The sequence below is a fragment of the Streptomyces sp. NPDC096132 genome, assembly GCF_044763345.1.
In the GTDB taxonomy this organism is placed as follows: Bacteria; Actinomycetota; Actinomycetes; order Streptomycetales; family Streptomycetaceae; genus Streptomyces.
The window spans coordinates 326,463-437,084 of the sequence record NZ_JBIWGA010000007.1; the positions used below are offsets into that span (position 1 = coordinate 326,463).

General features: G+C 69.7%; 115 protein-coding genes, 1 tRNA gene and 2 pseudogenes (2 of these 118 running past the window's edge). 62 read left to right on the forward strand and 56 right to left on the reverse strand.

Annotated elements, in window-relative coordinates; all coding sequences use genetic code 11:
- From ACIRF9_RS19425 to ACIRF9_RS19460, 8 genes are all read left to right on the forward strand, one after another.
- A protein-coding gene (locus ACIRF9_RS19425; RefSeq protein ID WP_242761990.1) for a VOC family protein crosses the window boundary here: on the forward strand, positions 1-1,006 show its 3' portion. 161 nt of this gene lie to the left of the window's left edge; 1,006 of the gene's 1,167 nt are visible here — the last part of the coding sequence; the start codon falls outside the window, past its left edge; the stop codon is at positions 1,004-1,006.
- Positions 1,003-1,941 carry a fumarylacetoacetate hydrolase family protein gene (locus ACIRF9_RS19430; RefSeq protein WP_403823273.1) on the forward strand — a complete coding sequence of 313 codons (939 nt, stop codon included), beginning with the start codon at positions 1,003-1,005 and terminating at the stop codon, positions 1,939-1,941. The genes ACIRF9_RS19425 and ACIRF9_RS19430 overlap by 4 nt, the downstream gene beginning before the upstream one ends.
- A gap of 23 nt (positions 1,942-1,964) precedes the next feature.
- Entirely contained in the window at positions 1,965-2,366 is a 402-nt protein-coding gene (locus tag ACIRF9_RS19435; RefSeq protein WP_242761979.1) for a hypothetical protein, read from the forward strand.
- Positions 2,363-4,276: an acyl-CoA synthetase gene (locus tag ACIRF9_RS19440; protein WP_403823276.1), complete on the forward strand. Its 1,914-nt coding sequence runs from the start codon at positions 2,363-2,365 to the stop codon at positions 4,274-4,276. The genes ACIRF9_RS19435 and ACIRF9_RS19440 overlap by 4 nt, the downstream gene beginning before the upstream one ends.
- Before the next feature lies 1 nt (position 4,277).
- Positions 4,278-4,616: a DoxX family protein gene (locus ACIRF9_RS19445; protein WP_403823279.1), complete on the forward strand. Its 339-nt coding sequence runs from the start codon at positions 4,278-4,280 to the stop codon at positions 4,614-4,616.
- Between the two features lie 53 nt (positions 4,617-4,669).
- Positions 4,670-6,433: an FAD-dependent monooxygenase gene (locus ACIRF9_RS19450; protein WP_403823282.1), complete on the forward strand. Its 1,764-nt coding sequence runs from the start codon at positions 4,670-4,672 to the stop codon at positions 6,431-6,433.
- A gap of 186 nt (positions 6,434-6,619) precedes the next feature.
- Positions 6,620-7,570, forward strand: coding sequence for an NmrA/HSCARG family protein (locus ACIRF9_RS19455; protein ID WP_403823284.1), 951 nt, complete (start codon positions 6,620-6,622; stop codon positions 7,568-7,570).
- A gap of 549 nt (positions 7,571-8,119) precedes the next feature.
- Entirely contained in the window at positions 8,120-9,091 is a 972-nt protein-coding gene (locus ACIRF9_RS19460) for a hypothetical protein (RefSeq protein ID WP_403823287.1), read from the forward strand.
- Between the two features lie 116 nt (positions 9,092-9,207).
- Here ACIRF9_RS19460 and ACIRF9_RS19465 read toward each other — a convergent pair whose 3' ends face one another.
- On the reverse strand, positions 9,208-10,125 hold the full coding sequence (locus tag ACIRF9_RS19465; protein ID WP_403823290.1) for a 3-hydroxybutyryl-CoA dehydrogenase: 918 nt from the start codon (positions 10,123-10,125) through the stop codon (positions 9,208-9,210).
- 199 nt (positions 10,126-10,324) lie between these two features.
- Here ACIRF9_RS19465 and ACIRF9_RS19470 point away from each other — a divergent pair, with 199 nt between their 5' ends.
- The 5 genes from ACIRF9_RS19470 (at position 10,325) to ACIRF9_RS19490 (ending at position 16,892) form a co-directional block, all read left to right on the forward strand.
- Positions 10,325-10,969 (forward strand): TetR/AcrR family transcriptional regulator, encoded by a 645-nt coding sequence (locus ACIRF9_RS19470; protein ID WP_403823293.1) that lies wholly within the window; start codon positions 10,325-10,327, stop codon positions 10,967-10,969.
- 451 nt (positions 10,970-11,420) lie between these two features.
- A complete protein-coding gene (locus ACIRF9_RS19475; RefSeq protein ID WP_242761964.1) occupies positions 11,421-12,035 on the forward strand; it encodes a TetR/AcrR family transcriptional regulator in 615 nt (204 codons plus the stop codon).
- 179 nt (positions 12,036-12,214) lie between these two features.
- Complete coding sequence (locus tag ACIRF9_RS19480) at positions 12,215-14,410, forward strand: SpoIIE family protein phosphatase (RefSeq protein ID WP_403823296.1); 2,196 nt, start codon at positions 12,215-12,217, stop codon at positions 14,408-14,410.
- A 596-nt stretch (positions 14,411-15,006) separates the two neighbouring features.
- Entirely contained in the window at positions 15,007-15,255 is a 249-nt protein-coding gene (locus ACIRF9_RS19485) for a hypothetical protein (protein WP_403823299.1), read from the forward strand.
- Positions 15,252-16,892 carry a transporter gene (locus ACIRF9_RS19490; RefSeq protein ID WP_403823303.1) on the forward strand — a complete coding sequence of 547 codons (1,641 nt, stop codon included), beginning with the start codon at positions 15,252-15,254 and terminating at the stop codon, positions 16,890-16,892. The genes ACIRF9_RS19485 and ACIRF9_RS19490 overlap by 4 nt, the downstream gene beginning before the upstream one ends.
- A 153-nt stretch (positions 16,893-17,045) precedes the next feature.
- On the opposite strand, the gene ACIRF9_RS19495 is transcribed toward ACIRF9_RS19490, so the two are convergent.
- Entirely contained in the window at positions 17,046-18,476 is a 1,431-nt protein-coding gene (locus ACIRF9_RS19495; RefSeq protein ID WP_403823306.1) for an MFS transporter, read from the reverse strand.
- Positions 18,477-18,718: 242 nt separating this feature from the next.
- On the opposite strand from ACIRF9_RS19495, the gene ACIRF9_RS19500 reads away from it, so the two are divergent.
- A complete protein-coding gene (locus tag ACIRF9_RS19500) occupies positions 18,719-19,189 on the forward strand; it encodes a MarR family winged helix-turn-helix transcriptional regulator (RefSeq protein ID WP_403823309.1) in 471 nt (156 codons plus the stop codon).
- Positions 19,190-19,244: 55 nt separating this feature from the next.
- On the opposite strand, the gene ACIRF9_RS19505 is transcribed toward ACIRF9_RS19500, so the two are convergent.
- Positions 19,245-19,868, reverse strand: coding sequence for a TetR/AcrR family transcriptional regulator (locus ACIRF9_RS19505; protein WP_403823312.1), 624 nt, complete (start codon positions 19,866-19,868; stop codon positions 19,245-19,247).
- Positions 19,869-20,071: 203 nt separating this feature from the next.
- On the opposite strand from ACIRF9_RS19505, the gene ACIRF9_RS19510 reads away from it, so the two are divergent.
- On the forward strand, positions 20,072-21,856 hold the full coding sequence (locus tag ACIRF9_RS19510; RefSeq protein WP_403823315.1) for a multicopper oxidase family protein: 1,785 nt from the start codon (positions 20,072-20,074) through the stop codon (positions 21,854-21,856).
- Positions 21,857-22,014: 158 nt separating this feature from the next.
- On the opposite strand, the gene ACIRF9_RS19515 is transcribed toward ACIRF9_RS19510, so the two are convergent.
- Positions 22,015-22,809 (reverse strand): IclR family transcriptional regulator, encoded by a 795-nt coding sequence (locus ACIRF9_RS19515; RefSeq protein ID WP_242761947.1) that lies wholly within the window; start codon positions 22,807-22,809, stop codon positions 22,015-22,017.
- A gap of 382 nt (positions 22,810-23,191) precedes the next feature.
- Between ACIRF9_RS19515 and shiA the strand changes: the two genes are divergently transcribed.
- Both shiA and ACIRF9_RS19525 read left to right on the forward strand, forming a co-directional pair.
- Complete coding sequence (gene shiA / locus ACIRF9_RS19520; protein ID WP_403823319.1) at positions 23,192-24,553, forward strand: shikimate transporter; 1,362 nt, start codon at positions 23,192-23,194, stop codon at positions 24,551-24,553.
- A gap of 137 nt (positions 24,554-24,690) precedes the next feature.
- Complete coding sequence (locus ACIRF9_RS19525; RefSeq protein WP_403823322.1) at positions 24,691-25,671, forward strand: zinc-binding dehydrogenase; 981 nt, start codon at positions 24,691-24,693, stop codon at positions 25,669-25,671.
- Positions 25,672-25,900: 229 nt separating this feature from the next.
- On the opposite strand, the gene ACIRF9_RS19530 is transcribed toward ACIRF9_RS19525, so the two are convergent.
- Both ACIRF9_RS19530 and ACIRF9_RS19535 read right to left on the reverse strand, forming a co-directional pair.
- On the reverse strand, positions 25,901-26,251 hold the full coding sequence (locus tag ACIRF9_RS19530; RefSeq protein ID WP_403823325.1) for a SpoIIE family protein phosphatase: 351 nt from the start codon (positions 26,249-26,251) through the stop codon (positions 25,901-25,903).
- A complete protein-coding gene (locus ACIRF9_RS19535) occupies positions 26,202-26,381 on the reverse strand; it encodes a hypothetical protein (RefSeq protein WP_403823329.1) in 180 nt (59 codons plus the stop codon). The genes ACIRF9_RS19530 and ACIRF9_RS19535 overlap by 50 nt, the downstream gene beginning before the upstream one ends.
- Before the next feature lie 333 nt (positions 26,382-26,714).
- Here ACIRF9_RS19535 and ACIRF9_RS19540 point away from each other — a divergent pair, with 333 nt between their 5' ends.
- The 3 genes from ACIRF9_RS19540 to ACIRF9_RS19550 all read left to right on the forward strand — a co-directional run bounded on the left by ACIRF9_RS19540 (position 26,715) and on the right by ACIRF9_RS19550 (position 31,265).
- Positions 26,715-28,370 carry a subtype B tannase gene (locus ACIRF9_RS19540; RefSeq protein ID WP_403823332.1) on the forward strand — a complete coding sequence of 552 codons (1,656 nt, stop codon included), beginning with the start codon at positions 26,715-26,717 and terminating at the stop codon, positions 28,368-28,370.
- A 193-nt stretch (positions 28,371-28,563) separates the two neighbouring features.
- The gene (locus ACIRF9_RS19545) at positions 28,564-29,304 is read left to right on the forward strand and encodes a response regulator transcription factor (protein WP_403823335.1); all 741 of its coding nucleotides are present in this window, start codon (positions 28,564-28,566) and stop codon (positions 29,302-29,304) included.
- 245 nt (positions 29,305-29,549) lie between these two features.
- Entirely contained in the window at positions 29,550-31,265 is a 1,716-nt protein-coding gene (locus tag ACIRF9_RS19550) for a tannase/feruloyl esterase family alpha/beta hydrolase (protein WP_403823624.1), read from the forward strand.
- Positions 31,266-31,387: 122 nt separating this feature from the next.
- On the opposite strand, the gene ACIRF9_RS19555 is transcribed toward ACIRF9_RS19550, so the two are convergent.
- The 3 genes from ACIRF9_RS19555 to ACIRF9_RS19565 are packed head-to-tail and all read right to left on the reverse strand — an operon-like array spanning position 31,388 to position 33,827.
- Positions 31,388-32,110 carry a CE1759 family FMN reductase gene (locus ACIRF9_RS19555; RefSeq protein WP_403823338.1) on the reverse strand — a complete coding sequence of 241 codons (723 nt, stop codon included), beginning with the start codon at positions 32,108-32,110 and terminating at the stop codon, positions 31,388-31,390.
- Positions 32,107-32,643, reverse strand: a complete 537-nt coding sequence (locus tag ACIRF9_RS19560; RefSeq protein WP_403823341.1) for a MarR family winged helix-turn-helix transcriptional regulator — start codon at positions 32,641-32,643, stop codon at positions 32,107-32,109. The genes ACIRF9_RS19555 and ACIRF9_RS19560 overlap by 4 nt, the downstream gene beginning before the upstream one ends.
- Positions 32,640-33,827: a CE1758 family FMN-dependent luciferase-like monooxygenase gene (locus ACIRF9_RS19565; protein ID WP_403823344.1), complete on the reverse strand. Its 1,188-nt coding sequence runs from the start codon at positions 33,825-33,827 to the stop codon at positions 32,640-32,642. Before ACIRF9_RS19565 ends, ACIRF9_RS19560 begins: the two co-directional genes overlap by 4 nt.
- 210 nt (positions 33,828-34,037) lie before the next feature.
- Between ACIRF9_RS19565 and ACIRF9_RS19570 the strand changes: the two genes are divergently transcribed.
- The 4 genes from ACIRF9_RS19570 to ACIRF9_RS19585 are packed head-to-tail and all read left to right on the forward strand — an operon-like array spanning position 34,038 to position 36,882.
- Positions 34,038-34,628: a UbiX family flavin prenyltransferase gene (locus tag ACIRF9_RS19570; protein ID WP_403823347.1), complete on the forward strand. Its 591-nt coding sequence runs from the start codon at positions 34,038-34,040 to the stop codon at positions 34,626-34,628.
- On the forward strand, positions 34,625-35,221 hold the full coding sequence (locus tag ACIRF9_RS19575) for a non-oxidative hydroxyarylic acid decarboxylases subunit B (protein WP_403823350.1): 597 nt from the start codon (positions 34,625-34,627) through the stop codon (positions 35,219-35,221). Before ACIRF9_RS19570 ends, ACIRF9_RS19575 begins: the two co-directional genes overlap by 4 nt.
- Before the next feature lie 2 nt (positions 35,222-35,223).
- Positions 35,224-36,693, forward strand: coding sequence for a UbiD family decarboxylase (locus ACIRF9_RS19580; protein ID WP_403823353.1), 1,470 nt, complete (start codon positions 35,224-35,226; stop codon positions 36,691-36,693).
- A gap of 15 nt (positions 36,694-36,708) precedes the next feature.
- Positions 36,709-36,882 carry a hypothetical protein gene (locus ACIRF9_RS19585; protein ID WP_403823356.1) on the forward strand — a complete coding sequence of 58 codons (174 nt, stop codon included), beginning with the start codon at positions 36,709-36,711 and terminating at the stop codon, positions 36,880-36,882.
- Positions 36,883-36,898: 16 nt separating this feature from the next.
- Here the strand turns inward: ACIRF9_RS19585 and ACIRF9_RS19590 are convergent, their stop codons facing one another.
- Positions 36,899-37,330, reverse strand: coding sequence for a pyridoxamine 5'-phosphate oxidase family protein (locus ACIRF9_RS19590; RefSeq protein ID WP_403823359.1), 432 nt, complete (start codon positions 37,328-37,330; stop codon positions 36,899-36,901).
- Positions 37,331-38,210: 880 nt separating this feature from the next.
- Between ACIRF9_RS19590 and ACIRF9_RS19595 the strand changes: the two genes are divergently transcribed.
- The 3 genes from ACIRF9_RS19595 to ACIRF9_RS19605 are packed head-to-tail and all read left to right on the forward strand — an operon-like array spanning position 38,211 to position 40,883.
- Complete coding sequence (locus ACIRF9_RS19595; protein WP_242761921.1) at positions 38,211-38,561, forward strand: hypothetical protein; 351 nt, start codon at positions 38,211-38,213, stop codon at positions 38,559-38,561.
- Positions 38,562-38,564: 3 nt separating this feature from the next.
- Positions 38,565-39,680, forward strand: coding sequence for an MAB_1171c family putative transporter (locus ACIRF9_RS19600; RefSeq protein WP_242761920.1), 1,116 nt, complete (start codon positions 38,565-38,567; stop codon positions 39,678-39,680).
- A 24-nt stretch (positions 39,681-39,704) separates the two neighbouring features.
- Entirely contained in the window at positions 39,705-40,883 is a 1,179-nt protein-coding gene (locus ACIRF9_RS19605) for an amidohydrolase family protein (RefSeq protein ID WP_403823364.1), read from the forward strand.
- A 57-nt stretch (positions 40,884-40,940) separates the two neighbouring features.
- Here ACIRF9_RS19605 and ACIRF9_RS19610 read toward each other — a convergent pair whose 3' ends face one another.
- Positions 40,941-41,843 carry a helix-turn-helix domain-containing protein gene (locus tag ACIRF9_RS19610; RefSeq protein ID WP_403823367.1) on the reverse strand — a complete coding sequence of 301 codons (903 nt, stop codon included), beginning with the start codon at positions 41,841-41,843 and terminating at the stop codon, positions 40,941-40,943.
- 804 nt (positions 41,844-42,647) lie between these two features.
- Between ACIRF9_RS19610 and ACIRF9_RS19615 the strand changes: the two genes are divergently transcribed.
- From ACIRF9_RS19615 to ACIRF9_RS19660, 10 genes are all read left to right on the forward strand, one after another.
- Positions 42,648-42,953 carry a hypothetical protein gene (locus ACIRF9_RS19615; protein WP_403823370.1) on the forward strand — a complete coding sequence of 102 codons (306 nt, stop codon included), beginning with the start codon at positions 42,648-42,650 and terminating at the stop codon, positions 42,951-42,953.
- 3 nt (positions 42,954-42,956) lie between these two features.
- Positions 42,957-43,898: a hypothetical protein gene (locus tag ACIRF9_RS19620; RefSeq protein ID WP_403823372.1), complete on the forward strand. Its 942-nt coding sequence runs from the start codon at positions 42,957-42,959 to the stop codon at positions 43,896-43,898.
- The gene (locus ACIRF9_RS19625; protein ID WP_403823375.1) at positions 43,898-44,605 is read left to right on the forward strand and encodes an ATP-binding protein; all 708 of its coding nucleotides are present in this window, start codon (positions 43,898-43,900) and stop codon (positions 44,603-44,605) included. Before ACIRF9_RS19620 ends, ACIRF9_RS19625 begins: the two co-directional genes overlap by 1 nt.
- 101 nt (positions 44,606-44,706) lie before the next feature.
- Complete coding sequence (locus ACIRF9_RS19630; RefSeq protein WP_403823378.1) at positions 44,707-45,297, forward strand: WhiB family transcriptional regulator; 591 nt, start codon at positions 44,707-44,709, stop codon at positions 45,295-45,297.
- Positions 45,294-46,295 (forward strand): DUF2637 domain-containing protein, encoded by a 1,002-nt coding sequence (locus tag ACIRF9_RS19635; RefSeq protein WP_403823381.1) that lies wholly within the window; start codon positions 45,294-45,296, stop codon positions 46,293-46,295. The genes ACIRF9_RS19630 and ACIRF9_RS19635 overlap by 4 nt, the downstream gene beginning before the upstream one ends.
- 97 nt (positions 46,296-46,392) lie before the next feature.
- A complete protein-coding gene (locus tag ACIRF9_RS19640; RefSeq protein ID WP_403823384.1) occupies positions 46,393-46,617 on the forward strand; it encodes a hypothetical protein in 225 nt (74 codons plus the stop codon).
- A gap of 269 nt (positions 46,618-46,886) precedes the next feature.
- Positions 46,887-47,237 carry a plasmid mobilization protein gene (locus ACIRF9_RS19645; RefSeq protein ID WP_244190693.1) on the forward strand — a complete coding sequence of 117 codons (351 nt, stop codon included), beginning with the start codon at positions 46,887-46,889 and terminating at the stop codon, positions 47,235-47,237.
- A gap of 2 nt (positions 47,238-47,239) precedes the next feature.
- Positions 47,240-48,985 (forward strand): relaxase/mobilization nuclease domain-containing protein, encoded by a 1,746-nt coding sequence (locus tag ACIRF9_RS19650; protein ID WP_403823388.1) that lies wholly within the window; start codon positions 47,240-47,242, stop codon positions 48,983-48,985.
- 67 nt (positions 48,986-49,052) lie between these two features.
- The gene (locus ACIRF9_RS19655; RefSeq protein WP_403823391.1) at positions 49,053-49,460 is read left to right on the forward strand and encodes a hypothetical protein; all 408 of its coding nucleotides are present in this window, start codon (positions 49,053-49,055) and stop codon (positions 49,458-49,460) included.
- A 233-nt stretch (positions 49,461-49,693) separates the two neighbouring features.
- Complete coding sequence (locus tag ACIRF9_RS19660) at positions 49,694-50,002, forward strand: hypothetical protein (protein WP_403823394.1); 309 nt, start codon at positions 49,694-49,696, stop codon at positions 50,000-50,002.
- A gap of 139 nt (positions 50,003-50,141) precedes the next feature.
- Here the strand turns inward: ACIRF9_RS19660 and ACIRF9_RS19665 are convergent, their stop codons facing one another.
- The 3 genes from ACIRF9_RS19665 to ACIRF9_RS19675 all read right to left on the reverse strand — a co-directional run bounded on the left by ACIRF9_RS19665 (position 50,142) and on the right by ACIRF9_RS19675 (position 51,178).
- A complete protein-coding gene (locus ACIRF9_RS19665; RefSeq protein ID WP_403823397.1) occupies positions 50,142-50,318 on the reverse strand; it encodes a hypothetical protein in 177 nt (58 codons plus the stop codon).
- A gap of 245 nt (positions 50,319-50,563) precedes the next feature.
- On the reverse strand, positions 50,564-50,788 hold the full coding sequence (locus tag ACIRF9_RS19670) for a hypothetical protein (protein ID WP_242761901.1): 225 nt from the start codon (positions 50,786-50,788) through the stop codon (positions 50,564-50,566).
- Positions 50,789-50,824: 36 nt separating this feature from the next.
- On the reverse strand, positions 50,825-51,178 hold the full coding sequence (locus ACIRF9_RS19675; protein WP_403823400.1) for a DUF317 domain-containing protein: 354 nt from the start codon (positions 51,176-51,178) through the stop codon (positions 50,825-50,827).
- A gap of 247 nt (positions 51,179-51,425) precedes the next feature.
- On the opposite strand from ACIRF9_RS19675, the gene ACIRF9_RS19680 reads away from it, so the two are divergent.
- The 3 genes from ACIRF9_RS19680 (at position 51,426) to ACIRF9_RS19690 (ending at position 52,333) form a co-directional block, all read left to right on the forward strand.
- Entirely contained in the window at positions 51,426-51,581 is a 156-nt protein-coding gene (locus ACIRF9_RS19680; RefSeq protein WP_403823403.1) for a hypothetical protein, read from the forward strand.
- Between the two features lie 117 nt (positions 51,582-51,698).
- On the forward strand, positions 51,699-51,956 hold the full coding sequence (locus ACIRF9_RS19685) for a hypothetical protein (protein ID WP_403823406.1): 258 nt from the start codon (positions 51,699-51,701) through the stop codon (positions 51,954-51,956).
- Complete coding sequence (locus tag ACIRF9_RS19690) at positions 51,953-52,333, forward strand: hypothetical protein (protein ID WP_403823409.1); 381 nt, start codon at positions 51,953-51,955, stop codon at positions 52,331-52,333. Before ACIRF9_RS19685 ends, ACIRF9_RS19690 begins: the two co-directional genes overlap by 4 nt.
- 140 nt (positions 52,334-52,473) lie before the next feature.
- Here the strand turns inward: ACIRF9_RS19690 and ACIRF9_RS19695 are convergent, their stop codons facing one another.
- The 25 genes from ACIRF9_RS19695 to ACIRF9_RS19815 form a co-directional block, all read right to left on the reverse strand.
- A complete protein-coding gene (locus tag ACIRF9_RS19695) occupies positions 52,474-53,325 on the reverse strand; it encodes a DUF317 domain-containing protein (RefSeq protein ID WP_403823412.1) in 852 nt (283 codons plus the stop codon).
- A gap of 28 nt (positions 53,326-53,353) precedes the next feature.
- Entirely contained in the window at positions 53,354-54,208 is an 855-nt protein-coding gene (locus tag ACIRF9_RS19700) for a DUF317 domain-containing protein (RefSeq protein ID WP_403823415.1), read from the reverse strand.
- Positions 54,209-54,306: 98 nt separating this feature from the next.
- On the reverse strand, positions 54,307-55,116 hold the full coding sequence (locus ACIRF9_RS19705) for a winged helix-turn-helix transcriptional regulator (protein WP_403823418.1): 810 nt from the start codon (positions 55,114-55,116) through the stop codon (positions 54,307-54,309).
- A 32-nt stretch (positions 55,117-55,148) separates the two neighbouring features.
- Positions 55,149-55,619: a hypothetical protein gene (locus ACIRF9_RS19710; protein ID WP_403823421.1), complete on the reverse strand. Its 471-nt coding sequence runs from the start codon at positions 55,617-55,619 to the stop codon at positions 55,149-55,151.
- Positions 55,616-56,425 (reverse strand): hypothetical protein, encoded by an 810-nt coding sequence (locus tag ACIRF9_RS19715; RefSeq protein ID WP_403823424.1) that lies wholly within the window; start codon positions 56,423-56,425, stop codon positions 55,616-55,618. The genes ACIRF9_RS19710 and ACIRF9_RS19715 overlap by 4 nt, the downstream gene beginning before the upstream one ends.
- 1 nt (position 56,426) lies before the next feature.
- Complete coding sequence (locus tag ACIRF9_RS19720) at positions 56,427-57,038, reverse strand: DUF4913 domain-containing protein (protein WP_403823427.1); 612 nt, start codon at positions 57,036-57,038, stop codon at positions 56,427-56,429.
- Between the two features lie 96 nt (positions 57,039-57,134).
- Positions 57,135-58,058, reverse strand: coding sequence for a DNA cytosine methyltransferase (locus ACIRF9_RS19725; RefSeq protein ID WP_403823627.1), 924 nt, complete (start codon positions 58,056-58,058; stop codon positions 57,135-57,137).
- Positions 58,051-58,341, reverse strand: a complete 291-nt coding sequence (locus tag ACIRF9_RS19730; RefSeq protein WP_403823429.1) for a DNA cytosine methyltransferase — start codon at positions 58,339-58,341, stop codon at positions 58,051-58,053. The genes ACIRF9_RS19725 and ACIRF9_RS19730 overlap by 8 nt, the downstream gene beginning before the upstream one ends.
- A complete protein-coding gene (locus ACIRF9_RS19735) occupies positions 58,331-58,933 on the reverse strand; it encodes a hypothetical protein (RefSeq protein WP_403823431.1) in 603 nt (200 codons plus the stop codon). Before ACIRF9_RS19735 ends, ACIRF9_RS19730 begins: the two co-directional genes overlap by 11 nt.
- Positions 58,930-60,111: a DnaB-like helicase N-terminal domain-containing protein gene (locus ACIRF9_RS19740; RefSeq protein WP_403823433.1), complete on the reverse strand. Its 1,182-nt coding sequence runs from the start codon at positions 60,109-60,111 to the stop codon at positions 58,930-58,932. Before ACIRF9_RS19740 ends, ACIRF9_RS19735 begins: the two co-directional genes overlap by 4 nt.
- Positions 60,108-60,344: a hypothetical protein gene (locus ACIRF9_RS19745; protein ID WP_403823436.1), complete on the reverse strand. Its 237-nt coding sequence runs from the start codon at positions 60,342-60,344 to the stop codon at positions 60,108-60,110. The genes ACIRF9_RS19740 and ACIRF9_RS19745 overlap by 4 nt, the downstream gene beginning before the upstream one ends.
- A gap of 104 nt (positions 60,345-60,448) precedes the next feature.
- Positions 60,449-62,242, reverse strand: a complete 1,794-nt coding sequence (locus ACIRF9_RS19750; protein WP_403823439.1) for a type IV secretory system conjugative DNA transfer family protein — start codon at positions 62,240-62,242, stop codon at positions 60,449-60,451.
- Between the two features lie 128 nt (positions 62,243-62,370).
- Positions 62,371-63,072, reverse strand: coding sequence for a hypothetical protein (locus ACIRF9_RS19755; RefSeq protein WP_403823442.1), 702 nt, complete (start codon positions 63,070-63,072; stop codon positions 62,371-62,373).
- A 19-nt stretch (positions 63,073-63,091) separates the two neighbouring features.
- Complete coding sequence (locus ACIRF9_RS19760) at positions 63,092-63,589, reverse strand: hypothetical protein (RefSeq protein WP_403823445.1); 498 nt, start codon at positions 63,587-63,589, stop codon at positions 63,092-63,094.
- Positions 63,590-63,622: 33 nt separating this feature from the next.
- The gene (locus ACIRF9_RS19765) at positions 63,623-64,393 is read right to left on the reverse strand and encodes a hypothetical protein (RefSeq protein WP_403823447.1); all 771 of its coding nucleotides are present in this window, start codon (positions 64,391-64,393) and stop codon (positions 63,623-63,625) included.
- Positions 64,394-64,422: 29 nt separating this feature from the next.
- Positions 64,423-65,139 carry a hypothetical protein gene (locus ACIRF9_RS19770; protein ID WP_403823449.1) on the reverse strand — a complete coding sequence of 239 codons (717 nt, stop codon included), beginning with the start codon at positions 65,137-65,139 and terminating at the stop codon, positions 64,423-64,425.
- Positions 65,140-65,225: 86 nt separating this feature from the next.
- Positions 65,226-66,332, reverse strand: a complete 1,107-nt coding sequence (locus ACIRF9_RS19775; RefSeq protein ID WP_403823452.1) for a hypothetical protein — start codon at positions 66,330-66,332, stop codon at positions 65,226-65,228.
- Positions 66,325-66,501: a hypothetical protein gene (locus tag ACIRF9_RS19780; RefSeq protein WP_403823455.1), complete on the reverse strand. Its 177-nt coding sequence runs from the start codon at positions 66,499-66,501 to the stop codon at positions 66,325-66,327. The genes ACIRF9_RS19775 and ACIRF9_RS19780 overlap by 8 nt, the downstream gene beginning before the upstream one ends.
- 82 nt (positions 66,502-66,583) lie before the next feature.
- Positions 66,584-68,098 carry an ATP-binding protein gene (locus ACIRF9_RS19785; protein ID WP_403823458.1) on the reverse strand — a complete coding sequence of 505 codons (1,515 nt, stop codon included), beginning with the start codon at positions 68,096-68,098 and terminating at the stop codon, positions 66,584-66,586.
- A 20-nt stretch (positions 68,099-68,118) separates the two neighbouring features.
- The gene (locus ACIRF9_RS19790; protein ID WP_403823461.1) at positions 68,119-68,574 is read right to left on the reverse strand and encodes a DUF6238 family protein; all 456 of its coding nucleotides are present in this window, start codon (positions 68,572-68,574) and stop codon (positions 68,119-68,121) included.
- A 44-nt stretch (positions 68,575-68,618) separates the two neighbouring features.
- On the reverse strand, positions 68,619-70,088 hold the full coding sequence (locus ACIRF9_RS19795; protein WP_403823464.1) for an SCO6880 family protein: 1,470 nt from the start codon (positions 70,086-70,088) through the stop codon (positions 68,619-68,621).
- Positions 70,089-70,200: 112 nt separating this feature from the next.
- Positions 70,201-71,583, reverse strand: a complete 1,383-nt coding sequence (locus ACIRF9_RS19800) for an ATP-binding protein (RefSeq protein ID WP_403823467.1) — start codon at positions 71,581-71,583, stop codon at positions 70,201-70,203.
- 30 nt (positions 71,584-71,613) lie between these two features.
- On the reverse strand, positions 71,614-72,300 hold the full coding sequence (locus ACIRF9_RS19805; RefSeq protein WP_403823470.1) for a hypothetical protein: 687 nt from the start codon (positions 72,298-72,300) through the stop codon (positions 71,614-71,616).
- Positions 72,300-72,608 (reverse strand): DUF6112 family protein, encoded by a 309-nt coding sequence (locus ACIRF9_RS19810; protein ID WP_403823472.1) that lies wholly within the window; start codon positions 72,606-72,608, stop codon positions 72,300-72,302. Before ACIRF9_RS19810 ends, ACIRF9_RS19805 begins: the two co-directional genes overlap by 1 nt.
- A gap of 63 nt (positions 72,609-72,671) precedes the next feature.
- Positions 72,672-73,814 (reverse strand): C40 family peptidase, encoded by a 1,143-nt coding sequence (locus ACIRF9_RS19815; protein WP_403823475.1) that lies wholly within the window; start codon positions 73,812-73,814, stop codon positions 72,672-72,674.
- 634 nt (positions 73,815-74,448) lie between these two features.
- Here ACIRF9_RS19815 and ACIRF9_RS19820 point away from each other — a divergent pair.
- Positions 74,449-75,198, forward strand: coding sequence for a DNA-methyltransferase (locus ACIRF9_RS19820; RefSeq protein WP_403823478.1), 750 nt, complete (start codon positions 74,449-74,451; stop codon positions 75,196-75,198).
- Positions 75,199-75,282: 84 nt separating this feature from the next.
- Here ACIRF9_RS19820 and ACIRF9_RS19825 read toward each other — a convergent pair whose 3' ends face one another.
- On the reverse strand, positions 75,283-76,209 hold the full coding sequence (locus ACIRF9_RS19825) for a transporter (RefSeq protein WP_403823481.1): 927 nt from the start codon (positions 76,207-76,209) through the stop codon (positions 75,283-75,285).
- Positions 76,210-76,792: 583 nt separating this feature from the next.
- Positions 76,793-78,361: a recombinase family protein gene (locus tag ACIRF9_RS19830; RefSeq protein ID WP_403823484.1), complete on the reverse strand. Its 1,569-nt coding sequence runs from the start codon at positions 78,359-78,361 to the stop codon at positions 76,793-76,795.
- A gap of 147 nt (positions 78,362-78,508) precedes the next feature.
- On the opposite strand from ACIRF9_RS19830, the pseudogene ACIRF9_RS19835 reads away from it, so the two are divergent.
- From ACIRF9_RS19835 to ACIRF9_RS19915, 17 genes and pseudogenes are all read left to right on the forward strand, one after another.
- A pseudogene (locus ACIRF9_RS19835) lies at positions 78,509-78,886 on the forward strand (MBL fold metallo-hydrolase); the annotation flags it as partial.
- Between the two features lie 158 nt (positions 78,887-79,044).
- Positions 79,045-79,746: a hypothetical protein gene (locus ACIRF9_RS19840; protein ID WP_403823487.1), complete on the forward strand. Its 702-nt coding sequence runs from the start codon at positions 79,045-79,047 to the stop codon at positions 79,744-79,746.
- Positions 79,743-80,717: a nucleotidyl transferase AbiEii/AbiGii toxin family protein gene (locus ACIRF9_RS19845; RefSeq protein WP_403823489.1), complete on the forward strand. Its 975-nt coding sequence runs from the start codon at positions 79,743-79,745 to the stop codon at positions 80,715-80,717. Before ACIRF9_RS19840 ends, ACIRF9_RS19845 begins: the two co-directional genes overlap by 4 nt.
- Before the next feature lie 371 nt (positions 80,718-81,088).
- Entirely contained in the window at positions 81,089-84,115 is a 3,027-nt protein-coding gene (locus ACIRF9_RS19850; protein WP_403823492.1) for an ATP-binding protein, read from the forward strand.
- Between the two features lie 59 nt (positions 84,116-84,174).
- Complete coding sequence (locus ACIRF9_RS19855) at positions 84,175-84,609, forward strand: roadblock/LC7 domain-containing protein (protein ID WP_403823495.1); 435 nt, start codon at positions 84,175-84,177, stop codon at positions 84,607-84,609.
- Positions 84,610-84,611: 2 nt separating this feature from the next.
- A complete protein-coding gene (locus ACIRF9_RS19860; RefSeq protein ID WP_403823629.1) occupies positions 84,612-84,983 on the forward strand; it encodes a DUF742 domain-containing protein in 372 nt (123 codons plus the stop codon).
- A complete protein-coding gene (locus tag ACIRF9_RS19865) occupies positions 84,961-85,611 on the forward strand; it encodes a GTP-binding protein (RefSeq protein ID WP_403823497.1) in 651 nt (216 codons plus the stop codon). Before ACIRF9_RS19860 ends, ACIRF9_RS19865 begins: the two co-directional genes overlap by 23 nt.
- A gap of 73 nt (positions 85,612-85,684) precedes the next feature.
- Positions 85,685-86,245, forward strand: a complete 561-nt coding sequence (locus ACIRF9_RS19870; RefSeq protein ID WP_403823500.1) for a GAF domain-containing protein — start codon at positions 85,685-85,687, stop codon at positions 86,243-86,245.
- Between the two features lie 169 nt (positions 86,246-86,414).
- Positions 86,415-87,443 carry an L-threonine 3-dehydrogenase gene (gene tdh, locus ACIRF9_RS19875; RefSeq protein ID WP_403823503.1) on the forward strand — a complete coding sequence of 343 codons (1,029 nt, stop codon included), beginning with the start codon at positions 86,415-86,417 and terminating at the stop codon, positions 87,441-87,443.
- A gap of 27 nt (positions 87,444-87,470) precedes the next feature.
- Positions 87,471-88,664: a glycine C-acetyltransferase gene (locus ACIRF9_RS19880; RefSeq protein WP_403823506.1), complete on the forward strand. Its 1,194-nt coding sequence runs from the start codon at positions 87,471-87,473 to the stop codon at positions 88,662-88,664.
- Between the two features lie 21 nt (positions 88,665-88,685).
- Positions 88,686-89,588 (forward strand): LysR family transcriptional regulator, encoded by a 903-nt coding sequence (locus ACIRF9_RS19885; protein ID WP_403823509.1) that lies wholly within the window; start codon positions 88,686-88,688, stop codon positions 89,586-89,588.
- 46 nt (positions 89,589-89,634) lie between these two features.
- Positions 89,635-90,228 (forward strand): helix-turn-helix domain-containing protein, encoded by a 594-nt coding sequence (locus ACIRF9_RS19890; protein ID WP_403823512.1) that lies wholly within the window; start codon positions 89,635-89,637, stop codon positions 90,226-90,228.
- Complete coding sequence (locus tag ACIRF9_RS19895) at positions 90,225-90,746, forward strand: GNAT family N-acetyltransferase (RefSeq protein ID WP_403823515.1); 522 nt, start codon at positions 90,225-90,227, stop codon at positions 90,744-90,746. The genes ACIRF9_RS19890 and ACIRF9_RS19895 overlap by 4 nt, the downstream gene beginning before the upstream one ends.
- Before the next feature lie 30 nt (positions 90,747-90,776).
- Positions 90,777-91,136, forward strand: a complete 360-nt coding sequence (locus tag ACIRF9_RS19900) for an MmcQ/YjbR family DNA-binding protein (protein ID WP_403823517.1) — start codon at positions 90,777-90,779, stop codon at positions 91,134-91,136.
- 90 nt (positions 91,137-91,226) lie between these two features.
- Positions 91,227-91,300, forward strand: a tRNA-Pro gene (locus ACIRF9_RS19905).
- 248 nt (positions 91,301-91,548) lie between these two features.
- A complete protein-coding gene (locus tag ACIRF9_RS19910; protein WP_403823519.1) occupies positions 91,549-92,121 on the forward strand; it encodes a hypothetical protein in 573 nt (190 codons plus the stop codon).
- A 56-nt stretch (positions 92,122-92,177) separates the two neighbouring features.
- Positions 92,178-92,834, forward strand: coding sequence for a sigma-70 family RNA polymerase sigma factor (locus ACIRF9_RS19915; RefSeq protein WP_403823522.1), 657 nt, complete (start codon positions 92,178-92,180; stop codon positions 92,832-92,834).
- A gap of 4 nt (positions 92,835-92,838) precedes the next feature.
- Here ACIRF9_RS19915 and murJ read toward each other — a convergent pair whose 3' ends face one another.
- The 6 genes from murJ to ACIRF9_RS19945 all read right to left on the reverse strand — a co-directional run bounded on the left by murJ (position 92,839) and on the right by ACIRF9_RS19945 (position 98,869).
- Positions 92,839-94,407 carry a murein biosynthesis integral membrane protein MurJ gene (murJ, locus tag ACIRF9_RS19920; protein ID WP_403823632.1) on the reverse strand — a complete coding sequence of 523 codons (1,569 nt, stop codon included), beginning with the start codon at positions 94,405-94,407 and terminating at the stop codon, positions 92,839-92,841.
- A 126-nt stretch (positions 94,408-94,533) separates the two neighbouring features.
- On the reverse strand, positions 94,534-94,950 hold the full coding sequence (locus tag ACIRF9_RS19925) for a (2Fe-2S) ferredoxin domain-containing protein (protein ID WP_403823525.1): 417 nt from the start codon (positions 94,948-94,950) through the stop codon (positions 94,534-94,536).
- A gap of 5 nt (positions 94,951-94,955) precedes the next feature.
- On the reverse strand, positions 94,956-95,495 hold the full coding sequence (locus ACIRF9_RS19930) for an NUDIX hydrolase family protein (RefSeq protein WP_403823528.1): 540 nt from the start codon (positions 95,493-95,495) through the stop codon (positions 94,956-94,958).
- 15 nt (positions 95,496-95,510) lie between these two features.
- Positions 95,511-96,644 carry an amidohydrolase family protein gene (locus tag ACIRF9_RS19935; protein ID WP_403823530.1) on the reverse strand — a complete coding sequence of 378 codons (1,134 nt, stop codon included), beginning with the start codon at positions 96,642-96,644 and terminating at the stop codon, positions 95,511-95,513.
- A 1-nt stretch (position 96,645) separates the two neighbouring features.
- Positions 96,646-98,049, reverse strand: a complete 1,404-nt coding sequence (locus ACIRF9_RS19940; RefSeq protein WP_403823533.1) for a glutamine synthetase — start codon at positions 98,047-98,049, stop codon at positions 96,646-96,648.
- Positions 98,050-98,080: 31 nt separating this feature from the next.
- Positions 98,081-98,869 carry an SAM-dependent methyltransferase gene (locus tag ACIRF9_RS19945; RefSeq protein ID WP_403823535.1) on the reverse strand — a complete coding sequence of 263 codons (789 nt, stop codon included), beginning with the start codon at positions 98,867-98,869 and terminating at the stop codon, positions 98,081-98,083.
- A gap of 142 nt (positions 98,870-99,011) precedes the next feature.
- Here ACIRF9_RS19945 and ACIRF9_RS19950 point away from each other — a divergent pair, with 142 nt between their 5' ends.
- Entirely contained in the window at positions 99,012-99,866 is an 855-nt protein-coding gene (locus ACIRF9_RS19950; RefSeq protein ID WP_403823538.1) for a Cof-type HAD-IIB family hydrolase, read from the forward strand.
- Between the two features lie 9 nt (positions 99,867-99,875).
- Here ACIRF9_RS19950 and ACIRF9_RS19955 read toward each other — a convergent pair whose 3' ends face one another.
- Genes ACIRF9_RS19955 through ACIRF9_RS19970 form a run of 4 tightly spaced genes read right to left on the reverse strand, consistent with a single transcriptional unit; the run spans position 99,876 to position 103,844 of the window.
- Positions 99,876-100,574 (reverse strand): response regulator, encoded by a 699-nt coding sequence (locus tag ACIRF9_RS19955; protein WP_403823541.1) that lies wholly within the window; start codon positions 100,572-100,574, stop codon positions 99,876-99,878.
- A 44-nt stretch (positions 100,575-100,618) separates the two neighbouring features.
- On the reverse strand, positions 100,619-102,676 hold the full coding sequence (locus tag ACIRF9_RS19960; protein ID WP_403823545.1) for an FtsX-like permease family protein: 2,058 nt from the start codon (positions 102,674-102,676) through the stop codon (positions 100,619-100,621).
- Positions 102,677-102,705: 29 nt separating this feature from the next.
- The gene (locus ACIRF9_RS19965; protein WP_403823548.1) at positions 102,706-103,389 is read right to left on the reverse strand and encodes an ABC transporter ATP-binding protein; all 684 of its coding nucleotides are present in this window, start codon (positions 103,387-103,389) and stop codon (positions 102,706-102,708) included.
- Positions 103,386-103,844: a hypothetical protein gene (locus ACIRF9_RS19970; RefSeq protein ID WP_403823551.1), complete on the reverse strand. Its 459-nt coding sequence runs from the start codon at positions 103,842-103,844 to the stop codon at positions 103,386-103,388. Before ACIRF9_RS19970 ends, ACIRF9_RS19965 begins: the two co-directional genes overlap by 4 nt.
- A 47-nt stretch (positions 103,845-103,891) precedes the next feature.
- On the opposite strand from ACIRF9_RS19970, the gene ACIRF9_RS19975 reads away from it, so the two are divergent.
- Positions 103,892-105,145 (forward strand): amidohydrolase, encoded by a 1,254-nt coding sequence (locus ACIRF9_RS19975; protein ID WP_403823553.1) that lies wholly within the window; start codon positions 103,892-103,894, stop codon positions 105,143-105,145.
- 13 nt (positions 105,146-105,158) lie between these two features.
- On the opposite strand, the gene ACIRF9_RS19980 is transcribed toward ACIRF9_RS19975, so the two are convergent.
- Positions 105,159-105,641, reverse strand: coding sequence for a Dps family protein (locus tag ACIRF9_RS19980; RefSeq protein WP_403823556.1), 483 nt, complete (start codon positions 105,639-105,641; stop codon positions 105,159-105,161).
- Positions 105,642-105,724: 83 nt separating this feature from the next.
- Entirely contained in the window at positions 105,725-106,525 is an 801-nt protein-coding gene (locus ACIRF9_RS19985; RefSeq protein WP_403823559.1) for a lysophospholipase, read from the reverse strand.
- A 102-nt stretch (positions 106,526-106,627) separates the two neighbouring features.
- Here ACIRF9_RS19985 and ACIRF9_RS19990 point away from each other — a divergent pair, with 102 nt between their 5' ends.
- A complete protein-coding gene (locus ACIRF9_RS19990; protein WP_403823562.1) occupies positions 106,628-107,815 on the forward strand; it encodes a thiolase family protein in 1,188 nt (395 codons plus the stop codon).
- Positions 107,816-107,887: 72 nt separating this feature from the next.
- A complete protein-coding gene (locus tag ACIRF9_RS19995) occupies positions 107,888-108,661 on the forward strand; it encodes a sulfite exporter TauE/SafE family protein (protein ID WP_403823565.1) in 774 nt (257 codons plus the stop codon).
- Here the strand turns inward: ACIRF9_RS19995 and ACIRF9_RS20000 are convergent.
- From ACIRF9_RS20000 to cobF, 3 genes and pseudogenes are all read right to left on the reverse strand, one after another.
- Positions 108,650-109,441, reverse strand: a complete 792-nt coding sequence (locus ACIRF9_RS20000) for an HAD-IIA family hydrolase (RefSeq protein ID WP_403823568.1) — start codon at positions 109,439-109,441, stop codon at positions 108,650-108,652. The two genes, ACIRF9_RS19995 and ACIRF9_RS20000, sit on opposite strands and share 12 nt — an antisense overlap.
- A gap of 60 nt (positions 109,442-109,501) precedes the next feature.
- A pseudogene (locus tag ACIRF9_RS20005) lies at positions 109,502-110,420 on the reverse strand (MFS transporter).
- A 49-nt stretch (positions 110,421-110,469) separates the two neighbouring features.
- Positions 110,470-110,622 carry the final stretch of a precorrin-6A synthase (deacetylating) gene (gene cobF / locus ACIRF9_RS20010; protein WP_403823571.1) on the reverse strand. 621 nt of this gene lie beyond the right edge of the window, so the window shows 153 of its 774 coding nt (coding positions 622-774); its start codon lies beyond the right edge, outside the window; its stop codon occupies positions 110,470-110,472.

A 110,622-nucleotide genomic window follows, 5' to 3' on the forward strand; every position in this document is an offset into this window, starting at 1 on the left:
GCCCGACCTGGACCGAGCCGAGGCCTTCGGCCGGGCGTTCGGCTTCGTCACGTCATACCGTGACGGGCGCGAACTGCATCTGCGGGGGACACAGGCGGGGGCCCCGTGTGTGATTATCCGCAAGGGGCGCAGGTCGCGGTTCCTCGGCCCGGCCTTCCGCGCCGCCGACACCCGCGATCTGCTGCGGCTCGGCGACACCCTCGGTACCCGGGTGCAGGCCCTGCCCGAGACGCTGGGCGGTTCTGTCGTGGATCTGCTCGACCCCAACGGACTACGGGTCCGGGTCGTCGCCGACACGGATGAGCTCCCCGCCCTCTCGGCGCAGGAGCCGCTGCGCTTCAACTTCGGCGGCGAACTCGACCGGATCAACGGCATCCAGCGGCCGCCCCGCGAGCCGGCGGGCGTCAGGCGCCTGGGGCATGTGGTTCTGCAGTCGACGACCTACATGGGGACGCTGAACTGGTACCTGGAGCACCTCGGCCTCATCGTCAGTGACTTCCTCTATTACGAGGGGCAGCGCGAACGAGGCCCGACCATGAGCTTCGTCCGCTGCGACCGGGGCGGCACCCTGACCGACCACCACACCCTGGCCCTGACCCTGGGGCCGTCCAACCGCTACGTCCACTCGGCCTACGAGGTGACCGACCTCGACGCACTGGCGGCCGGCGGCCAGTACCTGCTCGATCAGGGGTACTTCCGCTCCTGGGGCATCGGCCGGCACAACCAGGGCAGCCAGATCTTCGACTACTGGCGCGACCCCGACGGCTTCCTCGTCGAGCACTTCACCGACGGTGACATGTTCGACAGCACCCTGGAGCCCGGCTGGGCGCCGATGACGGCATCCCGCCTGGCGCAGTGGGGCCCTCCCGCCACCAAGGACTTCCTGGGCATCAGCCCCGGCCGGGAGTCCCTGCGCGAGCTGCGCTCGATGGTGACCGCTCTCCGTGAAGACAACGAGTTCGACCTGTCGCGCCTGCGCGGCCTGCTGAAAGTGGCTACCTCATGAGCATTTCCGTCCTGCGTACCAATGACGCATGGTGGGTGCGTACGCCCACCGGCGCGGCGAAGATCGAAACGAGTGCCGCCACCACCGGAGAGCTCCTCGCCGACCGTGCGGCGATCGCCAGGGCCGCGGCGAGCGAGGGGACGGTCCCTGTCGAGCGCCTCGGTCTCATCTCGCCCGTCACCGCGCCGTGCCGGGTCGTCGCTCAGATGACCAACTTCCGGTCGCACATCGCGGACGCCGGCATGAACCCCGACACCGTGCCGCTGACGTTCTTCCGCAAGACGTCGGGCTCGATCTCCGGACCGTTCGACGACGTCGTCAAGCCGACCCACGTCCAGTTCCTCGACTACGAGGTCGAGATCGGTATCGTCTTCGGCCGGTCGATGCCGGTCGACACGAGGATCATGGCGGAGAACATCGCGGACTACGTCGCGGGCCTGGTGGTCACGAACGACGTCAGCGCCCGCGACGTGCAGCTGCCCAAGACCCAGTTCTTCGAGGCCAAGTCCTATCCGACGTTCACCCCCGTCGGACCTGAACTCGTCCTTCTCGACGCCGACGAGCTCAAGCGGTTCACCGACCTCAGGCTTCGTCTCAAAGTCAACGGGGAGGTCCGTCAGGACGCGCTGGTCGCCGGGGACATGGTGTTCCAGCCGCTTGAGGCACTGCGGGCTCTCACCCGCTTCCAGCGCCTCGACGCAGGCGATCTGCTCCTCACCGGTACGCCCATCGGGACCGCACTCAGCGCTCCGCCGAAGGTGGTGCAGTTCATCGCCTCGCTCCTGCCCGCTCACCTGAAGTGGAAGGCCTTCTTCAAGCGCCAGGCCGGCAACACGCTCTACCTCCATGACGGTGACGTCATCGAGGCCGGAGTCGCCACTGACGATGGCGCCATCGACCTCGGAACCCAGCACACCGTCGTTCGGTTCACCTGAGCGGCAGCACCGAAGGAAACACCATGTCGACGACTGCACACACCGCACAGACCGCCCAGGGCGACCCGAAACCGCTGCGCCTGTCCCTGAGGGTCTGGGGCTGCTACATGATGACCGTCGGGGCACTGCTCTTCCTGGTGCCGAACCAGCTCATCGGTCTGTTCGGCTTCCCCGACATCGAGGACAACTGGATCCGTGTCTTCGGAGCCCTGATCCTCAACCTCGGCCTCGTCTACTTCCCGATGGCCCGTGACCTGCCCGCGGCCTTCGTGCGCTGGTGCATCTACTCGCGCTACCTCTTCTTCTGCTTCGCCACCGTCATCGTGATCGCGGACTGGCTGCCGGCCGGACTGCTGGTCTTCGGCGCCTGGGACGCGCTCAACGCGACGTGGGCCTGGTACGGCTACCGGAAGGCATCACTGTGACCGAGCTCTGGCCCGACCGGTACGACCGCCCCGAGGACCTGGCCGCGATCGAAGCGGTGGCTCTGGCCGCCCGGGGCGTGCCCGCCACGACGTACGACGTGCTGAGCCGCGCCGCCGGCCTTTGGCCGGAGCGCACGGCCCTCGCCGTGTTGCCCGAGGCCGCCCGCTGGCGCGAGCCCGTCACGGTGACGTTCGCCGAGCTCCACGCCCAGGTCAACCGTGTCGCGAACCTCTTCTACGGCCTGGGAGTCCGGCGCGAGGACGCCGTCGCGCTCCTGTCCCCCAACTGCCAGGAGCTGATCGTCGCGACGCTGGCGGCCCAAGCCGCCGGTGTCGCGGCCCCCGTCAACGGCGCGCTCAACCCGGCCCACGTGCGGGAGCTGCTGCGGCTCTCGGGCGCCCGGGTTCTGGTGGCCGCCGGCCCCGAACTCGACGAGGCGCTGTGGGCGGCGGCCCTTGAGCTGGCGCGCGGCGGAGCGGTGCGTGCCCTGCTTGCCCTGCGGCCCACCGGAGCGGACGGCGCGGCACCGCCCCTGCCGTCCGTCGAGGGTGTCGTGGTCGGCTACGTGTCCGAAGCAGCGGCGCCGTTCCCCGGCGAGGAGTTCCTCGGGACAGCCCCCACCGCCGACGACATCGCGGCCGTCTTCCACACCGGTGGTACCACCGGACTGCCGAAACTCGCGGCGCACACCCACACCAACGAGGTCAGCGACGCCTGGATGATCGGCGCCAACACCGCGGCGGACGAGGACTCGGTCGTCTTCGCCGCGTTGCCGCTGTTCCACGTCAACGCCCTCGTCGTCACACTCCTCTCACCGCTGCTGAAAGGACAGCAGGTGGTGTGGGCGGGCCCGCTGGGCTACCGCGACATCTCGCTGTTCAAGGACTTCTGGCGCATCGTCGAGCACTACCGCGTCGCCACGATGAGCGCCGTGCCGACCGTCTACGCGGCCCTGGCCACCTGTCCGGTCGACGGAGCCGACATCAGCTCGATGCGCTTCGCGGTCGTCGGCGCCTCCGCGCTCCCGGAGGGCGTACGGAACAGCTTCGAGGCGGCGACCGGGATCCCGCTCCTCGAAGGGTACGGACTGACCGAGGCGACGTGCGCCAGCGTCCGCGGCTTCCTGGACGTGCGACGGCCCGGCTCGGTCGGGCAGCGGATGCCGTACCAGCACATCAAGATCGTCGACGTCGACGCCGTGTCGGGGTTCCTGCCCGCCGAGCTTCCGGCCGGCGAGGTGGGCACGGTCCTCATCAGTGGCCCCACCGTCTTTCCCGGCTACGTCCATGGCCGTGACGAGCATGGTTACCACATCGACAGCCTGGGAAAGGTCGTCGACGGCTGGCTCGACACCGGCGACCTGGGCTACCTCGACAAGGAGGGCTTTCTCCACCTCACCGGGCGGGCGAAGGACCTCATCATCCGCGGGGGCCACAACATGGATCCCCGGGTGATCGAGGACGCCCTGCTCACGCACCCCGCGGTTACCGGAGCACAGGCGGTGGGCCAGCCGGACCGTCGGGCGGGTGAGGTGCCGGTGGCGTACGTGACCGTCGCCGACCGCGGTGTCACGGAGGACGAGCTCCGCGCCTGGGCCGCCGCACACGTCAGCGAGGCGGCAGCCGCTCCCAAGGCGGTCCGCGTCCTGGACACCCTGCCCCTCACCGCCGTGGGCAAGCCGTACAAGCTTCCGCTCCGCGCCGATGCCACACGCCGTGTGCTGGCCGACGCCCTGCGGGACATCAACGACGTCGAGCAGGTCATCGCCGAGGCCGAATCCGGTTCGGTGACGGCCACGGTGACGCTGCGCGCCTCGGCGTCGGCCCTCACCACAGCCGAAGTGGAACGCAGGGTGGCCGATTACACCGTGCCCTGCCGCATCGTCACACAGCAGCCAGGAGACGCCTGACATGTCACTCACCATCCTCACCCTCGTCCTGGCCGTCTGGTTCGGACTGCTGGGCGCCACAAAGGTCGTGGCCATCCCTGCGATGGCCGAGCGAGCGGCTCATGTCGGGTTCAGCGTCGGCGCCTACCGGGTCATCGGTCTGCTCGAACTCATGGGTGTGATCGGCCTGTTCGTCGGATGGGCGGTCACTGGTGTCGGCGTCGCCGCCGCAGCGGGGTTTCTGCTGCTGCTCGCCGGTGCGGCTGTGGCGCACCTGCGTGCCGGGGACCGACTGCTCGGCGTGGCGCCGGCGGTTGTCTCGGCTGCCCTGGTGGCGGGCTACCTGGTCGTCCTCGTTTAGATCATCGTCGTAGAAGACAGTCGTACACCGTCGTACGAGAAATGGGCCGCAAGATGAGCAAGCAGGCACCCCCGAAACGGGGGCAGGCACCCGAAGCCGAGACGGTCGAGAGAACGTCGGTGCTGGTGGTCGGTGCGGGACCGGTCGGCCTGACGCTGGCCATGGAACTCGAACAGCACGGCGTGGAGGCCCTGCTCGTGGAGAGGAACCTCTCCACGACTCGGCACCCGAAGATGGACGTCACCAACGGGCGCAGCATGGAGCTGTACCGGCGGCTCGGAGTCGCCGACGAGCTCCGCAAGATCGCCATCCCGGCCGATCAGCCCACCAGTGTGACGTGGGCGACGAGCGCGGTGGGGTGGAAGCTCGCCTCCTTCGACTATCCCAGTGTCGATGAGATGCGCGAGACGATCCGCGAGCGCAACGACGGCACCCTCCCGCTGGAACCGTGGATGCGGGTATCCCAGGTCATCCTGGAGCCGGCGCTGAGGGACGTGCTGGAGGCCCGCGCGAAACATGTCAGGGTGCAGTACGGCTGGGGGCTGGAGAGCTTCGAGCAGGACGCCGAAGGGGTCACCGCCCACCTGGTGTCCGCGGACGGCAGCCGTCGGCGTACGGTCCGGGCGCAGTATCTCGCCGGATGCGACGGCGCCGGCAGCCGCACCCGCAGACAGCTCGGCATCGGCCTGGACGAGACCGATCTGCGCCGCATGCTCATCAAGGAACTCGGACTTCCGCGCACCGCGGCGATGCTGGCCCGCTCCTTCAGAGCGACGGGGGAGCGGCCGATGGACGGCCGCATCTACCTCGTGCATTTCACGACGCCCGAACCCGAGATCTTCCGGCGATTCGGAAACGTCTGGCATCTCCAGTCTCCGGAGGGCTGGACGGTGATCTCCCAGAACGACGGTGACACCTTTACCCTGCACGCCCCGCTCGGCGTGGGCATCGACGCCGACCGCATCGACCCCCGCGAGTTCGTCTACGAACGCATCGGGCGCCGCTTCGAGATGAACGTCCTGGTGGCCAACGCCTGGACACCGCGCCTCACCGTGGCCGACGCGTACGGCAGCGGCCGGGTATGGCTCGCCGGCGACGCCGTGCACCAGGTGCCCCCCACCGGGGGCTACGGAATGAACACCGGTGTCGGCGACGCGATCGGGCTCGGCTGGGCACTTGCCGCAGTGCTCCAGGGCTGGGGCGCCCCCGGTCTGCTGCGCGCCTACGAACACGAGCGGCGAGGGGTGGCGCTGCGCAACCGCACAGCCGCCGCCCGGCACAGTGCCATACGGGGAGCGGTCAAGGCCGCGTACCGGACCGACGTCCACAGCGAACGCTGGGTCGGGGCCCGTGCCCGCAGGCGGCTCGGGCGGGAGATCAGCGACCTGGGGAACCTGGAGAACGAGGCCCTCGGCATCGAACTCGGCTATCGCTACGACACCTCACCCGTCATGTGTCATGAGACCGCAAGCCGGCCCCCGCGCCAGACGATGGACGAGTACACCCCCAGCACCTGGCCGGGGGCCCGCCCACCGAGCGTTCTCCTCCAGGACGGACGGGCTCTGTTCGACCTCTTCCATCACCGTGGATTCACCCTGCTGCGGTTCGCCGACCAAGACGTCACCGCGCTCACCGCCGCCGCCGCCGAGCGGGGCGTGCCGCTGGAGGTCGTCGACGTGCGCGACGCACACGCGCGTGCGCTGTACGAGCGCGACCTCGTTCTCATCCGCCCTGACCAGCACGTCGCCTGGCGTGGAGACACCGCTCCGCTGGAGCCAGTGCGCGTCATGGACCGGATCCGGGGCGCCCACAACTGAGCCGCTCCGAGTAAAGCCACCCCGGACAGGGGGTGAGTGGGCGCCGGTGTATTGAGGGTGCGCCGGCGCCCACGGTTTCGGTCCATTTCGGCGTACGTGACTCATCGCCGAATAGATGATGCATCAACTTATGTGTGCGATGGGTGGTGCGTCATCCGTGATTCTCCATGGAGAGGTAGAACTGTCATGAGCGACAAGAAGATCATCGCGGTCGCGGGAGCGACAGGCGCGCAGGGCGGCGGTGTCGTGCGAGCGATTCTCGCTGATTCCCGCGCCGGGTTCGCCGTTCGCGCGCTCACCCGGAATCCGGACTCGCCCGCCGCCAGGGAACTCGCCCGGTTCGGGGCCGAGGTCGTGCGGGCGGACTTCCATGACGAGCCGACCGTGCACAGCGCGCTCAAGGGCGCCTACGGCGCCTTCCTCGTCACCAACTTCTGGGCGCACGGCTCAGCAGCCAAGGAATCGGAGGAGATCGACGTCCTGGTCCGGGCCGCCGACGGCGCGGGACTGCGGCACGTCGTCTGGTCGACGCTGGAGGACACCCGTGCATTCCTGCCGATCGACGATGACCGGATGCCTGTCCTGCAGGGCAAGTACAACGTGCCCCACTTCGATGCGAAGGGTGAGGGGGACGAACTGTTCAGGAAGGCCCACGTACCCACCACCTTCCTGAGGACCACCTACTTCTTCCAAGGCTTCCTGCAGGGCCTCGGCCCAGTGCGCGCCGAGGACGGCGTGCTGACGCTGTCGCTGCCCCTTGAAGACGGGAAACTTCTCGCCGGTGTGGACGTGGCGGACATCGGTCGGACGGCCTACGCCATCCTGAAGGCCGGAGAACGGTACATCGGCAAGACGGTGAGTCTGGCTGGCGACCACCTGACCGGTGCGCAGTACGCGGAGAAGATGTCGGCTGCGCTCGGCGAGCCGGTGCGCTTCCAGCCTGTGCCGTACGACGTCTTCCGTGCCCTAGGCATCCCGGCAGGCGAAGAGATCGGCAACATGTTCCAGTTCTACGGCGACTTCGATCAGCAGTTCACCGGTGCCCGGGACCTGGATCAGTTGCGACAACTCAACCCTGAACTCAAGAACTTCGAGGCCTGGCTGGCCGGGAACGCCAGGAATCTCCTGGTGGGTTGAACGGGGGCGCCCTTCCGGTTGAGCGGCCACCAGCCCAGGGGGCTGTAGGTCCATGCGGAGTCTTGCACTCAACATTCGGGAAGGCGGCATCCATTGACTACGTCGGCGAACAGGTCGTAACCGGCGTGGTGATGTAGAGGAGAGTCGGGCCGGAGCGATTGCCAGCGAGCCGACCGGACCTTCGTGCGTCGGCTCCTGTCTCTGCAGTGCGCCCGTGCCCGGCTGGGGCGTGGGCGACGTACCTCTGGCGTGCTGTCAGCGTGGCTTGCCCGGCATGGATTTCACTCGCGCGCGGCAAAGGGCTGCATCAGGACGGGTTTGAAGTGTCTCGCCTTGTCAGAGTGCAGAAAACTGTCCATCCCCCTCAGGTATTCCAGAACACTGATGTTCTATGCGTTACATAGTTGACGCGAATTGAACACTGCTGTGCAATATGTCGCATCGCTCGGGACCGGGATGCGGTCCCTTGATCGCGCCCATGGCGCGAGGGCACTCACGACGCATTCCCGCTCACGATCGTCGGCGCTCGATATCCCAAGGAGGAGCAACATGCCTGATGCCCCCGAAACCGTCGTGACCCAGGACCACGTCCCTGCCGAGCTTCCGGATGTTGTGGCGCGGCGTGGTCCGACGCGCCCGCGATCGGGCAGAGCGGCACGCGGCGTGCGGTGGTGCGGCGCAGCGGCCCTTCTGCTCGGTGCCATGTTCGTCAACCCCACGCCAGCCGCGGCGGACGACGCTCCCCGCTTCCACAACGACGCGTGTCACGACCTCCTGGCGTTCGTTCCCGTCGCGGCGGAGCGTGCGCGCCCGTACCTGCCGTCGCACTTCGAGCTGCTTGAGCCCGCGCCTGGGACGGCTCTGGCGATCGTGCGCTCGGCGCGATGCGAGCGGAAGGGGCCGGACGGGCAGACGGCGCCGACCGTCGAGGGCAACATGGCGTTGGCCATCGAGGATCCCGACGGCGGCCCCGCGGACCTGCCCGGGCTCGGTCTTGGGGACCCTCAGTCGATCGACCAGTACATGCTCTTCTGGGCACAGGACAACGAGGTCGCGGTCAACTGGCTCGGCATGACCCCCGGCGACGGAGCCGGACCGCTGACCGATGTCCTCTACACCCGGAACATGACCTGGTCGTTCAATCCTCTCCTCGGTCTCCTCGACCCGTCGTTCCGCTTCGAGGCCCGCTCGCCCGTCCTGTCGCCTTTCAGGATGCGGGCCGTGGCACAGAACATCCAGCCGGCGGGAACGAACCTGATCGGCACGGACATCTGGCTCGAGGACAAGCACGGCACCGTCAAAGTCGAGGCCACCTTCGAGGGCCTCCGGCCGGGAGCGGCCGTCGGGCGTATCGACGCCGCCCCCGGCAGCCAGATGGCCTCGATCCTCGGTTCGACGAGCGTTGCCGCGGCGATGGGTGAGTTCCATTGGACGGACAGCACCTATACGCGGCACAGCTGCGGCTGGCGCAAGACGGACGATCCGGTGCGCGAATGGACGGCCGACTGCGTAGCCCAGTAGCAGCCTGAACAGCGACAACACCTCTGCCGAGCAGGAGGACAGGGGAGTCACCACGCGGTGTTGGACAAGGACTCCAACACCGCGTGCCTGATCCACCGTTGACCGGAGGGGGCTGCTCAGCGGGAGTAGTCGTAGAAGCCGCGACCGGCCTTTCTGCCCAGAAGGCCCGCGTCCACCATCCGCAGCAGCAGCGCGGGCGGGGAGTGAAGAGGTTCCTTGAACTCCTCGTACATCGAGTCTGCGATGGCCTTGAGAGTGTCGAGGCCGACCAGGTCTGCCAGGCGCAGCGGGCCCATGGGGTGGGCGCATCCCATGATCATCCCGTCGTCGATGTCGTCAGCGGACGCGAAGCCGGATTCGAGCATGCGGATGGCTGAGAGCAGGTAGGGCACAAGCAGGGCGTTGACCACGAAGCCCGCCCGGTCCTGGGAACCGATGACCTGCTTGCCGAGCACGTCGGTGACGAAGTGCTCGATGCGTTCGCGTGTCCGATCGCTTGTCAGAAGAGAAGGCACCAGTTCCACGAGGCCCAGCACCGGGACCGGGTTGAAGAAGTGGACGCCGACGACCTGCTTCGGTCGCTCGGTTGCCATCCCCAACTTCATGATCGGTATGGACGACGTGTTGGAAGCGAGAATCGCGTCGCGGCGTGTAACAACTGCGTCGAGAACGGCGAATACCTCCGTCTTGACTCGTTCGTCCTCCGCCACTGCTTCGATCACCAGGTCGCGGTCGGCCAGGTCCGCCAGATCCGTGGTGAAGCAGATCTGCTTGAGCGCTTGGTCGCGCTCCACCTCGTCGAGCTTGCCGCTGCGCAGGCCCCGGTCCAGGGAGGTGGCGATGCGCCGACGACCGGATTCGGCCGCTGCCTGTCCGGTCTCGGTGACCAGCACATCCAGGCCCGCGCGGGCGCAGACCTCGGCGATGCCGCTCCCCATGAGGCCGGCGCCGACGACGCCCACGCGGCGGATGTCGTCGACCGTGGCGTCGACAGTGGGAGACATGGCCGGAGAGCCGGCCGTCGATGCAGCCATGACTGATTGCCTTCCTGGGGGTCGATGAGACGGCGAGGCCGAGCCCGGTTCCGGGCGCGTGCGCCGACCCGGGCGCCCGGAACCGGAGAGTGGGCCGTCTGCGGGGCCGCGGCCTGCAGAGCCGATGTTGATGAGTATCAACTTTAAATTGATGCTAGTCAACATCTAGTACGGCGAGGCACGCCTAGACTCGGCCTCTATGACCAACTCGACGCCGCGGATCGGCCGACCCCCTGCCGACCTGGCCCCGGCCACGCTCGACGAGATCCTGGGCGCGGCCCTGCAGATGTTCGCGGACAAGGGGTACGACGGGGCGTCGGTCGCCGCACTGAACCGGCAACTGGGCGTGAGTCACAATCTGATCCACCAGCGCTTCGGCTCCAAGGAGAAACTCTGGTTCGCAGCCGTCGACCGGGCGTTCGGGGCCATCGCGGCCGAGTTGCGCTCAGAGCTGGAAGACACTTCTGGCGGGCCCTGGGAACAGTTCCGCCGCGTCATCGTGCGCTTCGTGCGGGTCAACGCCCGCCGGCCCGAGGTCCTGCGCCTGCTGACCGTCGAGGGGGTCGCGGAGACTCCCCGACTCCAGTATCTCTACGAGCGTCATGTGGATCCGCTGCTCGCTGCCACGACAGCTCCGATGCGCCGCCTGATGGACGAGGGTGCCATTGCTCCTGTTTCCCTGCGCACCTTGTACTTCCTCATCGCCCACGGGGCCAGCGCCCCTTACGGCCTGATCGGATTGGCTCGCCGCATCGGCCCCGGAGATCCCCAGGACCCTCAGGCTGTGACCGACCATGCGAACCTCGTCGCCGACCTGATCCTCGACGGCTTGCGCAACCGCTGATCGGGCTTCTGTCGACCAGCGGGGCTGGTCTCCCCCGCATCGAGTCGTGTCCATCGTGAAGGACTGCAGGTCAAGTGGACTGGTATGTGGCGGGTTGCGGTGTCTCGCCCACCCCTGATCTTGCCGCGGTGCGGGATCAGCAGCACCGCATGCCCCGCGGCCAACGCGTCCAGCTCGCTCCGGCGCCGACAGATCGTATGGAGACCCTCCTGCCAGGCACAGCAGCCCCTCAGAACCGACCCAACCAACCGGTCAGACGATCTTCACCATGGACACCGGCCGCCGACCTGCATGAGCGCACTGCAACCCGCGCACTTGACCTGCAGGCTTTCACCACACACGCGACTCGCTGAACGCAATTGTTCAACCGGACCTGAGAATGTTCCGTGAGAGCCCTTCTTGATCTGTTTGGGTAACGTCGTGCAGCGTGGCGACGGAACCAAGGAAGAGGATGCCGGTGAATGCGACGCGGAAGCGGATCAACGCCGCGGCGATGAGGCTCTTCGCCGAGCGGGGGACTACGGAACTGACCGTGAGCGAGCTGGCCACCGCGGCCGGTGTCGCCCGAGGGACGCTGTATCGCAACGTCGAATCCGTCGAGCAGCTCTTCGACCACGTCAGCGCCCAGCTCGCCCGCGACATCCACGACGCCAACGCCCGCGCCATGACGGCTCACGGCCAGACCGATCCGCCACTGAGACTGGCCACGGCCATTCGCATGCTTGTACGCCAGGCGCACTACGACGCCGCGATGGGTAGATTCCTCATCCGGTTCGGCCTGACCGACGAGTCGCTGCGCGAGGTACTGAGCGGTGCGCCGATGCATGACATCGAGGCAGGGATCGAGGCCGGCCGCTACCCCTTTGCCTCAGGCTTGAAGCTGAGCATCGCCTCGCTGATGACGGGCACTGTCGTCAGCGCGATGTGGATGGTCCTGGAGGGACACCAGGGCTGGCGGGAGGCCGGCGCCGGCGCTGCCGAACTCGTCCTGTGCGCCCTGGGCGTGCCACATGAGGAAGCCCGGGCAATCGCCGAGGCTCAGCTGCCCGAACTGCCCGCGCTCTGAGTGGTCCGTCTTGTCGGGCCCGCCGCTTCTTGTCCGGCCCGGTCACAGGCTGAGCGTCCCGCAGCGGACCCGACCAGACGGTGGCGAAACCAGGTGCCTGATGGCCCTGCGACCGGCACTCCGAAGTCGGCGGGACTGCCAGCCATGCGCATCCGGCGACGAGGCGTAACGTCGTCAGGGTGGACTTCACAGCGGACAGTCTTGTGTCGCATGCCGCGAGTGAGCTCAGATCGCACATCATCGGTCTGATCCACGACGTGGAGCTGACGCTCCGGCGCGGGGTGCCCGAACTCTGGGACGCCCCGGAGGTTGCCCGCATGACCTCGGACGCCGTCGCCGACCATATAGACGCTGTATTGGCCGGCCTCGAACGGGGTGTCGGGCCGGCTGGCATCGAGCCACCGGACATGGACCTCGGGCGCACACGTCTCCTGGCCCGCCACGGAGCGCCGGTGAGCGTGCTGCTCCGGGCCTTCCGGCTGGGAGAAGGCGTCGTACTCGACGGACTGCTACGCCAGATGCCCGGGTTCACAACCGACGCTGAGCTGATCAGCGCGGCGATGCGCGAGGCGCTCGCGATGATGACCAGCTACGTCGAATGCACGGCAGCGCAAGGTGTCGTCGCGTACCAGGAGGAACACGAGCGCCGAGTGCGCCGTCGACTGGCGGCGGTGAGCGACGCCAGCATGCGCATCGGCACCACCCTCGACATCACTCGAACGGCTCAGGAACTAGCGAACCTCGCTACTGAGGACTTCTCGGACCTCATCACCGTCGACCTGCTGGACTCAGCGCTCCCCGAAGGTGATGTGCCGGTGCCGGATGCGGTCGTGCTGCGCCGGGTCGCTGAGCGGTCAGTGGTCGACCGCGACCCGAATCTGACGTCTGTGCCGCAGGAGACGTTCACCTACGAGGAGGGATCGCCTCAGGCGAGTGCCCTGGCCACCGGCCAATCCGCTCGCCATCACCTCGACGCTGGTCCACCGCTGCACGAGGCCGTCGGCTGCAGCACCGCCATGCATCCCGTCCATTCGATGCTGATCGTCCCTCTGTGCGCGCGGGGATCCATCCTGGGCGTCGCGCAGTTCTCGCGTCACTGCAATCCCGATCCCTTCGACGAGGACGACCTCCTGCTCGCCCATGAGGTCGTAGCCAGGGCCGCCGTGGCCGTGGACAACGCCAGCCGCTACACGAGTGCGCGAGCCACGTCACTTGCCCTGCAGCGGAGTCTGCTGCCACAGCAGGCGCCAGAGCAGTCCGCCGTAGAAGTCGCCTGTCGCTATCTGCCGGCCGAGGCGCGGGTCGGGGTGGGCGGCGACTGGTTCGACGTCATCCCGCTCTCCGGAGCACGCGTCGCGCTGGTCGTCGGAGATGTGGTCGGCCACGGGATCCACGCCGCCGCCACCATGGGCCGACTCCGAACGGCGGTGCGTACGTTGGCCGACATCGACCTGCCGCCCGACGAACTGATCACACACCTGGACGACGTCGTGCTCCGTCTCGCGGCCGACGCATCCATGAGCTTCGGCGAAGAAGCTGCCGGGGACATCGGTGCCACCTGCCTGTACGCGGTGTACGACCCGGTCTCGAGGAGCTGTTCCATGGCGCGCGCGGGGCATGTGCAGCCTGCGATGGTCAGTCGGGACGGCACCGTCGAGATCCTCGACCTGCCACCGGGCCCTCCGTTGGGGCTGGGGGGCCTGCCGTTCGAGGCGATGGAACTCGACGTGCCCGAAGAGAGTCTTCTGGCCCTCTACACCGATGGACTGATCGAGGCCCGCGATCGTGATGTCGACGAGGGGCTCAGGCTGTTGCGCAACACGCTGGCCCAGCCCAACGCCTCGCTTGAAGCCACGTGCGACATGCTGCTCGATGCGCTGCTGCCTGTCGGCCCGGGCGACGATGTAGCCCTTCTTCTGGCCCGTACCCACGCGCTGGGTGGCGATCAGGTCGCCACCTGGGATCTGGACCCCGACCCCTCAGTGGTGTCGTGGGCTCGCTCACGCGTGTCTGGGCAGCTCACCGTTTGGGGGAGGGAGGAACTCGACTTCACCGCCGCGTTGGTGGTCAGCGAACTGGTCACCAATGCGATCCGCTACGGTCGACCCCCCATCCGGTTGCGCCTGATCCATGACGGCACGCTCACCTGTGAAGTCTCCGACGCCGGCAGCACCACCCCGCATCTGCGCCGGGCCCGAGTCTTCGATGAGGGTGGTCGCGGACTCCTCCTCGTTGCCCAGTTCGCCCAGCGGTGGGGCACGCGGCACGCCCGAGAGGGCAAAACCGTCTGGGCCGAGCTGAACGAGACGTCCGGCTTCTCGGCGTGGAATTTTGCCGAGCTCCTGGATCCGGACGTCGAGACGACCCAGCGCTGAGGTGTCCCGCCTCCAGGCGCATCTAGTTGATGCATCAACAAGCCTGGCTTAAGGTGTCCTGCTGTATCCGGTTCTCGATGCGCCTTGGGTTCATGCCGTCGAGTTCTGGCCCGGCTCCGGAGGCGCGGTGCGACCTGTCCTGCCCTGACTGTGACGGCCGCGTCTCCGGTCCCTACGCCGTGATCCGGCATTGCTCAGGGTGAGGGGCATCGTACAGACGGTTGACATATCAACCCGCTATCGGTGATGCTCCTACTGCTCACTCGGCCCTGCACCCACGGCAGCTCAAGCGTAGGCACGCTGTAGGGGGAGGGCTTGTTTCGGCCTGCGGATCTGTACCCAGGCCTGTGTCCGCATTCACCGCCGCACCCGATGCACCACACAATGCGCCGGGTGACGGCGGATGCGAATGGCTCGTCCCTTACCCGAAGACGAACTGCGCGTATGCGGGCGCGCTCCGTATGTGCCCGTCCCCGCACTGCTCAGAGGCTTCCGTGCATCCTTCTGTCAAGCCGGTACCTTCCGGTCCCCAACCGGCATCCCACAGCCCGCGTGATGTTCCGCTGCCGCCAGGCGCTGAAAATCTCCGAGAAGCCATGCGCCGTGTTCAGCGCACGTTGCTCCTGGTCAACGTGGTTCCTCTCGTCGTCGGCAGTCTGCTCTCCTCGTTCACCGACATTCCAGCGATCTTCCTGTATCGCCGTCTTACCCTGGGCATGGTGTGGGGACTCCTGCAGATATGCCTCTTTGTCATCACCGCTTGGCTGTTCGAGCTGCGTTCCCAACGGTTGTGTGATCCCGTCGAGGTGTCCCTGAACTCCGAGCTCTCGCAGGTGAAGTGGTGACACTCGACTTCCTGAGCGCGGGCGTACTCGACCAGGTCGGGTCGGATGCCAGGCGACCGGTGATCATGGCCTTCATGGTCTTCGTCGGTGCGACTCTCCTGTGGCTCCTCATGCTTGCAGCGGTGGAGGAGGACACTCCGGAAAAGCTCTTCGTCGCCAACCGCGCGCTGTCTCCGGTGTTCAACGGGTTCGCTATGGCGGGCGAGCACATTTCGGTTCTAACCCTGTTGGGAGCTTCCGGGGTTGTTGCTCTTTTCGGCTATGACGGAGTCACCTTTGCCGTCGATGGCTTGCTGACACTCGGCGTGATGCTGATCCTGGCCCAAAGGATACGCAATAGCGGTCGCTATACTCTCGGTGACATTTTCACCCTGCGTGCATCAGGGGTGCGACCTCGGATTGCCGCAAACTTGGTGACGTTGGTCATCACGATTCCGGTGCTCTTGGTCCAGCTGCGAGCCGCCGGTGTCAGCGTCGCCTTCCTGATAGGGCTGCCGAGCGCTGAGGCCCAGGTGCTCTGTACGGTGCTGATGGGAGGTCTCGTCACCTGTCTCGCCGTGGTCGGTGGCCTCCGGGGTACGAGCTTCATTCACGTGGTGAAAGTGCCCGTCACCTTGGCGGCCCTTGCGGCGGTAGTGTTCCTGACTCTTGGCGAGTTCTCCTGGGATCCCGGACGCTTCCTTTCCGCTGCGATCGAGCGGAGTGTCGCACCGGACGATTATCTTGCCCCCGGGCTCTGGCCGTACAGCGAGGCCTTCGGACCGTTCAACACCCTCGGCAACCACATAGTCGTGATTCTCGGGGCGGCCGTGCTGCCTCAGATGATCCTGCGTGTCAACGCCTCGCAGACCGGACGCGCGGCGAGACGTTCCATGAGCGTCGCTGTAGGACTCGTCGGTGCCTTCGTCACATTGCTGATCGCTGCCGGGTTTGCGGCTTCCGCCGTGGTAGGGGGTAAGAGCCTCTATGCGGTCGACGTCTCCGGGCAGTCTTCCTTCATTTCGTTGGCTGCCGGTGTGCTCGATGACGGTTCGGCGGCGCGTGTTGCCCTCATCACCGTCGTGGCCTGTGTCGTGTTCCTCGCTGTCCTCACCACAGTGGCCAGTGCGACCTTCGCTGCCGCTGTCTCGCTGACGCATGACGCTTCTGCGCGAGGGGACACGCGACAAAAGGGAGAACATTTCGGGACTCGCGGAAGGGAAGTGCGCAGAGTGCGCCGGACAGCTGTGTTCGTGGGTATCTCGGGTCTTTCTTTGTCGGCCGTTACTCATCGGTACCCGATGGAGTTCCTGGCCACTTTTTCACTGAGTGTTGCCGCGTCATGTATTTTCCCGGCACTGATCTACTCGTTCTTCTGGCGTCGTTTCAATCAGCGAGGGATGTTGTGGTCGGTATACGGCGGCCTCGCAATCTGTCTCATTCTCACAGCTTTCTCGCCAACTATTTCCGGCACCGCCTTCGCGTTGTGGCCGGACGTACATTTCGATTGGTACCCGCTTCAGAGTCCGGGAATTGTTTCCGTGCCAGCGGCGTTTGTCCTCGGTTGGCTCGGTAGTGTCACGTCACCGGAAAATCCAGAACGTGACTTCCGGAACATCGAATACAAGAGCCTGACAGGCAAGGAACTGACCCCATGAGGAACGGGCAGATGTTCCGGCGCTGAACCGGCGTTGTCTCGTTGGCTGCAGGTGCGCTTACGAAGTGCTACCTGGATGCGCCCGGCCAGACGTCTTCGACAGGGAAGCGGGGCGAACACGGGCGCTCGCCCCGCCCTGATCATGCTGGTGGCGTCACGCACATGGGCAGTCGGAAGTACAACGGGGGCAGTGTTCGTGGTCGGAAGTGTCCTTGTGGGCCGTGTCCGGTTCGACGATCTTTCGCACATTCCCTGTGCGTGTTGCGCGGACTGCCCAGACGAACGCGTAGACAACAGCGAGCCCCGCGAGAAGCCGGGTGGTGTCGGGCATGCCGATGGTCGTGGCCAAAGGCGCCACCGCGAGAGAGGACACACCTTGGAAAGCGGACGAGAGGCCGAAGACGAGGACCATCACACGGCCGCGTATGTGGTCGGGTGTCGCGAGCTGGAGGCCGTTGACAGCGAGGATCGCGCACGCGCCCACTCCGATGTGGCCGACCAGTGCTGCGGCCATGCCGGGGCCAAGGGCGGTGACCTGGGCCAAGGCAAGATAGCCGACCCCGAAGAGGGCGAGGCCGGCTCCGGCTGCGCGCAGTCTCCGACGCATCGACCCGGCGGCGAGCCGCCGGCCGAGAAAGGGACCGAGTACGGCGCCGAACCCCTGTGCCAGATACAGGGCCCCAACACCGGCGTCGCCGACATGAAAGCGGTCGAGCGCGTACACAGGTAACAGACCAACCATGCCGTAGCAGAGGCGTAGCCCCACAGTCAGCCACAGAAATGCGGATACCACGGGGGTGGACCGCACAAAGGTCCAGAGTTCGGCCGTATTCGCCCGCATCCGGATCCGACGAGTCGTGACCGCCTTGGAGAGCGGCTGTCTGATCCTCGCGATGAGGAGCGCGGAGACCGCGAAGGACACACCGTCGATGACGAGAGTCGCCGAGGCACCCCATGCCGCTGAGACCACGCCGCCCAGGCCGGCTCCCACCAACAGGCCCGCCGAGTACAGGCTTCCGAGGGCCGTTTGTGCCAGTGGCAGTTCGCCGGAGGTGGCGAGATTCGGCAGTGCGGCCTCGGGGATGGGGCCCGCAACGGCGGCGGCGACGGACAGCCCTGCAAGGCAGCCAAGGGCCAGTGGAACGGACTGGGTGTGAAAGGCGACCAGCAGGCCGGCGACTGGAATGATCGCGCCCAGGTCACACACGATGCGCAGGCTTTGCCGGTCGAACCTGTCGGTGAGCGGGCCGATCAGCGGCAGCAGTACGACCCCGGGTAGCGAGTTGACGGCGAACAACAGTGCTGTCCAGCCTGCCGAGCCCGTATGGCGATAGATGAAGGTGCTGAGGGCGACGAAAGTGAACCAGTCACCGATCAGACTGAGGGCGGAAGCGCAGAAGAGGCGTCGGAAGTCGCCGTTGTCGCGCAGGAGCGCGACGAGACTTGTGTGAGGGCGCCGTCGGGTGAAGAGCACCAGTGACTCCAGCAGTGTGACGTCCCGGACGATGACCGGGACGAACGACGGAATGACGTCGTGAAGGTCCGTGGCCGGCGGACGACGACGGACCGATTGCTGGTCAGTCACAGAGGTGATGCATGACAGGCATCGTACGGGTGATGCCGCCGTGCTTGGCCGGAGACGGCCAGAATGCTGTCAAATGCGCTTCGGGGGCAAGGAGGGCTGCCGGTACTGGCCTGGCGAATCGAAGCGGACATGACCGCCGCCGCAGCCTGACTGTTGATGAAGGGCTTTGAGGCGCGAGGCTGAATGTTCTACGGCCGCCGATCGAGGCGGATGACTCGTCAACCGCTTTACACTTTGGCCTCATGAACGAAGCGGCAGTGCCATGGTTGACGCCGGATGAGCAGCGCGCGTGGCGGAGCTTCGTCCGGCTGAACGAGAGGCTCGAGGGTCGGCTTGCGCGCCGGCTGCAGACGGAGTCGAAGCTGTCGGCCGCGGACTATGCCGTGCTGGTCAATCTCACGGATGTGGGGGATGGGCGGCAGCGCTATCAGGATCTGGCGCGTGAATTGGAGTGGGAGAAGAGCCGGATGTCCCACCACATCGCCCGGATGGCCGGACGGGGGCTGGTGGTGCGGGAGGACTGCCCGGACGATGGACGTGGGGCTTACGTGGTGATCACTGCTGCAGGGCGGGCCGCGATCGAGACTGCGGCACCGCGACATGTCACGGCGGTGCGCGAGCTGTTCCTCGACCACGTCACGCCCGCCGAGCTGCGGTTGCTGGCAGAGATGTCGGAGAGAATCGTCCAGAGGATGGACGAGGACCCGCGTTGATCCGGTCGATTCCGGGAGTGTAAGTAGGGCTGTCCAGGTCACGGAGACTCGTGGCCTAGAGGTCGATGGGCGGCGTGTGGTTCTTCAGGGACTGTGGCGGAGTCAGTCGACTGGGGCCATCCAGTGGGGCGATGGCGTCCATGAGTAGGTCCAGGTAGCGGCGCCAGCCGTCCGACCCGGGTTCGAAGGACGGGAAGGTCCCCACCAGCATCAGCACGATCCGAGGTACGTCGTCGGCGACGAGGTCCGCTCGAACCACTCCGCTGAGCTGACCGCGCTCGATCATCTGACTCGCCGGTTCGAAGAATCGCTGCGCGACGTCCAGGGTCATCGCGCCGATATTGGAGGCGGCGGCGAGCGTACCGCGTTCCTCCGCGGCAGCGGACACCCCTGCCTCAAGAGCGAGCCGGATGGCCCTGCGCGTGTCCGGCTCGTGCCGTATCGCTTCCAGCACAGGGTTCAGCCGGGCGCTGAGGCGCTGCTCCAGAACGGACTTGACCAGATCCTCGCGGCGCGGGAAGCGGCGGTAGACGGTGGCGATCCCAACGCCCGCCTCGGCGGCGATCTCGTCCATGGGTACGTCGTAGCCGCCCCGGTCGAACACGGCGTGCGCCGCGTCGATGATGCGTTGGACGTTTCTGGCCGCGTCGGCTCGCAGGGGCCGGATCTGAGTGGACACGCCTCACTCTATCAAGCGATATGCCTCTATCATTTTGACCTCATCTAACTGATAGCATCCACTCAGTTATTGGCTTGTGTGCAGGTGGGACGTGTCATCGCACCGCTGCGGTCGTGTCCACAACCGTGCTCTGCTCCTTCACGGCCTCACGCGTTCGGCCCGCACCCGGCTGCTTCTTCCACGAACACCAAGGGGTTGATGAGATGTCGCACCGCCTGTCACGACGTCGGCTACTGAAGACCGGACTCGGAGCCGGTCTGGCCGGCAGCCTGGGGCTGGCGTACCCGTACTTCTCGCAGGCGTCGGACAGCGCGGATCCGCGCACCTTCCCGTCCCCTTACCTGGAGCCCTACGTCGACGAGCTGCCCGTGCCGCCGGTGGTCCGCGGCGACCGCACCCTGGCGGTCGCCGGCGCGCGTCACCGGTTCCACCGGGACCTCAACCCCGCACCCACGTGGGGTTACGGCGGTCAGGCGTATCTTGGCCCGACCGTCGACGCACATGCCCATGAATCCCTGGAGCTGACGTTCGAGAACCAGTTGGGCATGCACCTGTTCGCGAAGGACATCGACACCTCACTGCACGGCGCCACCGAGGCAGCCCGCACCATGCCGCCGGTATCGGTGCACCTGCATGGGGCCGTGGCGCCGCCGGACATGGACGGGCATCCCGAGGACGTCTTCGTGCCCGGCGGCTCGCGTCGCTATCGCTATGACAACCCCCAGGAGGCTGCCCACCTTTGGTACCACGATCACGCGGAGGGACTCACCCGCCTCAACGTGTTCGGCGGGCTCGCCGGGATGTACCTGCTGCGGGACGGCTTCGACACCGGCGGGGTGGACAACGCCTGGGGGTTGCCGAGCGGTGAGTTCGAGATGCCGCTGGTCCTTCAGGACCGTCGGTTCCATGAGGACGGTTCGCTCAACTTCCGCACCCTGACCAGCATCCCCGAGGGCAAGTGGGACCCGGGGCAGATCGGCGACCTCATGACGGTGAACGGGGTCGTCTCCCCGTATTACCGCGTCGCCAAGGGCCTGTACCGGTTCCGGGTGGTCAACGGTTCGAACTACCGCAGCTACCACTTGTTCTTCAGCAACCGCATGGCGTTCTGGGTGGTCGGCAACGACGGCGGCGTGCTCGACACCTCGGTGCTCACCACGTCCGTGCGGCTCACTCCTGGCGAACGCATCGACCTGGTTGTCGACTTCTCCCGGCTGTCCATGGGGGAGCGGGTCGAGCTCACCAACGACCAGGAGGAAGTGCCGATCATCAAGCTCGTCAGCGGCGCCGAACCCCTCCCGCATCTCGTACAGTTCATCGGTACCGGCGTCACCGGGCACACGGCGACCCCGCCGGCCCGTCTGCGTGGCGGAGCCGGACGTCCGCCTCTGCTGCCGCGCCCGGAGACTCCCGTCCGGACGCGTGTCGTCGCACTGACCCAGGACGGTGACCTGAAGCGCTGGCCGCCGGTGGGCATGTCGCTGAACAACCTGTCCTTCACCGACGAGGACATCGAGATGCCCCGGCAGGGCACCACGGAGCTGTGGGAGATCGTCAACGCCACGGTGGAGGAACACCCGGTGCACCTGCACTTGGTGAACATGCGGATTTTGAACCGCCAGGAGTTCAGGCTGGGTGCTTACCTGCTGGCCAATCCGCGACCGCCGAAGGGCACGCGGTGGGCGCCCTCACCCGCACGGTTCCTCAAGGGTGAGCCGGAGCCGCCCGCGGCGTGGGAGGCCGGGGCGAAGGACACCGTTGCCTGCCCGGAGGGCATGGTGACGCGCGTGCTGGTCCGGTTCCCCTCGGCGGACGAGCTCGGCTTCGACCCGGATGCAACATGGGAGGCCGCAGGGGGCGGACACTCGATGGAGGGGATGGAGGCGGACCAGCAGAGCCATACGTTGCAGGGCTATGTGTGGCACTGCCACATCCTCGATCACGAGGACGACTGCATGATGGCGCGTTATCGCCTGGTTGAATCCTGACCTTGGGTTTCGTACCGCGAGAGCGGCCACACGACGCCTTTCGCCGTCGCCGACTCGCGGCACCTTCCGGGTGCGGGACACTCCGGCAGGGGCCGACGAGGCCTCTTTGGCGCGCCTCCGAGCCCTGTGTCTTGCCGGCGTAAGGGCCGCTGCCAGGTTCAGCGGTCCTGGCTGAAGGGGTGGCTGAAACCCTGGGCGGAGATGAGCGCGGCAGCCTCCGTGAGATCCGTGGCGAAGCGTTCGACGGCCTCGTAGGAGAAGCGATTGCTGGGCCCGCTCACGGAGAGAGAAGCAATGACCCTGCCTGAGCGGTTGGTCACCGGGACGGCGACGGCAGTCAGCCCCTCGTCGAACTCGCTGCTGCTGACGGCATAGCCGCGGTCCGCCGCCTCCTGCGCCCAGCTGAGTAGCTGTGGCGCGTATGTCTCGCCATGGGGGGAGGCGGCGGCAATGCGGCGTGCCTGCGTTTCGGAGGCGTCGCGAAGAAGAATCTTGGAGGATGCGCCGGCCCACAGTGGCTGTTCGTCGCCGACGTCGACGACGTGACGCAGCGGGAGCGGGCTCTCCTCGTGTGCGACACAGACGCGGCGCACGTCACGGGCGACGAAGACGTTGACCGTTTCCCCCGACCTGTCTGCGAGGTCGCGCATGACCTTGCGGGTTTCTTGCGGCACTTCCCACTGGCTGCGGGCGAGGTAGGCCCAGCGCCACAGGCCGGGGCCGACGGTGTAACCCAGCGGGTGGGATGACAGCAGGCCGGTCTCCTCAAGGGTCTGGACCAGGCGTAGTGCGGTCGTCTTGGCCAGTCCGGTGGTGTCGGTGATCTGGCGCAGAGTGATGACAGGACGGTCCTCGCTCAGCAGACCCAGAATGTCCACAGCGCGCCGTACGCTGCGCACGCCCGTGCCGTTCGGTTCCTTGACCGCCTCGGCCGCTGTGTCCCTGTCATCCACGTAGGTCCCTCCCCGCACTGGTCATCGATGGACGGCCCCTGGTGCGGGGCGCGCTCAGCCATGACGGTAGTCCACCAGGCGGACCTCTGGAACCGTAAAGACTGAGAAATCTTGTCGTAACCCTTGAAGCCGGAAACGGCGAACCGTATGTTTCCGCTACTTGGTCCAATCGTTCCGCTGAGTGGACCGCACCTTTGGGTCGCCGCCCCATACCGTCGGCGATGGCCCGGTTTGCCGGTACGGCCGCTCCACACCCGCCGAGCGCCCGCCTTTGCCGGTATCCGTCCCCACCGTAGCCATTCGTGTCCCGAACCTCATTTGCCGCGCCCCGCTCGTGCGGCTCGGTCGGGCGCGAGAGGCGCAGCCTCCAAGGGAGTATCTGATGAGCAAGGAGCGACAGCAGGTCGCGGCCGCCGGGTCCACGAACCCCGGTGTGGCGAGAAGGGCGGCGATCGCGAGCTTCATGGGAGCGGTTGTCGACTGGTACGACTTCTTCCTCTACGGCATCGTCGCCGGCCTTCTGTTCGGCGATCTCTTTTTCCCCGACGCCTCGCCGGCCGTCGGGACGCTGGCCGCGTGGGCCACGTTCGGGGTTGGATTTCTCTTCCGGCCGCTGGGCGGGATCGTCTTCGGTCACTTCGGAGACCGGCTGGGCCGCAAACGGATGCTGGTCCTCACCATGTTGATCATGGGTGTGGCCAGCACGTTGATAGGCGTACTGCCGACCTATGCGCAGGCCGGGGTCTGGGCCCCCGTGCTGCTGGTCGTGCTGCGGGCCGCTCAGGGCTTCGCGGTCGGCGGAGAGTGGGGCGGTGCCGCGCTGATGGCGGTGGAAAACGCACCCGCCAAGTGGCGCTCCCTCTTCAGCAGCGGCGTCCAGGTGGGTGCCTCGGTCGGTCTGCTCCTCGCCACACTCGTTACCAAGATCATGTCGGGTGCCACCACCGACGCGGCCTTCCGCTCCTGGGGCTGGCGCGTTCCCTTCCTGGTCAGCGCGGTCCTGGTGATCGTCGGCCTGGTCGTGCGGGCCAAGGTCGAGGAGTCCGAGGTCTTCACCAAGAAGGTCGCTTCGATGAGTGAGGAGACCAAGCCCCGCGTCCCCCTGATCGCCGCAGTGAAGTCGAACCCCAAAGGCTTCTTCGCCATCATCGGGCTGCGTTTCGTGGAACTGTTCACCTTCTACGGGGTGACAACCTTCGGCCTCGCCTACGGCACGGACGAACTGGGCCTGAACCGCGACAGCTTGCTCAACGTCAACCTGGCTGTGGGCGGCCTCGCCGTCCTGACCATCCCGGCTTTCGCCTACCTCGCCGACCGTTTCGGCCGTCGCAAGGTGTACTGCTGGGGTGCTCTGGCGGGTGTGGTGAGTGCGGTGCCGTACTTCCGGGCCATGGAGTCGGGTTCGCTGGTACTGATCGTCGCCTGTGCCGTGCTGCTGGTGAACGTCGCCCACGACATGGCGGTCTCCGTTCAGCAGTCCCTGTTCACCGACATGTTCGGTCCCGAGTACCGCTACAGCGGCGCCGGCGTCGGCTACCAGCTGGCGAGCGCGGTCGGTGGTGGATTCACACCGTTCATCGCCAGCTCGTTGGTGATCTGGGCCGACGGCAGTTGGAGCCTGGTCGCTGCCTACATCGCTCTTGGCTGCGCCGTCTCCTTCCTCGTCGCGCTGCGGATGCGCGGCGACGACGCCGCGGCAGGCTCCCTGTCGCGTGCCACCGCAAGGGAAGGTGCGACCGCCTGAGTTCTGCGCTCCGGTCCAGGTGCCGCCGACATCTGCTCGTCGGTGGCACCTCGGCGCTTGTTGGGGGTGAGCCTCGCGCTCTATGCTCACCATATAGTGGATCAATTGTTCCATCTAGTGGACCACTTGGAGTTCCGGTGAAAGCTGCTGTCCTCACGGCACCTGGCCGCATCGAAACCGTCGACGACTGCGCGGAGCCCGTCTGCGGTCCGCGCGATGTGATCGTGCAGATGGAGGGCGTCGGGCTGTGCGGCTCGGACCTCGATGTCTTTCACGGCGAGCGGCTCACACCCACCGTTCCATGGATCGTCGGCCACGAGGGTTTCGGGCGGATTGCCGCGGTCGGCAGCGATGTGCGGGACCGTCAGGTGGGCCGACGTGTGGTCGTTGAACCCAATTACGTCTGCCTGAAGTGCGCCGACTGCCTCAGCGGGCTGACGTCGGCCTGTCCGCACCGGGCCATCGTCGGTCTGAACGTCCCGGGCGTCCTGGCCGAACAGGTAGCCCTCCCCGCGCACTTCGCCCACGAGGTCCCCGACGGTCCGACCGTCGAGGACCTGGCGAGCACGGAGCCCTACACGGTGGCCCGAGCCGCCGTGCGGCGCAGCGGCGTCACCACCGCGGATCGCTGCCTGGTCGTCGGTGCCGGGGCCCAGGGGCTGTTGGTGTGTTCGATCCTGTCCCGCCTCGGCATCGAACCTGTCGTCACCGAGCCTCACGCGCAAAGGCTCGCTCGCGCCCAACAGGTGGGGGCGGTCCCTGACGATGGTCGCACCGGGTTCACGTACGTCTTCGAAACCTCCGGCCATGCACCCGCTCTCCACCTTGCCGCGGAGCGAGCCGCGCCGGGCGCCACCGTTGTCCTGATCGGTCTCAATTCCCACACACTGCCGCTCACCACGGACGACGTGGTTCGCCGTCAACTGGTGATTCGCGGGTCGATGATCTACGACCACCCCGGCGACTTCGCCAGCGCGATCCACGAACTGTCTGAGGCTCGGCCCGGCGCGATCATCGAGGCCCGCTTCCCGCTGGAGCAGGCCCAACAGGCCTTCGCCGGCGCGGCCGAACGTGCCGGGAAGACCTGGATCAGTATCGGAACGTATGAGGAAGCGTAGGTCCACCACGAGGGCCGGTATCATCGGCCCTCACTCGGAAGCGGGCAGTTGCTGCGCACGCAGCCCTCGATGATGTCGAGATTTTGGAGACTGACCTCGCCGCCAGCCCGCCTCCGCCGGAGGAGAACCGCTGCAACACCGCTGACCTTGGACCTCAACCCGCCGATGTGGAGAGATCGTCGAGGGCCTGTCTGAGGACGAGTTCCTGCAACGGATCGAGACCCCGGTCTCAGGGGCTCACTCCCTGCGGACGCGGGCGGCCAGAAGCGCGATGTCGTCCTCGGCGGGTCCTCGGTGAGTTGGGCGAGGACCGAGTCGAGGATCGTGTCCAGGTCGTCCTGTGGGCTGAGGTGGAGCCGGGTCGGACGGTGGAGCGAGGTGTCGATGTCCTCGCAGCGCGCTCGACGAGGCCGTCGGTGTAGAAGATCAGCGTGCCCCCGGCTACATCGGGGTGTGTCACGGTGGTGTACTCGCCGAGCCCGGTGCCAAGCGGTGGGCCGGCCGGGATGTGGATGAACTTGCTCCTGCCCTCAGAGGTAGAGCAGCTCGGAGTCGAGCACGGCGATTGCGGCGGCGGCACCGCCGACGATGCCCCGCAGGTTCCGGTACTCGCGGTCCGGCCGTGACGAGGCCACCGCACCCGCCGCTGCGAGCAGGGCGTCGACATCCGTGGACAGCAGCGGTTCGGGAGCCTGTGCTTGTGATGCCACGGCACCTCCTTGTCACCCCTCATACCGACCGTGACCGGCCATTCCATGATTCGAGGGTCCTCATCGATCTGCGCGTCGAACCCGGTCCTGGCAGTCCCGGTCGATGCCCCGGCCTCGCTAGCGGCGTTCGCCTTCGGAGGTGGCTGGACTGTTCGTGTACTGGCTCCCACCGGCGGACCTGCTACGGTGAGACCATATTTTTCAATGGTTGAAAAATTACCTGAGGGTTTGCTGAGAAGTCAACGGAAATGTTGACGATCTGCGTGAAGTGTCATTAGGTTCGCAAATGCCAACAAACCGGCGACCGTCAACCGCCTCATGAGGAGAGAGACCGTGAAGCACCGGGCAATCAAGCGAAGGAACGTCGTCATCGGGATCGGCGCGACCGCGGGTGTCGCGGCGATCGGCGGCGTCGCGCTGACGGCGCAGGCGTCGGGGGAGAAGAAGGACTCCGCGGCGTCGTCTTCCGACGCCTTGGTCTTCGACAAGGACGACTACACGGAACTGACGGAGACGCTCGCGGACGCGGCCGGCACCGACCACTCGGTGACCTACCACTTCTACAAGGCCCGCGACTACGTCACCAACCCGAGCGACGACACCCACCAGAGTCTCGTCGTCAGCGTGCCCGTCAAGATCGACGGCAAGACCGTCGACGCATCCAGGGCACCGATCGTTTTGGCCAACGCGGTGGGCGCCTACATGCCGTCGACCGTCGCGACCGCCACGGGTGTCGGCCAGGCCGCGCTGGAGATGGGCTCCATGACTGGCGGCACCGGAACCGGCACCGGTGGGACATCGTCCGGGATGCCCACCGACGGGGCGCTGCCCAGCGGAATGCCGTCGGGCGGTACGGGCACGGGCGGCACGGGCGCCATCAACGGGATGGTCAACCTCGCGAAGCTCGCGCTGGTTGCGGGTTACGTCGTCGTGGAGCCCGGCACGCGAGGCCGCAGTCTGACCACCTCCTCCGGCGTCTACTACGGCACGGCCCCCGCGGTGATCGTGGACCTGAAGGCCGCGGTGCGCTACATCCGCTTCAACAAGGGCCGGCTGCCCGGTAATGCCGACCGGATCGTCTCCACCGGCACCAGCGCCGGCGGTGCCTCCTCAGCCCTGCTCGGCGCGTCCGGCAACAGCAAGCTCTACGACTCGTACCTGCAGGAGGCCGGCGCCGCCGACGCCCCGGACGCGATCTTCGCGACCGGCGCCTGGTGCCCGATCACCGACCTGGAGCACGCCGACGGCGCCTACGAGTGGAACTGGGGCTCCAACGTCACCCAGTCCACCGGCAAGGTCGTCGACCAGACCGTGTCGAAGGAACTGCAGTCCCAGTTCGCCGAGTACCAGGCGGGTCTGAAGCTGAAGGGCCTTGACGGTTTCGGCAAGCTGACCGCCCGCAACTACGACGACTACCTCCTGCAGAACTTCCTGGAGCCGTCCGCGACCAAGTACCTCGCGGCTCTGTCTGACTCGGAGCGTGAGACCTACCTGGCGAAGAACACCTTCATCACCTGGTCCGGCGGCAAGGCCAGCTTCACGTGGGAGGACTACCTCACGCACGTGGGTGCGCGGAAGAAGACCTCCCCGGCCTTCGACGCTTTCGACCTGTCCGCTGGTGAGAACAACGAGTTCGGCGAGGGGACGACCGAGTCGCGTCACTTCACCGCGTACAGCGCCAAGAACGACAGCACCGGGCTGAGTTCAAAGCGGGTCGCGAGCGACATCCCCGAGAAGCTCAAGCTGATGAACCCGATGTACCACCTGCTCGAAGAGCGCAATCCGGACCGGTCGAAGTACTGGTGGATCCGCCTGGGCACCAGTGACACCGACACCTCGCACGTCATCTCCTCCAACCTGGCTGCCACGGCGGACAACCTGGGAGACGACGTCAACTACTCCTTCTACTGGGACAAGGGGCACGCCACCAACGAAGACCCCGGCGACTTCCTCACCTGGGTTGCCAAGGTGACCGGCTACAAGAAGTAGCCCTCACCGAACAACGCTCACCCCCACGAACGCGGTGTCCGTCCTGCTGCCTCCTGCCTGGCGGACACCTGCGAGGCGCGTGTCCGGCCTGACGTCTTCTGTGTACCGGACACCGCCCACTGCCCCGTCCTTCGCCTTTGGGGAGCCGGAGGGCGGGGCCACACCCCCCGCCGAAGTTGCTCCAGGATCTGACATGACGACGACCTTGCCCCCGACACGTACCGAACCGTTGAAGCCGGACGGGAGCCCTGTCCGGGTGCTCGTCGTGGACGACGAGCAGTACATCACCGAGCTCCTCACCATGGCCCTGCAGTACGAGGGCTGGCTGATCGAGACCGTCGGGGACGGAGCGTCGGCGGTACGTACGGCGCGCGCCTTCCAACCCGACGCCGTCATCATGGACATGATGCTCCCTGACACCGACGGCCTCAGTGTCCTTCGGCGCTTGCGCGAGCAGCAGCCGGACGTCCCCGTCGTGTTCCTCACCGCGAGGGACGCGGTGGAGGACCGGATCGCCGGCCTCACCGCGGGCGGCGACGACTACGTCACCAAGCCGTTCAGCCTGGCGGAGATCGTCGTACGGCTGCGCGGTCTGATACGGCGTGCCGGCGCCGCCGACCGACGTGACGACCCCCTCCTCGTCGTCGGCGATCTCACGCTCGACCAACACAGCCAAGAGGTGTGGCGGGGCGGCGAGAGCATTCGCCTGTCGCCCACCGAGTACGAGGTACTGCGCTTCCTCATGCGCAACGCGCGCCGCGTGGTCAGCAAGGAACTGATCCTGGACCGGGTCTGGTCCTACGACTTCGGCGGGAGCTCCAACGTCGTCGAGCTCTACATCTCCTACCTGCGCCGCAAGATCGACGCGGGCCGAGAACCGATGATCCACACCAAGCGCGGCGTCGGCTACCTGCTCAAGCCGGCCACCGCGTAGAGCTCACGACGACCGGTTGCCACATGCCTCACTGTCGCGGCACCTGCGAATGCCGCGAGGGGCGCGATACGGCGAGAAATTGTTGTCGAAATTGTTGACGATAGTTCGGGCTTCGGGCACGCTCACCGCTCGGTGGCGCTGCTGCGGGAGCCGCGCGCCGATATCGAGAGGGGTAACCCATGCGTTGGTCCTTCGTTCGCGGCCGCCCGAGATCCGTTGCCGGCGCGTGCGCGGCGGTGGCGGCGATGCTCGCGGTTCTTGTGGTGCCCACCGCGAGCGCGAGTTCCGCTGGTGATGTCGAGTCGTCGCGTCGCGGCGTCACGGCGGAAGGCCTGGCGGATCTGCCTGCCGTGAAGCCCGTGCGGGACTGCACCGATGTGCCGAACCTCGAACTGAGCGGAGTCACCGACGCACCGGTCACGATCTCCTCGGCGAAGGTAGTGACAACAGGCGCAGCACCTTACTGCGAGGTGCGGGGAACCATCGCCCCGGCGAACACCATTGTGATGCGCCTGCCGATCAATGGCTGGACCCAGCGCTACGTGCAGACCGGCTGTGGCGGTCTGTGCGGCAGCGCCAACATCAACTACGGCCAGGCATCGACCTGTCCGGTCGTCCAGGACGGCACCGTCGCCAGCGCCACCACCGACATGGGGCACCAGGGACAGAACGACGGCTCCTGGGCGCTGAACAACCCGCAGGCGCAGATCGACTTCGCCTACCGAGGCGTGCACGTCACCTCTCAGGTTGCCAAGGCGGTCATCACGAAGTTCTACGGCCGGCGCCCTGCCTACTCGTACTTCACCGGCTGCTCCGACGGCGGCCGCGAAGCCCTCATGGAGGCGCAGCGCTACCCGGACGACTTCGACGGCATCGCCGCCGGCGCGCCCGCGAACAACATGGTCGTCCAGAACACCTTCCACCACGCCTGGAACGTGCTGACGAACAAGGACAAGGACGGCAGCTACATCCTCCTCGCCGACAAACTGCCCCTGATCCACCAGGCCGTGCTGGACAAGTGCGACGCGCTCGACGGGGTCACGGACGGCATCCTCGACGACCCGCGCAACTGCGACTTCGACCCGAAGACGCTCGTGTGTACGACTGGTCAGGATGCGTCGACTTGCCTGACGACCGCTCAGGCCGCAGTGGTCCAGCGACTGCACGACGGCGCCACTGACGCCAAGGGGCGCAAGCTGGAACTTGCGATCTCCCATGAATGGGGCTCCGAGCTGGAGTGGACGCTGTTCGTACCGACGGCGCAGGGCCAGACGGTGGCGAGCGAGAACTTCGTGACGTCCTTCACCCGCTACCTCGCGTACACGAACGCTGCGAACCCCGGATTCCAGCTCTCCGACCTCGACTTCACCGTCGAGTCGTTCTGGAATACGGTCCAGTCCTCCAGCTACCTCGCCGCCATGGACCCCGACCTCGGCGCGTACGCGAAGAGCGGCGGCAAGCTGCTCCTCTGGCACGGCTGGAACGACCAACACATCTCGCCGCAGGGGACCTTGGCCTACTACGACGCCCTGCGCAGGACGATGGGGACGAAGACGGCCGACCGCTTCGCCAAGCTCTACATGTTCCCGGGTGTCGCGCACTGCGGCGGCGGCAACGGACCGAACACTTTCGACGTCCTCACCCCGGTGATGGCCTGGGCGGAGACAGCGACCAAGCCCGGCAAGATCGTCGCGTCCAACATCACCAACGGCACGGTGACTCGTACCCGCCCGGTGTACCCGTACCCGAAGGTCGCCCGCTACGACGGCACGGGCAGCGTCGACGACGCCGCGAACTTCGAGCTCTACACCCCGTCGACCCGTCCTGGCGCCGATGCCTACAACTGGCTCGGCAAGCGGCTGTACTCCCACGGTTACCAGACCTGGTGCAAGGTCGTGAACGGCAAGTTGGTGTGCCGGCCGACGCGTACCTGGCTGACCGAACGCGACGGTACCGCATAGGCGCTGGAAGGCCGGCACCCTGCTGGTGTGCCGGCCTTCTCCGTCGCAGGGTCAACTTTTGGGGACCCTGTCGAGGGGGTCCGATTGTGGGACAGGTGCCACAGGTGCGGTGGCCCCGCGGATCAACTGCGTTGAGGAACTGCGGCTGCCGTGGCCCTGCCGCCGGTCGCGAGACGCATGAGGTCCGTGTCGAAATCGATCTCGCCCGGTTCGGCGGCTCGACCGCTCCGCTGCGCAGAGCTGCCGAACTGGTGTTGATAGCGAGACCAGGCTCCGTCCACGACGGAGCGGGAGACGCCGCTCTCGATCAGTGCAGCCAGTTCGGTGGCGGCTCGGGCGATGCGATCCCCCAACGCCCCGTCGCCCCAGTCCTCCGGGGCGGCGAAGAGCGCGGTCGGCGTCACCAACGCCCGCATGTAGGCGAAGAGCGGGCGCATCTGCTCGTCGGGCACCAGGGCGTGCCGGGCACTGCCGGCGGTCGCGGTGACGGCAACGGGCTTGGCGATCAGCAGATCGTTGTCCAGGAGGTCGACGAAGGACTTGAACAGGCCGCTGACTCCGGCCTTGTACACGGGAGTCGCGGCGATCACGGCGTCGGCGGTGGCGAGGCACTCGATCGCGGGACGCAGCCCCTCGCCCACGAAGCCGGCCACGGTCGCCCGGCCGATCTCGTCCACCAGGGTGCGCAGTTCGATCGTGGTGATGCGGGACTCGATTCCGTGGGCGTGAAGCAGGTCGTGTGTCTTCTGCGCCAGCCGGTCCGCCAGCAACCTGGACGAGGACGGATCGCTCACGCCCGCGCTGACCACGACGATGGTGCGGGGCTCTTCGATATCAGTGGTCATGGGGTCTCGTGATCCCTTTCGGTGTCGGTTGTCGAACCTCTGGCCTCGGACGCGGCATCGGCGGCGGTGCGCAGCTTGGTGCACAGTTCGTCGAGCTGCCGCAGGCTGTCGGCGTCGAGTGCGCGGGTCATGGCCTGGACGATCTGCCTGGCGTGTCGCCGGCCGACGGCGCGCTGCAGTTCGTGGCCTGCCTCGGTGAGGGCGATCCGGTGGGCACGAGCGTCGTCGGGATCGGTGCGGCGCTCTATCAGCCCGCGATCGTTGAGACGGGCGATCATCCGGGAGACGCCCGACTGGGTCAGCAGGATCAGGCGGTTGAGGTCTGTCGAACGGAGTCCTTCGGGGGCGGTGGACAGGGTGTAGAGGACGTCGTACTCGTGCGGTGAGAGTTCGTCCCAGATGTTCCCGGCGGCGAACTCCCGTGCCAGCGCCACCTGCGCGCGGAACAGGCTCTCCCATGCCCCGATGGCCTGACCCGGGGCGCCGGCTCCGTGTCCCGCGCCGTTGCCCGGCCCCGCGCCGGTGGTGGTCACAGGGAGGGGTGGACGGCGACCTTGTCCGGGTCGCTGTCCTGGTAGGGCGAGGTGCCGGCGGTGTTGTCGCCGCGGTTGGCGTTGGGGCGCGGCTGACGGGCAGGTCGGTCACCGTACTTGGCACGCACCAGGTCGGCATGGGTCGGCGCCGCCTCGGGCACACCGGGTGCGCGGCGTGCGGCCAATTCCTTGCGCAGCACAGGGACGACCTCCTCGGCCAGCAGGTCGATCTGCTTGAGCACTGCGGACTGCGGCAGCCCGCCGTTGTCGACCACCCACAGCTGCCGCTGGTAGTCGCCGAAGATCTCGTGGAAGCCGAGGGTCTTGTCGATGATCTCCTGCGGGCTGCCCACACTCGACGGCGTCGCGTTCACCCAGTCCTCCAGCGGGATCCGGATGCCGTGCGCATTGTTGTCGAAGTACGGGCGGTACTCGGCGTAGGCGTCCTGTGAGCGCTTGGCGATGTACGCCTGCCCGCCCAGACCGACGATGGCGTCCTGGGCCCGCCCGTGGCCGTAGTGCTCGTAGCGCTTTCGGTAGAGGTCGACCAGCGGCTTGAAGTGGCCGTTGGGCGCCAGGATGTTGTTGGCGAAGAAGCCGTTGCCGTAGTAGGCGGCCTGCTCGGCTATCTCGGGGGTGCGGATGGAGCCGTGCCAGACGAACGGCGGGACGTCGTCCAGTGGGCGCGGGGTGGAGGTGAAGCCCTGCAGCGGGGTGCGGAACTCGCCGTCCCAGTCCACCACGTCCTCCCGCCACAGCCGGTGCAGCAGGTTGTAGTTCTCCAAGGCCAGGTGGACTCCCTTGCGGATGTCCTTGCCGAACCACGGGTAGACCGGGCCGGTGTTGCCGCGCCCGAGCATCAGGTCGAGCCGCCCCTTGGCCAGGTGCTGCAGCATCGCGTAATCCTCGGCGATCTTCACCGGGTCGTTGGTGGTGATCAGCGTCGTCGACGTCGACAACGTGATGCTTCTGGTCGTCGCGGCGATCGCGGCCAGCAGAGTCGTGGGCGAGGAGTCGAAGAACGGTGGGTTGTGATGCTCGCCGATCGCGAACACGTCCAATCCCGCCTCGTCGGCGTGGCGAGCCATCTCGACGACATCGTCGATCCGCTCGGCCTCGCTCGGCGTGTATCCGGTGACCGGATCGCGGGTCACATCACTGACGGAGAAGATCCCGAACTGCATGCTTGCTGCCTTTTCTGTCTTTCTCTTCCCTACGAGGGCGGTTCGACCGTTCCAACATGCATGACTATTCATGTATTCCCGATGGTCGCGCGATGCCCGACGGTTCCGCTGGGGCTCCTCGTGCGAGGCGAGCAGTCTCATGGCAAGGTGGGAGCGCGGTGACCGTGTGGGGGTGTCTTGTCACTTTGTGTCGATGAGGAGTCCTCCCGCATGGCGGAGCAGCGCAACATGATCCTGGCCGTCACGGGTGCCGGTGGTACCCGTATGGCTCACCACGTCCTGGCCGCGCTGGAGGCCGACGAGCGTGTCGGCCATGTCGACCTTCTGGTGTCGTCATGCGGACGCAAACTGGTCGCCCACGAGTTCGGCGGTGCCGAGGACCGCGACATGGTCCAGGCCGTTCTCGGCAGGGAGTCCGGGAAGGTGACGGCTTGGGACGCGGACGACTGGGCCGCGCCCCACACCTCCGGGAGCCACGACGTCTGGGGCATGCTCGTCGTGCCGTGCTCGCTGGGCACCATGTCCCGCGTCGCCCAGGGACACTCGGACTCGCTGATCGAGCGGGCCGCGGACGTGTGTCTCAAGCAGCGCCGCCCGCTGGTGCTGTGCGTACGGGACACCCCGTTCAACCTGATCCATCTGCGGAACATGACCCAGGTGACGGAGGCGGGTGCGGTCGTGTACCCGATGATCCCGAGCTTCTACACGCTGCCCGAGACGGTGGAGCAGATGTACGAGCAGTTCACGGCACGGCTGATGGACTTCGTCGGGCTTGGCCGGCAGGCGAGGGCGGGCGCATGACGGCACGCCTGATCGTCGGGATGACGGGAGCCAGTGGTGCCCCGCTGGGGGTACGGCTCCTGGAGGTGCTGCGCGAGATCGGCGGGGTGGAGACCCACTTGGTGCTGTCCCGGTGGGCACGGACCACGATCGAGCTGGAGACTCCATACAGCGCCCGTGAGGTGTCCAAGCTGGCGGATGTGGTGTACGGAGCCGGTGATCAGGCGGCTGTCATCTCCTCCGGTTCGTATCCCACGGACGGCATGGTGGTCGTGCCGTGCAGCATGAAGACGATCGCAGGTATCCGTACCGGGTACGCGGACGGACTGATCGCGCGGGCCGCGGACGTCACCCTCAAGGAACGGCGCCGCCTGGTCCTGGTGCCGCGGGAGACTCCGCTGAGCGAGATCCATCTGGAGAACCTGCTCGCTCTGTCCCGTATGGGAGCTCAGGTGGTGCCGCCGGTGCCCGCCTTCTACCACAGGCCCACCTCCCTGGAGGAAGTCGTCGATCACACCGTGGCCCGTGTACTGGACCAGTTCGGGCTCGAATCCCCCCACGCCCGGCGCTGGACGGGCCTGTCCCGCACCTCCGACAGTGAAGGAGCCGAGTAGCCATGGCCGTCCAAGATCTGCGCTCGGCCCTGGAGGTACTGGCCAAACACCCCGGGCAACTGCACACCACCAACCACCCGATCGACCCCATGGGCGAACTGGCCGGTGTCTACAAACGGGTCGGTGCCGGCGCCACTGTCCAGCGGCCCACCAAGCTGGGCCCAGCGATGATGTTCGAGAATGTCAAGGGATACCTGGGCGCCCGCATCCTGGTCGGTCTGTTGGCCAGCCGCCAGCGCGTCGGGATCCTCCTGGACTGCCCCCCGCGGGAGTTGACCCAGAAGTTCGCCGAAGCTGTCCGCAATCCGCTGGAGCCCGTGTTCGTCGACGCCTCCCAGGCACCCTGTCAGGAGGTGGTGCACAAGGCCGACGACGCCGACTTCGACATCCGCACCCTCCTGCCCGCGCCGACCAATACCGACATGGACGCGGGGCCGTACTTCTGCGAGGCGATGGTCCTTGGTTCCGACCCCGACAACGGGCACACGGACGTGACGATTCACCGGCTCTGCGTGCAGAGCAAGGACGAGATCTCCATCTTCTTCGCGCCAGGCCGCCACATCGACGCCTTCCGCAAGAAGGCTGAGGCCAAAGGCGAGTCCCTGCCCGTCTCCATCAACATCGGCGTCGACCCGGCCGCCTACATGGGTACCTCGTTCGAGGCGCCCACCACCCCCCTGGGCTTCGACGAACTCACCATCGGTGGCGCCCTGCGCGGCGAGGGCGTTCACCTCGTCGACTGTCTGACGGTCAATCAGAAGGCTCTGGCCCGCGCGGAGATCGTCATCGAGGGGGAGATCCTCCCGAACGTGCGCGTCGCCGAGGACCAGAACACCAACATCGGGCACGCCATGCCCGAGTTCCCCGGATACGACGGCCCCGCGAACCCCTCGCTGCCGGTGATCAAGGTCAAGGCGGTCACGACGCGCACCAACCCGATCGTGCAGACGCTCGTCGGCCCGGGCGAGGAGCACGTTTCGCTGGCCGGCATCCCGACCGAGGCCGCGGTGTTCAAGATCTGTGAGGACGAGTTCCCCGGCTTCGTACGGCAGACCTACGCGCATTCCTCCGGCGGCGGCAAGCTCCTGCAGATCATCCAGGTCGAGAAGACCAGCGAGTTCGACGACGGGCGGGCCCGGCAGGCGGGTGTGCTCGCACTCGGCGTGTACTCCGAACTCAAGCACGTGGTCCTGGTCGACGAGGACGTCGATCCGTTCGACAGCGAGGACGTGCTGTGGGCGATGACCACCCGCTTCCAGGCCGACAGGGACCTGGTGATCCTGCCCGGTATCGCAGGACACGTCCTGGATCCCTCCCAGACCCCGCAGTACAACCCCGCCCTGCCGGACAAGGGCGTCACCGCCAAGATGGTCTACGACGCGACCCGTCCGTACCACCTGAAGGACATGTTCACCCGCGCCCAGTTCCGGGATGTCGACCCCACCCCTTGGTACCCCGACTACCAGGAGTGATCCGCAGAGGGCCATGTGCTCGGCATCGCCATGCCCGCCACCTGTTTCGGGATCTGCTCGGCAGGCTCAGGGGTAGATGTCGGCCCGGAAGGTGAACGAGACGAGTTGCGCTCGCTCACGCGCGCGCCGCCCTTCGTCATGGCCGGCGCTGCATGCGTCTTCACGGTGAACGGCGGCACGGACATCTGAGCATCCGCGATCTAGGTCATTTCGTTGACGTGGCGCCGGGGCCATCCACGTGCCCCAAGGCCCGGTCGACCGCAATCTCGATGACGACGCGTTCCGGATCCGGAGCCGGAGTCCGACCGTAGCGCTGTCCGTAGCGGGTGACAGCGTCGTCTACAGCCGCTGGATGCGTGCGGACTTCGGCTGTGCCCTCCAGCGTCGCCCAGCGCCCTCCGGCCACTTGGCAGACCGCGACGCGTGCTTGGCCCGGCAGTGCTGCCAGAAGGTTGGCGACTTTCCTGCTCGATTTGCGAGTGATAACTCGCGCGATGCCGGTGTCAGCGTCCACGGTGACACCAACCGGCACTACGTGTGGGCGCCCATTCGGCCGAAGCGTCGTCAATGTGCACAGGTGGTACTCGTTCCAGAACTCCAGGTACTTGTTGCCCTGGCGGGCTAGCTCGTTGCACATGGCTGGGAAGAGTACTCGCGATTGCCGTGCAAGTCGGCTGAAAGTGGCTAGGGCCACACTTTCGCTATCGGTATGACGAAGGGGAGATTTCGGCAGTATGCGTGAAATTATCCCGCGTGCTCAATCCCCAAAAATCTCGGATTGGTAACGAAGTTAGAGGGCCTCATGATGGCTGGCGGGGTCGCGTCAAGATTGAAAATGCCCAGCTCAGGAGGTCGAGTCGCGTCGATATTCCCTGTTTTGGTGCAGTTCGCCGTGCAGGTGGAACTGAAGCCCGAGGGGCGACTTCCAGCCAGGTCCTGACAGAGGCTTCGCGTAGTGTCCGCCGAAGTTCCCGCAGCGTGCTGGGGTGCTTGGTCACTGGCCATTACTTATTCGCTCTTGCGACTTTGAAAGTCGGGGAGCGTCGAGAGCACGCCCCCGCGACCCGTGGGTCGGGTGTGTTCGCAACATGGGTTGCTGTACGGCCTTCGACACCCGTGATCTCCTGCGGCGGCGTCATGTGATGGGGACTAAACCTGATTCGAAGCGATCACGGCCGTTGGCCGGCTTCGTCGAGGAGCCGTCATGGCTGATGCGAAGGGGAGTACTGATGGGGCTGGGAACAGGTGACCGAGATGCGGCTGAACCCGGGGTGCCTGTGCAAGGCGGAGTGAGCCGCTGGCGGTTGGGCCGCCGGCGTACCGCTCAGAAGCGGACGGTGGAGCGAGACCTGCACCGTCGGCTGCGGCGAGAGCTTCAGACGCTCGGCGTGCAACCACCGCTGGACGTGAAAGAACTGTGCCAGTTGGTCGGTGAGAGGCGTGGGCGCCCGATCGTCCTTCGACCTTTCCCGCTGGAGAAGCCGGGGCCTTCCGGGCTGTGTGTCGACACGCCCCAGATGGACCTCATCCTCTATCAGCAGGAGACGACCCACCTGCATCAGCAGCAGATCATCCTTCACGAGCTCTTCCACATCTTCGTAGCCGAGTGGGAGGAGACGGAGAAGAAGGAGGCGCCGGACGACTTCGTCGAGGGCTGGGCGACTCTGATCCCCGTACTCGACCCCAAGCTCATTCGTCGAGTCGCCCGCCGGTGCTCGTACGAGGACGGGGAGGAGTGCCAGGTCGAGCTCGCGGCCACGATCATCCTGGAATGGTCGTCGGTGCTCGATCACGTCACCCCGTTGTCCGAGGATCCCTCGGTCCGACGTGTTCAGGCGGCGTTGGGTGACCGGCGAGGGTGGCTCTGACCCGTGACCGGAGTGATCCTCCTAGGCCTTGCCGCAGCCGTCGTCTGGAAGCTTTATCAGTGGTCACGAGCGCCTTATGACGCACCGCTTCGTTCTGTCACGCTGTGCCTGCTCAGCGCCGCGTTGTCCTATCCGCTGGCCATGCCCGGCGGGGCCTCGGGCGTCGACACCGTGGCGGGACACGGGACCGCGAAGCTGATCCAGAACGTGCTGCTCCTGCTCACGGTCTACTTCCTCATGTGCTTCTACCTGTACTCGGCCGACGAACAGGCCGGGCGAGTCCGCGCCAGGCGGGAGGCACTCGTTGTGGCCGCCGTGGCGGTGGCGATCACGGTCGCCGCGGTGTCGGTCCCGCACAGCGTGTTCGCCGGTTCGTTCAGCACAGCGGACATGACCATCCCGCAGATCGCCTTCTTCTACGGCGGCGCCGGTCTGTACCTCATGTACGCCCTCGGTGTCGCCGGCCGGTGGACTCACCGCTATGCCCGCATGTCGGGGCGCCCGCACGCGACGGGCCTGTGGATGGCCGCCATCGGTCTCGGCGCGATGGCAGTGGCCTGCGCTGTCCGCGCGGTCTTCGTCGCCATTCGGTGGAGCGGTGGGACCGTGCCGGAGGCGCTCATGACGGCTGTCGCGTTCCTTCTCGTGGTGTCGATCCTGATGTTCGTCGTGGGCGTCACCTATCCGGGGGCCCGCGCGAGGATCACGGCCGTGCGGCTCTGGCTGCGACGTCGCCGTGACCACCGTCGGCTGGCTCCGCTGTGGCGACTGCTTGCCGAGGCCTATCCCGAGAACGTGCTGCGGCCCGCCTCCTCCGGGTTGTGGGACCGGTGGCGGGCGCGTGGCGTGCACCGCCGCTACCACCGACGGATAGTGGAGTGTCGTGACGGACTGGTTGATGTGAGCCCGCACCTGGCCGACGCGTCGGAGGGCGCCGCAGTGCTCGACCTGCCGCCCGCCGTGCTGGCGCACCGTCTCCGGCACGCCGTGGACACGATGGGGAAGGGCGCCTTGGAGCCACGTTCGGCGGTACCGATAGCCGTGCCCAAGGAGGACAACCGTGAAGCGGATGTACGTCAGCTGATCGCCGTGTCGGACGCGCTGCGGCTCTCTGCCTAGCCACTGAAGTCAAGGAGAAACCAGATGCTCATCACCGCCGGCCGAGTCCTCGTCGGCTCCGGGACGTACCTGGACGATGGCGCCGTCCTCATCGAGGGTGACTCGATCGCGGCGGTGGGACCACGCGCGCAGATCACGAACCAGGCAGACCCAGACGCGGAGCACCTCGCGTTCCCCGCGGGAACGGTCGTGCCCGGCCTCATTGACGCGCACGTCCACCTGGCCTTCGACGGAGGCGCGGACCCCGTGGCCACGCTCCACGAGTCCAGCGACGAGATCCTGCTGGCGGACATGCGCCACCGTGCGGAGCAGCTCCTGCTCAGCGGTGTCACGACCGCCCGAGACCTGGGAGACCGCAACGGCCTCGCCCTGCGCCTGGACGAGGAGATCGCCCGTGGCAGCACGCCTGGGCCTCACATCGTCTCGGCGGGGACGCCCGCGACTCCGCCCGGGGGACACTGCCACTTCCTCGGAGGCGAAGTCTCCGGCGTGGCCGAGGTCCGCGACCTCGTTCGGCGCAACGTCGCGGCGGGTGCCGGCGTGATCAAGGCGATGGTCACCGGAGGCGGCCTGACCAAGGACGGACCGAAGAGCTGGCAGAGCCAGTTCTCCCCGGAGGAACTCCAGGCCCTGGTGGACGAGGCCCACCAGGCCGGCCTGCCGGTGGCCGCCCACGCGCACGGGACCGACGGCATCACCGCTGCCGTGGAAGCGGGCGTGGACACGATCGAGCACTGCACGTGGATGACCGACGACGGCTTCGACCTGCGGCAGGACGTCTTGAAGCAGATCATCGACCGGGACATCGCAGTCTGCCCCGCCGTGAGCCCCCACTGGCAGATGCTTCCCCGCTTCTTCGGCGAGGAGCGTGCGGCGGCCATGTTCGATCTCGTACGGCAGATGGCGGAGGCCGGCGCCAAGCTCATCGCCGGCACCGATGCAGGAGTCCAGCGCGCTGGGTTCGACGGCTTGGTCCCGGCACTTTCCTTCTACGCACACCTTGGCCTGCCGAACAGCCGGATCCTCGACATGGCGACCATCGAGGCTGCCGACGCGCTCGGAGTGGGCGAAACGACGGGCCGGATCGCTCCGGGGTTCCGCGCGGACCTGCTCGTGATCGACGGAGACCCTCTGGCGGATCTCGGCGCGCTGAAGACCGTCCGAGGCGTGGTCGCTGCCGGTCGCCTCCACGAGTCGGCGTGAGGCCAGAACAGCGGTAGCCACGTTGCCTGCTCGCAGCCAGTGGGCTGCGGGCTGGCGCTACTCGTTCGCGTCCGTTTCCTTCTCCGCCAGTTCCGCCACCAGATCATTGATGAGTCCCATCGCCTTCGGCGACAGACCCTGAGCGCCCAGGCCGCGGGCCCTTACGCGGCCCACGGCCCCCTGCTTCGCGGCGGCCAGCAGCTGGAGTCCCTCATAGACCTGAGCGGCCACGGCGTCGTCCGGCTTGAAGTACAGCCGCGAGACGCCGACGGTGTCGGCCAGCGCGTCCAGAACCTCAGGGAGAGCGGTTTCGGTGACGCCCGTACGGAGATCGCGGAAGTCCTTCTCGGTGAGGAGCTGCCCTCCGGCTGTGGCGTTCACCGCCTTCGCCATCTCCGCATCGGACGGCGGCCCTGGAGGGCTGGGGTACGAGCCGTCCAGCAGCAGCGTGATCTTCTCGGACAGCGATCCGGGAGGGGTGTCAGCGGCCAATGTCCTTTTCGTTCCCGTCGATGCGGGTGCATCGACGGGAACGCCTTGTGCGGTGGCGATCGACCGGGCTCCCGCTTGTCGTAGCTCGTCCTCGCTGACGCCGTACTTCACAGCCAGGGCCAGGACGTACTTCTCCTTGAGAGGCCGCTCTCCACGCTCGGCCGCCGCCACTGGCCCGGCGCTCTTGGTGCCGATGAACGCGGCCGTCTCGTACTGGTAGTAACCGGCATCGCACCGTAGATCCTTGAGATCGGGTGGCCCGGAGCGCGGGAACAGGTTGTCCACATCGCGCCCGAGGGCGCGCGCCAGCGCCGGCAGCTTCTCGGGATCTGGTGTCTGCGCGCCGTTCTCCCAGCTCGCAACCGCCGAGTCGGACACGCCCAGCGCCTCGCCAACGGCGGCTTGGGAGATCTCGGCGGCCCGCCGCACCGTACGCAGACGGGTTCGGTCGAAGTGACGAGCAGGCATCTGACCTCGTTTTTTATGCAAGCTGGAAGTGATCCAGTGTGTTGACTTTTTCTGTAGGCGGGAATAGCTTCAGCTTAGCGAAGAACGGGCACGGTTGCATACCTGCTCGATCTTCGCGCTCGCTCTCCGCCAGGGCTCTCGGGCTCCGGGAGGGGGATGGGGGCGCGGCTGTGTCGTGCTGTGTACGAAGCGCTCCCAGAAGGCATTGATGCCCGGGGGTTCGTCTACCGGGGGTCGGGAAGTGTGCGGGTTCGGCCTCGGAGAGGCGCGAAGTCCGCACTGCGGTCACTCCTTTCTGGCAATTGCGGGTGGCTGTCACGTGAGGAGATTCGTATGTCTCTGCTTCATCGAACCGCTTTGCTGTCGCGGTTCGGGCCGGAGGTACGCCATCGACAGAGACTCGCTCCTGCATCAGCCGGCCAAGCGCCTGATCCGCAAGCGATATATGTCGAGTTGGCGTCGAACCTGCTCATCACCCGCTGTCCGCTGGAGTGTTGACCGCCGTCTGCATATGTTGCTGCTCCCTCGGCGGAACCGCCGAACCCGAACCTCTCAAGGGAGAGACGCAAAACCACATCCAACGTCAAGTCCGCGGTTTCCAAGGGGAAATGACACGGCGCCCAGGAGTTAGCAGCTCCCGGGCGCCAAGCCCGCCACCCCTGAGGGTGCGGATTCATAACCGGGGCGAGTCGGTTGGCCTTTTCGACGAGAACGGCCGTCTCACCCCACCTACGAGTGAGGAATTCTCGCATGCCCGCGTCCCGAAGCGGAAGGGCACTCGCTGCCCAGCCCGCCAAGGCCGTTATGCCCGCTGACGGTGCCCGCCAGGACCGCCTGGCCGCCCTCCTGGCGGACATGGTGCCCGGCGCCCGCATCATCCGCGTCTCGCAGCACCAGCCCAGCCAGACCTGGCCGAGCCCCTACACCCGCGCCTACGACGAGCGGGGACAGCCGATACCTCTCAACCGGACCCAGCGTGGGGCCGCCGCGCGCTGGGTGATCCGTACCTTCCCCGAGGCGAACTGGGACGAGGCGCACGACCTCGACCTCGCCACTGGGATCCTGCGTCCCACTGTCGGAGCCTGCGCTTCTTCGGACGGGAGCCGCTGACCCGTGGCCCGGATCCGAACGATCAAGCCCGAAGCCTTCGCGTCCGAGTCGCTCGCCGCTGTCTCCCTCGCCGCAGAGCGGACCTTCTTCGGCCTCCTCACCCAGGCCGACGACCACGGTCGCTTCCGCGACCAGCCCGCCGTGATCACCGGACTGCTGTGGTCACTGCGCCCAGAGCACGGCCCGGTGGACGTCGAGGACGACCTGACCCAACTTGCCGCCGCCCACCTGATCTGCCGCTACGAGGGCGACGACGGCAAGCAGTACCTGCACATCGTCACCTGGCGCCAGCACCAGAAGATCAACCGGCCCAGCGGCGTTCGCTTCCCCGCCTGCCCGCACCACGACGCCGAGCAGCCCGCGCCGGACGCACCGAGAACTCACGGAGACGGCACTGAGTCCTCCGTGATGGCTCACGGAGGACTCAGTGAAGCCGCACGTACCTCGCGCGATCTCATCGCCCCCGACAAAACCGCAGCTCAGACCGCATTCCGTGACTCCTCACGGAGCACTCACGGAGGACTCAGTGAGCCCTCGCTGAGCCCTCACTGCCCGGATCTAGGACCTAGGAACTTGGATCTAGGAACTACTGCTCCTTCGGGGAGCGCATGCGCCCCCGCACCGGAGACCGTCTCGACCCAGCAGCTCATGGCCGAGTACGCGGCTGCCTGTGCCCACCGCCCGCCCAGCGGCGTGCTCGGTCACCTCGGACGGGAGACCGCCAAGCTCCTCGCGGAGGGCATCGATCCGGACCACATCCGGGCCGGGCTGGCCCGCCACCGGGCCAAGGGGCTGCACCCGAGCACCCTGCCGAGCCTGGTCCACGAGGCCATGAACACCACCCCCGCCGGTTTGGTGCGGACGGAATCCCGGCCTAACGTGCCCGGTCACCGGGCCTGGGCCAACCCCGCCGACCCTGCCGCCGCCTACGCCGAGGAGCTGTGATGCGCGACCGTGACGCCCAGCCCATCGGCGGCATCGCCCGCCGCCTGACCGCCATCCTCACCGCCCGGGGCATCGACCCAGCCGTCCAACTCACCGACCCCGTCGAGCCGATCCCCGCCCTCCAGGCGGCACAGGCCCGCATCCCGGCCCGCTACCAGGCCGCCGTCGCCGACCACCCGGCGGTCACCGGCTGGGTCCGCGCGATCGCCGAGGCCGGCCGCCCCGGACCCGAGGGAGCTCCGGGGATCGCGCAGGGCCGCTCGCTGCTGATCGTCGGCACCACCGGCACCGGCAAGACACACCAGGCGTACGGCGCGATCCGCTCGCTGCTCCTCGCCGGAGTCCGGCTGCGCTGGAAGGCGACCACGGCCGCCGACCTGTACGCCGAGCTGCGACCCCGCCCCGGGCACGACGGCGAGCGGGAGCTGATGGACCTCGCCCGCTGCCCACTGCTGATCATCGATGACCTCGGCGCGGCCAAGAACAGCGAGTGGACCGAGGAGATCACGATGCGGCTGATCAACCGCCGCTACAACGAGATGCTCCCGACCCTCATCACCACCAACCTCGGCATGGTCGACCTGCGTCAGCACATCGGCGACCGGGTCGCCTCCAGGCTGACCGAGATGAGCGACAAGGTCATCCTCGACGGCCCCGACCGCAGACGATCCCTCGCAGCCGAGCGCCGCCGCGTCGCCGCCGCCTGATCCCCGCCGCGACCGGCTGCCGCCGCCTCCGCCTCCTTCACGCACCAACCCCTGGGACGCGCCTGCCCAAAAACGCGCCCGGGGCGACCGGAGACACTCACATGCACAGCACCGAGAACCAGACCCCGCGCACCCTCGGCGACCTCACCTGGCACGACAGCGCTGCCTGCCGCTCGACGCCCCACCACCAGGTCGATCCGGAGATCTTCTTCCCCGAGCCGGACGAGATGGACCGCATCCGCGCTGCCAAGGCCCTGTGCGCGCAGTGCCCTGTCCGCGCCACCTGCCTCGACGCGGCCCTCGAAAACGGCGACCGCGACGGCATCCGGGGCGGCATGACCGAAGAGGAACGCGACCCCCTGCACCGCAAGCTCCACCGCCGCTTCGACTACGCCCGCGTGAACGAGGTGTTGGCTGGCCGCGACATCCACGTCACCCAAGCCGAGCGCGACGCCGTCGTGATAGCCGCCTACCACGCTGAGGTGCCGGCCGAGCGGCTCGCCTGGCTGCTCAAGGTCAGCGAGGAGCACGCCGAGAAGCTCTACCGCAACATCCGCCGGGAGATCCGCAACCGCGCCGTCGACCAGAAGAAGGCGAACAAGGGAAAGAAGAAGCCCAAGAGCCCCACCAAGGAACTCAAGACACCCGCAGCCGAGACCCCCGCACGCGACAACCTCGGGACGGCCGCGTGAGCCACAGCGCACCGACACCGGCTCAGATCACTGGTTGGGACCGAGCCGCGATCGTCGCGCTCGGCGGTGCAGGGTGCGCGCTCTCGTACGACGCCCTGCAACAGATGGCCACCGCCATCCACGTCCGCGGACCCCTCACGTTCCTCTTCCCCCTGGTGATCGACGGCTTCATCGCCTACGGAGTACGCGCCCTCCTGGTCCTGCGCACCGCTTCCTTCGCGGCCCGCCTGTACGTGTGGACGCTCTTCGGCACCGCGACGGCCGCCAGCATCTGGGCCAACGCCCTGCACGCCGTACGCCTCAACCAGCAGCACCCCGGAGGCGGCGGACTGCGGCTCGGCGACGTCACCGTCGGCGCCCTGTCCACCCTGGCCCCGCTCGCCCTGGCCGGAGCCGTCCACCTGTACATCCTCATCGCCCGCCGGGTCACCGAGGCCGGTCACCACGGACACCCGGACACCTTCACCGTCCGCACTGACCGGATCGCTGCTGACCGGCCGGACACCCCGCTCGCGGCGGACGGACACCGGTCGGACCCGGCCACCTCCGGACACTCGGCCACGCTCACCCGGCCGGAGAACGGCCGTCCGGCGGTCACCTCCGGCCCGAACGTGCCGCGAACGGCTGACCGGGAGGAGCCGTCCGGACACCCGGCGAGCGCTCCGGAGGCGGAGCTGGCGAACGGCGGTGACGCCGCTGACCTGGGCGGACAGCCGGTCAGCAGACCTGCCCCGGTCACCCGCCTGCGGCTCGCCGCCCCCTCGGTCACCGAGCCGGAGACCGGACCGGACAACGGCGGCCCGGACACCGCAGAGGCGACGGACACCCTCCTGCCGATCGCCCGCCAGGCGGTCGCCGACGCGGGCAAGGTCACCCGCGAGGTCGTCGCCGACGCCATCCGCGGACAGGGCAAAACGCTGGCCAATGACCGGCTGACCGCCCTGATGCAACAACTCCGCGCCGAGACCGGCCAAAAGTCGGCCACCAAGACCGGCTGACCGACCGGCCCGGACAAGCGGGCGGCCAACGGCCAGAGCCAGGCCGCCCGCCCGCCCGCACCCCACCAACTCCCATCCACGCACCGGAGACACCACGATGCGCACCACCCCGGCAACCCACGCCGAAGCCGACGCCTGGATCACCGTGCTCCTGCGATACGGCCACCTGCACCGCGCCGAACCCGGCGCGGACGGCACCTGGACCGTCCAACGAACCCCCGCCAGCACGCCCCGCACCCTGCACCATCCGGTCCTCGCCCTCGACTTCGTCGCCGAGGTCCTCCGCGGCATGCGCCCTACGAAGGTCCAGACGCCCCGATGACGCCCTCCGAATCGCCCGAAACAACCTCTGACCTGCGGCAAGACGACTGCCCGGCACGAAGCCGAGCAAGCTGTACCTTCCGAAACTCCTCCGCCGCCACGGGCTGCGGAGGAGTTTCGGAAGGGCTTACCCCCGCCCCAGGAGCGACGGGGGAAGTCCGGCACCAGGGGGCGCCGGACTCGGAGGCTGCGACCGAGGGCGGATCGCAGCCAGGAGAGGAACCGACCCCGCCCGCCGCACCGCGTACGCGACCTCGCCTGCGCCAGCGCGTGCACCGTGACCAAGTCCGCAGCGTCCGCCTGACCTCCGACGAACTCGCGCTGGTGAAGCGTGCGGCGGAAGCCGTCGGTTTGAAGACCGCCGGGTTCCTCGCCGACGCGGCGGTCGCGGTCGCCCAGGCCCAAGGAGGCCCCCAGCCTTGGCTGTTGGACCAACGCGGCCGGGTCGAAGAACTGATGGCCGCCAGTGCACAGCTCGCCCGCGTCGGCGGCAACCTCAACCAGGTGGCCCGCATCCTCAACTCCGGCGGTCAGGTGGAGTACGTGGACGCCGCGGTCGCCCGTGTCCTGCGGGTTGCTGACCGGGTCGAGGCCGCCGCGATCGAGATCGCGCGGCGCTGACGGTGGTCCCCGACATCTCCACCGGCAGTCGCACGTACGGACTCCTCAACTACCTCTACGGCCCCGGCCGCCGTGAAGAACACACCGATCCGCACCTCGTCGCATCCTGGATGCCCGAACTCGCCCCCGACCCCGGACGCGACCCATCCGCCACGCTCAAGCAACTCACCGACCGACTCGACCTCCCCGTCCTCGCCCTCCCGAAGGACCGGCGACCGGCCCGGCACGTCTGGCACTGCCCCGTCCGCACCGCCCCCGGCGACCGCCACCTCACCGACGCCGAATGGGCCGAAGTCGCCCGCCGCATCGTCCACGCCACCGGCATCGCCGAATACGGCGACGACAAGGCCTGCCGGTGGATCGCCGTACGCCACGCCGACGACCACATCCACCTCGTCGCCACCCTCAAACGCGAAGACGGACGCAGCCCCCGCCGCCACGAGGACGGCATCCGCGCCCAGGCCGAATGCCGCAAGATCGAGAAGGAGTTCGGCCTGCAGATCCTCAACGGCGGCGACCGCACCGCCGCCCAGCGCCCCACCAGCGGCGAACGCTCCAAAGCCGAACGAACCGGCCGGACCGAGACCCCCCGCGAGACTCTGCGGGAGAGCGTCCGCCACGCCCTGGCCGGAGCCGCCAGCGAGGAGGAGTTCTTCCACCGTCTCGCCGAGGCCGGCCTGCGGGTCGAACGGCGCATCGCCCCGTCCGGCGACACCCTGGGATACAAGGTCGCCCTCCCCGGCGACCGCAACCGCGACGGCGAACCCATCTGGTTCTCCGGCTCCAAACTCGCCCCGGACCTCTCCCTCCCCAGGATCCGCCGGCGCCTCGACGCCGGACACCCCGACGGCGAACCCGTCACCGACCACGGTGACGAACGAGCACTTCCCCCGGCCCGCGCCCGGCGCCAGGCAGTCCCAACTGCCGAACGAGCGGCATCGATCCTCCACGAGGACGACGACGAAGACTCTGCCGCCCAACTCGTCGGTGTCGGTGAACTCCTCGACGCCATCGCCCAGACCGCCCCGGCCTCCACCCGCAAGGAACTCGTCGTGGCCGCCCGCGCCTACGAACGCGCCACCCGCTCCCACATCCGCGCCGAACGCGCCGACAACCGAGCCATCCGCTCCGCCGCCCGCGGCATCATCCGCGCCGGCAACGCCCTCGGCAAGGGCGAAGACGGTGGCGCCACCGCGATGGTCCTGTCCACGATGGTCCTCGTCACCATCGCCGCCGCGCGCTGGCACTCCGCCCGCGGCCACGCCCAGCAGGCAGCCGCCGCCCAACGAGCCGCACAACACCTGCGCACTGCCTACCGATCGGCCGCTGCTGCCCCCATGAACACGATGCGCGAGCACGGCCGACGCCTCCCCAAACCCGTACGAGAGCGGTACGCCGGCACTCTCGAAACCGCCCTGCCCGACCAGGCCGGCGCGATACGTCACGCACCCGGCTGGGACGCCCTCGCCGCCACCCTGGACCAGGCCGAGCGCGCAGGACACGACCCCGACGCCCTGCTCCAACAAGCCGTCGAATGGCGCGAACTGGAAACCGCCGACAGCGTCACCGACGTCCTGGTCTGGCGACTACGACACATCGCCAACCTGCCCGCCACCATGGCGCCACCGCGCGCACGCACGGACACGCGAGCGGCGCAATCGCGCTCTCACCCATCTCCGCCACCGGCACCCGAGGCGCCGGCCGTGACCCACCGCGCGGACCCCCACCCCCGGGGACCAAGGCGCTGAGCAGCGCAAAGAGCTGGACATCGACGGCCGACGCCTGTTAGGGCTGGTTGATATGGAGAAGGAGACAATGCAGATACTCGACGGAGGCCTCCCCCCTCAGAGAACCGTTCTGCCGGCGACGGCCCTCGGCGACGACCCCCTGCGGCGCCTCCAGGAGGAGATGCAACTCGGCGACGGCAGCATCGGTCTTCGTGCCACCACCCACCCCGAGGAAATCGTGATCACCGGGATCCCGGTGATGTGCCCGCGGTGCGGCGCCCGGCGCGACTGGATGGTCATCTGCGACCGCAACGAGGTCAGTATCCGCTGCCGCTGCGCACACCAGTGGGTCGAGCGTGAACTGACCCGCGCGGACTACGAGGCGATGATCGACGTCGGCGGCCAGGACTACCCGAGCCTGGAGGCCGCGGCCCAGGCCACGGGCTACGACGGCACGCTCGCCGGCATCTATCTGACCGAGCCCAGGCCCGAATAGGTCCCGTGGGCAACCACTAGGGCTCATGGGGCTCCCTGTGAACGACCAGATCTCGCTCCGGGGCGCACTTCAAGAGCGCTTGGGGGTAGCGAGAATGGGGCGGTGGACGCTGGACTCGCCGCTCTGCTCGGTGCCGCCGTAGGCTCACTCGCCACCCTTGGCTCCGCGATGGTCACCGGGCGCGCGGCGGCGCGCTCGCAGTGCGTGACGCGCTGCGGGCGGACCGGCCGGACTTGAGGGACGTCGAAGAGAAGATGGAGCGCTTCGTCGCCCAGGTCCGGGGCGTCCGCCGGGCTGCCGAGCTTGTCCTCCTGGAGGGGCCGCCTTCCGTGGTGGAGGCGCTTTACGGAGTGGTCCGCGCGGCTGCCGATCTCGCCGAGGTCGTGCGGCGGATGGTGCGTGACGCTCACGCGGAAGACACCTCCCGCAAGGCCGAGGACATCGTGCTCGCCGCCGAGCGGGAGCACTTGCTCTACCAGGCCGTGAAGGCACTTCGCGCGGCAGCCGCCGAGGTCCTTGGCGACAGCGGGATACGTCTCTAATAGCCGCGCTCGTGGGCACACCAGCGGTCTGCAGTGAGAAGGCACTCAGCCGTCCGAGACAGCACAGCGATGTCCCAACGCCACGAAGGCTGCCCCCAATCTTTGGGGCAGCCCTCGGAAGTTCACGGCGAACGGGTCGTCAGCGGCTCGCCAGGTGGTTGGCGAGGTGCAGCGCGTCGGTGGCGACGGACAGGGCGGTGTGAAGCCCAATGACCTCGTGAAGGGTGGGGTGCACGACCGTGGTCCAGTCGCCGTGGAGGTCCGGCCATCTGCCGAGGAGCACCTCCGCCGAGGCCAGACGGAGGCGAGCGGTCACATCCATTCCGCCTCCGAGCCCGGGCTCCCAGCTGAGCACGATGGAGCCGGGATGGAGACGCTCGGGCTGCAGGTTGCTTATCCACGCCGTGTGGATCGGCTGGGCGGGATGAGGCGGCACGCAGCGGAGGAGAGCGCCGCGCACCGACGGTGGCATGGAGCGATGGACCAGGTCACTGAGGAGGTGGTGCGAGGAGTCGGAGGAGTTGATCGGCGGCGCAGTGGGCTGTGTCCGCGGGTGGCACGTCATACGTCGGCCCAGTCCAGCTGGTTGCGGACGGTGGGCGGCAGTACGCCCTCCTGGCCGTTTTCAGCGATGTAGACGGCTCCGGTCGCCCCGGTGATCTCCATGGTGCGGCCGATGCGGTGGGCGTAGGGCCAGTCAGGATTGATGGCGAGGTACACGGGCAGGTCGGGGTCGAAGGACTGGAGCTGGTGAACCAGTTGGCCAACGGTGATCTCGGAGGGCATGACGGTCTCCTTGGCGATGAGCGTGCGGAGCGGGTGTTACACGCAGGTGCAGTAGCGGGTGGGGAAGTTGATCAGAGCGGCGAGGAATCCGGCGACGGCCTGTGCCGGGGTATCCGGTCCGAAGGTCTGGCGCCAGGCCCTGGTGCCGCTGTTGTCCGTGACGTGGATGTGCCACAGCTCGCCGCGTGCTGCCTCCCGGCTTTCGGGGAGGAAGCCCACGTACACGCGTCGGTCGGGGCTGGAGCAGTGGACGTTGCAGTCCAGGTCGGCGACGACGTCCCATCCCTGGGCCTTGAGGAGGTCGGTCACGGGTCGGGCGCAGTGGCATTCGAGGAGCCACTCACGCTCGCCGAGGGCGGGTGGAGGAAGCTCTGCGAGAGGCCGGAACATGGTTGTGGTGGTAAGCGTCACGAACAGAGAACCCTTCGTTGACCTGCGGATTTTCCGGGCTCCCGTACGTTGCCATGGTCTTGGGCGGTGTCTCCAGTCGTTGCCCGCGGTGTGCGTCTGCCATGGGCGAACTGGCCCCGGATGCGGCGACTGATGTCCGTGCAACGCGGAATGAAACGGTCGTCCCCTCAGCTGGTGCGGGAGCGGCCATTTGCGTGGCTGGATGGAGAGAAGGGGAGGAGCGGGCTTGAGTAGCGAGGAGATTCGCGAGCACGACGAGGCTGTCGACGACGTCGAGGCGGCGTCGTTGGGCCGGTCCCGGTTGGCTGATGGGCGGCGGGTCGAGCTGAGCGTCGAGGAACTGGTACGGCTGGTGAACGCCGAGGCCGACGGACCGCTCTGAGCGCGCGGAGGTTCGGGCCCCTGGTCCGCTCGAACGCACGATTCGCACATCTCCTGCGAGCCTTGCCGGACCCGCTATCGGGCGATGCACTTGGCTTGTACGAAGGCGGGAGATCTGATGACCAAGGAAGAGCGCCACGCGATCCTCACCCCGGCAGAGGTCGCAGATGCCCGTGCCCAGGCCGACCGTGCGATCCGCACCGTGGGCATTCCCCCTGAGCTGATTGCCCAGCTCAGACCGATCCTCGCCCCGCCGCTGAACGCCTCGCGGCAGAGCGAATCGAGCGTGAGTGGGCGGCCAGAGCAGGGGACACGGCATGATGATTCGCGAACACCTCACCGAGCCCAGTCGTACGGACCGAGCGCAGGCCAATGACGCCTGAGGAACGGGAGGCGCACATCCGCAACCTCGTGGACAACGCGCCGTTGCCACCCCCAGAGGACATCGCCCGGCTGCGCGCCCTGCTCCGGCTGTGGGAGCGGCCCCTCACCGAGCGAACTGCTCATGCGCAGGTCACCGCGAGTGATGTCGCCGACGGCCGCTCGAAGTCCAGTAACGGCCCGACTCTCGATGAGATTCGCTCCTGGCCCGCTACGGTGAGCGTCCCCAAGGCCGCGACCGCGCTCGGCGTCTCAAGTAGCCACCTTCACGCACTGATCAAACGGGGGGAGTCGCCGGTCAAGCTTGTGCCCCTCGGAGGCCGTCACCGCGTGATCACTGCTTCGCTGGTGTGTTTGCTCGAAGGAGCCTGACTGGGAGACGAACGTGCGTCGCATGTGGTGGCCGAACTCGACGGCGACGGCCATCGACTCTGGCGGGCATCTGCGGACGGGTCTGATGGGACCGTCGAGTGCATTGCCGTTCACGTGGTTTCCCTTGTGTGGAGCGTCGCTTATCGACGCCGGTAGGCGCGGGCCGGAAGAACGGCGCTGGGACCGGATGCTGTTGCCACCGTGGGGGCACGCACGACGGCCCGGGAAATGGTGCTGCGAGCGCGAGCGGCAGCAACTCGGCGGACATCCAGTGGAGTCGGTACCGGCGGTGTGGCTGGAGTGATGTGGGCCGCTCCGCAGTTTCGGGACGGGACCTCGGGCGCATACCGGAGCACGGGTGTGGGGTCGGCAAGGCGCGCGGTGGTCGCCGCGATCAGGTGGAGGGGCGTGTGAGAGGTGAAAGAGGCATACCAGCGTGAGTGGTAGCCGTCCTTGCCACCCCACAGCAGCCATCGGTGCGTGTCGGAGTGCAGCTCGGCCTGCGCGTTGGGGAGTCGGCGCGAGTAGGTGAGGCCGGCCAGTTGGTCGGGGGCGGTGCACGTGGTGGCAGCCCACGTGTCCGTGCGCTGCCACCCTGCTCGTGTCAGGGGTCGCAGGGCCTCGTCGATCGGATGGTCCGCACTGGACAGGTAGGCGTCCGGCCCCTTCGTGTAAGTGCTGGCGAGGGTGGTGGTGAAGGCGGTCACCAGTTCGGTGGGGGTGGGTGTGTCGAAGGTGGCCATCCAGTGCGCAGGGCCGAAGGGATCGGCGTGGACGGCGGCTTTCCACAGCGTGTTGTCCTCCCCCTCGGGCAGATAGCCAAGGCGTATGTGCCGTTGTGGGGAGGAGACGTACACGTTCGCCAGCTCGTCGTCGTGGAGGGCGAAGCCGTGATCGAGGAGTGGTGCGAGGGCGGGGTCGCCGGTGACGGTACAGCCGGCGAGGTAGAGCGGTGAGACGTACAGGTCGCCCTCGGGGGCGGTGATCGACACGGTGGGACTCCGGGGCTGAGGGTGGGGGTTAGCGCTGCCGTCGGGAGCCGACGTGCGCGGCGAGCGAGGTCGGCGCGGCCAGAGGCGGAGGTACGTGTATCGCCTGGGTCTGGGTGCTGCGCGCGAGCGCCGCTGCGGCCCGCGGGTCGGGCCTGGTCGTTTCCGCGCGGGCGACCGAGATCAGTGAGCGGTGCCGGTCGGGGATCTGGTCCAGGGCACGCGGCACGGGGGCGGGGTCCGTGAATACGGCGGTGGAGGCCGTGATGAGGTGTTGCGGGGTGTACCGGCTGAAGAAGGCCTGCCAGCTCGGCGTGTACACGGGGTCGGGGCCAGCGGACATGCGCCACGTCGACTTCTCGGGCGTGAGCAGCTCGTCGTACTCGTGTAGCCAGCCGACGCTCATCTGATAGGTGGCGTGGCCGTCGGGGGAGACCGTACGGAACGGCCGGGTGCCGTGTACCGGCTCCCACCGGTGGCGCGCGGTCAGGGACGCGGGGCTGGTGCCTGTGTAGCGCCGGCCACCGCTGAGGTAGTCGGCGAAGTTGTTGTGCACTCCCTCGACGAGGGTCTCGGTGAAGGCGGCCACGATCTCGTAGGGCGTGTTCCGGTCGAACGTGGTGATCCAGTCGGGGACGCCGAGTGGGTCCTCGGCGTAGGAGATGGTCCATCCGCCGTAGAAGCTCTCCAGGGCGTTGGCGACGCGTACGCGCTGGCATGGGCTCGTGTAGTACGTGTCGGTGCCGAAGGCGACGGCCTTGGTCCAACCGGGAGCGAGTTCCAGGGAGTTGAAGATGCTGAGGTTGTCCCCAGGACCGGCGAGGTAGCCGGGGCTGACCAGGACATCCGCGTTCGGGTCGAGGGCGAGGGGATCCAGGCTGGGCATGAGAGGGCCTTCGGGCGGTGGGACACGGGCGGCTGAACGGCTCGTGTGGGGGCACGTGGGTGCGGTCGCGCGGCGGTATCTGGCTGCGGGCACTGGAGTCACCTCGTCCGGGACGGGTGCGAGAGTGCGGTGAGGTGCGCTGGGACACGCGGCTGGGAGTCGGGGACGTGCGAGAACAGTTCGGAAGAAGCCACCGGACTGCGGTGCACTGCCGGGCTCGCGCGTATGGCGTGCTGCGCTGTCGCACCGTGCTTGTCCGGTAGAGATGTTGCTGGGTTTGCCTTGCGGGCGAACTCCGCGAGTTCGGCGTACACCGGCGTGAGCCCACGGGCCGCGGACGTCAGGGTGCACTCGGCGACTCGGCCGGAGGAGGGGCTTGTGCGGGTGATGAGTTGGTGGATCTGAAGCTGTGTGATGCGGTAGTGGAAGGAGCCGGTGGCGAGCCCGGCTTCGTCTCGTAGCGCACCGTTGGGCAGGGGACCGTGCTGTGCGAGGGCGTGGAGAAGGGGGATCGTGCCCTTCCCGCGCAGTCGGCCGAGCGCGACTTCTACGGGTTCCGGTTGTACGCGTTCTGCCTCTCCTGGTGACGACGTGCCGTCCGCGAGGTGGATGCGGTGCCAGGCTGAGAGCGCGCGGTGGACGTCGTTGGTGTGGCGGCCGAGCGGGGTGAGGTCGTACACGCCGAACTGAGGCCGGTCGAGAAGATTGCTGGTCTGCATGCGGCGCACGATCTCGGCCATGGCGTGGACACCGACCCACGGCAGCGCGGAGTTGAGTTCGGTCAGGCGCATGGGGCCGTGCTGCTGGATGGTCTGCAGGGTCCAGGTGGTCCAACGCGGTGAGAGGCGGGCGACAGCTTGGTCGACGAGTTCGGTGTGAGGGGTGGGTGTGTTGGTGAGGTCGGGCACGGTGGGGTTCTCCGAAGGGTGGTTGAGTGCGGTCAGCGGGACCGCGTGGTGCGGTTCGTGACGGAGGTCGTTGCCGCGGGTTGCTGGGCAGCGGCGATCGGCTGCCCGCCCCGGTGCTGAGGAGAGCGGGCCCTGGCGGCTCGGGTCCGCCGGTCGTGCGGGGACGTGGCGGTGGCCGCCCGTTCGCGCTCCAGCCGGAGGGCCGCGGTGCGGTAGGCGGCCTGGTCTTGGCGCTCGCCGACCGCGAGGAGGTAGATCTCCCGTTTGTGCTGGGAGGAGGCGGGAGCGTCCCGGTACTGGATGACCAGCCGCCAGCGGGTTTCCGGGTCGACGTAGACCTTGTGGCAGCCCGCCAGTTCGCGCTGGAGGGCGGCGCCGCGTTCGTTGCCGTGGACCAGGTGCTGCAGTTCGAGCAGGGCCAGGTCGCGGATGTTCTCCGGGACGGCGCGCAGGTCGGCGAGAGCCGCGGGATGGGCGGCGAAGGCGTATCGAGCCCGGCTCATCGCGCGAGTCCATGGGAGTGCGTCGGGGCAGGCCCTGTCGTTGACCGCGGTGGTGATACGGGTGCCGGAGCTACGGCGAGGCCGTTGCCTGTGACCGTGGAGCGAGCGCGGGCGGCTGCTGCCCTGCGGCCGACGGCGCTCGGTGGGGCAGGTGCCAGGGGGAGCGGTGAGTCCCGCTCCGTGATCCACGTATCGGCCTCTTCGGCGCTGGTGAAGGCGCCCTCCCGCACGGTGTAGGAGCGCAGGTTCTTGGTGGTCTCTTCGAGGAAGAGGCGATACGGAGCCTCCGCGGAGTCGGGATGGCTGTCGTAGACGAGCGTGTGGACCTCGGCGCCGACGTCGAAGGAGCCTGGGTTGTCGGTGTAGTGATCGAGGACCTCGTACCGGTTGCCGGAGTTGGTCCTCAGCAGGTCCTCAAGACGTGCCGTGAGGCTGTCGGCAGGGCGGGGCCCGTGGGGGTGGGATCCCCTGACGACTTCCGGCGGGCAGCCCCGGTGGATCAGCCAGTTCTGCGCCAGCGGAACGACCGGGTGGCGCTCGGAAGCGAAGTCGAATGTGCGCTGCTCGACGTCGCGGGTGATGTGCAGCGTGACGTACTCCGCCATCCCTGGGAGGTCCCAGATCGCGGAGCGATCGTGCAGCAGCAGGTAGCTGTCGCGGTCGTCGGCGCTGTGGTGCTCGGAGAGGGGAACGAACAGGTCGTCCGATAGCGTGACGGAGGAGAAGTCGTCCTCGATCTGATCGGTGACGGCCTGGAAACCGTCGAGCCGGTAGTCCGGCGCAGAGGGTTCGTGCGTGCCGGCCATCTCAGACTCCGACGGGCTCGGGCGAGGCCAGCAGCCGGTGGTGGGGTCGGGCCGCACTGGTGGTGCAGGCGCCGAAAGGGCCATCTGGGGTGCGGAGTTGGAGCAAGGCTGGGTCTAGGTGGTCGCGGTGCCAGGTGGAGGGACCGGTGAGGCCGGCCTGGACGTCGGTGAGTTGCTGCCAGGCGAGCCAGAGGGCGTGCAGCCGGGCGACGGCCTCGGGGTGCTCCTGCCACTGCCGGCACCACGGGCGGCCGGTGGTGATCTCCCGTCCGTAGACCGGTAGGAGCAGGTTGTGCACCCAGTTGGTCAGCGCGGCCAGTTCTACGGCGTACGCCTGGGCGCCGAGCGCCAGGATGAAGACGGAGGCCGGTCCGTTGTCCTTGGCGCCGTCGGCGTTGGCTTCGGCCGGGGCGGGGGCCGTCGCCGGGTTTTCAGGGTGCTCGGGATCGACTGGTTCGCCGTCCTGTGGGGCGGGCTGGTCGTCGGTGAGCCGGGCGAGCGTCTCGCCCTGCTTGCGGCTCTCGGCGACGAGCCGGGTGACTGTGGCGACGAGGTCGTCGAGGTCGTGGTCCTGTATGCGCACCGGCTCGTTCTCGTGGGCGGGTTCGGACATGGCTACCCCTGGTGCAAGTTCTGGTGGGTGGGGTGACGAGGTTCCGGAGAAACGGGGGTTTGGCCCGGCCGGGAAAGTGGGTGTAGAAGGCCCAGGTCAGCGCCGCGCGCGATGGCGGCACACGGTTCCGGGCGGGGCCAGGATCCGCAGAGCGCGGGCGGCTTGCTGGGGCACAACTCCGTTGCCCAGAGCAGTCAGTTGGGCGGGGCGACCCAGCCCCGGCGTGCTGGTCACCCAGCCGGGAGGAAGGCCTTGCATCCACTCCACGAACCGCGGGCTGAGGCGGCCGGCGTCGTCGGTCGGCCGGGGCGCGGGACGGGTGTCCTGCTCCCAGCGGGTGATCGCGGCGGCGTACGGACCCCAGATCTCGGCCCGTCCCCCGGAACCGACGGATCCCCGAACAGCGGCAGCGACTGTGTGAGCGGAGTGCTGCCCATCGAGCTCTTCCGCTGCCCGGCCGTGCGTGTGGGCGTGGCATCCGGGGTGGGCCGCAGGCGTGCCGCCGCTGAAGGCAGGGTCAAGTCCCCATTGCCGTGGCGCTGGTTGGGCGAGCCCTTGGTGCCGTCCGAGGCCTTCGGGGTGGGCAGGAGCCACTCGACCTCGTCCGCCAGGTTCGGGCCGTGGCCGCCCTGCTTGCGTTTCGCCGGGTGCTGGCTGCCTCCGTTGGCCCCCAGGTTGCTGGTCGGCGTCTTGAGCAGCGGTGATTCGTCCGGAGGGCCAGGCGGTGAGGAAGATCCGTTCTCGGCGGTGCGGGGCTCCGACGTCAGCGGCGCGAAGGACACACCAGCGCGCATCGAACCGGATGTCGGCCAGGGAGCCGAGTACGGCACCGAGTGCGCGCACAGCAGGCTGGCCTGCGGTGTCTCCCAGACACCACGGGCAGAGTTCCACGTCGCCAGGGGAACCGGCGGGCGACGTGAGGAGCCCCCGGACATTCTCGATCACCACCAGGCAGGGGTTAAGGGCTTCGATGGCACGGACGACGTGGTGCCACAGACCGGACCGGGTGCCATCAGCCAGTCCGGCGCGACGACCGGCGACCGAGACGTCTTTGACAGGGGAACCCGGCCGTCAGGACGCACACCTCCGGGACGTCGGTCCAGTTCACGGCCGTGATGTCGCCGAGGTTCGGCACGGCCGGCCAGTGCCGGGACAGGATCCGGGCCGCTCCCGGATCGATCTCGGCATGCCAGGCGACCGTTCCGCCGAGCACTGCCTGGACGCCGAGATCCAGACCGCCGTACCCGGAACACAGGCTCCCGATCGACGGCGGAGCCTCCGCCGAGGTCAGGTCAGCGGCCATGGCGGGGCGCCGGGGTGTAGGCGAGCCGGACCGGACCCGGGGCGGGCGGCTCCACGGGCAGGCGGTAGATCGAGTTCGTTGGCCGTGCCGAGCGGCTCAGCGCGGCGAGAACACGAGGTGGAGTGCCGTCGATCCGGTCGGCAGCACCCCGCAGCGTGACGAAGGTTTCCTGCAGCGAGTCCACGGTGAGGTTCAGCCGGTCCTGCGCGACGTCGAACGCGGACTGGCGGGCGTCGCGCAGATTCGCCGAGGCTGGGGCTTCCGCGTACCTGCGCAGGAATCCGAGCTGTTCGAAGGCTTCGGTGTAGTTGTTCATGGCGCGTCCCGCCGGGGCGGACGCGCTGGTGTAGGCGTCGATGACCGGGCCGAAGTCGAGTCCCGGATCATTGTCGGTGGCGCGGAAGAGGACCTCGTCGGACAGGTCCTTCACGAGTTCTGTCAGTGCGCGGAGTTGATGGGATGCGGTGGCAAGGTCGGGCAGGGAGCTGTGCGTGTACGACCGGACCACTTCTGTCCGGAGCTGCTCGAACTCCAGGGCCAGCACGTACAGTTCGTCTTTTTCCAGGCCCGCGCGGCCGGTGTGGTCGGTCATGACGGACTCCGATGGTTGTGCCGGTCGGGAAGCGCGGCGCACGAGGCCGCGACCGGCGCCGAGGGGGTCGGGGCGGCTGTAGGGCGGCTGCGGGCTCGGGCCGCCTCGATGCGGGCGGCAGGCGGCGACGCACCCGGCCCAGTGGTTGGCCGCCGCGGCTCGGGGTCGGCTTCGTGCGTGCGGTGCAAGCGGCGGCGTACGTCGTCCAGCGGACCGAGGGCGTGCAGGGCGTAGCCGATCAGCCGTCCCGGGGCCAGGGCTTCGTCGTCGGCGAGCGCGCGCACCTGCCGGGCGACGGCGGCGGCCGTGCGGACGAGCGAGGCCTGGACGACCTGCTGGCCGAAGTGCTCGGCCACGCCGGAGAAGGACAGCGGGTCGCAGATCCTGAGGACGCGTTCGGCATCGAGCGTCCCGTCGGACAGCACGCCTCGGCGCTGGGTCTCCCACAGCACGGTCAGTTGGTCGATGGGCTCGCTGCGGTGGTGTAGGGCGCCCAGGGCGCGGTAGATCTGCTGGTGGCCGGTGTCCGCGAAGTCCCCCGGACGCAGCCAGTCGACGACGTCGAGGAGTTGCTCGGGCCGGGCGCTGATGCAGCCGAGGAGGAACTCTTCGTCGGCGAGGACCTGTTCGTCGACGGGCTGCGGCTGCTGGGCGGGCGACGTGATCGGCTCCGGGGGCGGTACCGGTCGCGGCTCGGTTCCCCACCGGTGGGCGAGATCGGCGAGGACGTCGGACAGGACCTGGGCGTGGTGGACCGTCTCCTCGACCCCGCCTCGGACGGCGTCGGCACGCGCGGCCTGGTGGAGGCGGATGGCGTGCTGGGTGACGCTGCGGTGGATGGCGCCCTCGAGGACCATCCGCCCGTAGACGGGCGCATGGGTGGGGCGCGGACATGCGGAGATCAAGGAGTGGGCGTACGACGCGGTCAGGCCACGGGTCCGAGTGCTGGCCTCCCGCACGGTGTTCGTCACCCAGGACAGCGGGATCGGGTCCCCGCTCTTCGCCGTAGTGGCGGGGTGACCATCGGCGTGGAGCTTGAGCATCGCGGCGTAGAGGGCCGCGTGTATCGGACGGTAGAAGTGATCGGGCCGCAGCCAGGGCGAGAGCAGGTCGAGCTGGCCGGGGTCGAGGAAGACCGCGCCCAGGACCGCCTGCTCAGCCTGAACGAGCGGCGTCACCGCTGGCCCTTCCGCGCGGCCGTGCGCTCGGTGCGCAGCCGCGCGACGGCACGGTCGGCGGCGGCCATGTCAGCGGCGAAGCGCTCCAGTTCGCCGGTGAACACGGGGTCCAGGACGGACATGGTGCCGGTCGGGGTGACCAGCCACCATGCGCCGCCGCGGCGTACGGCGGGAGTGCCGGCGATCCGCTCGGACGGGCGGACGGATGCCCAGGTTGGTACGGGGTGGGACACGGGAGCACCTCAAGAAGTACAGGGGGAGGCCGAGCAGCGGCTCGGGGAGGCGGCGGGCCGTACTCCCGCGTGTCTCGTGCGCGCGACGCGCTGGGCCAGGGCGGTCATGCCGCCGGGCCGAAGTCGTCGCGGTGCAGCTGCTTGGCCAGCGCACGCTCGGTGATGGCCGCAGTCGCCTGGGCAGAGGCGGCGCCGAGCCGGTCGGCGTCCGGTTCGCGGTACCAGGGCTTGAGGTCGAGGAGGGCGGGGCGCACGCCGGTGGCCAGCAGGAGGGCGGAGCCCTTGGGCAGGGCCCGGATCGCGTTGGCCGGCAGCACCCGCTCCTGGCGCATCGACAGCGACGTGGACTTGCCCGACTCGCTGGTGGACACGGAGACGGTGCGTACGTCGTGGTCGCCGACGAGGCGGGAGAGCTTGTCCGCGAAGTCGGCGTCGTCGATGCCGGAGCCGACCAGCTTGATCGTCGCGGCGGACCACAGGGCGTCCATGCCGGCCTCGCCCCAAACCCGTACGCCCTGGCGGTAGGACTGCAGGATCGTGATCGGGATGACTCCCCGGGATCCGAGGTGGGAGTAGAGGTCCGGGAGGTCGGAGATCTTGCAGACGTTGGCGGCCTCGTCGAGGATCGCGAGCAGCGGGGCGTCGAGGCGCCCGCCGTCGCGTTCGGCCTGGATGACGGCCGCGCGCATCACCGCGTCGGCGGCTGCGGCGATGATCGCCGAGGCGGAGCCGCCGCCGTCCTTGGACAGCAGGAACAGGGTGTCCTTGCTGGTCGCGAAAGCCTCCGGCTTGAACTCCCGTACCTTCTCCAGGCCGCCCGGCGGGGTGACCCAGGCGGCGATGCCCGGGTCGAGGAGGCAGCTGGCGTACTGCCGGGCGGTCTCGAAGATGCCGTCGCGGGTCTCCACGGCTCCGGCCACGGTGCCCTGGAGCTGGGCGGCGACGGCATCGAGGCCGGCGTCCTGCAGAAGGTCGATGGGAGTGCGGTCGGCGGGCGAGGCGAGCCAGGCCAGCACGTCGGTGATTGGCCGGCGGTCGCGGGCCGCGGCGAGGAACAGCGCGGTGAGGGTGTTGGCGGCGGCGGTGGACCAGAAGTCGCCCGCGCTCGACTCGTCCACCGAGGCGGTCACGAAGTGCCCGGCCAGCCGACGGGCCCCGGCGAGATCGTGGGCGTCGGCGAGGATGTCCCACCACATGGTCTGCGGGGCGTGGGCGATCTGCTGCGGGTCCAGCGTCCACACCGCGCCCACCCCAGCGCGCTCGTCGAGCGTCGCCGTGTAGGCGTCGCGGGCCGCCTTGTTCGAAGTCAGCAACACCGGGCCGGGGGCGCGCAGGATCGCGGGGATCGCGAGTCCGGAGGTCTTCCCGGAGCGGGGTGCCATGATCGCGAGGAGTACGTCCTCCCAGGAGGAGCGGACCTCGGTGGCACCCGGTTTCAAAGTGCCCAGCAGGACGCCGCGGTCGTCCGGGGTGACGTCCTTGGGCTTGGTGCCCTTCAGACTGGGCCGCAGGTCGATGGCCTTGGTGGCGACGTTCTTGGGGAGCAGGTCGGCTAGGTCTCGCTGATCGGCCAGCCCGTTGGGGTTCCGGCGAACGCGCAACCACAGGCGGGCGCCGAGTACGGCTGCCGTGGTGAGGGTGGCGGCGGGCAGCAGGTAGCTGCCGGTGAGGACGGCGGGCCGGGTGAGGTGCGGCCACAGGAGTTCGGGGTGCAGGAGGGCGTTGGTCGGCTGGAAGGCGGCCCACCGATCGGAGCCGACCAGGACGTTGGCGAGGTTGCCGAACAGCCAGGCCAGCGAGCCGCCCGCCATGCCGAGACCGGCGATGCCGATCAGGAGGTAGAGCAGGAAGTCGGTGCCGGTGGTGGTCGAGGGCGTGCTGGTGCGCGGAGATGGCAAGGCGGGATCCAGAGGGGTGCGGAGCTACGGGTGGCGGCGGGGCGGCACGTGGCTCTGGTGATCACGAGCGGGCTCCTGGCGGTTGTGGCGGTGAGCAAGGGAGTCGGACGGAGCGGCGGGGCAGCCGGTCAGCGAGACCGGCTCGGCCTGGGCGTGGTCGATGGTGTGGCGGAGGGTTCTTCGGCGGTGGGCGTGACTCCGGTGTCCGCGTGCGGGGCGGTCGCGTAGTAGCTGGCAACGCCTTCCTGCCAGCTCCGCTTCTGGGGCGGCCCGAGCCTCTGCATCTGCTGGCCAGCACCGCGTACCTCCTCGGCGAGAGAGGTGAGGGTGGCAGCGGCGTCTTCGAAGAGGTGGGACAGGTCCCAGCCGGCATCGGTGTCGGCGACGTTGGCCTGTACGGCGGCGACTTCGAAGAACTCGCTGAGCCGGACAAGTACTCCGTCCTTCGGGTCGACGACGTGCTCGACGAGATCGGCTGCCCCCGTGTACGTCTCGGCCCCATTGAGCGTGTCAGTCAGGGAGAGGATCTGATGCCCGTAGACGCGTGTGCCGAGGGGATCGGTGGGCGTGGTGATCCGGCTGACGTCCAGGCCGGGATCGAGTTCGACCTGGTAGCCGACTGCGGTGAGCATTCGGGCGGCGTGGCTGGCCATCTGGTTCTCGCGCTTCTTGCCCATGTCCCAGGGCAGGCGGTACCAGAAGGAGAGCGGCGTGGTCTCGATGACGAAGCCGGCGCGCTTGAGAAGGGTGACGGCCAACTCGTCTCCGCCCTCGGCGATGACGTTGCCGGTCGGTTCGCGGGTGATGACGACTTGGGGCGTGGTGGACATGGAGGCCTCCGCGGGCGGGTCAGAAGTGCGGGTTTTCGGTGGGCCGGTCGCCTCCGGTGGCGGCGGCCAGTAGTTCGGGCAGGTCGGAGGGGTCGGCGTCGCGTTGGTCGATCCACCACCCGGCGCGCGTCAGGGGCCGCGCGGCGTCCTCGATGGCCACCCACTCCGCCTCGCTGGCGCTGCCTTCGAGGACCAGGGAGGTGTACGCGGCGCCCATGAGCTGGTGACGGCAGCGGGTGCCCCAGGCGATGGCGCGGTCGGTGCCCTCCAGCGGGGGCATTCGGTACTGCGCCGACCACTCCTCGGCCTCGGCCTGTTCGGCGGCCCGCTTCTTCGCCAGCCACTCGGCCTTGGACTCGGTGTCCTCGTCCTGGGTGGCGCGCCAGCAGTCGGTGCAGTCGCGCTCGGCGAGCCAGCGGGCGTATCCGGCCCGGTGGTCGGCCGCACGGTCGGAGAGATCGGCCTGAGTGGTGTCCCCGCAGGCGTGGTTGATAGTCCAGATCTTCTGGACGGCCATGAGTCGGACTCCTTCGTGGGATCGGGAGGAAGGTCAGCGCGTACGACGGGGGCTGGGCGGGGGAGCCGGTGAACGGGCTGCTTCGGCCGGGGACGTGGGCAGGTCGAACGGGCGACTCGGGGAGGATGCGAGAGCGGCGCGGGCGCGGGCGGTGTGGGTGACCGACGGGAGCTCGTACCGGGGCAGCAGCGGTACGTCGGCAAGGGCCGGGGCGCCCTCCGGGGCCACGTCCGGCATGACCGACAGGTCGAGCTGGGCGGTGACGAGCTGATCACCGAGGAACGCGACGTGGTGGGCGATGGTGCGCAGATGCTGGCCCAGTTCGCGCCCGTTGGCGGTGCCGAGCCGGTCGCACCAGGCGGCGGCCGTGTCGATGAACTCCTCCAAGTCACCGACGACACCGTGGTGTTCGTCGAGGATCTGCTCCAGCACGTCGGCTACATCAGCCGAGCGGCGCAGCTCGTGCAGTTCCCCGGTCAGGGCGGTCAGCGACTGCCCCGGTAGCGCTTGACGTACGGGCACCCCGTCCGGCGTGGGGATCGGAGGCGGCAGCATGACGCTGGGGTCGGCGGCGACCGAGAGCCCGACGTCCTGGAAGTCGCGGCTGGCGCGAGCCACGGCCCGCACCGCCGCGTTGTACGGGGTGTCGTCGGACAACACGTAGAGATCGAGGGTGCTGTTGTGGCGGAAGTGGTGCTTGCGCAGCACCTCGTCGAGGAACGGGTGATCGTCCGATACGGCGGCCACCACACCGAACTCCGGGTGGACACCGAAGGCGACGTCGGGCTCGAGTTGCAGTTTCATGCTGAAGGATTCCTTCGGGTTCGGATGACCTAGCGGGCGCGGGCGGGCTGCAGGGGGGCCTGGGCCGGGCGGAAGGCGACGGTGACGTCGGGCCGCTGCGGCACCGAAGTGGTCGCCCGGGCCGGGGAGATGGCGGTGGCGGCCTGGACCCGGCGCTGCGAGGTCGCGGGCGTCGGATCGGGACGTCCGTTGCCGCGGATGTAGGAGAACGCGTCGAACGCGAGGGCCGTGCTGTCCAGTCGCGTCTCGACGTACCGCAGATGACCCTCGCCGTGCAGCAGTACGCCCTCGCCGGTGCCGTTGTCGGTGCCGACCGCGCGCAACGTGCCGTCGGGATCGCGGACCTGGTCGTGCAGGACGATCCGGGCGGCCCGGATGTCGGCGTCGAGCGCGCGGGCGGAGGCGGAGACCGCCTCCCCGTCACCGGGGATCCCTGGGAAGGGGTTCTTCGCCTGCCCGTCGAGGAAGCCCTGGCCCGGGTTGGGTCGGGTGGCGGGCTTGAGGTCGTACACGGCGTCGGAGGTGACGCTGTACTGCGCGGCACGCAACGACTGAACAGCCTGCTGTCCGCGCCGCGTCAGATCACGGTCCGGCTTGGTCAGGGCGTACAGGCGGCTGCCGGGCAGCCGCTCGAAGCCGACCCGCCGCAGCATGTGATCGGCGACGTGGTTGTCGTGTGACATCGCGGCCACGACGCCGTACTGGGCGTGGTGGGCGACGGTGATGTGGGGGCGTATTTCCGCCACGAGAAGTGCACCTCGCAGAGATCGGGGCCATGCGGACGACGAGGATGTGGCCCGAAGACGGATTTGGCGGGGCCGGGGAATGTGCGCTAGCGCGATCGGTGCACGCGGTCGTGCGCGAGGAGACCGGGCGGCGCCGTAGCGTTGGACACTGCCCTCATCGCGGTGCTCTGACCGACCGCATGAGGCGAACGGGCACGGGCGGCTTGGACCTGCGCGTACTGCGGTGACCTGACCAGTCGGCCGCGCTCGGCTCGCGCCATCTCGACGAGCACGCCGCCGCTCTCCCTCCAGGTCAGCGAGTAATGCCAGCCTTCGGCGTTGCGCTCGACGACAGCCTTCGCGAACGCGGCCCCGGCGCGAGGGTGATCCGGCAGCAGCGCACCGGTGACGAACTCGAAGTCGGCCTGCACGCGTGCGCCGCCCTCCAAGGCCTCGCGCAGCACCCGAAGTCGGTAGGGCCACCGCCCCTCCGCACAATCCTGCGGATCCAGGAACGGGAGCATCTCCTCGGCGTGGGCGACCAGAGCAGGGCCATGGTCGAGGAAGGGAGCGAACAGAGCCCACATCTCCGCATCCCGTTGCTGCTGGCGCAGGTCGTAGCGCTCATCAAGGGGCCCGTGATCGGCGTCGCACAGGCTGTCGGAGATCGCGTCCCACTCGGCAAGAACCCGATCGCCGGCGGCTACCGCCACGGCGACCTGCTCAACGCGTGCCGCACGTACGGCCTGGTCATAACGGGGAAGTAGCCGGTCGGCCACCGCCGATGCCGCGCGCGCCGGGGCCGAGTCGACGACGATCCCGTCGGGTGCCTTGACCCGGTCCGCGACGTCACTGCCGCTTGGCTGCAAGGCGGCGACCAGAAACTCCCGTGTGCGCCGCGGGCGGTCGACGACGACCAGCTCGCAACCGGTGCCGCTGATCAGCACGGCGTGGCGGGACAGCACGAACTGCTCGAAAGCCCATTTCACATGCCCTTCGTCCCAGAGCCGCTCCGCGAACGGGGACTGACCGGCGTACGCGGCATGCTCCTGGGCAACGGCGGTCCAGGAACCGGGCAGTCGGGCAGCGAGGCCCTGGGCGAACGTCGCAAGGTCGGCACGCTCGTTGGCCTTGCGGGCAGCGAGGGAGGCCGAGTGGTCTGAGGAAGGAGACACAGGAGAGCCGGCGGCGGGCGCCGGTATTCGTTCAGACATGACGGAAGCCCGATTCCTGCCGGGCGCCGAGCCGCCGGGATTCGTCGAGGGCGCCGAACGGGCCTGTGGCCAGGGGGATGTAGCCGTCAGAAGCGTTGGCCGCAGTGGCGCGGAGGTAACGCTGGATGAGCCGATGTACGACGCGGCGGATCTTGTACTGCTGAGACATGAAGGGGAACTTCCTAGGAACGCTCAGGGCGGGAAGACTGGGAGGCCGGGACGTGGCGTCAGCCCCCAAACAGCGGGATTGATCAAGGGCGAGCGACAGCGCCCATCCGTGCATCCGTGTCAAACAACTCCCGCTCCCGCGGATGCAGAAGATGTTGAGTAATGAACGACCGGCCCGCGACCTTCCACAGGCCGCGCCCCTTGGTGAGAGCGGAGACCGCCTGAGTCTCGACGCCGGTGAGCCCCAACAGGGAAGCCGCGGAGGCGAGTTGGTCGGCTTCCTGGCGGTAGATGATCCGGGTGGAGCAGTCGGTGAGCAGGCCCTCGGCCAGGGCCCGGCCGCGGGAGCCTGCGTCACCCGCGGTCAGCAGGTCGCTGAGGCGGTGGATGACCATCAGGTTCGCGATGCCCAGGCCGCGGGAGAGCTTCCACTGGCTCTGCATCCGTTCCAGCAGGGCGACGTGCCGCATCACGCGCCAGGCCTCGTCGTAGATCACCCAGCGCCGTCCTCCGGCGGGGTCGGCGAGTGCGGACTCCATCCAGGTGGAGGCGCAGGTCATGGCCAGGACCAGTGCGGTGTCGTCGCCCGCGCCGCCGAGGCGGGACAGGTCGATGGACAGCATCGGCGCGCTCGGGTCGAAGGCCACGGTGCTCGGCGCGTCGAACATGCCGGCCAGGTCGCCGTGCACGAGTCGGCGCAGCGCGTGGGCGAGGTCCTCGGCGGCATGCCCGAGGCGGCCGGACAGCTCGCCGAGCGCGGCGTCGAGCCGCGCGGGGGAGCCGAGGACGTAGGCGACCTCACCCAGCAGCGGGGTGGTGCCGTTCGCCTCGGCATGGGCGACGACCTGGTCGAGCGCCACGTCAAGGGCGGTGTGCTCCATGGGATGCAGCTCGCGCCCCAGGACCGTCTTCGCGAGCGAGCCGAGTAGCAGCAGGCGCCGCTTGCGGCCCTCGTTCGTCCAGTCCTCCTCGCTGACGCCGTACGGCCGGGCGGGCGCATCGAGGGGGTTGAGGCGTCCTGGCAGGCCGGGGCCGAGCGCGATGGTCTGCCCGCCCAGCTCCTGGGCGACGACGGTCCACTCGCCCTTCGGGTCGCACGGCACGTAGATCCGGTAGCCGAAGGCCACGGCGCGCACCGCGAGGGACTTGGCGAGGGCGGACTTGCCCATGCCGATGATCCCGGCCAGCAGGATGTTGGGATTGGTGAAGCCGTCGAGGCGCCCGTACAAGGCGAACGGGTCGTACGTGAAGGCCGCTTCGGCGTGCACGTCGCGGCCGATGTAGATGCCCTGTGCGCCGAGGCCGCCCTCGGCGAGGAAGGGGTAGGCCCCCGACGCGGTGGCCGTCGTCATGCGGTGGGCGGGGAGCTTGAGACGGCCACCGCGAGCGGAGGTCGGCCCGGGGCGGCCGGCGGGCGGGTAGGTGGCGCGCAGGTCGGGGTCGAGACCGGGCGCGGTCGGGCGGGCTTCGTGACGTGCGGCGTGCCGGGCCTGGTCGCGGGCGGCGGCGAACTGATGACGGGCGGCGCGCGCCGTGCGACGGTCGCTCTTGCGCGGGACGAACAGCGGGCTGGCGCTGGCGCGGGTGCGAGAAGGCATGAGGGTGGTGCTCCTGGCGGTCAGTGGCGGGTGAGGCCGGTGAAGGGGTCGCGCAGATCGGCCGGCGTGTGGTCACGGCGGACGCGGGCGGCGGTGGCCAGGTGGCGCTGGCACACGGTGAGTTCGGGCGCTCCCTCGGGCAGCCGGGCCCGGCACGCCTCCCGGCTGGGGAGGCGGCCGGAGCCGGGGTGCGGGGCGGCGTGGAAGGCGGCGTGCAGATGCTCGGCTGCCTGCCACAGCCGGATCCGGCACGCCCGCAGATGGTCGCCCTCCGCCCTGGCCACCGGGGTGGTGCGGGCGGTGTGGGCGTCGAGCAGCCCGTACAGCGCGAGGACATGGGCGTGCAGGGAGTCGAGTTCGGCACGGCCGGCGGCGATGGGGGCGACCGGCATGTTGATCGCCTGGTGGAAGTCGAGCGCGGCGGTGGCGAACGGGACGAAGTCCGGAGCCAGTTCGGGCAGGGGCTCAGTCGGCATGGGGGGTGCCCTTCGGTAGAGCGCAAGACGGTGGTGCGGGTGCGCTAGGGGCGGGCGAGGGGCAGGGCGGCGCTGGTGAAGGCCTCGGCCTGCTGCCAGGTCAGGAGGCGCAGGTCGACGAGGGCGGCGACGGCGGCCGTCTCGATCGCGGCGCAGGCGGCGTTGAGCTGCTCGTCGGTGTCCGCGCTCACGGTGAGCAGGCCGGTGAGGGCGACGTCGGCGTGCCCGGCGATCAGCTGGCGTTCGCGCTGCTTGATGTCGGCGTACTCGACCGAGTCCTCCTCGGAGTCGACCTGGCCCTTGCGCTGCCGCTCGGCGGCGTCCGCGATCACGGTGGCCTTGCGGCGCTGCACGTCCTTGAGCGCGGAGTCCAGGCCCTTGGGCTCGTAGGTCAGCGAGAGCGTGCGGCGCACGCCGGAGGTGAACAGGAGCTGGTGCAGGAAGCCGGGTGAGGTTTCGATGCGGGGCCAGTTCTCGATCCAGAACGTGGCGTGGTGGGCCGAGTCGGTCTGAATCCGGTCGGCCTTCTCGACCAGAACGACGGGGCCGGCGGCAGCGGGCTCGGCCTGCGGGCGGCCCGAATCGGACCACTGGTCCAGGGCGGCCGAGGCCTTCGGGTCGTAGGCGGTACGGATCACGGCGGCGATCTCGGACGCGTCCAGCCAGTCGCCGGGCGTGAGACCGGAGTTGCGGGCGGCCTGGTCGAAGGTGGCGGTGAGCTGGGCCAGGACTGCGAAGCTACCGGTGAGTCCGCCGCCGGCCTGGTTGATCAGGCGGCGGGCGGCCTTGAGGTCGAGGGCGAGCGCGACGTACGCCTCGTGCGGGGCCGCAGCCGGGCCGGCGGCGGCCAGCAGGTCGCGGTAGATGGGGCCGGCGAGGTGGGTCGCCTCGTCGCCGTGCTCGTGCCAGTAGCGGTTGAGCGCGTCGCCGGAGTCGGGCACCGTGCGCTCCAGGACCTGGACGCGGGCGATGTGCCCGGTGCGCGACAGAGCCGCCAGAGTGCGCCCCCAGCCCGCCACGTTGCTGCTCTGCGTGGCCGGATCGAGGAGCGCGAAGGCACGCGAGGAAACCGTGACAACCGCGGTGAGCGTGCCGTGGTGCGGATCGTGCACCGCACTGAAGCGGCCGTGCGGGGCGGTGACCACCCTCAGGGACGCCGCCGTGCCGGGGAGATGGAGCAGGCCCTCGCGGCGGGGCCGGGTGGACGGCCGGGCGAGCCAGAGCAGCTGGCCCCGGAAACGACGCAGCACGTACCCCGCGGCGATGGGCGCCCAGTCGGCAAGCGACCGTCCGCGATGGCGGACGAACACCGCCGCCAGAATGACCGCCCACACAGGGATGAGCTTGAGCGCGCCGGGGACGCCGGAGGTGAGCAGCACCGCGAGCAGCAGCAGCCCGGTGAGGGTGACGACGATCAGCTGAGGAGCCGACAGGCCGAGCAGGACGCCACGCCGCGAGCGATGCGGGAACTTCACGGTGGCCGGGCCGTCGGGCTGAGAGGTGTCGGAGAGCATGGCGAAGCCGTCCTTGGAACGTGGAGAGCAAGAAGAGGGGGGAAGAAGAGGGGAGTCGACGGGGCGGGCGGCGCCGGAGGCGACCGGTGCCGCCCGCCCCGTCAGTCGAGGGCTACGAGCCCGATCCGCCCGGCGGCTCGGGATAGACCCACCGCTGCGGCGTAGCACCGCCCTGCGGAGACGGCCCGCTCACCGGTCCGGGGCGCCGGGGCGCCGGCGGATCCAGGTGCGTGATGCGCGGCGGCGCCACTGCCGCACCCTGGGGCGTCGGACCGGAGGAGACCGGTGCCGCGTCGGCCGCCGCCTCCTGACCGGGACGCTGGATCAGCGGCTGACCGCGGTCACCGTCGGTAGGAGGCCGCCGGATCAGCGCCCGGCCCTTGTCGCCGGTGGCGTTGGGGTCCTCGCCGAAGCGGAAGTGGGTTTGCTTCGGCTTCTCACCGTCGGCCGATCCGCCGGTCGGGTCGATGCCGGAGGCGATACCGCCCCAGTCCTGGCCCGGAACCTGCGACGGGCCCTGCGGAGCCCGCATGCCGGTGCCGGCCTGCATCGCCAGCTGGCCGGCGCTCTTCGCCGCACCGGCTGCCACCGCGACTCCGGCGACGCCGGTACGGTGCAGGTCGTCCTGGCCGCCGCCGTCGGCCGCCCAGTGCACGAACTTGTATGTGGCGTAGGGGCACAGCATCACCAGGACCATGACGACGATGCCCGCCATGGCGTCGGACAGGGCGGCGAGCCCGTCGGAGGCGTCGCTCTTGCCCATGGCCGAGACGCCCAGCAGGAACACGATCGTCATCAGCAGCTTGCTGACGATCAGTGTCGCGGTCGCCTCGATCCACCCGCGCCGCCAGCGCCGCGCGACTTCCCAGCCGCCGCCCGCGCCGGCGAACACCGCCAGCGTGACCAGGACCAGGATGCCGACCTTGCGGGCGACCATGACCGCCCAGTACAGGAACGCGCCGATGGCGCATCCCAGGCCGACCATGGCGGGGATCGTCCAGCCCAACGCGTACATCGGGCCGAGGTTGTTGACCTCGATGACGCGGCGGATCGCGTCGTCGACCGAGGTGTTCGCCGCCTTGAAAAGCCCGGCGGACAGCGCGTCGACCACGGTCAGCGCGACGGTGGTGCAGGCGATCGCGGCGAACGCGAACAGGACACCGGTCACCGTCCCGGTCACCGCCTGCGCGAGGGCGCGCTCGTCACGCCGCCAGGCCGCCCGCATCAGCTGCAGACAGAACGTGGCGACGGTCAGCACGAGACCGATGGGCAGCAGCAGCTCGTAGTTGCTGCGGAACCACTCGGCGTTGAGATCGACGGCGGTGGTCTTGTCGACGGCCGTCGAGGCGAGGTCTGCGGCGGACTGGGCCAGCTCGCCCATCGACTTGGCGATCCAGGCACCGATGCCATCGGTGATCGCTTCGCCGGTCGAACCGACGACACCGCCGACGGTGTCGCACACCGCGCTCATCAGGGGAAGGTCACAAGCCCCCATGGGGGCACCTCCTTTCGGGAATTGGGGGCGTCAGGGCGCGACGTTCGGCAGCACGCCGACCAGGGCACAGGCCTTCTCGGGGCGGCACTGGACGGCGAGCGTGCTGGAGCGGGACTCGGCTCCGGCCCCGGAGCCCTTCCAGGCGATGGACTGCTTGCCGGTGACCGTGACGGCGTAGACGTACGCCTCGGTGATCGCGCCGGGATCCTGCGCCAGGGCGGTCTTGAACGCCTGCGGGAAGTGGCCCTCGCCGATCTTCGCGGTCGCGTGCTGGCGGTTGTCGTGCATCCGCGACCACAGCACCGGGCTGGGAATCTGATCGGAGACGGAGTCCCAGTCGGCGTACTTCTTCTCGCCGGTCATCCACCGCTTGAGGCCGGCGACGTGCTCGGCACGGGAGAAGGGCCGGGTGTCGTACGTCCAGAGCACTTTGGTGGCCGCCTTGGCGAAGACGATCGGATCGCTCGTCTTGGGCGGTTCCGCAACTGCCTCACGATCGCCGGGAGTTGCCTCTGGCGAAGCAGTGCGCTGCGTGGACGTCGCAGTCGGGGCGGGCTTCGCCGAGACGGGGCTGTCCGCGCGGGTCAGATACGCGAGGAGCCCGGCGACGGCCAGCAGCACGGCCAGCACGAGGCCGCCCAGCAGGGCACGCCGCAGCACCGAGGATGGTGCCCCGTAGGTGCGCTCCTGGGCGGAGAGGGAACGCTTCTTCGACATCAGTGGACCTGCGTCCCCATCGCCGAGAAGAACGCCACGATGCCGTTGGACGCGCCCAGCAGCAGCGCGCACCCGGCGGCGATGACTGTGCCCTTCTTCCCGTTCGCCTCGGCCTGGTGGCCACCGCTGTGGTGGCCCCACGCCCAGACCATGGCGGAGATGGCCAGGGCGCCGACCACGGCGATGATCCCGAAGAGGTTGATCGAGGAGACGACGTTCTTCAGCACGCTGAGGCCGGGGAGACCGCCCTCCTTCGGTGTGATGCCGGGGTTGTACGCCAGATACTGGGCGTGCTGCATGAGCTTCATTTGGAACTCCAGTGCGAATTTGGGCGCGCGAAGGCCCGGGAGGAGAGGGGGAGGAGAGGCCGGTCAGACGATCCGGCGGGCGGCGACGATGTCTCCGCGCCAGTCGGCGAGGGTCGAGATCTTGACCACGTCACCGCTCTTTGGGGCCTGCAGAATCAAGCCCTGGCCAATGAACATCCCGACGTGTTCAGGCACTGCGGCCGTGCCGCGGGTGAACAGCAGGTCACCCGGCTTGAGGGCATTGACGCTGACCGCCTTGCCTTCCTTGACCTGGGTGTACGTGGTCCGGGAGATCGAGACACCGCCGGCCTTGTACGACGCCTGCATCAGAGACGAGCAATCACACCGGCCCATCGGATCCTGGCCGTGCGGAGCGGAACACGAACCGCCCCACTGATACGGCGTACCGAGCTGACCAAGGCCCCAACGGAGCGCCGTACGCACCGACTTGGGCGCGCTGGCCGGGATCTCGTAGCCCTCGGGCACGGCCCCCGCGGGAATCGGGCCGAAGGAGGACCCGTCATCGCCGGTGCCGCACGCGGTAGCCGCCGAGGAGGACGCCTGCTCGGCTTCACCCCCGGTGTCGCCGCCCTTACCGGAACTTCCGTTCTGGCCGAGCGACTTGGCGATGGCCTCCTGGAGGGCCGTGGCCAGCGGCTCCCACTTCGCGTACGCGTCGGGGAAGCCGCTCTTCTGAACCACCTGCGCGGCTTGGGTGATGGTCATCGACTGCCAGCCCGAGACCTTGAGCAGGCCCTCGTAGAACTTCGTCGAGGCGTGCACCGGATCGCGAACCTCGGCAGCCGTCCCCCAACCCTGGCTGGGGCGCTGCTGGAAGAGGCCGAGCGAGTCCCGGTCGCCGTAATCCAGGTTCCGCAGCCCCGACTCCTGCAGAGCCGTGGCCAGGGCAACGATCTGCCCGCGCGCTGGCACCTTCATCGCGATACCAGTGGCCTGGATCGTCTCGGCGTTCGCTATCTGCTCCTCGGGGTCGGAAAGCTCCGAAACAGACACGGACTCCTTGCCGTCGCCCTTGAGGATCGACTTCACCAGCTTCGCGACCGCCGCGCTGTCTACAGCCTGTGTACCGTCCGCGGAACAGGCGGCCTGAGCACTGCTGGAGCCAGCGAGAGCGACAGCGACCGGCGCTATCAACAACGTCGGGCCGAGCGCCACGGCCCCTGCTATGGCGATGGCCTTCTTCACGGACGCGGGCCGCACGCCGAACGGCGGGACAGGGAATCTGGGCCCGGGGAGGGGCGCGCCTGGACATGCTGCATCGGCAGCTCCTTACTGCGTAGGCAGCACGGCGCAGGCGTTCTCGTCGAAAAGGCCACCGGCACCGCACCGGTTATGAATTTGCAATCCCTGAGGGAGGCTGGGAAGCCAAGGCCGGGAGCTGCTAACTCCCGGCCGCTGGCCCCCTATTGGACAGCGGCAGCCAGCCGCGCTCGTAATCTCACTCGCCACATGGGGGGAGTCCCCTTCGTCGATTAGGAAGCCAGTCGATGGGATGTCAGGCACGCCGTCCTTCGGACGGAACAGCACGCATCGACACAGCTCAACAGGGCCGGAACCAGGTTCCGTCCTGCGAACACGGCGAGACTGTAGAGACGAAATCCGGCCGCGCCAAACGGCCCCTGCCTCGGGCGGTTTCGAGGCGCCGATCCGAGATCTTCCTCATTGGGTGCGGCCGGAATTCGGGGTTAACCTCCAGCGCATTGCTCGTCACGGCGGCTGCTTGCGCAGTTCCGCAAAGTGACGCATGCCGACGTGTGCTTCCCCTCTGGGAGCGAGAAAAGGGCGCACGACCGCCTCCCCGAAAGAGAGAACCGCCGCAATGCCGTACACCCTCCACCGAGGCGACGCGCTGACCGCCCTCGCCGACATCCCCGACAACAGCGTCGACGCCGTCATCACCGACCCGCCCTACAACAGCGGCGGCCGAACGAGCAGCGAGCGCACCGGCCGCTCCGCGCGCGCGAAGTACACTTCGGCGGACGCCGAGCACGACCTCGCCAACTTCCCTGGCGAGAACCGGGACCAGCGCTCGTACGGCTTCTGGCTCACCCTCCTGCTCACCGAGTCCTATCGCGCGACCGTCGAGTCCGGCACGGCGCTCGTCTTCACCGACTGGCGGCAGCTGCCGACCACAACGGACGCACTCCAAGCCGCCGGCTGGACCTGGCGGGGGATCGCCTCGTGGCACAAGCCTGTCTCCCGGCCGCAGAAGGGCCGACTCAAGCAGTCCTGCGAGTACATCGTGTGGGGAACCAAGGGGCCGGTCGACGCCAAGCGGAACCCCGTCTACCTCCCGGGGCTCTACACAGCGAGCCAGCCGCGGAAGGACCGCGTGCACATCACGCAGAAGCCCGTAGAAGTGATGCAGGAACTCGTAAAAGTCTGCCCCCCGGGCGGCACGGTCCTGGACCCCTTCGCCGGCTCCGGCACCACCGGCGTCGCCGCCTTGCGAGAAGGCCGTCAATTCATAGGAGTCGAGCTGTCTGAGCACTACGCCTCCATCGCGGAAGCTCGTCTCCACAGCGCTTTGACGCAAGACGAATTCGAACTCGCCGGGCCGGAGGAGTGAGAGCCAGAAGCTCCTATCAGCAGGGGCAGAACACAACAAGGGCGGTTGCGGTCACAGGGGTGAGGTGACCGCAACCGCCCTTGATTACAGAACGGGTTGGGCGGTCTCGATACACCGCCGGAACAGGCCACTCGCCCGATCGAGATCTTCACGCGTTCCGATCCGTACCTCGACGCCGTCTCGGATGCCGAGGCACCCCACCCCGCGGACGTCCCTTGAGAAGCCATCCTGCAACTGCACTGTGTCGGGATCCAGCTTCAGGTTGACTACCAGAACCCGATTGCGTGGCTGAACACGCACTGTGGCGACATTCTTGATCCGCCGGTACGCGATGTAGTGGAGCTGGGCCTCCCTCTGCACGTCACGGTAGGAGAGGAGGACCTCGTCGAGGTCCGCATATAGGTTCTGTAGGCCTCGCGGGGATTCGTCGAGGTACTGTTGCACCGACTTTGCGGAAGTTGGCGCAGAGAGGCGAGGCGTGGAGGCCTTTCCCCGAGACGGAGGAGTAGCCCCGGCGACCGATGCGACGAGCTGGAGAGTGAGCACATCGTCGAACACTCGGTACCCCACCAGGTTAATCCGGCGGCCGATCATCTCAACGGCGACGGTGTCGTGGTGTGTGAACGACCCGGCGATGCACACGATTCGGGGATTGTTCCAGTCGATCTCCTCAGCCGCCCTGGCGCCGTATTTCTCCCTGACGAGACTCTCGAATTCGTGGTGGTGATCGTGCAGCCACGACAGGTATGAGAGAGCTTGGGTGACGACGTTCTGGTCGCGCGAGCGCTTGTACTCCACGATCACTGGCGCCCCGCTCTCATCCAGACCGAGCGAGTCGATCCGGCCCCGGTGGCGACCGGTGCGGTACTCGGTTGCCAGGAAGCGGATGCCGAGCATCGCCTCCATGTTGGCCTCGATGAGCGTCTGCAACTCGCGCTCCACGCCAACGGATGCTCCTGGTATCTCGGTGGCCTGCCCGCCCTTCACCCTGAAGACCTTCAGGTTGTTCATGTGTCTCCCCGACTCCACCTCGATCGCTGCCAACGAACAATCCAGGCCAGGAGGCATTTATTCCGGCGGAAGGGCGTGGTCCCACCCTGTTGATTTCGCCGACGGGGCAGCCCAGTTGGGTCTCGCTGATGGCTCGCAGCAGTTGCTCACCGCGCGCCGCTGCCGACAGCCGTCTGCGGTCTCATTGACCGAACGTCGTCGGAGCGGGGTGAGCGACGGCCATTTCTCCTTCGTGAGGGGCGCACCGTAGTCGATGATCCCTGCCTCACCAAACCGGGGGTTTTCAGGACCGTGGACGTAGTTCGCGTCGCGTTTCACGGGCGGCGCCGAACTGTCCATGTTCCTTGCGCTGCTCTGTAGGGCAGTGGCTGATCCGAGGGGTTCCGAGAGTGAGCGACAGGCCCTTGAAGGTGTATGTCTACCGCACGGGAAAGAACGGCGAACGGCAGCTTGTGACTGTCGTTGTGTACTGATCGGAGACATCCCGATCATCGGGATGGTCGCTTCTCACCGAGAGCCTGCCCGTCCGCTGAGACAGGCCCTCGGTGCTTCGGTTGAACCTGGCGTGTGCCAGATTTTGCCGCTACAGCTTCTTCTTGAAGTAGTCGTCCTTCACGACCAACCGTTGCTTCACGTCGTCAGGGATCAGCAGGTCGCAGTGGTCCGAATGAACCAGGAACGTGATGCCGCCCCGTAGCAGGTCCTTCTCCATCTGGTCCGTGCCCATTTTGGTCCAGTGTTCGTGGTAGGTCACACCCATGGAGCGGTAGCGCCAACGATCCTGGGTACTCTCCGGATCGATGGATTGCAACTCCGCGCCCAGCTTCTGAAGGGCTGCCTCGGCCTGCTTCTGGATGAAGCCGCCAACCGCGAAGGTGCCACCCGGTGCAAGACCGTCCATATAGTGCTTGATTGACGCCTGCAGCTCCGTGACTCGGGCGAGATTCTCAGCGCCACGCGCGTACTCGCGGTGGATCACTTCATAGTTGCCCAGCTGATCAAGCACCGTAGCGGCGAGCGCGCCGTACATTTCGTCAGGATCGAAGACCGGAGCGCCGCAAGGCTCCCTTGTGTACGACGAGCAACGCAACCTGGGATAGACGCGAGTTGACCCGTCCTTCCGCGCCTTCTTCGAGATGTGCTTGTACATGTTGGCGCCGCAGCCGCCGCACAGAATCACGCCGAGGAAGAGGGACAGCCTGTTTCCCTTGCTGTCCTTGCGCCCATGCTTGGCGTTCCGCTTGAGGCGGTCCTGAAGCTGATCAAATTCCTCGTCCGTGAAGATCGGCGGAGCGAGCCTGATCGGCTGGCCATCCGAGCCGTAGACGATTCGCGAGACCTCCTTGCTCTTGGCCTTGGGCGGCCGAATCACTCGCACACCCTTGAGGGCTGGATTCGTGAGGATGGAGGTGAGGTTCCTCGCGTACCACTTTCCGCCGTTGGGCGAGGGGATGCCCGCACGGTTCACTACCTGCGTGATCTTGTACATGGATCGACCGCGCATGAGCATGCTGAAGATCCACCGCAGCACCCTCTTACGAAAGGGATGGATCACGAGTTTCCGGCCGTCTGATCCCTCTTCCGTGGTGTAACCGTAGACCGGCTTGCCGATCACCCACCGATCCGTAGTGCGCGCGTACTTCCACAACGACTCCAGGCGGATGCCGGTGTTGGCAGCCTCGATGCGCGCCATGCCGGCGATCATCGTGACCATCATTTCGCCGTAGGCGCTATCCAGGTCGATCGGGTCCTTGTCCGCTGCCAGGATCTTGTCGTACTCCTTGCACCATTCGATCATCAGGTGCAGGTCGGAGATGCGGCGGACAAAGCGGTCGAGCTTCCAGAAGAGAATCTGGTCGAACTCCGGAGCGCGGTTGTTGATCCAATCGCCGAGTTCGGGGCGCTTCCACGGCGGAACTTTGGTTGCGGACACGTTCAGGTCCCGGGCTACGCCGACTACGCGGCAGCCCCGCATGAGGGCGAATCGGCGAAGATCCAGTTCTTGCCGGGCCGGGGATGTGGTCTCGTCCGTGAGAACCGATAGGCGGATGGAGAGAAGGGCGCGAGGAGCGTCGGCAGGGAGGAGCGATTCCCGCTGCCGTAGTTCTTCCAGTTCCCGCAGCTCCGCGGCGGACCACTCAACGTCATGCACTGGCCAATCCTAACAATCGGAAAATTAGGGACGGCCTCGGGCGAGATCTGCTCATGTGACGCTATGTGACTGATGTAATACGCATGGATGTACGTCTATATCCATGCTCAGGACACACCTACCCAGCGTCTACAGTCCGAGTGGCTCTGGCCCGACATCCACATGACACCCGAGGAGGGCGTGCGCGCGCATCTGGACCTCCAGGGCGGTCCGGGCGGCGTGCTGCTGCCCATTCACTGGGCCACCTTCAACCTCGCCACGCACGCGTGGACCGACCCGGGCGAGGGCACCCTGGCCGCCGCCCGCGCCGTGGGGACGCCGATCGCCCTGCCCCGCCCCGGCGAGCCCTTCGAGCCCGGCGGCGAGAGCATCCCGGCCGCGCCGTGGTGGCGTGGCGCGGCCCTCGTCCCGGCGGGCGGCTGGCAGCCGCTGACCGAGACGGCCCCCGTGGCCGAGACCGACAGCGGCGCCCCGAAGGGCGCGACCGAGGACGGCGAGGCCCCGGAGGCGGTCCCGGCGGGCTGACCGGGAGCGGAGGGCCGCCCCGGAGCACGACGGCGAGGGCCGGGGAGGCTTTCCTCCCCGGCCCCCGCCGTGCCCCGCCCTGGGACGAAGACTCCCCGCCGCGACGGGCGAACGAGCCGGGCGGGCGATGTCAGTGCCCGTTGATAACGTCCCCTGCCGTGAACGGACATGACGGTGCCGGCGTCCAGGCGCCGGGTTTCCCCGGGGACTTCGAAACGCACCTCACGATAGGTACGGAAGCCGGCGGCGGCAGCGACGCGGCACTGCGCCGGTGGGCGGGGCGCCACGGAATGAAGTACACGCGGATCGTGCTGGACCGGGGGACGAGCCCCGACCAGCCCATGCTGACCCGGCGGGGAAGCGGCACCCTGGCCGCGCAGCGGCTGGCCGCACGGACCTGGGTGGACCGGCTGCGGCGCGACGGCTTCGAGGTGACACGGGTGAAGGTCGAGGCGTCGCCGTGGAACGGTGACGTCCCGCGGAGCCGGGCACAGGCGGACGCGCTGCCCCCGGAGACGTACTACTTCGAGCATCACGTCAAGCTGGTCCTGACCGACCACCTCGAACACCTGGCCGCCGTCCGCGAACTGGCCGTACGCCATGCCGCGCACCTCTCCCGCAACGCCCGCCGGACGCTGGACGCCGACCGGCACGAGCGCTTCGTCACCCAGCGCTGCCGGGGCGTCGGACGGTCCGAGGCGCGGCGTCGTCTCGACGCCCTGACGGCCGCGCTCACGGAGGCGGGCCACCGGGTCGTGGAGGTGGAGGAGGAGTTCGTCGTGTACGACGACAACCCCGCCGTCGACGCCGGATGGATCGACGAGCCCGTCCCCGTCGCGGCCGAGGCCGGCCCCCGGTGAGCATCGAGCGGCGCGTGGCCCACCGCGCGGCCCTCGACCATGTGCTCACCCTGATCGCGGACGCCCCCTGGAGCTCCTCCCTCGTGCTGCGCGGCAGCATGACCATGGCCGCGTGGGCCGGCGACGCGGCGCGCGAACCGGTCGACCTCGACTGGGTGGTTCTGGAGGACGAGGTCCTGGTGGACCCGCTGGATTCGTATCCGTACGTGGACGGCGTCGACGTCGTCCAGCAGTGGCCGGAGGCCGCGGACGGCGCCGCCCGCTACGAGATGTGGGGCTACGAGGAGTTCGGCACCGGCGGACAGCGCCCCCTTCTCCCGCCGGAGGGTCTGCACTGGATGGCCGACGACCTGGACCACGCGGAGCTGAGCCCGCCGTACCTGGATCTGCTGGACCGGGTGCGCGCGAGCCCGCAGGCGGCCCCCGGGGTGCTGCTCGACGCGGACGCCGCGAACGAGGACGGCACGTGGACCTACGCGCAGTACGACACCCCCGGCGTACGGCTGGTCATCCCCTGGCGCGCGGAAGGGCTGGCGCCGGGCGCGGTGTCGCTGGACTTCGCGCGCGACGAACTGCTGCCGGAGGCCCCGGTCTGGACGCCGGTCCCACGCGGCGACGGCACCCGCGTCGCCGTCCGCACCGCCGGCCGGGAGCTCTCCCTGGCCTGGAAGGTGCTGTGGCTGCACGCAGACTGCGCGGCGGAGGGACAGGCCCGGGGCAAGGACCTCTACGACGCGGTCCTGCTCGCCGAAGCCGAGGGCACCAGGCTGTCGCCGCGACTGCTGCGCAAGGTCCTGCGCCGCGGACTGGGTGGTGCGGCCGACGACTTCGGCCCCGACGCCATGGCCGGGTGGCGGGTCGACTGGGACGGATTCCGCGCGGAGCACGCAGGGGTGCGAGGTGCGGCGGAGGACTGGCTGGGCCGGCTGATCCGGGCGCTCGGACCGGTGTTCGACACCGGGTCGAGGTAAGGCCATGGCCGATACGGGGCGTGACGTTCTGGGGGTGGGATCGAGGGGAGTGGGGCTCCGGAAGTGATCCCGGCGGGTTGGCCGGAGGTGCGGTGGCGGTGCGCGAGCGGGGGAGGGGTGCAGGGTTTCCCCGTCCTCGCCTTCCGTTCTGGACCGTCTCTGAACAGGGATGATCGATTTCTTTCCTGGTCCTGTCGTGCTGGAGGTCGGTTTATCGGTCTGTCGTGCGAAGCCTCATACCAGAGCGGGACCCACTTCAGGGGAGTTTGTCAACTGCCCACCGCACATGATGCGTTCGCGACTACTGTGAGTGTCCGTCACGCGCACCCGCGCGAGCGAACCAGCCCGACGGACCCAGTACGAGGACACCGATGTCTCACCTCCGCGCACCGGCCGCACGTGCAGACCGCCGTGAGGGCGGGCGGCACGGACGGCCGGCGGCCCGCACCGCACCCGCGCCGACCGAGACACACATACGGCCTCAGTTGTTGCGGCTGGCCGTACTGCCGCCGACCGCGGTCGCCCTGAGCGCCTGCGCGGTCGTGCTGTTCACCGTGCGCTCCACCGGCACCCGGCCCGGTCCCGTCCTGTGGGCCGTCCTGGCGGGCGCGGTGGCCGTCACCGGCGTCGGCATCCTGGTCGCGGCCGTCGCCGCCGACCGGGCCGCCCGCTCCGTCAGCGACCGCATCGCCGCCCTGCGCCGCAGCAGCGCGCGCGGCGAGGCCGACCTGAGGGCGCTCATCGAGACGCTGCGCCGCGGAGAGGTCCCGCCACAGCGCAAGTCACGCGGTGGGCCGCCCGGTGACGCCGACGACTTCGAGCTGCTCGCCGCCGACCTCGCCCGCGCGCACGACGGCGCCGTCACCGCCGTCGTCCAGGCCTCCCAGCTGTCCAGCCAGGCCGGCAGCGAGCAGAAGCTGGAGGTCTTCGTCAACCTCGCGCGGCGGCTCCAGTCCCTGGTGCACCGCGAGATCTCCATCCTCGACGAGTTGGAGAACGAGATCGAGGACCCCGAGCTGCTCAAGGGCCTCTTCCACGTCGACCACCTCGCCACCCGGATCCGCCGCCACGCCGAGAACCTCGCCGTCCTCGGCGGGGCCGTCTCCCGGCGGCAGTGGAGCAACCCCGTCTCCATGACCGAGGTGCTGCGCTCCGCCATCGCCGAGGTCGAGCAGTACTCCCGGGTCAAACTGGTCCCGCCGATCGACGGCGAGCTGCGCGGGCACGCCGTGGCCGACGTCATCCATCTCCTCGCCGAACTCGTCGAGAACGCCACGGTGTTCTCCGCGCCGCACACCCAGGTACTGCTGCGCGCCAACCTCGTCACCTCCGGGCTCGCCGTCGAGGTCGAGGACCGCGGCCTCGGCATGCCCGTCGAGGAACAGGCCCGGATGAACGCCCTGCTCGCCGACCCCGACCAGGTCAATGTCGGCCGGCTGCTGGCCGACGGCCGCATCGGCCTGTTCGTCGTCTCCCAGCTCGCCCGCCGGCACGGCATCCGGGTCCGTCTGCAGTCCAACATCTACGGCGGCGTCCAGGCCGTCCTCGTCGTCCCGCAGGCCCTGCTCGGGGGCGCCGCCGGGGTCGTCGTACCGGCGCAGGACCCCCTCACCGGCGGTCAGCTCCCCACCCCACCGCCGCCCCGGAAACCGGACGGCCCCGCACCGGGTCACGGCACCACGACCGGGCAGCGCCCACCGGCACCGCCGCGGAGCACCGACGCGGGCCGCCTCCAGGGGATGCCGCAGCGGAGCACCGCCGACGGGGCGCACCCCCAGGGGGCGCCGCCGGCACCGGCCGCCGCCCCCGGCGGCGGGCAGGACACCGGCCGTGGCAGCCGTCGACCGGTGCCGGCCCGGTCCCAGGCCGGCAACGACGGCGAGCGCCCGCCGCTCCCGCCCCAGGGGCGGGGCACCCGGCCGCAGTCGACGCCGTCGCACACGGCGGACACGGTCGGCACGGGCCCGGGCCGCATGCCCGCCCTGCCGCACACACGTCAGGCTCCCGACGGGGGCAGATCCCCCGCGCCTGCCCGGCTCCAGTCCGACGCCGACGCCGCCGGACCGGCCGTACCCGCGCACCTTCGGTCCGCTGCCGACACGAGCTCACCGGCCACCGCCGCGCGCCCGCGGAACGCCGCCGAAACGGACCGGTCGGCCATGTCCCCCCAACTCCGGTCCGCTGCCGACGCGTCCGTGCCCGGGGAGGGCCGGCTCCCCGGTTCTCCGGCGACTCCCGTCGCGTCGACCGGGAGGGCGTCGTTCGATGCGCCGACCCGGTCGGCGTCGTTCGACGCGTCCGCCGAGCGGGCGGCAGCGGGTGTGCCCGGCGAGCGGGCGGCAGCGGGTGTGCCCGGCGAGCGGGCGGCAGCAGGTGTATCCGGTGAGCGTCCGGTGTCCGGTGTGTCGGGGGAGTGGTCTTCCGCCGGTGTGCCCGGCGGGCGTCCGGTGTCCGGTGTGTCGGGGGAGTGGTCTTCCGCCGGTGTGCCCGGTGAGCGTCCGGCGTCCGGTGTGTCGGGCGAGCGTCCGGCCGTCGGCGCGTCCAGCGGGCATGCGGCAGCGGGTGCGTCCGACGGACGGGGTGCGGCCGGTGCGTCCGACGGACGGGGTGCGGCCGGTGGGGCCGACGGATGGGGTGCGGCCGGTGGGGCCGGCCGGAGCGCGGCAGCCGCCGCGTCCGGGGGGCGGGTGGCGTCCGAGATGCCGGCTGCGGCGCCGGAGGTGCCGCGGGCGCACGGGCGGGAGCCCGCGCCGCTGCCTGTTCGGGGCGCGCGTCAGGACCGGCCCAACCCGGCCGAGGCCGTGCCCGGAATCCGCCCGGCCGACCGGGCCGTCGTGGAGGAGAACGCGGGCGTCGCCCCCGTCCCGCGCGTAGGTGCCGTCCGCGGGACCATGGGCAAGCCCCGGCTGCCCCGTCGCCGTGCCCAGGAGCACATCGCGCCCCAGCTGCGCGGCGGCCCGGCCCCCCGTCCGGACGCCGAGCAGCCCGCCGGCCACGACCCCGGTCTGATGGCCGCCTTCCAGCGTGGCATCGGCCTCGCCGAGGCCCAGCAGAGCCTGGAGGCCGAGGACCTGGAGTCCTCCGCCCCGTTCCCCGAGTGGGAGGCCCTGGAGCGCAGCTCCTACCCGACCACCGCCCCCTTCGAGTCGACCCCCCGCACCGCCGCACCGGACTCCTCGAACCCGTCCTCCCGCTCGGCCTCGCATCCGGCTCCGGGCACCCCGGACCCGCCCTCGCGGCCGGCGCCCGCCCCGATATCCGAGGTGCCCTCCACCCACGCCCCCGCCTCCCCCCAGGCGTACGGCGTACGGGACGGACGGGACGGGCCGGCCCATGGGCCCGGTTCCGGTCCCGACCACCCCACCCCCCGGCACGACGGGAGCGCGACCGCCGGATGAGCGGTACCCCCACCCCCAGCGCTCCCGCAGACCTTCGTACCCCAAGGAGTCGATCCACGATGGCGAGCGACGCGCCGACCGGCCATGTATCCGACCTCGACTGGCTGATGAGCGGCCTCGTGCAGCGCGTACCGCACACCACGAGCGCCGTGCTGCTCTCCTGCGACGGGCTGGTGAAGTCGGTCCACGGCCTCGACCCCGACAGCGCCGACCACATGGCGGCCCTGGCCTCCGGCCTGTACTCCCTCGGCCGCAGCGCGGGCGTCCGCTTCGGGGACGGCGGGGACGTACGGCAGGTGGTCGTCGAACTCGACTCGACGCTGCTGTTCGTCACCACCGCCGGTTCGGGGACCTGTCTCGCCGTGCTCGCCGGGCGGGAGGCCGACGCGGCCGTGCTCGGCTACGAGATGGCGATGCTCGTGAAGAGCGTGCGGCCGTACCTGGTGACCGCGCCCCGGCAGCACGCCGTCGAACCGTCGGTGACGGGACCTTGAGCGTGGCGGCGGCCGGCGACGGGCCCTGGCTCGACGACGCGGCCGGACGGCTGGTGCGCCCCTTCACGGTCAGCAACGGACGCACGAAGCCCACCGTCGCCCTCGACCTCATGTCGCAGGTGATGGCCACCGGGGCGAGACCCCTCGGCTACCTCGGCCCCGAGCACGCGCAGGCCCTCGACCTGTGCCGGGCCCCCGTCCCGGTCGCCGAGGTGGCCGCCCACCTGAAGCTGCCGGCGGCGGTCACCAAGGTGCTCCTGTCGGACCTCGTGGACTGCGGGGCCCTGACCACCAAGCCCCCCGAGTTCCACCACAACCCCACCGACCGGGCCCTACTGGAGGCAGTGCTCGATGGACTACGACGACAGCTCTGAGAGCGACGAGCACGACTCGCGCGAGGCATACGCCGAAGGCCGTGCCGACCCCTTTCCAACCGCCCTGAAGATCCTGGTCGCGGGCGGTTTCGGGGTCGGTAAGACGACCTTCGTCGGCGCCGTGAGCGAGATCGCGCCGCTCAGCACCGAGGAGCTGCTCACCACGGTCAGCGCCGCGACCGACAACCTCGACGGCATCGAGAACAAGGTCGAGACGACCGTCGCCATGGACTTCGGCCGCATCAGCCTGGACCCGCAGCACGTCCTGTACCTGTTCGGCACGCCCGGACAGGAGCGGTTCTGGTTCATGTGGGACGAGCTGTCCGAAGGTGCCCTCGGCGCGGTCATCCTCGCCGACACCCGCCGCCTGGAGGAGTGCTTCGCGGCCGTCGACTTCTTCGAGGAGCGCGGCCTGGGCTTCATCATCGCCGTCAACGAGTTCGACGGCGCCCACCGCTACCACCCCGAGGAGGTGCGCGCCGCCCTCGACCTGGACCCGGACATCCCCGTCGTGCGCTGCGACGCACGGATCTCCGCCTCCGGCGTCCAGACCCTGCTCACCCTCGTCCGGCACCTCATCGCCCACGCACCGGCGACGCCACAGCCGAGCCGCGGCGCCACCATGTGACCCCCGCACACCCCGCCACGGAGCCGCATATGACGTACGAGGTCCCCGAAGCCCCCAGCCACGGAGCACGCCCATGAGCTACGACCCGCCCCGCCCGGCAGGTCGTCTGCTGCTCACCCCGCAGGACAGGGAGGCCCCCGCCCGCACCCTCAGGGTGCGCCGGCTCGGCCTCGGGGAACAGCCGGAGCCCGGTCTGGACGCCTTCGCCGACCGTCTCGCCGAGCTGGCCGGCGCACCGTACGCCATGGTCACCTTCCTCGACGAGGAACAGCAGTTCTTCGCGGGACTGCACACCCCGGCCGGGGGAAGCGCCGCCCGCGGCGGCAAGCCCGAGCTGGGGCGGCGGCTGCCCCGCGAGTACGGCTACTGTCCGCACGTCGTCGTCCGGCGCAAGGCGCTGGTCCTGGAGGACGTCGGCGACTACCCGCGCTTCGCGGGCAACCCGGTCGTCGACGAGTACGGCATCCGCTCCTACCTCGGCGCCCCGCTGATCGACACCACCGGCATGGTCCTGGGCACGGTCTGCGTCGCCGACCTCGCCCCTCGGCCCTGGGGGAAGGCGGGCCTGGAGACCATCAAGGCGACGGCCGCCGACCTCGTCGTACGGCTGGAGACGCGCGCTCCGCCGCCGTAGCCCGGGTGGCGGACGGGGGCGTGAAGGAAAGCTGTTGCTCCGCTTAAGAAAAGCTCGATGGACCGGGGCGGGCGGGATGAGGCAGATTGCTGACGCATCCACACCCCTCCCCGGCTGCGGGGCTCTTCGGCCTGCCCGCGTCCGGGACCTCACCCACAGGAGCCGCAGCTTGAAGGCGCTGGTCAAGGAGAAGGCGGAGCCCGGGCTGTGGCTCACGGACGTCCCGGAGCCCGCCGTCGGCCCCGGCGATGTACTGATCAAGGTCCTGCGGACCGGTATCTGCGGCACCGACCTGCACATCCGGGCCTGGGACAGCTGGGCGCAGCAGACGATCCGCACCCCGCTGGTCATCGGCCACGAGTTCGTCGGTGAGGTCGTCGACACCGGACGGGACGTCGCCGACATCGCCGTCGGCGACCGGGTCAGCGGCGAGGGGCACCTGGTGTGCGGCAAGTGCCGCAACTGTCTCGCGGGGCGCCGCCATCTGTGCCGGGCCACCATCGGTCTCGGGGTCGGCCGCGACGGCGCCTTCGCGGAGTACGTCGTGCTGCCCGCGACCAACGTCTGGGTGCACCGGGTCCCGGTGGACCTCGACGTGGCCGCGATCTTCGACCCGTTCGGCAACGCCGTGCACACCGCCCTGTCCTTCCCGCTGGTCGGCGAGGACGTCCTCATCACCGGCGCCGGGCCGATCGGTCTGATGGCCGCCGCCGTCGCCCGGCACGCCGGCGCCCGCAACGTCGTCGTCACCGATGTCAGCGAGGAGCGCCTGGAGCTGGCCCGCAAGATCGGGGTGAGCCTGGCGCTGAACGTGTCGCAGGCCCGGATCGCCGACGGACAGCGTGAGCTGGGCCTGCGCGAGGGCTTCGACATCGGTCTGGAGATGTCCGGCCGCCCCGAGGCGATGCGCGACATGATCGCCAACATGACCCACGGCGGCCGGATCGCCATGCTGGGCCTGCCGGCCGAGGAGTTCCCGGTCGACTGGTCCCGGATCGTCACCTCGATGATCACGATCAAGGGCATCTACGGCCGTGAGATGTTCGAGACCTGGTACGCGATGTCCGTTCTCCTGGAGGGCGGCCTCGACCTCGCCCCCGTGATCACCGGCCGGTACGGCTACCGCGACTTCGAGGCGGCGTTCGCCGACGCGGCGAGCGGCCGCGGCGGCAAGGTCATCCTCGACTGGACCGCGTAAGTCACCTGCATTCCTGAGGAGTTCCCCATGTTCGACTCCGTGCGCGACGACCTGCGCGCCACCCTCGACGAGATCCGCGCCGCCGGACTGCACAAGCCCGAGCGGGTCATCGGCACCCCGCAGTCCGCGACTGTGGCCGTCACCGCGGGCGGCCGCCCCGGCGAGGTCCTCAACTTCTGCGCCAACAACTACCTCGGCCTCGCCGACCACCCCGAGGTCGTCGCCGCCGCCCACGCGGCCCTGGACCGCTGGGGCTACGGCATGGCGTCCGTGCGTTTCATCTGCGGTACGCAGGAGGTGCACAAGGAGCTGGAGGCGCGGCTGTCCGCCTTCCTCGGCCAGGAGGACACGATCCTGTACTCCTCCTGCTTCGACGCCAACGGCGGTGTCTTCGAGACGCTGCTCGGCCCCGAGGACGCGGTGATCTCCGACGCCCTCAACCACGCCTCGATCATCGACGGCATCCGCCTGTCCAAGGCCCGCCGCTTCCGGTACGCCAACCGTGATCTGGAGGACCTGGAGCGGCAGTTGAAGGAGGCGTCCGGCGCGCGCCGCCGGCTGGTCGTCACCGACGGCGTCTTCTCCATGGACGGCTATGTGGCGCCCCTGCGCGAGATCTGCGACCTCGCCGACCGCTACGACGCGATGGTCATGGTCGACGACTCCCACGCGGTCGGCTTCGTCGGCCCCGGCGGCCGCGGCACCCCCGAGCTGCACGGCGTGATGGACCGCGTCGACATCATCACCGGCACGCTCGGCAAGGCGCTCGGCGGGGCCTCCGGCGGCTATGTCGCCGCCCGCGCCGAGATCGTCGCCCTGCTGCGCCAGCGCTCCCGCCCGTACCTGTTCTCCAACACGCTCGCCCCGGTGATCGCGGCCGCCTCCCTGAAGGTCCTCGACCTGCTGGAGTCGGCCGACGACCTGCGCGTCCGGCTCCGGGAGAACACCGAGCTGTTCCGCCGCCGGATGACCGAGGAGGGCTTCGACATCCTCCCCGGCGACCACGCCATCGCCCCCGTGATGATCGGCGACGCGGCGAAGGCGGGCCGGATGGCCGAACTGCTGCTGGAGCGCGGGGTGTACGTGATCGGCTTCTCCTACCCGGTGGTGCCGCAGGGCCAGGCCCGGATCCGGGTCCAGCTGTCCGCCGCGCACTCCACGGACGACGTGAACCGCGCGGTGGACGCGTTCCTCGCCGCACGAGCGCAACTGGAAGCCTGACATATTGCAATAATCGATCCCATGATCGAGGCGCGGCGGCTCCACATCCTCCGTGCGGTGGCCGACCACCGCACCGTGACGGCGGCTGCCGCCGCGCTGTATCTCACCCCCTCCGCCGTCTCCCAGCAGCTCACCGCCCTGGAGCAGGAGACCGGCCACCGCCTGGTGGAGCGGAGCGCCAAGGGCGTACGGCTCACCCCGGCAGGCGAGATCCTGCTCGGCCACACCCACGCGGTCCTCGCCCAGCTGGAGCGGGCCGAGGCCGAGCTGGCCGCCTACAGCTCCGGGGCGGCCGGCACGGTCACCGTGGCCGCCTTCGCGACCGGCATCGCCCTGGTCGTCGCACCCGCGGTGGCCCGGCTCGCCGGCACCGCGCCGGGGATAAGGATCCGCGTCCAGGACGCCGAGGGCGACGCCAGCCTGCCGATGGTCCTCGACCGGCAGGTCGACGTCGCCGTGGCCGTCGAGTACCGGGGCGCCCCGTCCGCCGACGACCCCCGCCTCGCGCACGTCCCGCTGTACGCCGAGCCCTTCGACGCGGTCGTCCCGGTCACCCACCGCCTCGCCGACGTCCCCGAGGTTCCCCTCGCGGAGCTGGCCAAGGACCCCTGGATCGGCCCCTACCCCGGCAACCCCTGCCATGACGTGGTCGTCCTGGCCTGCGAGAACGCCGGATTCCAGCCCCGGCTCGACCACTACTCGGACGACTTCCGCGCGGTCGTCGCCCTCGCCTCAGCCGACGCGGGCGTGGCGCTCGTCCCGCGCTCGGCGCTGCGCGGCATGGACCTCGCCGGTGTGGTCGTCCGCCCGATAGACGGCGCCGCCCCGACCCGGCGGGTCTTCGCGGCCGTACGACGGGGCGCGGAGGAGCACCCGCTGATCCGGCCGGTGCTGGACGCGCTGCGGGAGGCGGCGCGAGTGTGAGGCGTCGTTAACGGCCCTGTTTCATATCTGGGATAGCGTCCCGGATATGAAACAGCATGTGCCGGAGACGCGGGAAGAGGGGCCGGAGACGGTGGACACCCGCCTCGGCCTGAGGCTCGCCGAACTGCGATCCGAACGCGGCTGGTCCCTGGGGGACCTGGCCGAGCGCAGCGGCATCAGCCGCTCGACCCTGTCCCGCGCAGAGCGGGCGGAGATCAGCCCCACCGCCGCACAGCTCAACCGGCTGTGCCATGTCTACGGCCGGACCATGTCCCGGCTGCTCAGCGAGGTCGAGGAGGAACCCGCGCTGCTCCTGCGCGCCGCCGAGCAGCCCGTCTGGGAGGACAGGGCCTCCGGGTTCGTCCGGCGCTCGGTGTCCCCGCCGCACCCCGGCCTGCGCGGCGAACTGGTCGAGGGCCGGCTCGCCGTGGGCGCCGACATCGCCTACGACCGCCCGCCCGTACCCGGCCTGGAGCAGCACATCTGGGTCCTGGAGAGCACCCTCGACGTGACGGCCCAGGGTGTCGCCCACCGCCTCGACGCCGGCGACTGCCTGCGGCTGCGCGTCTGGGGGCCGACCCGGTTCCGCTGCGCGGGCGACACGGAGGTGCGGTACGTGCTGGCGGTGGTGCTGCCATGACGACGATCCGTCTCGATGCCGGCCACCTCGTGGAACGGCTGGAGGAGTTGGCCGATCTGCTGGTCGACACGGTGGACGGCGGTGCCTCGGTCGGCTTCCTCGCGCCCCTCGACCGCGCCGAGGCCGTCGCCTGGTGGCGGGGCCGGGCCGACGGGGTGGCCGCGGGACAGCTCGCGGTCTGGGCGGCGCACGACGGCGGCCGTGTCGTCGGGACCGTCGGCCTGGCCTTCCCGGACAAGGCCAACAGCCGCCACCGCGCCGAACTCGTCAAGCTCATGGTCCACCGCGACGCCCGCGGCAAGGGCCTCGGCCGCACGCTCCTCACCACTGCCGAGAAGGCCGCTGCCGCCGCCGGGTGCACCCTGCTGCACCTGGACACCGAGACCGACAGCCCCGCCGAGCACCTCTATCGCACCGCCGGGTGGACCAGGGCCGGGGTGATCCCCGACTACGCGGCGGACCCGACCGGGGTGCTGCGCCCGACCACCCTGTACTACAAACACATCACCACCGGGTGACTGTCAGTGGCAGCGGCTACGGTGCGGAGCATGCCCGACGCCGAAGACGTACGCCGTATCGCCCTCTCCCTGCCGGACACGACGGAGAAGACCGCCTGGAGCATGCCCACCTTCCGGGTCGCCGGGAAGATGTTCGCCACCCTGCCCGAGGACGAGACGTCCCTCGCCGTGCGCTGCCCCAAGGAGGAGCGCGACGAACTCGTCCTCGCCGAACCCGCGAAGTTCTGGATCGCCGCCCACGAGGCCCAGTTCGCCTGGGTGCGGGCCCGCATCGCCGCCCTGGAGGACGAGGACGAACTGCGCGACATCCTCGCCGACTCCTGGCGCCAGGCCGCCCCGCCCCGTCTGCTGGAGGCGTACCCCGAGCTGGGAGTGGCCCGCGGCGAGTGACGGCACTAAACGGGTGCGCGACCACCGACCCGAGTGCGGTATTGTTTCCATGCGCGTTCGGCCAGGGGAAACCCCAGGTCAGACGGGCAACGGGACGTGGCGCAGCTTGGTAGCGCACTTGACTGGGGGTCAAGGGGTCGCAGGTTCAAATCCTGTCGTCCCGACTTGTGGAGGCACAGGTCAGAGGGGCCGTATCGGAGGATTCCGACACGGCCTCTTCGTCATTCTGCTCTTACACTGAGTAACAGGACACTCAGGGCATGGCGGAAGCCTCCTGCGCCGTTCGCGCATACTCCTTCCGGCGCTCGCCCGGCCGGACGAGGCGCCGCCCAGCCTGTGAGCAGGCCGAGGGAGCTGTGGATTCGCCCAACCCCCGCCGACGCGCGTGATCCCGCTGCCAGGATGAGGCGCCATGATCCCCGGGCGCTGCTCGCGCATGCTGCGGGCCGCTGTGTTCGCGGCCGTCTGTGTGCTGCTCGCCGCCCTGGGGCACGTCATGATGTCCGGTGAGCTGCTGTCCTGGTGGGCGCCGGTCGTCGGGTTCGCCGTCACCGGCGGGGCGGGCTGGGGTCTGACCGGGCGGGAGCGGGGCGTGCCGCTGGTGACGGGTGTGGCGCTCGTCGCGCAGGCCGTGCTGCACTTCGCCTTCTCCCTCGCGCCGACGGCCACCACCGGCACCATGCGCGGGATGGACCACATGGGGGCGGCCGGCGGGACGTTGTCCCGCGGCATGCTCGCCGGCCATCTGCTCGCCGCGCTGCTCTGCGGGCTCTGGCTGGCCTACGGGGAGCGGGCCGGGTTCCGGGTGCTGCGGGCCGTGGCCGGGTGGCTGACGGCTCCGTTGAGGTGGCCGAGCGAGCGGCCCGTGCCGGCGCGGCCTCCGCGTGCCCGGGTGTGCGACCGTTCGGAGCGGGTACCGCGGCCGTTTCTTCTCGTCGACGCGATCACTTCCCGGGGGCCGCCCGCACGGACCGCCGTCGCCTGACGACGGCCGGAACCGTACGGCACCCAGCCCTCCCCCCGAGAACCCGAGAAGGACCCATGGCGATGCCCCCTGCTCCGACGACCCCGCGTGGCACGAAGACGGGCAAACACGAGAGCGCCCGCAACCACACCAAGACCCCCAGGCACAGCACCCCCCGCCGCGCCCACAAGGACACCCCCGCCGACGAGACGACCACCGCCCTCGCCCTGGCCGCCCGCCACGGTGACGCCGACGCCGTGGAACAGCTCGTGCGCGCCCTGCACCGGGACGTGCGGCGGTACGTCGCCCATCTCTGCGCCGACCCGCAGGCGGTGGACGATCTGGCGCAGGACACGTTCCTGCGGGCGCTGGGCAGCCTGCACCGGTTCGAAGGGCGGTGCTCGGCGCGGGTGTGGCTGCTGTCCATCGCCCGCCGGGCGGTGATGGACAGCTACCGGTACGCCGCGACCCGCCCGCGCCTCGCGGACCTGCCGGACTGGCGGCCGGCCGTCGAACTCGCCCAGCCGCGCGGGCTGCCCGGCTTCGACGACGGCGTCGTCCTGCTCGACCTGCTGGCCGCGCTCCCCGCGGACCGGCGGGAGGCGTTCGTGCTGACGCAGTTGCTGGGGCTGCCGTACGAGGAGGCGGCCCGGGTGAGCGACTGCCCGGTCGGGACGGTGCGCTCACGGGTGGCCCGCGCCCGCGCGGCGCTCGCGGAGCAGGTCACGCGGTGAGGGTTCAGCGCGGTCGGCCGAACCGGCGCAGCTCCTCGACCTTCAGCAGCCGGGCCAGGCCCAGGTAGACCAGGACGAGGGTGACGGTTCCCGCCGTGAGCGCGAGCGCGGTGGGAACCGTACCCCCGCCCAGCCACCGGCCGCAGGCCCGGTCCGCCGCCCAGCCGCAGGCCGCCGCCAGGGCCGAGGCGCCCAGCAGCCGGGTGTACGTCCGGCGCAGGGCGCCGTCGTCCAGGCGGCCGCCCACGCGCCGCCGGATCAGACGTGCGGTGAGGGCGAGGCCGGCGAGGTAGGACACGGTGTAGGCGCCGGCCATGCCGGTCACCGCCCAGCGCATGGGCAGCAGCAGATGGCAGGCGGTGGCCAGGGCGATGTTCACCGCCGCGATCCACACCGCCAGGAAGAACGGCGTCCGGGTGTCCCCGAAGGCGTGGAAGCCGCGCAGCAGCAGGTACTGGGCCGAGAACGGGATCAGGCCGAGGCCGAACGCCTGGAGCATGTGCCCGAGCGGCTGCGCGGAGGCCGCGTCGGCCGCCCCGTGCGCGAACAGCAGCGTGGCGATGCGCGGTCCGAGCGCCAGGAACAGGAAGGCGGCGGGCACGACGACGACCCCGCTCAGCCGCAGCCCACGGGACAGGTCGGCGCGCAGGTCCGCGATCCGGCCCTCCGCGGCCGCCCGGCTCATCCGCGGCAGCAGCGCGGTCACCAGCGACACCGTGACCACCGACTGCGGCAGCATCCAGATGGTCTGCGCGTACGTGTACGCCGTGTAGCCCGCGCCGGCGTCCGGCAGTGCCTGGTCGGCCGCGTTCGCGTAGTTGGTGACGACGGTCAGGGCGACGAGGTTCGTCAGCACGAACAGCAGGGTCCACTTGGCCGCGTGGACACCCGAGCCCAGCCCCGCGCCGCGCCAGTCGAAGCGCGGCCGGAAGCGGAACCCGGCCGCCCGGGCGAACGGGACCAGCGCCAGCGCCTGCACGGCGATCCCGGCCGTCGTGCCGACGCCGAGGAGCCGGACCTGGGCGTCGGTGATGTCCGCCACCCGCTCGGGCACGGTCATCAGACCGAGGTAGGCGCCGAACACGCCCAGCAGGACGACGTTGTTGAGGACCGGCGTCCACATCATCGCGCCGAACTTCTCACGGGCGTTGAGGACTTGGCCGTACATGTTGAACAGCCCGTAGAACAGGATCTGCGGGAGCAGGAACCGGGCGAAGACGACGGTGAGTTCGTACGCCTCGTGGCTGTCCGGGGTGTCCCGCAGGTACACGCTGACGATCTGCGGGGCCGCCCACACCGCCAGCGCGGTGCCCACGGCCAGCACGGACACCACCAGGGTGACCAGCCGCTGCTCGTACGCCCGCCCGCCGTCCGGGTGCGTGGCCCGGGCCCGCACCAGCTGTGGCACCAGCACCGAGTTCAGGGCGCCGCCGATCAGCAGCGTGTACAGGCTGGTGGGCACGGTGTTCGCCGTGTTGTACGTGGTGGCCAGCAGGCCGGTGCCCAGCGCGGCGCCCTGGAGCACCTGCCGGATCAGTCCGGTCGCCCGGGACACCACCGTGCCGGCCGCCATCAGCATCGATGACCGGGCCGCCCCGCCGGAACGTTTCGCTGCCCGCTCTGTCGTCGTCGCCCCCATCGGGCCAACGTACGCCATCAAGATCCGCGAGCCCAATCCGCGCTCGGGGAGCGGGAGTTGCTAGCGCCGGCTGCGGACGCGCGCGTCTCTCGGCGGCTTGATGAACTGCAGCTCCAGCGTGACCGGAGGGGGTGCGAGACCGGGGCCGCCGGCGGCCGCCCAGCCGATGATCTCCTCGGTGCAGTCGTCGCCCATGGCGAAGCCGACCCAGGTGGCGCGGCCGCCGGCCCGGCGTCCGGCGGTGGAGGGCTGCACGACGACGACGTTGGCCTGGTCGCAGGGGCCGAGGCAGTCCGTCGTACGGACCTGGAAGGCGCCCTGTGAGCCGGCGGCGGCCGCGACGAGACGGTCCAGCTGCCAGGCGTGGTCGTGGCCGGGGTGCTTGCGGGCGTCACCGCAGCAGCAGCCCCTGCACACCACGAGTGTGCAGGGACGGCTGAGGGCGGCGCCGATCAGAGCTCGCTGACGCGGGACCATCCCCGTCAGGAGGCCGAGAGGCCGACGTGGGCCAGGGCCTGCCGGAGAAGGAAGCCGTGGCCGCCCGGCATCTCGCTCTGCACGGCCGGCGACGCCGCCTCCTGCGGGTCGAACCAGACCAGGTCGAGCGCGTCCTGCCGGGGCCGGCAGTCGCCGGTCACCGGCACGATGTAGGCCAGCGACACCGCGTGCTGACGGGGGTCGTGGTACGGGGTGATGCCCTGGGTCGGGAAGTACTCGGCCACCGTGAACGGCTGCAGCGAGGTCGGCACGCGCGGCAGGGCCACCGGGCCGAGGTCCTTCTCCAGGTGGCGCAGCAGGGCGTCACGGACGCGTTCGTGGTGCAGGACCCGGCCGGAGACCAGGGTCCGGCTGACGTTGCCGTCCGGTCCGATGCGCAGCAGCAGGCCGATGCTGGTGACTTCGCCGCTGTCGTCGACGCGTACGGGCACGGCCTCGACGTACAGGATCGGCATCCGGGCGCGGGCCATCTCGAGCTCGTCGGCGCTCAGCCAACCGGGCGTGGTCTCGGTCAAGTCTGACATTGCTTGATCATACTTTCAGTGTCCGTCGGGAAGCCGGTAGACCCGGCGGGCGTTGTCCGCTCCGGCCCAGCGTGCCAGCCGCAGCGCGTCGGGCAGGCTCAGTTCGCCGTCGTCCACCCGGTCCTCGAGCAGGTCCGAGAGACCCCGGCGGAACGCCAGCGCGCCGAGCGCGTAGAACTCCGACACACCGTATGCGTCAGAGCTGTACAGGAGTTTGCGGAACGGTGTGATCTCCAACGCTTCCTCCAGGACCGCCCGCGCCCGCACCGGCCCGACGTGGTGCAGGGTGAGCCCCACATCCAGGTACACCTGCTCGAACACCGCGGCCAGATACGCGGCCTGCCGCTGGTACGGCCAGCAGTGCAGGAGCAGCACCGGGATCGTGCCCGAGGTCAGGTGCAGCCAGTCCGTGAGGTGGGTGGGGTCGACGCGGTGCAGCCGGATGTCGTTGTCGCCGAAGCCGGTGTGCAGCTGGAGGGGGAGACCCAGGTCCACGGCCGTCCACAGCAGGTGCCGTATCAGGACCGGTTCGTCGAGCCGTCCGCCGCGCGCCAGCCAGCGCCGGGCCGCCCGGGTGACGTCCGCGTCCGACGGGCGGGCCGGGTCCAGGTCGAAGCCGGTGCGGTAGGCGGCCACCGACTTCACCCCGACCACGCCGGGCCGCCGCACCGCGTCCAGCGCGGCCGCCCGGAACGCGTCCGCGTACCCGCCCGCCTCGACCCCCCGCGCGGCCACGGACTCCGCCACCGACTCCAGCCGTACGACCTCATGGGGGTCGCCGCCGCCGGCCCGGGCCAGCTCGGCGGGCGTGGTGACGGGGTGCGGGGCGAAACCGGTGTCGACGCAGAACACACCGGTGCGGGCCGCCGTCAGAAAGCGGCGGTTCACCTCCTGCGGGCCCAGTTCGGCGCGCCGGGCCAGGTAGGCGTCGGCGGAGGCGTGCGGGTCCAGGTCGAGCAGGGGTGCGCAGTGACGGCGTACGGCCACGCCGGCCGGGGTGTCGAAGGAGGTGAAGCCGGGCCAGCGGTCGCCCTCGGTGAGCAGAGCCTCGAAGCCCGGCCGGTCCAGCGGGCCGGTGACCACGCCGTGGCAGTGGTGGTCCACCAGCTCCAGCCCGTCGAGCGCCTCGCGGACCGGCCCGGTGCCCATCTCAGTACGTCCAGCGGTAGGCGGCGGCCACCTGGGCGTCGTCCAGCCCGTACACGGCGTCGATCTCGCCCTGCCGTACGGCGGTCACCGCGTCCGCGAGGACCGGCCCCAGCGCGGCCCGCAGCACCTCGTCCTTGCGGAACTCCGCGACGGCCTCGGTGAGCGAGGTCGGCAGCCGGCGTACGCCCTTCGCCCCGGCCTCGTCGGCGGCGAGGTGGGCCGGATCGCCGGTGGTCTCCTCCGGAAGCGTGGCGTCCGAGGCCCGCCCGTCGAGGCCGGCGGCGATCAGACAGCCGAGGAGGAGATAGGGGTTGGCGGCCAGGTCGACCGGTTTGACCTCCAGGTTCGCCTGCTCGGCGCGCCGGCCCGCCGTGCCCCGCACCACACGGATCGCCGACTCGCGGGTCTCCAGGCCCCAGGCGGTGAACACCCCTGCCCACTGGGAGGGTTTGAGCCGCAGATAGCTGGCCGGGCTGGGCGCGGTCACCGCCGTCAGGGCGGGCAGCCGGGCCAGGATCCCGGCGGCGAAGGCCTCCGCGTCGGCCGTCATGCCGTGCCGCCGGTCGCCGCCCGAGTGCAGGTTCACCCCGTCGCGCCAGGCGGACAGATGGACGTGCCCGCCGTTGCCGACGCCCTCCGCGCCGACGGCGGGGGAGAAGGAGACCCGCAGGCCGTGGCGGCGGGCCACCGCGCGGATCGTCTGCCGGACCAGGACGCTGCGGTCGGCCGCCGCCACCGGGTCCAGCGCCCCCACCGAGATCTCGAACTGGCCGGGCGCGTACTCCGGATGGATCTGGTCGACGTCCACGCCCTGCGCCGCGCACGCCGCCAGCAGGTCGGCGGTGTACTCGCTCAGCTCGACCTGCCGGGTCGCCCCGTACGCCGGGCCCGTCGTCGCCGGCACGAACTCCCCGGCGGGCGCGGAGTCCAGGCCGACGGCCCACTCGATCTCGATGCCCGCCCTGAAGGCGAGCCCGTGGTCGCGGGCCGCGTCCGTGACGATCCGGCGCAGGAAGGTGCGCGAGCAGCCCGGATGCCGTTCGCCGTCCTGGGTGACCCGGTCGACCGGCGCCCATGCCCACCCCGGCTGCGCGGCCAGCACCACCAGCCGGTCCAGGTCGGGGTAGAGGCGGAGATCGCCGTCCGGGGAACCCAGGACGTCCGTGGTGACGATGTGGTCGTTCGCCAGGAACGTGTCGAACACCGGGGACATCCCGACGCCCCAGGCGGCCGCCGACGCCAGCCCCGCCGTGGGGACCGTCTTCACCCGGCCGACGCCCGCGGTGTCGACGTAGGACAGGACGATCCCGTGCACGCCTCTGCCCCCCAGCTCCCCGCTCAGCGCGGACGCCCGCTCGACGTCTCCGGGACGTCCGCCGGGCACGGGGTCGGCAAGGGTGGTCATACGTCCTCCACGGGTCCGTCCGGCTGTGGGGTCAGGGTTTCACGGCCACCGCGCCGTACTGCGGCACCACCGCGGCCGAGTCGTCGCCGGCGCGCCAGCGCGAGCAGGACACCAGGCCCGGCTCCAGCAGCTCGAGGCCCTCGAAGAACGCGGCGATCTCCGCGCCGCCGCGGGCCGTGATCGGCGGAGTGGCGTTCTCGTTCCAGAACTTCATCGCCGGGATCTGGCCCTCGCCGCCCACCTCGGGGTCGTGGGTGGGGTGGGTGAGGACCAGGTAGCTGCCGGAGGGGAGTTGGGCGACGACCTTGCGGACGACGTCCCGGGCCGCCTCGTAGTCCAGCACGAAGTTCAGGATGCCCAGCATCATCACCGCGACCGGCCGGTCGAAGTCGAGCGTGCCGGAGGCCCGTTCGAGGATCGCGGCCGGGTCGTGGACGTCCGCGTCGATGTAGTCGGTGGCGCCCTCGGTGGTCCCGGTCAGCAGGGTGCGGGCGTGCGCCAGCACGATCGGGTCGTTGTCGACGTACACGATCCGCGAGTCCGGCGCGATCCGCTGGGCTATCTCGTGGGTGTTGTCGGCCGTCGGCAGACCGGTGCCGATGTCCAGGAACTGCCGCACCCCGCGCTCCTCGGCGAGGAACGTGACCGCACGGCCCAGGAACCAGCGGTCCGCGCGGGCGATCTCCCGGATGAGCGGGAACATCCCGGCGACGTGCTCGCCGACCTGCTGGTCGACCTCGTAGTTGTCCTTGCCGCCGATCCAGTAGTTCCACACCCGCGCGTTGTGCGCCACGCTGGTGTCCAGCCGTGTCCCGCCCACGTCACCGCTCCTTCTTCCCGCCGTACCCTTCGGCTGCCATTGTGCCGCCGCATGATCACCGCTGTCCCGGGATTCGCCGGGTCCCCCGGTAGGGTGAAAAATCCGGTCACCCACAGCGGAACACCAGCACAGGAAGCAGGACATGCCCTACTCGCACGCCCCCCAGCCGACCGCACCCGAGCTCCCGCCCGGTCCCGTCGACATCCGGCTGGTCGTCACCGACATGGACGGCACGCTCCTCGACGACGACAAGCGGGTGCCCGAGGGGCTGTGGGAGACGCTGGCGCGGCTGCGGGAGCGCGGTGTGCTGTTCAGCCCGGCGAGCGGACGGCAGTACGCGACCCTGGCGGCGGAGTTCGCCGAGGTCGCCGACGGGATGGTGTTCATCGCGGAGAACGGCACCTATGTCGTGCGCGACGGGCGGGAACTGAGCTCCGATCCGCTGGAGCCGGGAGTGGTCGCCGAGGTCGTGGCCGCCGTACGGGGACGCGCGGCCGGCGGGGTCGACCTGGGCGCCGTCGTCTGCGGGAAGCGGTCCGCGTACGTCGAGCGGGCCGACGAGGCATTCCTGGCCGAGGTCGAGCAGTACTACGTGCGCTGCCAGGTCGTCGAGGACCTCACCGCCGTCGACGACGACGTCATCAAAATCGCCCTCTTCGACTTCGGCAACGCCGCGGAGACCGCCGCCCCGGCGCTCGCGCCCTTCGCGGACACCCACCAGGTCGTCGTCTCCGGCGAGCACTGGGTCGACGTCATGAACCGCACCGCCAACAAGGGCGCCGCCCTGCGCCGGCTCCAGCGCGAGCTGGGCATCACGCCCGCGCAGACCATGGTGTTCGGCGACTACCTCAACGACCTGGAGATGCTGGACGCCGCCGACTGGTCGTTCGCCATGGCCAACGCCCACCCGGAGGTCGTCCGCCGCGCCCGCCACCTCGCGCCCTCCAACAACGACAACGGCGTGCTGCGCACCATAACCCGCGTCCTGGACCTCTGACCCCGGCGGTCAGGGGCGGGGCCGCGCATGACCGTGCTGCCAGGCCCAGGCCGCGATCTCGACCCGGTTCCGGGCACCGAGCTTGAGCTGGACGCTGGACAGGTGCGTCTTCACCGTCGACAGGGAGACGTACAGCTCGGCGGCGATCTCCGCGTTCGTCCGGCCGAGCGCCACCAGGCGTACGACGTCCAGCTCACGGTCGGTCAGCGGCTCGGGGAGCGTGGCTGCCGGGCGGGGGGCCGCCGGGGTCTGCGGGGCGGTGAGGTGCTGCAGCAGCCGGACCGTGACCGAGGGCGAGACGAGGGAGTCGCCCGCGGCGGCCGCCCGCACGGCCTCCGCGAGGAGCGTCGGCCCGGAGTCCTTCAGCAGGAAGCCGCAGGCACCGCCGCGCAGCGCCCCGTACACGTACTCGTCCAGGTCGAAGGTGGTGACGACGACCACCCGCAGCGGGTCCGGCACGTCCGGCCCGGCCAGCAGTCGGGTGGCCGCGAGGCCGTCCAGCTTCGGCATCCGGATGTCCAGCAGGCACACGTCCGGCCGCACCCGGCGGGCCAGTGCCACCGCCTCCTCGCCGTCGGCGGCCTCGGCGACCACCGTGATGTCCGGCTGCGCGTCCAGGAAGAAACGGAAGCCGGTGCGGACCATGTCCTGGTCGTCGGCGATCAGAACCCTGATCGGTGCGGCGCCGGGCCGGCTCGGGGTGCTCATGGAGCGCATCATGCCTCAGGTCGGGGCGCGTACTGGCGGAGGCGTCAGTCCGAGGTCTGTGCCGGGTCCGCCGTCACCCGGCGCAGCAGTGGGCGGCTGACGGTGATCGCGGCGACCATGGCGAGCGCGCCCAGGACGACACAGACGGCGAGCCGGAGGGTGCCGGAGGCGTTGATCGTGGCCCCGGCCATCTCGTTGAGCCGGTAGGAGCCGTACACGCCCATGGCGGTGGTGCCGCCGGCCAGCACCACCAGCGGAAGGACGGTCTCCCGGGTACGGGCCCGGTCCAGCACCTTCAGCGGGGTGCCCGCCAGCCGCAGCAGGCCGTACACCCGGCGCCGGTCGAGGACGTTCGCGGCGGCGGTCAGGCCCGCGGAGGCGGTCGCGACGAGGAAACTCAGGGCCAGGGTGGCGGTGCTGACGTCGGCGAGACGGTCGGTGGCCACCCGGTCGCCGGCGCCGGCGTAGTCCCGTGTGAAGGGGACGCGGGCGGTGCCGAGGGCGGTGAGGGCGGTGGCGGCCGTGTCCTGGCCCCGGCCGCCGCCGGAACCGCCGGAACCGCCGGAACCGCCGGAACCGCCGGAACCGCCGGAACCGCCGGAGACACGGACGAGGAGGCCCGGGGCGCCGCTGAGCAGTGTGTCGTAGTCGTCCTCGCGGCCGACCGTGACCGTCGCGGTGACACCGGAGTCCTTCAGCAGGGTGCGCGCCTGGGCCGCGGCCTGCCGGCCGTCGGGGGTGATCACCGCGATCTGGTCCCGGTACGAGGAACCGTCGGCACCCAGCATGCTGACCGAGAAGAACCCGGCCGCGAACCCGGCCAGCACCAGCCCGCTGACGGTGCGCCAGGCGCCGCGGGGGTCGTCGCTGAGCCGGCGGCCCGCCAGCAGGGTCGCGGGGCGGCGGGCGAACCGGCTGACGGTCCGGCCCAGCCGGTCCACCACCCACGGCCCGAACAGCCAGAACGCGCCGTAGAAGAGCAGCAGCAGGGCGAGCGCCTGACGCGGCTTCAGCTCCCCGCCCCCGCCGGTGGACCGGAAGATGTACAGCAGGACGGCCGCGAACAGGGCGAGCCGGATCAGCCGGGTGCGGCGCGGGTTCGCCTGCTGGGCGACGCCCAGGGGAGCCGTCGCCACCTGCCGCAGCATGGACACCGCGCTCACGGTGATCAGGGCGGTGACGGCCGCCACGACCACCGCGACCCAACCGGCCCCCACCCACAGGTCGCCCGGGTACCAGGAGCCGACGCCGAACGGGATCCGGGCCAGCGCGGGCAGCAGCGCCGCATAGGCCAGCACACCGGCCAGGGCACCGGCCGCGCCGACCGCGGCCGCCTCGACGGCGGTCATCGCGACGATCTGGCGCGGCGTCGCGCCGGCCAGCCGCAGCGCGGCGAGGCGCTGCTCGCGCCGGGCCGCGCCGAGCCGTCCGGCCGCCGCCGACAGCACGATCACGGGCATCGCCAGCAGGACCACGCCCAGCAGCGCCATCCCCTGGTCGGTGGCGGTGAACACGCTCGCCTTCGTCCCCGGGAACCCGGCGATCCTGGCCCGTGCCGTCTGGCCCTCGTCGAACCAGGTCTCGCCGCCCGCGGCCGCCGCGGACACCTCCGGGTCGTCCGCCGCCCGGCCCACCACGGCGACCAGCTCGTCCGGCGAGGCGAGACCGGCCGCGCCGATCCTGCCGTACGACGTCACCCTCGGGAAACGGTCGGCCAGTTGCGAAGCCGGCAGCTCGTGCAGGAGGCGGGCCAGGGCGGGGGAGACGTACACCTCGCCCTGCCGGGGAAAGGCACCGAGACCGGGCGGCGCGGGTGTCCGGGCGCGGCCGGGGAGCCGGGCCAGCGAGACCACGGTGACGGGCTCGTGGCGGACGTACGTCGTGGTGAGGGCCTGGACGGCGGTGGCGTGCCGGGCGGGCTCGGGGGTGCGCCACGCGGTGCGGTCGGCGCGGGTGCCGGAGCCGAGGCAGGCGGCCAGCACCACCAGCATCACGAACGTGCCGGTGGCGGCGACCGCGGCCGCGAGCAGCAGGCTCTGCAGCCCGCGGCGGCCGGAGGAGCGGGCCAGGTGCCAGGTCAGGGGCAGAACGGGGGAGCGCATACGGTTCTCCTGGGTTCCCGGAGCGGCGGTCAGGCGACCGTGTACTGGGTGTGGCCGCTGATCCGGCCGTCGCGGACCTGGAGGATCCGGTCGCAGTGGGCGGCGACGTCCGCGTCGTGCGTGACCATCACCAGGGCGGCGCCCTGCTCGCGGGTGACGGAGGTGAGCAGCCGGACCACCTCCTCACTGGTCCGCTGGTCCAGGGCCCCGGTCGGCTCGTCGGCGAAGACCACGTCCGGCTCGACGACCAGCGCGCGGGCGATGGCGACGCGCTGTGCCTGACCGCCGGAGAGCTGTCCCGGGCGGCGCTGCTCCAGACCGTCGAGGCCCAGCGGGGCGAACCACCGGCGGGCGCGTTCGACGGCCCGCCCGCGCGGGACGCCCTCCAGCATCAGCGGCAGGGCCACGTTCTCCTCCGCGGGGAGTTCGGGCAGCAGTTGGCCGAACTGGAAGACGAACCCGAAGCGGGTGCGGCGCAGCGCGCTGAGCCGGTTCTCGCCCAGGTCGTCGATGCGGGAGCCGCGCAGCAGCACCTGTCCGCCGTCGGGGCGGACGATCCCGGCGAGGGTGTGCAGCAGGGTGGACTTGCCGGACCCGGACGGGCCCATGACGGCGAGGGAGTCGCGCTCGCCGACCTCGACGTCCACCCCGGCGAGAGCGGTGGTGGAGCCGTACTTCTTCACGAGGCCGCGGGCGGCCAGGACGGTGCTCATCGCTCGAACTTCCAGGTGATGGAGTGGGCGCTCGCCTTCACCACGCTGACCGGGATGTCGACCGTCCTTCCGCCGCTCTCCTTGCCGACGCAGGTGAGGGTGGCGCCGGCCACCGCCTTCAGAGCGCCCGGGCAGGTCACGGAGACCTTGGTGCCCACCCACGGCAGTGGGTGGTACCTGCTCTCGGTGCGGCCCTCGACGATGTTCGCGGCCAGTGCTGTGTGACCGTCGACGAGGACGGTGGAGAACTGGTCGAGCTCGGTGGTCGACTCGGTGCCGGAGAGCAGGTAGGTGCCGAGGCCGCCGACGGCCACCACGGCCGCGGCGCCTCCGATCGCGCCCACGACGAACTTGCTGGACAGCATCGCGTACTCCTGGAAGGTGAGGGGGAGGAAGTGGCTCCACCCTCGCCCGCGGGTGCCCCCCGCCACCTCGGCCGAACGGCCAGGGTTCACAGGCCGGTTCCTCGACCGTTCGGCCGAGCACGCCGTACTCTCCGCGTATGACCGAACCGGCCGACGTCGCCCGACTCACCAGGGACATCACCTCGGGCCTGAAGACGGGGGACCTGGAGGACTTCTACCAGGACCTGCACCGTCACCCCGAACTCGCCTTCCGGGAGCACCGCACCGCGGCGAAGCTCGCCGCGCGGCTGCGGGCCGCCGGGTACGAGGTGACCGAGGGCGTCGCCCGCACCGGGGTGGTCGGGGTGCTCGCCCACGGGGACGGGCCGGTGGTGTGGCTGCGCGGCGACATGGACGCGCTGCCCGTCCGGGAGGCGACCGGGCTGCCGTACGCCTCGACCGTCGACGGGGTGATGCACGCCTGCGGCCACGATCTGCACATCACCTGGCTGACGGCCGCCGCCGAGGTGCTTGCCGCCGCCCGGGACACCTGGTCCGGCACGCTCGTCGTGGTCGGGCAGCCTGCCGAGGAGGCGGGGGGAGGCGCGGCCGCGATGGTCGCGGACGGGATCCACGAGCGCTTCCCGCGCCCCGACGCGCTGTTCGGCCAGCATGTCGCGCCCGGGCTCGCCGGGTTCTACCCGCACACCCCGGGGCTGACCCTGTCGGCCTCCGACGACATCGACGTCGTCGTGCACGGGCTGGGCGGGCACGGTTCGCGCCCCGAGTCGACCGTGGACCCGGTGGTGACCGCAGCCCACGTCGTCACCCGGCTGCAGACGGTCGTCTCCCGGGAGGTCGCGGCCGGGGAGTCGGCGGTGCTGACGGTGGGGCGGTTCCACGCCGGGACGCAGTCCAACGTCATCCCCGCCGAGGCGCGCCTCGGGCTGAACGTGCGCACCCAGGACGTGCGGGTACGCGAGCGCGTGCTGACCGCGGTGCGGCGGATCGTCGAGGGGGAGTGCGCCGCCGCCGGCTGCCCGGTGCCGCCGGAGGTCACGGTCCACCGCGGCTATCCGAGCACCGTCAACGACCCTTCCCTGGACGCCCGGATTGCCGCCGTGCACCGTGAACTCCTCGGCGAGCACACGGTGTTCGACTTCGGCCCGGCGATGGGCAGCGAGGACTTCTCGCTCCTCGCACCCGAGGGTGTCCCGTACGACTACTGGTACGTGACCTCGACCCCGGCCGCCGTGTGGGACGCGGCGCCGGGGGAGGAGCTGATGGAGAAGTTCCTCAATGTGCCGGGGAACCACAGCCCGTTGTTCGCGCCGGACCCGTCCGTGCTGATACCGGGGACCCGGACGCTGGTGTCGGCCGCCCTGTCCCGGCTCGGTGGGACCGGGACCTGAGCGGCCTTCGGCGTCAGCGCTCGCGCGGCAGGTTCTCCGCCTCGAACATCCACCGCTGCTTCTCCAGCTCGGCGGTGATGCCGATCAGCAGGTCCTGGGTGACCGGGTCCGGTTCCGCGGTCGCCTCGATCCGCTCCCGCAGCCGGCCGATCGCGGTGCCCAGCGCCTCGGCGACCACCTGGACGACCTCGTCGTCCCTCAGCCAGCCGTCCTTGGGGCCGGGCAGGGTGAACGCCGAGGCGATCGTCTCCGGCCGTCCGTCCGGCGGCAGCCCGAGCGCGGCGGCGCGTTCGGCGACCGTGTCGGCGTACGAACGGGCCGCCGACACCACCTCGTCCAGCTGCAGGTGGATCGAACGGAACCGCGGGCCCACGATGTTCCAGTGCGCCTGCTTCCCGATCAGGGAGAGCCCGAGGAGATCCACGAGCGTGCCCTGCAGCGCGTCGAAGGTGACCTGGCGGGCCGGTTCGGGAAGGGGGCTCTTGACGACAGTCATACCGTGCTCCTCCGTGTCCTTGTCGGGGCCTGTCCGGCGGCACGGTGCGGGTGCCCGGGGCGAACCGGTGCAAACGGTCCGTCTCAGTGGGTGAGCGTCCGGTCCAGGAAGTCCGTCAGGTCCACGAACACCTGCTTCCTGTTCGTCTCGTTGAACACCTCGTGCCGGGCCCCGGCATAGATCCGCTCGGTCAGCCCGTCCCCGCCGAGCCGCTCGACCCCGACCCGGCTGCCGGGCAGCGGGACCAGCCGGTCGTCGTCGCCGTGCAGCCACAGCAGCGGGAGCGGACCGACGGCGCCCTCCTCGGCGACGGTCTCCAGGGCCCGGACGAAGGCCTCCAGCGTCGGCCGTTTCATCGGCCCGTGCCAGACCAGCGGATCCGCCGCGTACGCCGTCCCGACCGCGGGGTCACGGGAGAGCGAGGCGGGGCTGATGGGGATGTCGGGGATCTCCTCGTACGCCAGCAGCCGCCCGGGCAGCTCCCAGGCGCCGATGACCGGCCCGGACAGCACGAGCGCGGCGAGCCCGGCACCGTAGCGCTGGGCGTACCGGGCCGCGATCAGGCCGCCCATCGAGTGCCCGATCAGGACCAGGGGAAGGTCCGGGTGCGCGGCCCGGGCGAGTTCCGCCACGGCCCGCACATCGGTGACCACGTCCTCGAAGTCCTCGATCCGCACCCGCTCGCCGGCCGACCTCCCGTGCCCCATGTGGTCGGGCGCGAACACGGCCGCGCCATGACCGGTCAGCACTCCGGCCAGTTCCTCGTAGCGGCCCGCGTGCTCCCCGTACCCGTGCACGACGAGGGCGACGTAGCGGGCGCTCCCGTTCGGCCACTCGTGTGCCGTGATCGCGCCCCGCGTGCCGGCGAGGACATGCTCGGCCATGACTCCTCCAACTGCGTCGGTGAAAGACCCGGAGGATCTTCCCAGGCGGTCGGGCCGAGGTCTACAGTCAAAAACTAGCAGCGCTAATCAAGGAGTCCCGTCGTGCGTCCCGTCCACTTCGCCGCCGCCCGCCGCACCCCCATCGGCCGACTGCGCGGCGCCCTGTCCCGCGTACGCCCCGACGACCTGGCCGCAGGCGTGATCCGCGCCCTGGTCGCCGACGTGCCCGCGCTCGACCCTGCCCGCGTCGACGACGTCTACTGGGGCGCCGCCAACCAGGCCGGCGAGGACAACCGCGATGTCGCCCGAATGGCCGTCCTCCTCGCGGGGCTCCCGGAGACCGTCCCCGGCGCCACGGTGAACCGGCTGTGCGCCTCCGGCCTGGAGGCCGTCACGACCGCCGCCCGGGCCATCGCCGCCGGTGAGGCCGACATCGTCCTCGCCGGCGGCTCCGAGTCGATGAGCCGCGCCCCCTTCGTGCTGGCCCGCCCCGACGAGGCACTGCCGCACCGCGTCGAGACCGTCGACACCCGCCTCGGCTGGCGGCTGGTCAACCCCGCGATGAAGGACCTGCACGGCCTGCTGTCCATGGGCGAGACGGCCGAGGAGGTCGCCGCACGCCACGGCGTCTCCCGCGAACGCCAGGACGAGTTCGCGCTGCGCAGCCACCGGCTCGCCGCGCTGGCCCGCAAGAACGGCCACTTCGACGACGAACTCCTGCCCGTCCGGCGCCCGGACGGGGTGGTCGTCGACGCCGACGAGGGCATCCGCGAGGACACCTCGTACGAGAAGCTGGCGAGCCTGAAGCCGGTCTTCCGGCAGGGCGGCACGGTCACCGCGGGCAACGCCTCGCCCATGAACGACGGGGCGGCCGGACTCCTCCTCGTCAGCGAGGAGGCCCTGAACGAGCTCGGGCTCGAGTCGCTGGGCCGGTATGTCGCGGGCGCCTCCGCCGGGGTGCATCCGGACGTCATGGGCATCGGTCCGGTCCCGGCGACCCGGAAGGTGCTCGCCCGCGCGGGGTGGGGCGTCGAGGACGTCCAGGAGGCCGAGTTCAACGAGGCGTTCGCCGCCCAGGCCCTCGCCTGCGTCGACCAGCTGGGCATCGACCCGGACCTGGTCAACCCCAGCGGCGGCGCGATCGCCCTCGGCCACCCCCTCGGCTGCTCCGGCGCCCGCATCCTCACCACCCTGCTCCACCGCATGCGCCGCACGGGAGCGGAACGCGGCCTCGCGACCATGTGTGTGGGGGTGGGGCAGGGCAGCGCGGTGCTGGTCGAGCGGCACTGACGCCCCGTCGGGGCCAACTGGCGAGACGGTCCTTACATCAGAACATTAGCTGTGCGTAGCATCGGTCTCCGCATGAACACGATGACGTTGTGGCACATCACCGGCTGGGAGTTCGCCGCCCTCGCCTTCGCGGCCCTGCTGGTCGGCTTCTCCAAGACAGCCGTCAGCGGGGCCAACACGGTCAGCCTCGCGGTCTTCGCGGCGGTCCTGCCGGCCCGCGCCTCCACCGGAGTCCTGCTGCCGTTGCTGATCGCCGGGGACGTCCTGGCCGTCCTCACCTACCGGCGGCACGCCCACTGGCCCACGCTGTGGCGGCTGTTCCCGGCCGTCGCGGCCGGCGTGGTCGTCGGCACGGTCTTCCTGATGTGGGCCGACGACGGCGCGGTCCGCACCTCGATCGGCGCGATCCTGCTGCTGATGGCGGGCGTCACGCTGTGGCGCCGCCGCAGCGCCGAGGCGGCCGACGATCCCGACGAGGTGGTCACCCGAGCGGGCCGCGTCAAGGCCCGCTCCTACGGCGTCCTCGGCGGCTTCACCACGATGGTCGCCAACGCGGGGGGCCCGGTGATGTCGATGTACCTGCTCTCGGCGGGCTTCCGCAAGCTCGGCTTCCTCGGCACCTCCGCCTTCTTCTTCCTCATCGTCAACCTCACCAAGGTCCCGTTCAGCGTCGGCCTGGGCCTGATCGACGGCCGCTCGCTGCTCCTGGACGCCGCCCTCGCCCTGTTCGTGGTCCCCGGCGCACTGCTCGGCAAGTGGGCGGTGCACCGCATCAACCAGCGGCTGTTCGAGCAGCTCGTCATCGCGGCGACCGTGGTGGGCGGCGTACAGCTGCTACTGCGCTAGCCCCAGCAGACCGGGAAGGTCCGCGAACGAGTCGACGACGTGGTCCGGGGTGCCGGTCGCCTCGTGGTGCGTCCGTGGGAGGTACTTGCCGGTCCTCACCAGCACCCCGGTGATGCCGGCCCGCTGCGCCGCCAGGACGTCCGACTCGATGTCGTCGCCCACCATCAGCGCCTCGTCAGCGCCCACCCCGAGATGTCCGAGGGCGGCCGCGAAGAACGCGGGGGACGGCTTCCCGGTGACCTCGGCCTCCACCCGGGCGGCCGCCTCCAGACCGGTCACGAACGCGCCGGAGTCCAGCCGCAGCCCGGCGTCCGTACGCCAGTACAGGTTCCGGTGCATCGCCACCAGCCGCGCACCCCGCTGGAGGTGGCCGAAGGCCCGGTCCAGCGCCGCGTACCCGAACTCGGGGCCGGCGCCGCCGACGACGACCACGTCGACATGGTCCCGCGCATCGTCCCCGGCGAGCGTGACGCCGGCCAGGTCCTCCGCGATGTCACCGCTGTTCAGCAGCGCGCACCGGGCTCCCGGGTGCCGCTCGGCGAGATGCGCGGCGGTCACCGCGGGGGCGGTGAGGACGTCCTCGGCGGTCACCGGAAAGCCGGCTTCGGCGAGCGTGCGGGCGATCGAGGCGCGCGTCCGGGAGGTCGTGTTGGTGACCAGGGCGACCGCGAGCCCCGCCTCCCGGACCGTGCGCAGCGCCTCGACCGTGCCCGGCAGCGGCTTCCACGAGACGGTCAGGACCCCGTCGATGTCGATCAGGACGGCACGCACAGCATCCATACGGGGACGATAGCGCCGGCATCGGCCGCCCGCCGGGCGACCTGGGCGGACGGCGGGTTCTCAGGAAGCGACGACCGCTGCTTCCGGTTCCGCGCGGCGGCGGGGGAGTCTGTCGCCGAGGTCCTCGACCAGGAGGCGTTTGGAGATGGTGTCGACCGCGGCGCGCAGGTCGTTGCCCGCCGGGTGGCCGATGTCCTGGGCCACCCGCTCCTCCAGCCGGCGGCCCCATGCCGCGCTGATGACCTCGGCCTCGCGCCCGCCCGCCTCGGTGAGGGAGAGGAGCGAGCCGTCGCGGGTCACGTACCCCTCGTCGGCCATGCGGTCGAACACCGGCAGCAGCACCTCGGGCGGCATCCGGCGGCGGGCGGCGATCAGACCGAGGCTCGCGTGGCCCACCATCCGTGTGTGCAGCTCGACCTGCGTCACCGCCCAGGCGCCCGCCACGTCGAGCCGGGTGTCGGACTCCTCGAAGAGCCGGCGCGCGGTGTCCATGCCCGCACCGCCGATGATCTTCGCGACGGAGGCCTCCAGCACCGGCTGCGACGGTCGCCACGCCGAACACGGCCCCGATCGCGCCCTGGTACTTGCCGCGCTCGCGCAGCGGGATCACATCGGCGATCAGCGCCATCGACGTGACCATCAGCCCGCCCGCGCCGACCCCCTGCATGGCCCGCCAGGCGATCAGCAGGGACATGTTGGTCGCCAGACCGCACAGGAACGAGCCCGTGATGAAGACGATCGCCGAGACCTGGAAGACCACCTTGCGGCCGAACAGGTCGCCGAACTTCCCGACCAGCACGGTCGCCACGGTCTCCGCGAGCAGGTACGAGGTCACCACCCACGACATGTGCGCGGCACCGCCGAGGTCCGACACGATCGTCGGCGGCGCGGTGCCCACGATCGTCTGGTCCAGCGCCGCGAGCAGGATCCCCAGCACGATCGTCACGAAGACGATGTTCCGGCGGCCCGCGTCCAGCACGGGCGGCTGGGCGGCGGACTAGCCACGCATGCCGGGCGGGCCGCTCGGGCTAGCCCTCCTTCGGCCTGCGGCGCAGCAGGTACGTGTCCATGATCCAGCCCTTGCGCTCGCGTGCCTCGGCGCGCAGCCGCTCGATGCGGGGGCCGGCCTCGGCGATCGGGCCGGAGGCGAGGATCTCGTCCGGGGTGCCTATGTAGGCGCC

What these genes read in the sequence shown, in the direction of transcription:
- ACIRF9_RS19430 (WP_403823273.1), top strand. Translation starts at nt 1,003, where the DNA reads ATGAGCATTTCCGTCCTGCGTACCAATGACGCATGGTGGGTGCGTACG.
- ACIRF9_RS19435 (WP_242761979.1), top strand. Translation starts at nt 1,965, where the DNA reads ATGTCGACGACTGCACACACCGCACAGACCGCCCAGGGCGACCCGAAA.
- ACIRF9_RS19445 (WP_403823279.1), top strand. Translation starts at nt 4,278, where the DNA reads ATGTCACTCACCATCCTCACCCTCGTCCTGGCCGTCTGGTTCGGACTG.
- ACIRF9_RS19450 (WP_403823282.1), top strand. Translation starts at nt 4,670, where the DNA reads ATGAGCAAGCAGGCACCCCCGAAACGGGGGCAGGCACCCGAAGCCGAG.
- ACIRF9_RS19455 (WP_403823284.1), top strand. Translation starts at nt 6,620, where the DNA reads ATGAGCGACAAGAAGATCATCGCGGTCGCGGGAGCGACAGGCGCGCAG.
- ACIRF9_RS19460 (WP_403823287.1), top strand. Translation starts at nt 8,120, where the DNA reads ATGCCTGATGCCCCCGAAACCGTCGTGACCCAGGACCACGTCCCTGCC.
- ACIRF9_RS19465 (WP_403823290.1), bottom strand. Translation starts at nt 10,125, where the DNA reads ATGGCTGCATCGACGGCCGGCTCTCCGGCCATGTCTCCCACTGTCGAC.
- ACIRF9_RS19470 (WP_403823293.1), top strand. Translation starts at nt 10,325, where the DNA reads ATGACCAACTCGACGCCGCGGATCGGCCGACCCCCTGCCGACCTGGCC.
- ACIRF9_RS19475 (WP_242761964.1), top strand. Translation starts at nt 11,421, where the DNA reads ATGCCGGTGAATGCGACGCGGAAGCGGATCAACGCCGCGGCGATGAGG.
- ACIRF9_RS19485 (WP_403823299.1), top strand. Translation starts at nt 15,007, where the DNA reads ATGCGCCGTGTTCAGCGCACGTTGCTCCTGGTCAACGTGGTTCCTCTC.
- ACIRF9_RS19500 (WP_403823309.1), top strand. Translation starts at nt 18,719, where the DNA reads ATGAACGAAGCGGCAGTGCCATGGTTGACGCCGGATGAGCAGCGCGCG.
- ACIRF9_RS19510 (WP_403823315.1), top strand. Translation starts at nt 20,072, where the DNA reads ATGTCGCACCGCCTGTCACGACGTCGGCTACTGAAGACCGGACTCGGA.
- shiA (WP_403823319.1), top strand. Translation starts at nt 23,192, where the DNA reads ATGAGCAAGGAGCGACAGCAGGTCGCGGCCGCCGGGTCCACGAACCCC.
- ACIRF9_RS19545 (WP_403823335.1), top strand. Translation starts at nt 28,564, where the DNA reads ATGACGACGACCTTGCCCCCGACACGTACCGAACCGTTGAAGCCGGAC.
- ACIRF9_RS19550 (WP_403823624.1), top strand. Translation starts at nt 29,550, where the DNA reads ATGCTCGCGGTTCTTGTGGTGCCCACCGCGAGCGCGAGTTCCGCTGGT.
- ACIRF9_RS19555 (WP_403823338.1), bottom strand. Translation starts at nt 32,110, where the DNA reads ATGACCACTGATATCGAAGAGCCCCGCACCATCGTCGTGGTCAGCGCG.
- ACIRF9_RS19565 (WP_403823344.1), bottom strand. Translation starts at nt 33,827, where the DNA reads ATGCAGTTCGGGATCTTCTCCGTCAGTGATGTGACCCGCGATCCGGTC.
- ACIRF9_RS19570 (WP_403823347.1), top strand. Translation starts at nt 34,038, where the DNA reads ATGGCGGAGCAGCGCAACATGATCCTGGCCGTCACGGGTGCCGGTGGT.
- ACIRF9_RS19575 (WP_403823350.1), top strand. Translation starts at nt 34,625, where the DNA reads ATGACGGCACGCCTGATCGTCGGGATGACGGGAGCCAGTGGTGCCCCG.
- ACIRF9_RS19580 (WP_403823353.1), top strand. Translation starts at nt 35,224, where the DNA reads ATGGCCGTCCAAGATCTGCGCTCGGCCCTGGAGGTACTGGCCAAACAC.
- ACIRF9_RS19590 (WP_403823359.1), bottom strand. Translation starts at nt 37,330, where the DNA reads ATGTGCAACGAGCTAGCCCGCCAGGGCAACAAGTACCTGGAGTTCTGG.
- ACIRF9_RS19595 (WP_242761921.1), top strand. Translation starts at nt 38,211, where the DNA reads ATGGACCTCATCCTCTATCAGCAGGAGACGACCCACCTGCATCAGCAG.
- ACIRF9_RS19605 (WP_403823364.1), top strand. Translation starts at nt 39,705, where the DNA reads ATGCTCATCACCGCCGGCCGAGTCCTCGTCGGCTCCGGGACGTACCTG.
- ACIRF9_RS19610 (WP_403823367.1), bottom strand. Translation starts at nt 41,843, where the DNA reads ATGCCTGCTCGTCACTTCGACCGAACCCGTCTGCGTACGGTGCGGCGG.
- ACIRF9_RS19615 (WP_403823370.1), top strand. Translation starts at nt 42,648, where the DNA reads ATGCCCGCTGACGGTGCCCGCCAGGACCGCCTGGCCGCCCTCCTGGCG.
- ACIRF9_RS19625 (WP_403823375.1), top strand. Translation starts at nt 43,898, where the DNA reads ATGCGCGACCGTGACGCCCAGCCCATCGGCGGCATCGCCCGCCGCCTG.
- ACIRF9_RS19630 (WP_403823378.1), top strand. Translation starts at nt 44,707, where the DNA reads ATGCACAGCACCGAGAACCAGACCCCGCGCACCCTCGGCGACCTCACC.
- ACIRF9_RS19640 (WP_403823384.1), top strand. Translation starts at nt 46,393, where the DNA reads ATGCGCACCACCCCGGCAACCCACGCCGAAGCCGACGCCTGGATCACC.
- ACIRF9_RS19655 (WP_403823391.1), top strand. Translation starts at nt 49,053, where the DNA reads ATGCAGATACTCGACGGAGGCCTCCCCCCTCAGAGAACCGTTCTGCCG.
- ACIRF9_RS19670 (WP_242761901.1), bottom strand. Translation starts at nt 50,788, where the DNA reads ATGCCCTCCGAGATCACCGTTGGCCAACTGGTTCACCAGCTCCAGTCC.
- ACIRF9_RS19675 (WP_403823400.1), bottom strand. Translation starts at nt 51,178, where the DNA reads ATGTTCCGGCCTCTCGCAGAGCTTCCTCCACCCGCCCTCGGCGAGCGT.
- ACIRF9_RS19685 (WP_403823406.1), top strand. Translation starts at nt 51,699, where the DNA reads ATGACCAAGGAAGAGCGCCACGCGATCCTCACCCCGGCAGAGGTCGCA.
- ACIRF9_RS19690 (WP_403823409.1), top strand. Translation starts at nt 51,953, where the DNA reads ATGACGCCTGAGGAACGGGAGGCGCACATCCGCAACCTCGTGGACAAC.
- ACIRF9_RS19700 (WP_403823415.1), bottom strand. Translation starts at nt 54,208, where the DNA reads ATGCCCAGCCTGGATCCCCTCGCCCTCGACCCGAACGCGGATGTCCTG.
- ACIRF9_RS19710 (WP_403823421.1), bottom strand. Translation starts at nt 55,619, where the DNA reads ATGAGCCGGGCTCGATACGCCTTCGCCGCCCATCCCGCGGCTCTCGCC.
- ACIRF9_RS19715 (WP_403823424.1), bottom strand. Translation starts at nt 56,425, where the DNA reads ATGGCCGGCACGCACGAACCCTCTGCGCCGGACTACCGGCTCGACGGT.
- ACIRF9_RS19720 (WP_403823427.1), bottom strand. Translation starts at nt 57,038, where the DNA reads ATGTCCGAACCCGCCCACGAGAACGAGCCGGTGCGCATACAGGACCAC.
- ACIRF9_RS19730 (WP_403823429.1), bottom strand. Translation starts at nt 58,341, where the DNA reads ATGGCCGCTGACCTGACCTCGGCGGAGGCTCCGCCGTCGATCGGGAGC.
- ACIRF9_RS19735 (WP_403823431.1), bottom strand. Translation starts at nt 58,933, where the DNA reads ATGACCGACCACACCGGCCGCGCGGGCCTGGAAAAAGACGAACTGTAC.
- ACIRF9_RS19755 (WP_403823442.1), bottom strand. Translation starts at nt 63,072, where the DNA reads ATGTCCACCACGCCCCAAGTCGTCATCACCCGCGAACCGACCGGCAAC.
- ACIRF9_RS19760 (WP_403823445.1), bottom strand. Translation starts at nt 63,589, where the DNA reads ATGGCCGTCCAGAAGATCTGGACTATCAACCACGCCTGCGGGGACACC.
- ACIRF9_RS19765 (WP_403823447.1), bottom strand. Translation starts at nt 64,393, where the DNA reads ATGAAACTGCAACTCGAGCCCGACGTCGCCTTCGGTGTCCACCCGGAG.
- ACIRF9_RS19775 (WP_403823452.1), bottom strand. Translation starts at nt 66,332, where the DNA reads ATGTCTGAACGAATACCGGCGCCCGCCGCCGGCTCTCCTGTGTCTCCT.
- ACIRF9_RS19780 (WP_403823455.1), bottom strand. Translation starts at nt 66,501, where the DNA reads ATGTCTCAGCAGTACAAGATCCGCCGCGTCGTACATCGGCTCATCCAG.
- ACIRF9_RS19785 (WP_403823458.1), bottom strand. Translation starts at nt 68,098, where the DNA reads ATGCCTTCTCGCACCCGCGCCAGCGCCAGCCCGCTGTTCGTCCCGCGC.
- ACIRF9_RS19790 (WP_403823461.1), bottom strand. Translation starts at nt 68,574, where the DNA reads ATGCCGACTGAGCCCCTGCCCGAACTGGCTCCGGACTTCGTCCCGTTC.
- ACIRF9_RS19795 (WP_403823464.1), bottom strand. Translation starts at nt 70,088, where the DNA reads ATGCTCTCCGACACCTCTCAGCCCGACGGCCCGGCCACCGTGAAGTTC.
- ACIRF9_RS19800 (WP_403823467.1), bottom strand. Translation starts at nt 71,583, where the DNA reads ATGGGGGCTTGTGACCTTCCCCTGATGAGCGCGGTGTGCGACACCGTC.
- ACIRF9_RS19805 (WP_403823470.1), bottom strand. Translation starts at nt 72,300, where the DNA reads ATGTCGAAGAAGCGTTCCCTCTCCGCCCAGGAGCGCACCTACGGGGCA.
- ACIRF9_RS19810 (WP_403823472.1), bottom strand. Translation starts at nt 72,608, where the DNA reads ATGAAGCTCATGCAGCACGCCCAGTATCTGGCGTACAACCCCGGCATC.
- ACIRF9_RS19820 (WP_403823478.1), top strand. Translation starts at nt 74,449, where the DNA reads ATGCCGTACACCCTCCACCGAGGCGACGCGCTGACCGCCCTCGCCGAC.
- ACIRF9_RS19825 (WP_403823481.1), bottom strand. Translation starts at nt 76,209, where the DNA reads ATGAACAACCTGAAGGTCTTCAGGGTGAAGGGCGGGCAGGCCACCGAG.
- ACIRF9_RS19850 (WP_403823492.1), top strand. Translation starts at nt 81,089, where the DNA reads ATGTCTCACCTCCGCGCACCGGCCGCACGTGCAGACCGCCGTGAGGGC.
- ACIRF9_RS19855 (WP_403823495.1), top strand. Translation starts at nt 84,175, where the DNA reads ATGGCGAGCGACGCGCCGACCGGCCATGTATCCGACCTCGACTGGCTG.
- ACIRF9_RS19865 (WP_403823497.1), top strand. Translation starts at nt 84,961, where the DNA reads ATGGACTACGACGACAGCTCTGAGAGCGACGAGCACGACTCGCGCGAG.
- ACIRF9_RS19870 (WP_403823500.1), top strand. Translation starts at nt 85,685, where the DNA reads ATGAGCTACGACCCGCCCCGCCCGGCAGGTCGTCTGCTGCTCACCCCG.
- ACIRF9_RS19880 (WP_403823506.1), top strand. Translation starts at nt 87,471, where the DNA reads ATGTTCGACTCCGTGCGCGACGACCTGCGCGCCACCCTCGACGAGATC.
- ACIRF9_RS19885 (WP_403823509.1), top strand. Translation starts at nt 88,686, where the DNA reads ATGATCGAGGCGCGGCGGCTCCACATCCTCCGTGCGGTGGCCGACCAC.
- ACIRF9_RS19890 (WP_403823512.1), top strand. Translation starts at nt 89,635, where the DNA reads ATGAAACAGCATGTGCCGGAGACGCGGGAAGAGGGGCCGGAGACGGTG.
- ACIRF9_RS19895 (WP_403823515.1), top strand. Translation starts at nt 90,225, where the DNA reads ATGACGACGATCCGTCTCGATGCCGGCCACCTCGTGGAACGGCTGGAG.
- ACIRF9_RS19900 (WP_403823517.1), top strand. Translation starts at nt 90,777, where the DNA reads ATGCCCGACGCCGAAGACGTACGCCGTATCGCCCTCTCCCTGCCGGAC.
- ACIRF9_RS19910 (WP_403823519.1), top strand. Translation starts at nt 91,549, where the DNA reads ATGATCCCCGGGCGCTGCTCGCGCATGCTGCGGGCCGCTGTGTTCGCG.
- ACIRF9_RS19915 (WP_403823522.1), top strand. Translation starts at nt 92,178, where the DNA reads ATGGCGATGCCCCCTGCTCCGACGACCCCGCGTGGCACGAAGACGGGC.
- murJ (WP_403823632.1), bottom strand. Translation starts at nt 94,407, where the DNA reads ATGGCGGCCGGCACGGTGGTGTCCCGGGCGACCGGACTGATCCGGCAG.
- ACIRF9_RS19925 (WP_403823525.1), bottom strand. Translation starts at nt 94,950, where the DNA reads ATGGTCCCGCGTCAGCGAGCTCTGATCGGCGCCGCCCTCAGCCGTCCC.
- ACIRF9_RS19930 (WP_403823528.1), bottom strand. Translation starts at nt 95,495, where the DNA reads ATGTCAGACTTGACCGAGACCACGCCCGGTTGGCTGAGCGCCGACGAG.
- ACIRF9_RS19935 (WP_403823530.1), bottom strand. Translation starts at nt 96,644, where the DNA reads ATGGGCACCGGGCCGGTCCGCGAGGCGCTCGACGGGCTGGAGCTGGTG.
- ACIRF9_RS19940 (WP_403823533.1), bottom strand. Translation starts at nt 98,049, where the DNA reads ATGACCACCCTTGCCGACCCCGTGCCCGGCGGACGTCCCGGAGACGTC.
- ACIRF9_RS19950 (WP_403823538.1), top strand. Translation starts at nt 99,012, where the DNA reads ATGCCCTACTCGCACGCCCCCCAGCCGACCGCACCCGAGCTCCCGCCC.
- ACIRF9_RS19955 (WP_403823541.1), bottom strand. Translation starts at nt 100,574, where the DNA reads ATGAGCACCCCGAGCCGGCCCGGCGCCGCACCGATCAGGGTTCTGATC.
- ACIRF9_RS19960 (WP_403823545.1), bottom strand. Translation starts at nt 102,676, where the DNA reads ATGCGCTCCCCCGTTCTGCCCCTGACCTGGCACCTGGCCCGCTCCTCC.
- ACIRF9_RS19965 (WP_403823548.1), bottom strand. Translation starts at nt 103,389, where the DNA reads ATGAGCACCGTCCTGGCCGCCCGCGGCCTCGTGAAGAAGTACGGCTCC.
- ACIRF9_RS19975 (WP_403823553.1), top strand. Translation starts at nt 103,892, where the DNA reads ATGACCGAACCGGCCGACGTCGCCCGACTCACCAGGGACATCACCTCG.
- ACIRF9_RS19980 (WP_403823556.1), bottom strand. Translation starts at nt 105,641, where the DNA reads ATGACTGTCGTCAAGAGCCCCCTTCCCGAACCGGCCCGCCAGGTCACC.
- ACIRF9_RS19985 (WP_403823559.1), bottom strand. Translation starts at nt 106,525, where the DNA reads ATGGCCGAGCATGTCCTCGCCGGCACGCGGGGCGCGATCACGGCACAC.
- ACIRF9_RS19995 (WP_403823565.1), top strand. Translation starts at nt 107,888, where the DNA reads ATGAACACGATGACGTTGTGGCACATCACCGGCTGGGAGTTCGCCGCC.
- ACIRF9_RS20000 (WP_403823568.1), bottom strand. Translation starts at nt 109,441, where the DNA reads ATGGATGCTGTGCGTGCCGTCCTGATCGACATCGACGGGGTCCTGACC.